Annotated in this window: 96 protein-coding genes, 1 other RNA gene and 2 pseudogenes (1 of these 99 running past the window's edge); 39 read left to right on the forward strand and 60 right to left on the reverse strand. The window is 60.2% G+C overall.

Annotation, left to right across the window (positions count from 1 at the left end; all coding sequences use genetic code 11):
• Positions 1–82: 82 nt before the first annotated feature.
• The 8 genes and pseudogenes from V7747_RS04650 to V7747_RS04685 all read right to left on the reverse strand — a co-directional run.
• Positions 83–454: pseudogene (locus V7747_RS04650) on the reverse strand (transposase); the annotation flags it as partial.
• A 36-nt stretch (positions 455–490) separates the two neighbouring features.
• Entirely contained in the window at positions 491–976 is a 486-nt protein-coding gene (locus tag V7747_RS04655) for a hypothetical protein (RefSeq protein ID WP_335614896.1), read from the reverse strand.
• 16 nt (positions 977–992) lie between these two features.
• Positions 993–8,909, reverse strand: coding sequence for a two-partner secretion domain-containing protein (locus tag V7747_RS04660; protein ID WP_335614897.1), 7,917 nt, complete (start codon positions 8,907–8,909; stop codon positions 993–995).
• A gap of 24 nt (positions 8,910–8,933) precedes the next feature.
• Positions 8,934–10,622: a ShlB/FhaC/HecB family hemolysin secretion/activation protein gene (locus tag V7747_RS04665; protein ID WP_335614898.1), complete on the reverse strand. Its 1,689-nt coding sequence runs from the start codon at positions 10,620–10,622 to the stop codon at positions 8,934–8,936.
• A gap of 248 nt (positions 10,623–10,870) precedes the next feature.
• Positions 10,871–11,656 carry an alpha/beta fold hydrolase gene (locus V7747_RS04670; RefSeq protein ID WP_335614899.1) on the reverse strand — a complete coding sequence of 262 codons (786 nt, stop codon included), beginning with the start codon at positions 11,654–11,656 and terminating at the stop codon, positions 10,871–10,873.
• Positions 11,657–11,723: 67 nt separating this feature from the next.
• A complete protein-coding gene (locus V7747_RS04675) occupies positions 11,724–13,784 on the reverse strand; it encodes an autotransporter family protein (protein ID WP_335614900.1) in 2,061 nt (686 codons plus the stop codon).
• 381 nt (positions 13,785–14,165) lie between these two features.
• On the reverse strand, positions 14,166–15,965 hold the full coding sequence (locus V7747_RS04680; RefSeq protein ID WP_335614901.1) for a GspE/PulE family protein: 1,800 nt from the start codon (positions 15,963–15,965) through the stop codon (positions 14,166–14,168).
• Between the two features lie 71 nt (positions 15,966–16,036).
• The gene (locus V7747_RS04685) at positions 16,037–17,440 is read right to left on the reverse strand and encodes a CYTH domain-containing protein (RefSeq protein ID WP_335614902.1); all 1,404 of its coding nucleotides are present in this window, start codon (positions 17,438–17,440) and stop codon (positions 16,037–16,039) included.
• 126 nt (positions 17,441–17,566) lie between these two features.
• On the opposite strand from V7747_RS04685, the gene V7747_RS04690 reads away from it, so the two are divergent.
• The 6 genes from V7747_RS04690 (at position 17,567) to V7747_RS04715 (ending at position 25,939) form a co-directional block, all read left to right on the forward strand.
• The gene (locus tag V7747_RS04690; protein WP_335614903.1) at positions 17,567–18,244 is read left to right on the forward strand and encodes a TIGR00153 family protein; all 678 of its coding nucleotides are present in this window, start codon (positions 17,567–17,569) and stop codon (positions 18,242–18,244) included.
• A 37-nt stretch (positions 18,245–18,281) separates the two neighbouring features.
• On the forward strand, positions 18,282–19,541 hold the full coding sequence (locus tag V7747_RS04695) for an inorganic phosphate transporter (RefSeq protein ID WP_335614904.1): 1,260 nt from the start codon (positions 18,282–18,284) through the stop codon (positions 19,539–19,541).
• 60 nt (positions 19,542–19,601) lie between these two features.
• Positions 19,602–20,750 (forward strand): acetylornithine deacetylase, encoded by a 1,149-nt coding sequence (argE, locus tag V7747_RS04700; protein ID WP_335614905.1) that lies wholly within the window; start codon positions 19,602–19,604, stop codon positions 20,748–20,750.
• Between the two features lie 75 nt (positions 20,751–20,825).
• Positions 20,826–22,109 carry an amino-acid N-acetyltransferase gene (argA, locus tag V7747_RS04705; protein WP_335614906.1) on the forward strand — a complete coding sequence of 428 codons (1,284 nt, stop codon included), beginning with the start codon at positions 20,826–20,828 and terminating at the stop codon, positions 22,107–22,109.
• 95 nt (positions 22,110–22,204) lie between these two features.
• Positions 22,205–24,043 (forward strand): dihydroxy-acid dehydratase, encoded by a 1,839-nt coding sequence (gene ilvD / locus V7747_RS04710; protein WP_335614907.1) that lies wholly within the window; start codon positions 22,205–22,207, stop codon positions 24,041–24,043.
• Positions 24,044–24,274: 231 nt separating this feature from the next.
• Entirely contained in the window at positions 24,275–25,939 is a 1,665-nt protein-coding gene (locus V7747_RS04715; protein WP_335614908.1) for a putative bifunctional diguanylate cyclase/phosphodiesterase, read from the forward strand.
• An 8-nt stretch (positions 25,940–25,947) separates the two neighbouring features.
• On the opposite strand, the gene V7747_RS04720 is transcribed toward V7747_RS04715, so the two are convergent.
• The 4 genes from V7747_RS04720 to V7747_RS04735 are packed head-to-tail and all read right to left on the reverse strand — an operon-like array spanning position 25,948 to position 28,840.
• The gene (locus tag V7747_RS04720) at positions 25,948–26,466 is read right to left on the reverse strand and encodes a dihydrofolate reductase (protein WP_335614909.1); all 519 of its coding nucleotides are present in this window, start codon (positions 26,464–26,466) and stop codon (positions 25,948–25,950) included.
• Positions 26,463–27,257: a thymidylate synthase gene (locus tag V7747_RS04725; protein ID WP_335614910.1), complete on the reverse strand. Its 795-nt coding sequence runs from the start codon at positions 27,255–27,257 to the stop codon at positions 26,463–26,465. The genes V7747_RS04720 and V7747_RS04725 overlap by 4 nt, the downstream gene beginning before the upstream one ends.
• Positions 27,254–28,048, reverse strand: coding sequence for a prolipoprotein diacylglyceryl transferase (lgt, locus tag V7747_RS04730; RefSeq protein WP_335614911.1), 795 nt, complete (start codon positions 28,046–28,048; stop codon positions 27,254–27,256). The genes V7747_RS04725 and lgt overlap by 4 nt, the downstream gene beginning before the upstream one ends.
• Positions 28,049–28,057: 9 nt before the next feature.
• Positions 28,058–28,840, reverse strand: a complete 783-nt coding sequence (locus tag V7747_RS04735) for a sulfite exporter TauE/SafE family protein (protein ID WP_335614912.1) — start codon at positions 28,838–28,840, stop codon at positions 28,058–28,060.
• A gap of 209 nt (positions 28,841–29,049) precedes the next feature.
• Between V7747_RS04735 and V7747_RS04740 the strand changes: the two genes are divergently transcribed.
• On the forward strand, positions 29,050–29,811 hold the full coding sequence (locus tag V7747_RS04740) for an NRDE family protein (protein ID WP_335614913.1): 762 nt from the start codon (positions 29,050–29,052) through the stop codon (positions 29,809–29,811).
• A gap of 22 nt (positions 29,812–29,833) precedes the next feature.
• Here V7747_RS04740 and ptsP read toward each other — a convergent pair whose 3' ends face one another.
• Both ptsP and rppH read right to left on the reverse strand, forming a co-directional pair.
• On the reverse strand, positions 29,834–32,101 hold the full coding sequence (gene ptsP / locus V7747_RS04745; protein WP_335614914.1) for a phosphoenolpyruvate--protein phosphotransferase: 2,268 nt from the start codon (positions 32,099–32,101) through the stop codon (positions 29,834–29,836).
• 2 nt (positions 32,102–32,103) lie between these two features.
• Entirely contained in the window at positions 32,104–32,592 is a 489-nt protein-coding gene (gene rppH / locus V7747_RS04750) for an RNA pyrophosphohydrolase (protein ID WP_092285851.1), read from the reverse strand.
• Positions 32,593–32,761: 169 nt separating this feature from the next.
• Here rppH and V7747_RS04755 point away from each other — a divergent pair, with 169 nt between their 5' ends.
• Positions 32,762–33,415 carry an HAD family hydrolase gene (locus V7747_RS04755; RefSeq protein ID WP_335614915.1) on the forward strand — a complete coding sequence of 218 codons (654 nt, stop codon included), beginning with the start codon at positions 32,762–32,764 and terminating at the stop codon, positions 33,413–33,415.
• 63 nt (positions 33,416–33,478) lie between these two features.
• On the opposite strand, the gene V7747_RS04760 is transcribed toward V7747_RS04755, so the two are convergent.
• Positions 33,479–34,672 carry a class I SAM-dependent rRNA methyltransferase gene (locus tag V7747_RS04760; protein ID WP_335614916.1) on the reverse strand — a complete coding sequence of 398 codons (1,194 nt, stop codon included), beginning with the start codon at positions 34,670–34,672 and terminating at the stop codon, positions 33,479–33,481.
• 135 nt (positions 34,673–34,807) lie between these two features.
• Here V7747_RS04760 and V7747_RS04765 point away from each other — a divergent pair, with 135 nt between their 5' ends.
• Both V7747_RS04765 and V7747_RS04770 read left to right on the forward strand, forming a co-directional pair.
• On the forward strand, positions 34,808–35,692 hold the full coding sequence (locus V7747_RS04765; protein WP_335614917.1) for an HDOD domain-containing protein: 885 nt from the start codon (positions 34,808–34,810) through the stop codon (positions 35,690–35,692).
• A 64-nt stretch (positions 35,693–35,756) separates the two neighbouring features.
• A complete protein-coding gene (locus V7747_RS04770) occupies positions 35,757–36,278 on the forward strand; it encodes a glycine cleavage system protein R (RefSeq protein ID WP_335614918.1) in 522 nt (173 codons plus the stop codon).
• 42 nt (positions 36,279–36,320) lie between these two features.
• On the opposite strand, the gene V7747_RS04775 is transcribed toward V7747_RS04770, so the two are convergent.
• From V7747_RS04775 to V7747_RS04790, 4 genes are all read right to left on the reverse strand, one after another.
• Positions 36,321–36,608 carry a ferritin-like domain-containing protein gene (locus tag V7747_RS04775; RefSeq protein ID WP_335608418.1) on the reverse strand — a complete coding sequence of 96 codons (288 nt, stop codon included), beginning with the start codon at positions 36,606–36,608 and terminating at the stop codon, positions 36,321–36,323.
• 156 nt (positions 36,609–36,764) lie between these two features.
• A complete protein-coding gene (gene trkA, locus V7747_RS04780) occupies positions 36,765–38,144 on the reverse strand; it encodes a Trk system potassium transporter TrkA (RefSeq protein WP_335614919.1) in 1,380 nt (459 codons plus the stop codon).
• 39 nt (positions 38,145–38,183) lie between these two features.
• Positions 38,184–39,632, reverse strand: a complete 1,449-nt coding sequence (locus tag V7747_RS04785) for a TrkH family potassium uptake protein (protein ID WP_442909180.1) — start codon at positions 39,630–39,632, stop codon at positions 38,184–38,186.
• 198 nt (positions 39,633–39,830) lie between these two features.
• Positions 39,831–41,180: an aminotransferase-like domain-containing protein gene (locus V7747_RS04790; protein ID WP_335614921.1), complete on the reverse strand. Its 1,350-nt coding sequence runs from the start codon at positions 41,178–41,180 to the stop codon at positions 39,831–39,833.
• 82 nt (positions 41,181–41,262) lie between these two features.
• Here V7747_RS04790 and V7747_RS04795 point away from each other — a divergent pair, with 82 nt between their 5' ends.
• The gene (locus tag V7747_RS04795; protein ID WP_335614922.1) at positions 41,263–41,880 is read left to right on the forward strand and encodes a DJ-1/PfpI family protein; all 618 of its coding nucleotides are present in this window, start codon (positions 41,263–41,265) and stop codon (positions 41,878–41,880) included.
• 49 nt (positions 41,881–41,929) lie between these two features.
• Here V7747_RS04795 and V7747_RS04800 read toward each other — a convergent pair whose 3' ends face one another.
• From V7747_RS04800 to V7747_RS04860, 13 genes are all read right to left on the reverse strand, one after another.
• A complete protein-coding gene (locus tag V7747_RS04800) occupies positions 41,930–42,622 on the reverse strand; it encodes a response regulator (protein WP_335614923.1) in 693 nt (230 codons plus the stop codon).
• Positions 42,595–45,270 carry a sensor histidine kinase KdpD gene (locus V7747_RS04805; RefSeq protein ID WP_335614924.1) on the reverse strand — a complete coding sequence of 892 codons (2,676 nt, stop codon included), beginning with the start codon at positions 45,268–45,270 and terminating at the stop codon, positions 42,595–42,597. Before V7747_RS04805 ends, V7747_RS04800 begins: the two co-directional genes overlap by 28 nt.
• Positions 45,271–45,276: 6 nt before the next feature.
• The gene (gene kdpC, locus V7747_RS04810; RefSeq protein WP_335614925.1) at positions 45,277–45,843 is read right to left on the reverse strand and encodes a potassium-transporting ATPase subunit KdpC; all 567 of its coding nucleotides are present in this window, start codon (positions 45,841–45,843) and stop codon (positions 45,277–45,279) included.
• 66 nt (positions 45,844–45,909) lie between these two features.
• Positions 45,910–47,964: a potassium-transporting ATPase subunit KdpB gene (gene kdpB, locus V7747_RS04815; protein ID WP_335614926.1), complete on the reverse strand. Its 2,055-nt coding sequence runs from the start codon at positions 47,962–47,964 to the stop codon at positions 45,910–45,912.
• Between the two features lie 10 nt (positions 47,965–47,974).
• On the reverse strand, positions 47,975–49,675 hold the full coding sequence (gene kdpA / locus V7747_RS04820) for a potassium-transporting ATPase subunit KdpA (RefSeq protein ID WP_335614927.1): 1,701 nt from the start codon (positions 49,673–49,675) through the stop codon (positions 47,975–47,977).
• An 8-nt stretch (positions 49,676–49,683) separates the two neighbouring features.
• Complete coding sequence (gene kdpF, locus V7747_RS04825; RefSeq protein ID WP_335614928.1) at positions 49,684–49,773, reverse strand: K(+)-transporting ATPase subunit F; 90 nt, start codon at positions 49,771–49,773, stop codon at positions 49,684–49,686.
• A 261-nt stretch (positions 49,774–50,034) separates the two neighbouring features.
• Positions 50,035–51,975, reverse strand: a complete 1,941-nt coding sequence (locus tag V7747_RS04830; protein WP_335614929.1) for a response regulator — start codon at positions 51,973–51,975, stop codon at positions 50,035–50,037.
• Complete coding sequence (locus tag V7747_RS04835; RefSeq protein ID WP_335614930.1) at positions 51,965–52,810, reverse strand: sensor histidine kinase; 846 nt, start codon at positions 52,808–52,810, stop codon at positions 51,965–51,967. The genes V7747_RS04830 and V7747_RS04835 overlap by 11 nt, the downstream gene beginning before the upstream one ends.
• Positions 52,803–53,807 carry an ATP-binding protein gene (locus V7747_RS04840; RefSeq protein WP_335615214.1) on the reverse strand — a complete coding sequence of 335 codons (1,005 nt, stop codon included), beginning with the start codon at positions 53,805–53,807 and terminating at the stop codon, positions 52,803–52,805. Before V7747_RS04840 ends, V7747_RS04835 begins: the two co-directional genes overlap by 8 nt.
• Positions 53,804–54,208 (reverse strand): anti-sigma regulatory factor, encoded by a 405-nt coding sequence (locus V7747_RS04845; RefSeq protein ID WP_335614931.1) that lies wholly within the window; start codon positions 54,206–54,208, stop codon positions 53,804–53,806. Before V7747_RS04845 ends, V7747_RS04840 begins: the two co-directional genes overlap by 4 nt.
• On the reverse strand, positions 54,205–54,567 hold the full coding sequence (locus tag V7747_RS04850) for an STAS domain-containing protein (protein WP_335614932.1): 363 nt from the start codon (positions 54,565–54,567) through the stop codon (positions 54,205–54,207). Before V7747_RS04850 ends, V7747_RS04845 begins: the two co-directional genes overlap by 4 nt.
• Before the next feature lie 2 nt (positions 54,568–54,569).
• Positions 54,570–55,421, reverse strand: coding sequence for an STAS domain-containing protein (locus tag V7747_RS04855; protein ID WP_335614933.1), 852 nt, complete (start codon positions 55,419–55,421; stop codon positions 54,570–54,572).
• Between the two features lie 261 nt (positions 55,422–55,682).
• Positions 55,683–56,732: a DNA topoisomerase IB gene (locus tag V7747_RS04860; protein WP_335614934.1), complete on the reverse strand. Its 1,050-nt coding sequence runs from the start codon at positions 56,730–56,732 to the stop codon at positions 55,683–55,685.
• 345 nt (positions 56,733–57,077) lie between these two features.
• On the opposite strand from V7747_RS04860, the gene V7747_RS04865 reads away from it, so the two are divergent.
• On the forward strand, positions 57,078–59,264 hold the full coding sequence (locus V7747_RS04865; protein WP_335614935.1) for a PAS domain-containing protein: 2,187 nt from the start codon (positions 57,078–57,080) through the stop codon (positions 59,262–59,264).
• A 156-nt stretch (positions 59,265–59,420) separates the two neighbouring features.
• Here the strand turns inward: V7747_RS04865 and V7747_RS04870 are convergent, their stop codons facing one another.
• The 6 genes from V7747_RS04870 to V7747_RS04895 form a co-directional block, all read right to left on the reverse strand.
• Positions 59,421–59,801, reverse strand: a complete 381-nt coding sequence (locus V7747_RS04870; RefSeq protein WP_335614936.1) for a GFA family protein — start codon at positions 59,799–59,801, stop codon at positions 59,421–59,423.
• A 17-nt stretch (positions 59,802–59,818) separates the two neighbouring features.
• On the reverse strand, positions 59,819–60,136 hold the full coding sequence (locus V7747_RS04875) for a DUF6482 family protein (RefSeq protein WP_335614937.1): 318 nt from the start codon (positions 60,134–60,136) through the stop codon (positions 59,819–59,821).
• A 14-nt stretch (positions 60,137–60,150) separates the two neighbouring features.
• Positions 60,151–60,852, reverse strand: coding sequence for an SDR family NAD(P)-dependent oxidoreductase (locus V7747_RS04880; protein WP_335614938.1), 702 nt, complete (start codon positions 60,850–60,852; stop codon positions 60,151–60,153).
• 198 nt (positions 60,853–61,050) lie between these two features.
• Entirely contained in the window at positions 61,051–62,097 is a 1,047-nt protein-coding gene (locus tag V7747_RS04885; protein WP_335614939.1) for a DUF2955 domain-containing protein, read from the reverse strand.
• A gap of 8 nt (positions 62,098–62,105) precedes the next feature.
• Positions 62,106–63,167: an HlyD family secretion protein gene (locus V7747_RS04890; RefSeq protein ID WP_335614940.1), complete on the reverse strand. Its 1,062-nt coding sequence runs from the start codon at positions 63,165–63,167 to the stop codon at positions 62,106–62,108.
• Positions 63,164–63,652 carry a MarR family winged helix-turn-helix transcriptional regulator gene (locus tag V7747_RS04895; protein WP_335614941.1) on the reverse strand — a complete coding sequence of 163 codons (489 nt, stop codon included), beginning with the start codon at positions 63,650–63,652 and terminating at the stop codon, positions 63,164–63,166. Before V7747_RS04895 ends, V7747_RS04890 begins: the two co-directional genes overlap by 4 nt.
• A gap of 182 nt (positions 63,653–63,834) precedes the next feature.
• On the opposite strand from V7747_RS04895, the gene V7747_RS04900 reads away from it, so the two are divergent.
• Positions 63,835–64,296: a PH domain-containing protein gene (locus tag V7747_RS04900; protein WP_335614942.1), complete on the forward strand. Its 462-nt coding sequence runs from the start codon at positions 63,835–63,837 to the stop codon at positions 64,294–64,296.
• A 12-nt stretch (positions 64,297–64,308) separates the two neighbouring features.
• Here V7747_RS04900 and mgtE read toward each other — a convergent pair whose 3' ends face one another.
• Positions 64,309–65,937, reverse strand: coding sequence for a magnesium transporter (gene mgtE, locus V7747_RS04905; RefSeq protein WP_335614943.1), 1,629 nt, complete (start codon positions 65,935–65,937; stop codon positions 64,309–64,311).
• A gap of 414 nt (positions 65,938–66,351) precedes the next feature.
• Here mgtE and V7747_RS04910 point away from each other — a divergent pair, with 414 nt between their 5' ends.
• From V7747_RS04910 to creC, 4 genes are read left to right on the forward strand one after another with little or no spacing between them, the layout of a single operon-like run.
• Positions 66,352–68,352: a marine proteobacterial sortase target protein gene (locus V7747_RS04910; RefSeq protein ID WP_335614944.1), complete on the forward strand. Its 2,001-nt coding sequence runs from the start codon at positions 66,352–66,354 to the stop codon at positions 68,350–68,352.
• The gene (locus V7747_RS04915) at positions 68,345–68,908 is read left to right on the forward strand and encodes a class GN sortase (RefSeq protein WP_335614945.1); all 564 of its coding nucleotides are present in this window, start codon (positions 68,345–68,347) and stop codon (positions 68,906–68,908) included. The genes V7747_RS04910 and V7747_RS04915 overlap by 8 nt, the downstream gene beginning before the upstream one ends.
• A 59-nt stretch (positions 68,909–68,967) precedes the next feature.
• Positions 68,968–69,681 carry a two-component system response regulator CreB gene (creB, locus tag V7747_RS04920; protein ID WP_335615215.1) on the forward strand — a complete coding sequence of 238 codons (714 nt, stop codon included), beginning with the start codon at positions 68,968–68,970 and terminating at the stop codon, positions 69,679–69,681.
• Positions 69,678–71,165 carry a two-component system sensor histidine kinase CreC gene (gene creC, locus V7747_RS04925; RefSeq protein ID WP_335614946.1) on the forward strand — a complete coding sequence of 496 codons (1,488 nt, stop codon included), beginning with the start codon at positions 69,678–69,680 and terminating at the stop codon, positions 71,163–71,165. The genes creB and creC overlap by 4 nt, the downstream gene beginning before the upstream one ends.
• Here creC and gcvP read toward each other — a convergent pair.
• The 9 genes from gcvP to V7747_RS04970 form a co-directional block, all read right to left on the reverse strand.
• A complete protein-coding gene (gcvP, locus tag V7747_RS04930) occupies positions 71,153–74,038 on the reverse strand; it encodes an aminomethyl-transferring glycine dehydrogenase (RefSeq protein WP_335614947.1) in 2,886 nt (961 codons plus the stop codon). The two genes, creC and gcvP, sit on opposite strands and share 13 nt — an antisense overlap.
• Positions 74,039–74,134: 96 nt before the next feature.
• Positions 74,135–74,515, reverse strand: a complete 381-nt coding sequence (gcvH, locus tag V7747_RS04935) for a glycine cleavage system protein GcvH (RefSeq protein ID WP_335614948.1) — start codon at positions 74,513–74,515, stop codon at positions 74,135–74,137.
• Between the two features lie 47 nt (positions 74,516–74,562).
• The gene (gene gcvT / locus V7747_RS04940) at positions 74,563–75,648 is read right to left on the reverse strand and encodes a glycine cleavage system aminomethyltransferase GcvT (RefSeq protein ID WP_335614949.1); all 1,086 of its coding nucleotides are present in this window, start codon (positions 75,646–75,648) and stop codon (positions 74,563–74,565) included.
• 109 nt (positions 75,649–75,757) lie between these two features.
• On the reverse strand, positions 75,758–77,389 hold the full coding sequence (locus V7747_RS04945; RefSeq protein WP_335614950.1) for an ABC transporter permease: 1,632 nt from the start codon (positions 77,387–77,389) through the stop codon (positions 75,758–75,760).
• Positions 77,390–77,481: 92 nt separating this feature from the next.
• Positions 77,482–78,483: an extracellular solute-binding protein gene (locus V7747_RS04950; RefSeq protein WP_335614951.1), complete on the reverse strand. Its 1,002-nt coding sequence runs from the start codon at positions 78,481–78,483 to the stop codon at positions 77,482–77,484.
• A gap of 103 nt (positions 78,484–78,586) precedes the next feature.
• Entirely contained in the window at positions 78,587–79,840 is a 1,254-nt protein-coding gene (locus V7747_RS04955) for an FAD-dependent monooxygenase (RefSeq protein ID WP_335614952.1), read from the reverse strand.
• The gene (gene ubiH, locus V7747_RS04960) at positions 79,837–81,027 is read right to left on the reverse strand and encodes a 2-octaprenyl-6-methoxyphenyl hydroxylase (protein ID WP_335614953.1); all 1,191 of its coding nucleotides are present in this window, start codon (positions 81,025–81,027) and stop codon (positions 79,837–79,839) included. Before ubiH ends, V7747_RS04955 begins: the two co-directional genes overlap by 4 nt.
• Entirely contained in the window at positions 81,024–82,364 is a 1,341-nt protein-coding gene (gene pepP, locus V7747_RS04965) for a Xaa-Pro aminopeptidase (RefSeq protein ID WP_335614954.1), read from the reverse strand. Before pepP ends, ubiH begins: the two co-directional genes overlap by 4 nt.
• Positions 82,365–82,375: 11 nt before the next feature.
• Positions 82,376–82,948, reverse strand: a complete 573-nt coding sequence (locus tag V7747_RS04970; protein ID WP_335614955.1) for a UPF0149 family protein — start codon at positions 82,946–82,948, stop codon at positions 82,376–82,378.
• Between the two features lie 251 nt (positions 82,949–83,199).
• On the opposite strand from V7747_RS04970, the gene V7747_RS04975 reads away from it, so the two are divergent.
• The 6 genes from V7747_RS04975 (at position 83,200) to V7747_RS05000 (ending at position 87,341) form a co-directional block, all read left to right on the forward strand.
• The gene (locus V7747_RS04975; RefSeq protein WP_434543338.1) at positions 83,200–83,418 is read left to right on the forward strand and encodes a TIGR02449 family protein; all 219 of its coding nucleotides are present in this window, start codon (positions 83,200–83,202) and stop codon (positions 83,416–83,418) included.
• On the forward strand, positions 83,415–83,717 hold the full coding sequence (locus V7747_RS04980; RefSeq protein WP_335614956.1) for a cell division protein ZapA: 303 nt from the start codon (positions 83,415–83,417) through the stop codon (positions 83,715–83,717). Before V7747_RS04975 ends, V7747_RS04980 begins: the two co-directional genes overlap by 4 nt.
• A 118-nt stretch (positions 83,718–83,835) precedes the next feature.
• Positions 83,836–84,014: non-coding RNA, 6S RNA (ssrS, locus tag V7747_RS04985), on the forward strand.
• 4 nt (positions 84,015–84,018) lie between these two features.
• Positions 84,019–84,633 (forward strand): 5-formyltetrahydrofolate cyclo-ligase, encoded by a 615-nt coding sequence (locus V7747_RS04990; protein WP_335614957.1) that lies wholly within the window; start codon positions 84,019–84,021, stop codon positions 84,631–84,633.
• Positions 84,634–84,928: 295 nt separating this feature from the next.
• Positions 84,929–85,384 (forward strand): EVE domain-containing protein, encoded by a 456-nt coding sequence (locus V7747_RS04995; protein ID WP_335614958.1) that lies wholly within the window; start codon positions 84,929–84,931, stop codon positions 85,382–85,384.
• A gap of 88 nt (positions 85,385–85,472) precedes the next feature.
• Positions 85,473–87,341 (forward strand): sensor domain-containing diguanylate cyclase, encoded by a 1,869-nt coding sequence (locus V7747_RS05000; RefSeq protein ID WP_335614959.1) that lies wholly within the window; start codon positions 85,473–85,475, stop codon positions 87,339–87,341.
• Here V7747_RS05000 and ilvA read toward each other — a convergent pair.
• Complete coding sequence (ilvA, locus tag V7747_RS05005; RefSeq protein ID WP_335614960.1) at positions 87,338–88,867, reverse strand: threonine ammonia-lyase, biosynthetic; 1,530 nt, start codon at positions 88,865–88,867, stop codon at positions 87,338–87,340. The two genes, V7747_RS05000 and ilvA, sit on opposite strands and share 4 nt — an antisense overlap.
• 135 nt (positions 88,868–89,002) lie before the next feature.
• Here ilvA and rpiA point away from each other — a divergent pair, with 135 nt between their 5' ends.
• A complete protein-coding gene (gene rpiA, locus V7747_RS05010; RefSeq protein ID WP_335614961.1) occupies positions 89,003–89,677 on the forward strand; it encodes a ribose-5-phosphate isomerase RpiA in 675 nt (224 codons plus the stop codon).
• Between the two features lie 6 nt (positions 89,678–89,683).
• Here rpiA and V7747_RS05015 read toward each other — a convergent pair whose 3' ends face one another.
• The 3 genes from V7747_RS05015 to V7747_RS05025 form a co-directional block, all read right to left on the reverse strand.
• Positions 89,684–90,577, reverse strand: a complete 894-nt coding sequence (locus V7747_RS05015) for an SdiA-regulated domain-containing protein (protein ID WP_335614962.1) — start codon at positions 90,575–90,577, stop codon at positions 89,684–89,686.
• Positions 90,578–90,584: 7 nt separating this feature from the next.
• Positions 90,585–91,253, reverse strand: a complete 669-nt coding sequence (locus V7747_RS05020) for a fumarylacetoacetate hydrolase family protein (RefSeq protein ID WP_335614963.1) — start codon at positions 91,251–91,253, stop codon at positions 90,585–90,587.
• A 79-nt stretch (positions 91,254–91,332) separates the two neighbouring features.
• Positions 91,333–92,724, reverse strand: coding sequence for an FAD-binding oxidoreductase (locus V7747_RS05025; protein ID WP_335614964.1), 1,392 nt, complete (start codon positions 92,722–92,724; stop codon positions 91,333–91,335).
• A 176-nt stretch (positions 92,725–92,900) separates the two neighbouring features.
• Here V7747_RS05025 and serA point away from each other — a divergent pair, with 176 nt between their 5' ends.
• Complete coding sequence (gene serA / locus V7747_RS05030) at positions 92,901–94,130, forward strand: phosphoglycerate dehydrogenase (protein WP_335614965.1); 1,230 nt, start codon at positions 92,901–92,903, stop codon at positions 94,128–94,130.
• Between the two features lie 221 nt (positions 94,131–94,351).
• A pseudogene (locus V7747_RS05035) lies at positions 94,352–94,564 on the forward strand (CBS domain-containing protein); the annotation flags it as partial.
• A 367-nt stretch (positions 94,565–94,931) separates the two neighbouring features.
• Here the strand turns inward: V7747_RS05035 and V7747_RS05040 are convergent.
• On the reverse strand, positions 94,932–95,411 hold the full coding sequence (locus tag V7747_RS05040; RefSeq protein WP_335614966.1) for a DUF523 domain-containing protein: 480 nt from the start codon (positions 95,409–95,411) through the stop codon (positions 94,932–94,934).
• 52 nt (positions 95,412–95,463) lie between these two features.
• Positions 95,464–96,099: a 2OG-Fe(II) oxygenase gene (locus tag V7747_RS05045; protein WP_335614967.1), complete on the reverse strand. Its 636-nt coding sequence runs from the start codon at positions 96,097–96,099 to the stop codon at positions 95,464–95,466.
• 229 nt (positions 96,100–96,328) lie between these two features.
• Here V7747_RS05045 and V7747_RS05050 point away from each other — a divergent pair, with 229 nt between their 5' ends.
• The gene (locus V7747_RS05050) at positions 96,329–97,075 is read left to right on the forward strand and encodes a DUF2059 domain-containing protein (RefSeq protein WP_335614968.1); all 747 of its coding nucleotides are present in this window, start codon (positions 96,329–96,331) and stop codon (positions 97,073–97,075) included.
• Positions 97,076–97,130: 55 nt separating this feature from the next.
• Here V7747_RS05050 and V7747_RS05055 read toward each other — a convergent pair whose 3' ends face one another.
• Entirely contained in the window at positions 97,131–98,063 is a 933-nt protein-coding gene (locus V7747_RS05055) for an alpha/beta hydrolase (RefSeq protein WP_335614969.1), read from the reverse strand.
• A 183-nt stretch (positions 98,064–98,246) separates the two neighbouring features.
• Between V7747_RS05055 and V7747_RS05060 the strand changes: the two genes are divergently transcribed.
• Both V7747_RS05060 and V7747_RS05065 read left to right on the forward strand, forming a co-directional pair.
• A complete protein-coding gene (locus V7747_RS05060) occupies positions 98,247–100,424 on the forward strand; it encodes a malate synthase G (RefSeq protein WP_335614970.1) in 2,178 nt (725 codons plus the stop codon).
• A gap of 242 nt (positions 100,425–100,666) precedes the next feature.
• Positions 100,667–100,981, forward strand: coding sequence for an antibiotic biosynthesis monooxygenase family protein (locus tag V7747_RS05065; protein ID WP_335614971.1), 315 nt, complete (start codon positions 100,667–100,669; stop codon positions 100,979–100,981).
• A 41-nt stretch (positions 100,982–101,022) separates the two neighbouring features.
• Here V7747_RS05065 and V7747_RS05070 read toward each other — a convergent pair whose 3' ends face one another.
• Positions 101,023–101,259 carry a hypothetical protein gene (locus tag V7747_RS05070; protein ID WP_335614972.1) on the reverse strand — a complete coding sequence of 79 codons (237 nt, stop codon included), beginning with the start codon at positions 101,257–101,259 and terminating at the stop codon, positions 101,023–101,025.
• A gap of 103 nt (positions 101,260–101,362) precedes the next feature.
• A complete protein-coding gene (locus V7747_RS05075; RefSeq protein WP_335614973.1) occupies positions 101,363–101,899 on the reverse strand; it encodes a DUF3087 family protein in 537 nt (178 codons plus the stop codon).
• Between the two features lie 173 nt (positions 101,900–102,072).
• On the opposite strand from V7747_RS05075, the gene V7747_RS05080 reads away from it, so the two are divergent.
• The 5 genes from V7747_RS05080 (at position 102,073) to V7747_RS05100 (ending at position 108,574) form a co-directional block, all read left to right on the forward strand.
• Entirely contained in the window at positions 102,073–102,756 is a 684-nt protein-coding gene (locus V7747_RS05080; protein WP_335614974.1) for a hypothetical protein, read from the forward strand.
• A 539-nt stretch (positions 102,757–103,295) separates the two neighbouring features.
• Positions 103,296–104,123, forward strand: a complete 828-nt coding sequence (locus tag V7747_RS05085) for a hypothetical protein (protein ID WP_335614975.1) — start codon at positions 103,296–103,298, stop codon at positions 104,121–104,123.
• 119 nt (positions 104,124–104,242) lie between these two features.
• Positions 104,243–106,108 (forward strand): diguanylate cyclase, encoded by a 1,866-nt coding sequence (locus V7747_RS05090; RefSeq protein ID WP_335614976.1) that lies wholly within the window; start codon positions 104,243–104,245, stop codon positions 106,106–106,108.
• A 94-nt stretch (positions 106,109–106,202) separates the two neighbouring features.
• The gene (locus tag V7747_RS05095; RefSeq protein ID WP_335614977.1) at positions 106,203–106,952 is read left to right on the forward strand and encodes a phosphatase PAP2 family protein; all 750 of its coding nucleotides are present in this window, start codon (positions 106,203–106,205) and stop codon (positions 106,950–106,952) included.
• A gap of 314 nt (positions 106,953–107,266) precedes the next feature.
• The gene (locus V7747_RS05100; RefSeq protein WP_335614978.1) at positions 107,267–108,574 is read left to right on the forward strand and encodes a diguanylate cyclase domain-containing protein; all 1,308 of its coding nucleotides are present in this window, start codon (positions 107,267–107,269) and stop codon (positions 108,572–108,574) included.
• Positions 108,575–108,589: 15 nt separating this feature from the next.
• On the opposite strand, the gene V7747_RS05105 is transcribed toward V7747_RS05100, so the two are convergent.
• The gene (locus V7747_RS05105) at positions 108,590–109,126 is read right to left on the reverse strand and encodes a cytochrome b (protein ID WP_335614979.1); all 537 of its coding nucleotides are present in this window, start codon (positions 109,124–109,126) and stop codon (positions 108,590–108,592) included.
• A gap of 213 nt (positions 109,127–109,339) precedes the next feature.
• Here V7747_RS05105 and V7747_RS05110 point away from each other — a divergent pair, with 213 nt between their 5' ends.
• The 5 genes from V7747_RS05110 to V7747_RS05130 all read left to right on the forward strand — a co-directional run bounded on the left by V7747_RS05110 (position 109,340) and on the right by V7747_RS05130 (position 113,403).
• Positions 109,340–110,326: a diacylglycerol/lipid kinase family protein gene (locus V7747_RS05110; RefSeq protein ID WP_335614980.1), complete on the forward strand. Its 987-nt coding sequence runs from the start codon at positions 109,340–109,342 to the stop codon at positions 110,324–110,326.
• Positions 110,323–111,132: a metallophosphoesterase family protein gene (locus V7747_RS05115; RefSeq protein WP_335614981.1), complete on the forward strand. Its 810-nt coding sequence runs from the start codon at positions 110,323–110,325 to the stop codon at positions 111,130–111,132. Before V7747_RS05110 ends, V7747_RS05115 begins: the two co-directional genes overlap by 4 nt.
• A 3-nt stretch (positions 111,133–111,135) precedes the next feature.
• Positions 111,136–111,855: an extensin-like domain-containing protein gene (locus tag V7747_RS05120; protein ID WP_335614982.1), complete on the forward strand. Its 720-nt coding sequence runs from the start codon at positions 111,136–111,138 to the stop codon at positions 111,853–111,855.
• A gap of 99 nt (positions 111,856–111,954) precedes the next feature.
• The gene (locus V7747_RS05125; RefSeq protein ID WP_335614983.1) at positions 111,955–112,737 is read left to right on the forward strand and encodes a sulfite exporter TauE/SafE family protein; all 783 of its coding nucleotides are present in this window, start codon (positions 111,955–111,957) and stop codon (positions 112,735–112,737) included.
• A gap of 60 nt (positions 112,738–112,797) precedes the next feature.
• Entirely contained in the window at positions 112,798–113,403 is a 606-nt protein-coding gene (locus V7747_RS05130) for a glutathione S-transferase family protein (protein WP_335614984.1), read from the forward strand.
• Between the two features lie 17 nt (positions 113,404–113,420).
• Here V7747_RS05130 and gtfA read toward each other — a convergent pair whose 3' ends face one another.
• On the reverse strand, positions 113,421–114,863 hold the full coding sequence (gtfA, locus tag V7747_RS05135; RefSeq protein ID WP_335614985.1) for a sucrose phosphorylase: 1,443 nt from the start codon (positions 114,861–114,863) through the stop codon (positions 113,421–113,423).
• A gap of 113 nt (positions 114,864–114,976) precedes the next feature.
• A protein-coding gene (locus V7747_RS05140) for an MFS transporter (protein ID WP_335614986.1) crosses the window boundary here: on the reverse strand, positions 114,977–115,343 show its final stretch. Its footprint extends 842 nt past the window's final position; the window shows 367 of its 1,209 coding nt (coding positions 843–1,209); its start codon lies off the right edge, out of view — the gene reads right to left on this strand; the stop codon is at positions 114,977–114,979.

Genomic DNA, 115,343 nt, shown 5'->3' on the forward strand with positions numbered 1-115,343 from the left:
TGAATACCTCCAGCTGCAGGCCACTAACCAGTTAAATTCAATTCACTGATGTTGCACTTGGAACTTGAGGCGGCCCAGATTTATTTTTCGCGATGTAACGGCAGCAAGCCAGAAAATACGCTTCGGTATCAACGATGCTGGACTTGTAACGCCCTTCCCATAATGTACCAGTGCGTCCTTCCAAGCGATTGCGGTAGCGGGTAGCTCTTGCGGCCAATGCTTTCATGAACTGGCCAAGGCCTGCTGCGCCCTCCGGGCTGACCAACAGGTGCACATGGTTGGTCATCAAGCACCAGGCATAGAGCTTGATACCATATTGCACTTTTAGCTCTCTGATGTCCGACAGGTAGCGCTGAAAATCATCGGCACACGCAAACACAACCTGACGATTATGGCCTCTCTGTACAATATGGTGCGGGTAGTTCGGCAGAACCATGCGACCCATCCTGGGCATCTACATCCTCCTTAAAATAAATCTGTCCCCTTTTCCTCACCCACTAGAAAGCTTCCACAGTATCGCGTAAGGCAGCTCATCATCAACAATATCATGCAAGCGAAAATAATAAACAGCCAATGAACTTTCTAAGCCCTTATGAACAAATGCACCATCAGACATAACACGATAAGACGCGTATTCCATAAACTTCTCAGAACCAAGAGAGCTAAGAGCTTTTTTAATCTGACTATAGGTCCCCCCCGCCCCAACCGGAAGCAACTCAGGCGGCGGCCGGCATACGGCCATGTCATCATTTTCAACATCCCTGTAGTAGGCTCTTCTAAATGCAGGCTCACTGCAAGCCCAGTAGAGGGATAGCAAACGAAGTTTTTCCTCTCCCTCATCAGAAAAAGCGTCAGCTAAAAAATACTGATCGTCTGAAACTTTGTATGCGCCGTCGTCCATAGCGATAACGCATTGCTCCCGTACATCAACGGCGTCCCCAACCTTTGACTTGCACAGCGATGACCATTCTTTCATCTTAAATACCTCAAGCCTATTGTGGCCATTTGAATATTCGGCCTTCGACCCTGCCAGCCTTAAGCGCACTCTCTGCGGCTGCTTTGGCCGATCCCTCCGGCATATTTTTAACAGAGTTTATGATCTCTGACTGCCAGGCCTGTAACTTTGAATCTGGCAAGGACGTCGGATAGCTTCCGCCAGGAGCACGATACTTGGCGTCCCAGACGATCACAGATCGCGATGATGGATCATACGTAATGTAATCCGCACCTGGGAGTGACGCTTTCCCAGGTCCGGAAATTGGTATTTGCCCCGATTCAATAGCCTGACTCCAGCCACGAGCCTCCCCAATTGCACCGTTTAACTCAGAATATGGGCTGCGTCCGTTATTAACCTTTGCAAGAACTTCTGGCTCGGCCTGATTTATTACTTTGGGGCTCGTCTCCAAAACATTCCTTTCAACCAGCGTGCCTGCCTCTGAGTCAGTCAGCGCACTAGTTGCATTGGGATTTTTAGAGACAGTAGCTTTTGCACCAATCCGCTCAAGAAGTAACTTCCTAACAGAGAAAGTTACGGGAGCAGAACCTAAGCCTAAACCCACTCCTAGCTCTGTCGCTGAAGCAGCATTCTGGCGCACAACTTCAACGCCCCCGCCCTGCATGATGTGCAGAGTATCCAGATAACCTTTATAGCTCAACTCCTCGGGTAGCTGCTGAACGGCCTCCCATGCAACCTGTATGTCCTCCATTGCACAGCTAGGACAAATGATAGCGCCAGCAGCCCATACCACCGCATCGACAGGTAGGGTGGCGACATTAGCGAACCCTTCTTGACTGCCTTCACCTTTAGCATTCATCACTTCGCTGAAATACTCGGGATGAGTTCGATAAGCCAGCGGGTCCACTAAAGCAATGTCTCTTAGTATCGCCTCTACGCCCTCAGGATTACTGAGCAACTCCTTGAGTCCTAGCCGTTCGTTGTAATACTCCTCTTGAGAGACCTGAAAGAGATGCGTGTTGGAGCTGGTCCGCTCAGCTTCCAAAAATTGGTATGCCTGCGAGCTAAGCGCGCCAGCCGCATCCAAAGCTTCCGTCCAGCCATAATCCACAATCGCGGCTGCAACCCTTAACAGTTCTTGACGCGCTTGCTCTTCGGATATGCCTGCCTGCTCTGCATAACGTTTTACACGGTCCTCTTCAGAGGCGAAGCGGATTTCGTCAATATGCAACTGCCGGTTATATGCGGTGGCGTTCTTCGCAAGCTCCGCAGCCTTGGCATAGTCCCCGCCGGTGGCTGTAGCTGAGGCGATACCGATCAACTGGGATACCGCAAGCTCCAGACTCTTATCTTCCTTGATTACGCCGGCCAACTGCTCGATCAAAGCCTCATTAGCTCCGGCGGCAAGCGCTCCTGTTTCAAAGTCACCACCGGTGGCTTCGTTGAGCATCCCGCCGACAATAGCGTGGAGCGCAATTTTTTCTGGGCTGCCGTCCACCCACCCGTTAGCAGAGGAGGCATTGCCGACCGCATTGAACCCAGTAGCCTGCAACAGGTGGTAGACCTGATTGGTGAGAGACAACTGCAGGTTTTCACCCAGACTTCCACCATTGACCGCAGTCTGTGCGACCGCTTGAACCGAACCTTGCGCTCCCAGGTAAGCCCCGAACTGAGCCAATTCAGTGGGGTTGCCAAGGTTAAAGCCTTTGGTGGTGTGGTAGATATTGTCGCTGGTGACACCAAAAGCCTGGTCCAGTACGCCAGATGTAACGCCTGCGGTAACGCCGGCTGTCACATATCCTTTCAGGGCATCACTTGAGGTAATCTCCCGAATCACCGCCCCCAGATCGCCTTTGTTGTTAATGGCGCTGATGGCTGCGCTGCTGGCCGCTGAGGTGATGGCTGCTGTGGCGGCGACGTTAGCCCAACCCGCGGCGGTAGAGGCGGTGGCTGCGGCCCAGGCGGTCCCTGCCGAGGCTGTAGCCCCTGCGCCGCCTGCAATGCCCGCGACCATGCCGCTAGCCAAACCCGCTGTAAAATAGGCCACAACAATGGCTATCACCATCGCCGCTGGCCCGCTAAGCCCGGAACCGCTATAGCTGAAGCTGTCGTGGACTTCTTTGACCAAACGCCAGTCTACGTCGCCGCGCTGCTCCATCTCCTTCATCCACAACAGATCAGGCTCAGCTGCAACCAGGGCGTCAATGGTCTCGTTGATGCTTTGTGGGTTGATCTCCTTGATATCTATTTGTAACCCATCGACTGCATTGATGACCAAATCGCCCTGAGCCTGAAGTTGACTGTGAATTAGGGTTTCATCCGTAAATCCCTTGCCCTTCGCTGACTGCCACGCCCAACTATTCTTACTCTTCTCGTGACTTTCCTGATGCAGGTCCATCACCCCTTCAAAGGTGATGGCGCCACCGCTGGTTAGGGCAAGATCTGCGCCACTGGTCAGCTCCGCTGCCTGGTAGGTTTGGTCACCGCCGCTGGTCAGCGCAAGATCGCCACCAGTGGTAATGGCAGTGCTTTGCTGGGTAACGCGGGTGACGGTGTCGCTGCGGGAAGATTTGCGCCCGAAGGAGCCTTCGGTTTTCTTCTCGTAGAAGCTGTGGTCGAGGTTTTCAGCTGCGATCAGTGCCAACTGATCTCCGGCGACCAAATAGGCTTTCTGGGTGGCCTCGATGCGGCTGGCCACAACGGCCAGATTCTCACCAGCGATCAGACTGATATCGCCACCGGCCACCAGCTCTGCGGCCTGTTGTTCTATGTTGCTGCGTTCACTGGTGATTTTTTTGTTGCTGCTGCGGTAGCGGTATTCGCTGTGTTCTTCGTTCGCGGCGGCGGCAACAACAAGGTCACCCTGCGCGTTCAGAGTTAAATCGTCACCGGTTTCAACGTTGCTGGCGATCACCATCAGATCGTTACCAGCGCTGGCTTGCAGGCTGCCACCGACCTCCACTTCGCTACCATGCTGGGTGACCTGGCTGTTTTCCCAGTGATGACGGCGGTCTTTGCGTAGCGATGCACTGCTCTCTTCTACAGCACCGATCACCACATCCTTACCCGCGCTGAGGCTGGCGTCTCCGCCGGCCTGTAGCGTAGAGCCCAGGTTGATCAGATCGCCGCCGGCCTGAATATTCAAGTCGTTGGCGGCCTCGATGCGGGCTGCGTTGTCGAGAATGGTTCCAGCCTCTCGGGCGCGACGGCTTTGGTTGTCGTAATAGGTAGCCGTTCTTTCGTTGAGAACATCATCGCCTGCGCTCAGGGCAACATCGTTACCGGCAATGATGCCGCCACGAGCATTAAGGATGCTGTTTTGGGCGATCAGTTGCACCCGCTCGTGCGCTTGCAGCAAGCCGCTGTTATCGATATTCGGAGCAACGATGCTGAGATTCTCGGTGGCGCGCAGGGTGCCCTGGTTGGCCAAATCACCGCCACTGATCAGGGTTACGTCCTGTCCCTGAATCAGGGCGCCATTGGCTGCCAGCCGACCTTCGGCTTGGGCCAGGTACAGCACCGGCACCAGCACTTTTTCGCCCATCACTTCATGCTCTTCGAGCCAGACGATGTCGTGCGTCAAGGCGGCGACCTGCTCAGCCGTTAGCGCCAGCCCGAGAGTCAGGTTCAGTGCCGTTTGGCTCGCCAGTGCGTTATCCATCAAATAGCGATACATCGCTTCGTCATTGGTCAAGCCAGCCAGAAAGCGGGCGCCGGTACGTGCGGTTATCGCGTCGCGCAGCATGCGTTGTTCATACAAGCCGTCACCAAGACGTTTGAGCGTTTGCTCTGGGTCCAGGCCCAGCTGGGTCAGCAAATAGTCTGAACCCAGAAACTGGCCGAGATTAGTTAACGCCGGATTGGTTTCGATCAGGTAGCGATGGTTACCTGCGCTGGGCACATTGACGCCAGATGGCACAACCGCATCGGGCGCTGAACCGGAGGGAGTTTGCACCAAGCGAAACAGCCCTTGCTGGCCATCGGGCAGGCGAAAGCCCGGCAGCGTTAGGGGGTTCACCTGCTGCTGTTGCAGGTCGGGGGGTAACTGGGCGTTGATCTGAACCTTGATGATGTCTTCAAGGGCGATGGCGATTTCATTGCGAGTGGGGTCGTCGTGCCACGCCGGCAGGTCATTGCCGACGGTGCGGCTGTTTTGCAGCTCTTGCGCCGCCTCAATAAGCAAGTTACCGCCGGCCTGAATGACTGCCGGCGCGTTGGCGTCCAGAGGAGTGACGACGGAGACGTCGCTTACCATGTTGAAACGGGCCAACGCTTCAAGAGGTAGTTCCTTCGGCAGTTCGGCTCTTGCGTAGGGATAAATGTAGCTATACCGAAAGCGTTCATCGGTACCATCGGTGATCCGCCCCGTATTCCAAGTGCGCGTGCGCTCGGTGCGGCCGCCAACCGCGCCCAGGTTGCTCAAGGTGCTAGCCTGGATGTGCAAATCGCCACTGGCTGAAAGCGTGCTGAATTGGTTTACGACGTCACCCGCCTCAATACTCAGCTTGCCGCCGCTGTGCAGCAGCGCCGCAGGCGAGTCTTCGACCACCCTGCTCTCGAACACTTCGCGGCCTATGTAATCGACATTGTGCTTGTCGCCGCTGCAGTCGTAGCAGCGAATGGTTATTTCGCCTTCAAGCTGCACCTGCTCTTCACGGAACACGTCTTTACGGTTGTTAAGCGTCTCCACGTTCAGCAGCATGTTACCTGCCGACTCGATAGTGCCAGACACGTTATCCAACCGCTGCGCACGCGCCGACGGATCGCGACCACTTAGACGCAAGCCGGCGAGGCTATAAATATCAGCGTCGTGATTGACCAGTTGATCGACCTGCAACAGCATGTTCTGCCCGCTGAACAACAAACCAAGGTTGTTGTAGAGTTGGTCGCTGGTTACCTGCAGCTGATCAGCCGCGCCCAGCACGCCAAGATTGTCGATAGCGGTAGCCTGTACTGCCAGGTCACCCATAGCCGTCAGCTGGCCGTTGTTGTTGAGTGCGCCGGCTACCTGCACAGCCACATTGCTACCACCGAGAATGCCGCCGATGTCCTGGTCGCCCAGCTCAAGATCAAGAGTCGCGGCGCTAAGGTTCAGCTGGTCCACGCTGGCTAAGGTGCCGTAGCTGTCGTAATGCCCAGTCAGGGTCAGATCAAGCGCGCCGTCACTGGCGATGAAGCCATGGTTGGTCCAATTTTGGCCGGTGCCTTGTAGCTGACCTTCCGCGAGCACCTGGCTGGTGACGGTTTGGCTCATCTGATTAACATTGAGCTCGATGCGCTCGGCGTGGATCAGACTGGCTTGCTCCCAGGCCTGAGGGTCTTGCTCGATGGCATCCAGAACTGCCAGCAGTTCCTGTTGACGGGTAACGCTGGTATCTCCGAGGAAGGGTTCCAGCCCTTGTGCGATAGAGGTAGAGACAAAGCCTTCCCAGTTGTGCTCAAGCATCTCGCGATAAAAAACAATCCAGTCTTGCAGCTGGTAATCGCTCTCGGTACCCATAAACAAGGCAAGCAGACTGTCGTTGTTATTGAGTTGGTCTGCATTGATGCTGAGCAGTTGCCGGGCAAACAAGGCTCCGTGCATGTTGCTGACGCGCTGCGCATCAAGCGTGAGGTCACCGCTGGTGGCGGCTATATGTCCGAGGTCGTTATTCAGGCTCTGGGTAACCTTTAAATCTACATCCTGCGCTTGAAGATTGCCGGAGCGGTTGTTGAAAGCACGACTGCTGCTGTGCAGCAGTCCTTTAAGGCTGGTTATTACACCGCTCTGGTTATCAATCTCATCGGCTTGGATATCAAGCGCGCCATCACCCGCCAGCAGCAAGCCGTTGGTATTATTGAGGTGCGCGGCCAATACCATTGACAAGAGCCCACCGGTGGCCTGAATAGTGCCATCACGGTTATCAAGGCTATTGGCATCCAGGTTCAGGCCCTGATCGGCCAAAAGCAGGCCGCCATGGCTGTTGTCCAACTGGCCATTCAATTGAAGGGTGGCTTTACCTTTGGCATAGAGAACGCCATCGGCATTGGTCAACTCGGTGGCGCGCAAGCTGATATCGCCCTGACTTACCAGCTGCCCCTGTTGGCGGTTGTCGAGCTGACCAGCCTGAACATCAAGCAGGTTACTACTGGCCAGCATGCCGGCACGATTATCCAGCTTGCCTGTGAGCTGGGCTTTCAGGGACTGGCCAGCACTGAGGTCGCCCTGCTGGTTGTCCAGCGCGTCAGCCCGCAGGTTCAGGTCGCCATTGGCGACCAGCGTGCCAGTACGGTTATCAATTGTCCCATCGACCTGCAGATCCAGGTCGCCACGGGCGACCACCGCGCCTTGCTGGCTGTTGTTCAAATCTCCCACGCTGACCAGCATATCTTCGTTGCTGATCACCGCACCTTGATCACTGTTGTTCAGCCCACCGCTAACCTGCAGTGCCAGGGTGCCTTGGCTGGATAGCGTGCCCAGATCACTGTTATCCAGCTGGCTGGCGGATATCTCCAGATGCTTAACTGCGCCAACCTGACCGCCGCGGTTATCCATCTGATCCGCTGCGATACTCATCCGAGTGTTGCCGAGAACTTCCCCACCACGATTATCAAAATTATTCGCGACGCCAATATTCATGGCTTGGCCTGCGCTTAGCAGGCCTTCGGTATTATTCAGCGAGACGGCATCCAGCTTCAGCTCGCCTTCGGCGATAATCTGGCCATCGTGATTGATCACCTGTTTGCTGCTGATCTGCACCGTCTCTTTGGCGGCTAGCGTGGCGCTGCTGTTGTCCAACGTCTTTGTTTTAACATCCAGCTCACCGGAGGCCACAACCAGCCCGGCGTTGCCCAGATGATCAACCATTATGGCGATATCTGCCTGCGGTGTGCGGCTACCGTCCAGACCAATACCCGCTTCTATAATGCCGTGGTTATACAGTTCTTTAGCCTGAATACTCTGGCTGCCGCCGCTAGCGAGGCTGCCGGTCACATCCAATACATTTGCGGCCTCTAACTGCACATCGCCATCGGCATAACCCTGGGCAAGGTTGATTTCCTGCGCGGCGAGATTCAGGTCGCCACTGCTGGCCACACCTGCAACGCTCAGCTGGCCGTTGACATCAATGATGATGTCACCCGCGCTGGCTGCCACGTCGCCTGCCAGTCGCACACCTACACCGTGCTCGGTGCCTACCAGGCGAATGGACCCGGCATACATGCCGCCAAGGGCCGAGCTATCCACCGCCAGCAAAGGCTGCTGGCTACCGTCGTCAGCCTTGGCGGTAGCGCTGAGCGTGGTGGCGTCTACCTCGTTGCGGCCGGTAATCACGTTCAATTGGTTGGCATGCAAGTCCGCGTTGATACGCACACTGCGGGTAATCAGGTCGAACTGATCAAGATTGCTGGCATTGAGACCCGCGCCTTCGATAGCGATCTCACCCTGCTCAACATCAAAGCGCTGCAGTTGGCCCTCTTCAATGATCGGCTGGCCGGTGCTCAGGCTCGCGCGCGGCGTATTGATAAAGCCGCACCCATCACAACTAATGCCATGCGGGTTGGCCACGATCACGCCGGCGGCTTGCCCAGCCACTTCGGTATAGCCGCGCAATTGGCTTGGGTTGGAGCCGGTAACTTCATTGAGAATCAGCCCGGCGGCGCGGTTATCCAGATTCGGGTTGCCATGCACCAGACCGCCCAACTGCGTAGCCTGAGTAGCACTGGTGGCATTGTTGAGGATCAGCCCCTGCTGGCCCACGTTGTATTCGCTGAAACGGTTGTGCGACAAACCCTTGCTGTTGGGCGTCGCGATGTTGATAACCGGTACGCCATTGCCGGCTTGGCCCAGGCTGGTATTACCGCCTGCTGCAGCATCCACAGCGAGGTCCGCCGCCAGACTTACTACCGGGTTAAGCAGCAGCACCCCGATCAACAGGTTGGCAATATTCTTGAACAGGGGGCTATGCACATCCATGGTCATCATTCCTTGATAAACAGATCAGAAAAACAGGTCGAAACGGAAGTAGACCGGGTGCTCGCCGCGGTCAATCACATCAGGGCGCGACAGCGACTGCGCCAGGGTAAGACTGGCGGCGATATGCGGCCCACGCGCAGACAGCTCAAGAGCGTTGCCAGCCAAGCGCCCATGCCGGTTGGCGTTGTAGCGCGTACCACTGATCACACCCAGGTCGTAGCCAAGGGCAACACCCACTTCATTCAGCCAGGGATTGATCTGGGGCTGAGTAATTGCTTGCTGCCAGCGGACATTGCTGCGCCAATACAGGCCGCTGTCGCCGCTGAGAGTCTGCTCCTTAAAACCGCGAATCGAGGCAAGACCGCCGAGGCTGATACGCTGAGGCGAGAACAGAACGTCTTCGCTGTACTGACCACTGACCAGACTGTCGAGACTGAAGCGGTGCCCCTTCAAAGTGATCGGCTGCAGATAGCTGGCAGTCAGGCTGTATTTGTCATAGCGGGCGACCGGTTGGCTGCCTTGCGGGTGGCCATTGCTCTGAGCATCGAATGCACCGGTGCCATGCTGCCAGCCAATGTCGACGTTGGCGAAAGCCGTGCCCAGCCGGCGGCCGTGGTTGCCGCCCAGCTGAAACTCGCTGATCCGATTGCTCGAATTGCTTAATAAAGTGTTTTGCAGATAGTTGCGTGTGCGCAAGTGCCCTACGCCGACGTTCAGTGCTGTCTTGCCGAGATTGTCCCGGTGCATCACACGTTCGGCAGTCAACTGGTGGCGCTTACTTTCTCCGTCGCTTTCGTACACCAGGCCAGCGGTAGAAGCGCGGGTGCGGTAATAGTTCTGGCTGTAGCTGTAGTCAAAACTCCACCAGCCAAAAGGCAGGCTGTAAAACAGGCTCTGGCTGGCCGAGTGACGCCAGTGGTCGCTGACTGCATCTTTGCTACCGCGTAGCCGCAGCTGATCGCCTAAACCCAACGGACTATCCCAATCCAGCCCGGCACCCCATTGCTGCTCGCCGGTGCTTTCCTGGCCATCATTATGTCGGCTGAGTGAGGCATGCCAGGGCTTGCTGCGCTCACCCTGTAAGCGCACCCGGCTACTGCCTGGCTGCTCGCCGGGCACCAACTCCAGCTGGGCGCGACGAGAAGGCAGCCTACCTAGTTGATCAACCAACTGCTCAAGTTCACGGAGATTGAGACGTTCCCCCTCCTCACCCGGAAACGTCATAGCCAGCTCTCTGTCACTGGCCAGCTCGGAACTGTCGAGCCCCTCCAGCCAGCCTTCAATGACCAGCACCTCAAGCTCACCATCACTCAGATCCTGCTGCGGCAAATAGGCCCGGGAGGTAACGTAGCCGCGATCAAGATAGAAACCGGTGATGACCTTGAGTACGTTATTCAACTCACCGCTGCCCAGGCAACGCCCTAGAAACGGCGTGAGCAGCTCGTCTTGCTGAGTCTGGGTGATCAGGTTAGCACCACTTAGCTTGATGCTCTGGATGTTGAAGCAGCGCCCTTCGGGCGTAACGACGGCAGGAGGTTGGACCTGAGGCTTACCGGGCAACTGTTGGAGCTCTTCGAGGCGGCGACGCTGCTCTTCCAGCACGCGCTCCTGGCGCTCGCGAATCAAATCCCGGTCGCCCGGCAAGGCTTGGGCATGCGCGAGAACACAATTGAACGAGAGTAAAAATACCACTAGCAGCGCTGGCCGAATCATTTCCCTTCCCTAGGTATATGGCAATCCAATATCAAGCGGCCGGCATTATTGGGGCACTGCTTGGATATACCAATAGGGAAAAGACAGAACTGCAAAGTGGCTCACACTATGAACACACCATATACTCCAGACTGCGGAAGCGGCCCTCGAGGTTTTGCAGGGAGTGTGACCATTCACAGCAGAGCGATGCTATATGGCACTCCATCAACCAGTGAAAAACGCTTCCAAAAGACGATGGAGTCAGACTCTCAATACGCATTTTTTAACCAGATATCCGGGCCACAGCAGTCATGGCCGACACCTTTAACAACGGTGACCTCAGCGTCCGAAATGGCTCGAGCGGGTGACACGAAATGACTGGGCGGGACCTGGTGGTCCGCCTCGCCAAAATAGAAACTGCGCTGCACGCCAGCCCGCCAGCCGGGATGGTTTACGGGGTTGAGCGACGTAAACAGCGGTGTATAGGCATGCAAGCTAGTCCAGGCATCAACATCCACTGGCGTTGATAGCGCAATTACCTCTTTGGTGTGCGGAACTCGCTCTGCCAATAGCAGCGCCAGTACCCCGCCGCCTGAATGCCCTACCAAGGTAAGGGAGCTAATGTGCGGGCGCTTCTGCAACCAACCTCCAAGCGCCTTGACCATGCTTTGCACTACCTGTTCCGAGTAACGTCCGTAACTCCATAACATGGCATCGCAGGGCTGATCAGCTTTGGATTGGAAGTAGCAGGGGCGGCCCAGATAAAGCGTAGGGCCTGGCGTTTTTTCCATCCAACTCAAGGCGAGTAGCCGCAACGGAGTTGGATCTTCGGCAATAACGCGCCCACCCGCTCGCCACGGCCGCCCGTCTCCCTCAATGAAGACGGTTGCATGGCGACCTGAAGTCTGCCGCTCAAAACCTTTCAGGCTAAAACCACCGCCAGCCAATGCAACAGTGCTCAGTCCAGCGCGCTCGGCAACCACATCGGCGCGCTCCGCTGGGGATGCGCAGCCAGCCAGCAGCGTAGATACCAAAGCAAAACAGGCCGACCGCATTACTGCGGTCAGCCCATAGATCCACTGATCAAAAGGGTGCGCAGAACGCACCCCTTGGTGACAGAGATCAGAAGCTTTGACGGAAGCGTGCCTCGATCGAGTATTCATCATAGTTGTCGTGACCAACCAGGGTTTCTGCTCGCAGCGAAAGGCTTCGGTTATAGGCCATCGCCTTGGTGAACCCCAGACCGATCCGGCCATAGTCGGTGCTCTGTGACTCTCCCTGGCTAACAAATACATTGCCCGGCGCACTCACGAAAGAAACCGGTACTTTCGTTTCGGTATTCTTGAACTCATGCTCCCAAGCAAGACGCAGGTCACCCGTCAGGGTCTCTGTTAGCTGATATGCAGAGGTGAAGCCGAGCTCGGAAATCAGCGAATCAAAGCTGCTGTGTCTGACGCTCAATGCAGCAGCGCCGCCCTTCTCGGTAAAGCCATCTACCGATACGTCGGTGTAATGGAGGTACGCGAAAGGCTCAAGCGTTACTGAGTTCATTGGATAGGCTTTGGTCACACCGGCCGAAATGTTCCATATATCGCCTTTGGTTTTGCCTTCAACTATGCCGAAGCCCGTATCACGATTGGTATCAAAATGAGCTCGACTGAAGCCCACATTGCCTTCCAGATAGAACCCCTGACCCAGCTCATGTGAGCCATAGGCAGCGATGCCGTAGGTATCGGTTTCGCTGTCGCCACCCACGTCAGAGTAATCGGAATCGGAGGTTGAGTACGACAGCGCGGCGCCCACTTGGGTCGCATCGTTCAAATACCGGTCTACGCCGGCGACAAAAGTATAGGTCTTGCTGTCAAAACCGGGAGCTGCAGCAGAGCTGTCGTATTCACCCTTGGTGTAAATCCCCCGGATAAAGTACCCGACCTCGCCCTGCTCAGCCGACGCCGCACCACCGCGGGCATATTGCAGGCGTTCGGTTACATCTGAGGACAGGGCAACATTGCCGTGGTTGTAGTCCATTACATTGATGTCATTGCTGGCAAACCCGTTACGACGTAGATCCGCCAGACGATCAAGCACTACACGGCGAACATTGCGGGTATTTGAGACCGCTGTATTCAGCATCTGGTTAACCTGATACTGCGTCAACTGGCTGTACTGCTGCGGGCTATTGAGCTGTTGGCCTAACGCTTGCAGCTGACTGTTGTCAGACGCGGAAATAGCCGAGCAAATCTGCGCAGCAACGCCACTCGCTGCCCCGCAATCGATGCCGACAACCGGCACCTGACCCACTGCAATATCTGCAACCAGCTTGGCTAGCTCACCACTGAGGGCAGACAGTGCGGCGGCATCGGTGTAAACACTGCGCAATCCGTCGATATCCATCGCTGTCCCGCCACTGCGCAGCGCCAGCTCGGTGTAGTCGGACTCCGTGGTGCCTTCGGAAGAGGTCAGAATATAACCTTGTACCTTGGTAATGACGCCTGAGCTGTCTTTTACATAGGCGTAGCCTGTATCCGGATCGCTACCCACCACAGCAATCGCTGTATTGCCGTTCTTGTCGGTCAGGCGCTGACTGACAACCGCATGCACTACAGTTTTGTACTGGGCGAGCTGATCCTGAATATAGCTTTTATCAATTTCGCTCATGCCGGTTGGCAGGTTGCTCGGATCAAGATTATAGAAGTCGTTATCTCGATCTTCATCGGTAATCAGCATGATGGAAGAGCCAGCGGTAGGCCGGAACTGGAAGTGCCGATACAGGTAGTCAATCGCGCGGTAGCCGTCTTCCGTACTACCACTGGTTTCCAGCTGAGGAGTAACTGCATCAAAGGCTGCAGCGTTGCCCCACAACGGGCTGGAATCGCTATCAAGAGACAAGTGGCGGTAAAGCGCCGAGCCATTTTCACGGCCAGCTTCGTTGGCGGATACACTCTGCCCAGTACTACCACCAAAGCCCAAAAGACCAAACTGGTTCAAGGTCACATTCTGGTCATTGAGGAGGCTATCGAGGTTCTTGACGTAGGTGCCGATGAAGGCGTTGTGCTCACCAGACATAGATCCGGACTCATCAATAGCCACCACCATATCGAGTGAGGTCGCTGCGTGTATCGCGGTACTGGTGATGGCCGCACTGATGAAGGTGGCCAGCAGGGTAGGCTTGGAAAGATTCAAGGTGCGTTGCTCCGTCTCTTCTAGATCCGAAGCGCAACTCAACGAGGCTTCGGTTCAATTCCTTTTCCGAAGGACCTCAACAAAACTGACTGATATGCCAGTGACTTCATGTCTGCGGTGCTTCCTTAGCGCGTGCAGTCTACTCACTATGCAGCCCAGGTACTCATGGTCCGCTAGCCTACTAAATAGTGGGGAGAACAAAACGCGGGCGAATTCTGAGCTGGCATTGCGCCACTTACAAGGCAAGCAGTGTCACATTGGCGAACTGGATCACAAACCGCGGAAATATTATTGAACTTTGCCGCCAGGCCTCGCGCGAAATAGCAGTCAGCGCTATCCAAATCCTAATGATTGCCCGGCAATCTAATCGCACACCTTAACCTACCCCTGCTGACTCTGCGGCGTGACCCGCAGCACTTCTTCGATAGTCGTCAGGCCGGAACCCACTTTCTGCGCACCCGACAAACGCAGGCTGTGCATGCCTTCCTTGTAGGCCTGACGACGCAGCGCACCCAAATCGGTGTCGGCGTGAATCAGCGATTTGATCCCCTCGCTCAATGGCATCAGCTCATACACGCCGGCGCGGCCGCGGTAACCGGTCTCGCGGCACTCGATGCAGCCCACCGGCTGCATCGCATTGCTCGGCAGCGGCGCATTCCAAGGCTTGGTCAAATCGCTCCAGCCGTCTTCATCGATCTCTACCGGCGCCTTGCAGTGCGGACACAGAGTGCGCACCAAGCGCTGGGCCATGACGCCCAGCACCGTGGCCTTGATCAGATAAGCTGGCACGCCCAACTCGATCAGGCGGCTGACAGCACTGGGCGCGTCATTGGTGTGCAGGGTGGAAAGCACCAAGTGGCCGGTGAGCGCCGCCTGGATCGCCATCTCGGCGGTCTCTAGGTCACGAATCTCGCCAATCATGATGATATCGGGATCTTGCCGCATCAAGGCCCGCACGGCACTGGCGAAGTTCAGGTCGATATTGTGCTGTACCTGCATCTGGTTGAAGCTGTCTTCGACCATCTCGATCGGGTCTTCGACGGTGCAGACGTTCACCTCGGGCGTGGCAAGTTGCTTGAGCGTGGTGTACAGCGTGGTGGTCTTGCCGGAACCGGTTGGCCCGGTTACCAGCACGATGCCGTTGGGTTGCGCGACCATGCTCTGCCAGCGGCGCTGATCCTCATTGGAGAAGCCCAGTTGGTCGAAGCTGCGCAGCAGCACGTCCGGATCAAAAATCCGCATGACCATTTTCTCGCCAAAGGCGGTGGGCAGGGTCGAGAGACGCAGCTCCACCTCGTTGCCCTTGGGCGACTTGGTCTTCACGCGACCGTCCTGCGGCTTGCGCTTTTCTGCCACGTTCATGCGGCCGAGGGTTTTCAGGCGACTGACCACGGCCACCGTCACTTGCAACGGAAACTGATAGACCGTGTGCAACACGCCGTCGATACGCAGGCGTACGCTGCCGGTTTCGCGACGCGGCTCCACATGAATATCGCTGGCCCGCTGCTCGAAGGCGTATTGGAACAGCCAATCGACGATGTTCACCACGTGGGCATCGTTGGCATCCGGCTCCTGGCTCATGCTGCCCAGATTCAGCAGTTGTTCAAAGTTGCCGATGCCGCTTTGTTTCTGATCTGTCGCGTTGGCGCCGGTGACCGAGCGGGCCAGGCGATAGAACTCTACTGTGTAGCGCTGCAGATCGGCGGGATTGGTCACCACACGCTTGATATCGCGGCGCAGCACGTGGCGCAGGTTATCTTCCCAACTACTGACAAGGGGCTGAGCGCTGGCGATGATGGCTTCCCGTTCATTGACATCAACAGCCAGAATCTTGTGCCGCTGGGCAAAGGCGAAGGACATCAGCGGCGTCACCGCCGACACGTTGATCTTTAGCGGATCGACCCGGAAATAGGGCTGACCTGTTTCTGCCGCCAGCCAGCGGCTGAGCGTATCCAGATCCAGTTTCTTGCCAGGGCGGCCCAGATCGGCCACATCCTGCGCGGCGATGAACTCCAGCGGGTGCAACTTGGCGGTGTCACCACCCCCTGAGCGGCGCAGCGTGACCAGATGATCAAGCGTTTCGTGGCCAATACGGCCTTGGGCCACCAGCACACTGAGAAAGTCGCCCAGATCCAATGGCCGGTCACTACCCGGAATCGCCAGATCCGCCAGACTCTTCATACCGCCTCTCTCCTTTTTTATTCAGCTATCCTTGCTCAGTCTGGCAGCCACGCAGCCGCCAGGCCAGCCCACTACTGGTTGAGTTCACGCCAGGCGTTGAGCTTGCGTACCCGCTGACCCTGCTTGCGCAGCGCCGCCAACAGCAGCTCGCGCTGTTCTTCGGCCACCTGGGGGTATTGTTCCAGCAGCGCGTGCAGCTTGTTCAACTCGCCGAACAAACGGTCCGGCTCGGGCACTTCCAGAAACGAGCGGAAGTTGCCGAGCAGCAGTTGCAAACGGCCAAGGCGCGGCAACTGATCCATCCATTCGCTAACGTGATGATCAGGGTCGTTGTTGTGCGGCACCCGCAACTCCTGAACTTCCTTGGCAACCGCCGCCAGCAACCAGCGCTGCAGGGTCAATGCCGCCACGCGGTCACCGCGTGGCGGACGGTTGGCTTGCCAGCGTTTGTCCAGCAACCAGAGCCCAAGCTCGACAAAGAGCGCGCCCCACTCCGGGTCGGCCACTTGCTGATCGAACACCTCGCTAGCCTGCTGGCGCGCCGCCTCGCCTTCGCTATCATCCGCCCAGCCAGCCAGCACCAGCGGCTGAAATACCGCCAGCAACTGGTCAAATGGCACGATGAACGGCTGCGCGGCAGAGCGCGGCAACGCCAGATCGAACACGCCAAAGCAGGCGCGCAGCGCGGCCAGATTGCCGGTCAGTTCGCGAAACAGCTTCCACTGCCTGGCAAAGCGATACTGCTCGGCCAACCGCTGTACCCGTCCCAGCAGCTGCGTGATCAGCCCCTCAATCACCAGATCGACGCTGGTGTCAGCCTGCCAGCTTGGATTATCCAGCCGCAGCGCGTAACTACTGGCGTCAAACAGCCGATAACCCCGCTCGGCCTTGCTGATATCACAGGGCATCAATACGTGATCGCGGCACAGCTCCAGCGCCAGCTCCAGCAAAGCCACGGCAGGCCCCTTGCGCACCTCCAGCTCCAGCTCGCTGATCGCCTCACGCGCATCGCCAGTGGACACCTCGCCAAGATCCAGAGCAGCTTCGATTTCCACCTCTTCGCCTTCACGCTCCCAGCGCAGCAGCGCGCGGGTGCGCTGGAAGTCGGTGGTAAACACCGGTTGCAGCGTGCCCTTGTCCAGCTCAGCCAAGGCCGCCGGCCAGCAGCTGTCATCCAACAGACTGAAGTCCAGCGCCTGTTCGTTCAGGTACCAGTCCCATTCGTTGCGCTCGGACAGCCCAGCAACACTCTGACCACGGCTCTTCAGCGTCTGGATGATGGCATCACCATCACGGCGCAGACGCAGCGCCACCTTGGCGTTGGCCAGATCGCGGTCGGCGGTGTCGTAATACTGGTTATAGAGGGTGCCGGTGTGCCAGTCATCGACCAAGCGCGCCGTCAGCAGCGGATGAGTACGCAGCGCCTCAAGAACCTCGGCACTGGCGCGCAATTTGATTTCGGTTTCTTTGCCCATTGGATTTCTCTGCCATACCGCCAGCACAGGAGCAAGCGGTAAAAATATGTTCTTTTGATGTCAGGCGGATGACGATCAGGCATGCAACACCTATACTTTGCGGCCTCAACTCCCGCTGGAGGCGCTATGCCTAACAATCCTTTTCTCAGCCTGTTCGGCCGCTCTCCCATAGGCCCGATGCAGCAACACATCGCCAAGGCACATGAATGCGCCGCGCAGTTGATGCCGTTCATCGAAGCCGTGATCGCCAACGACTGGACCGAGGCGGAGCGTATGCAAAAGCAGATCGCTCAGCTCGAACGCGACGCCGACAAGTTGAAGAAAGACGTCCGCGTACACCTGCCCAAGAGCCTGTTCCTGCCGGTACCGCGCTCGGACCTGCTTGAGCTGCTCAGTGTACAGGACAAAGTCGCCAACCGCGCCAAGGATATCGCCGGCCTGATGCTGGGCCGTCAGATGATGATTCCGGCGCCGCTGAGCGACGCCTTCAGAGCATTCGTACAACGCTCAATCGACGCTGCAGCACAGGCGTTGAAGGCCATGAACGAGCTCGACGAGCTGCTGGAAACCGGCTTCTCCGGCCGAGAAGTCACCCTGGTCGAGCGCATGATCGAAGAACTCGACGCCATCGAACACGACACCGACAACATGCAGATCAAGTTGCGCTCCGATCTGTACAAGCTGGAGAAGGAACTACCGCCGGTAGACGTGATGTTTCTGTATCAGATCATCGAATGGATTGGTGATGTCGCAGACCGCGCTCAGCGCGTCGGCAACCGCCTGGAATTGCTGATGGCCCGCTAAGGGCCGGCTTAACCACGCACCCAATAGAGTACTGAATATGACGCTGATTGCAGAGTACGGCACCGTCCTGCTCATTCTGGCCTGCCTCTTTGGCTTTTTCATGGCTTGGGGGGTAGGCGCCAACGATGTTGCCAACGCCATGGGCACCTCGGTCGGCTCCCGCGCGCTGACCATCAAGCAGGCGATCCTGATCGCCATGGTTTTCGAGTTCCTCGGTGCTTACCTGGCCGGCGGCTCGGTAACCCAGACTATCCGCAGCGGCATCATTGATGCCGACATGATCCCACCCGACAAAATGGTCTTCGGCATGCTGGCCGCACTGCTGGCCGCCGGTACCTGGCTGCTGATTGCTTCGATCAAGGGCTGGCCAGTCTCCACTACGCACTCGATCATCGGTGCCGTCATCGGCTTCGGCGCCGTGGGCGTGTCGTTCGACGCCGTGCACTGGAGCGGCGTGGTGCCCATCGTGTCCAGCTGGGTGATCTCTCCGGTCCTGTCAGGCCTCGTCGCCTTCATGATTTTCATGAGTGTGCACAAGCTGATCCTGAACACCGAAGACCCGTTTGCCAACGCCAAGCGCTACGTGCCCTACTACATGTTTGCGGTCGGCTTCATCGTTACCATCGTCACGCTGACCAAGGGGCTCAAGCACGTTGGCCTGCACTTGAGTGGCTGGCAAAGCCTGGGGCTGGCTGCGTTGTTTGGTGCGGTGGTCTGCGCGGTGGGCGTACTGCTGCTCAGCCGCATCAAGGCAGACCCGGTGGCGGACAAGAGCTTTCACTTCGCCAGCGTGGAAAAGGTCTTCGCCGTACTGATGATCTTCACCGCCTGCGCCATGGCCTTTGCTCACGGCTCGAATGATGTTGCCAATGCGGTTGGCCCGCTAGCCGCCATCGTTGGCGTACTCAACTCCGGCGGCGAAATTGCAGACAAGTCTGTAGTACCTGGCTGGGTTCTGCTGCTGGGCGGGGTCGGCATCGTTGTGGGGCTGGCTACCTACGGTTATCGCGTGATCGCCACCATCGGCCAGCACATTACCGAGCTGACGCCCAGCCGCGGCTTTGCAGCAGAACTGGCCACCGCGACTACCGTCGTAGGCGCGTCTGCCATCGGCCTGCCGATTTCTACCACGCACACGCTGGTTGGCGCCGTCCTTGGCGTCGGCATGGCGCGCGGTATTGGCGCGCTCAACCTGCGCGTGATCGGTACCATCTTCAGTTCCTGGGTAGTCACCCTGCCTGCCGGTGCCATTCTGGCGATCGTCTACTTCTTCATCCTTTCCGGGATTTTCGGCTGACGAACGGCACCTGGCGGCGTAAGCTGAACTTTCTGTTCGCTTAAGTCGCCAGGAGTTTTCATGGCTTTGCCCTCGCTTAAAGCGCAATTCGATGCGCTGCTCAAACTACCCTCCATCAGTTGCACCCAGGATGACATGGACCAGTCCAACCTGCCGGTCGTGCATCTGCTGGCCAGTTGGCTTGGCGACCTGGGCTTTGCCTGCGAGATCCAACCGATTCCCGGCGAGGCCGGCAAGGCCAATCTGATTGCTACGCTGGGCAGCGGCCCCGGCGGCTTGGTCATGGCCGGGCATACCGATACCGTGCCCTGCAACCCCGAGCGCTGGCAGCACGATCCTTTCAAGCTGACCGAGGCCGATGGCCGTTGGTACGGTTTGGGCAGCTGCGACATGAAAGGTTTTTTCCCGCTGATCATCGAAGCGGTGCGCGATTATGTCGCCCAGCCCTTCAAGCATCCCTTGATAGTGCTGGCTACCGCCGATGAAGAAAGCTCCATGAGTGGCGCAAGGGCGCTGGTCGCCAGCGGCCTACCCAAGGCGCGGCATGCGGTAATCGGTGAGCCAACCGGGCTCAAACCGATCCGGGTGCACAAGGGCATCATGATGGAGCGCATCGACATCACCGGGCAGGCAGGCCACTCTTCCGACCCGGCGCTGGGCAACAACGCCATGGAGGCTATGCACAGTGTCATCAGCGAGCTTATGGCGCTGCGTTCCGGGTGGCAGAAGCGCTGGAACAACCCGCTGTTTGGCGTTCCTACCCCAACGCTCAATCTGGGCTGCATTCATGGGGGCGACAATCCCAACCGTATCTGCGCCAAATGCGCGCTGGAGTTCGATATTCGCCCCCTGCCGGGCATGGACCCGGATGCCCTGCGCGCCGACATCCAGACGCGCCTTGACCTGATCGCCGCCGAACGTCAGGTAGAGATTGTCTACGCGCCACTGTTCCCCGGTGTGCCGCCGCTGGATACCGGCGCCGATGCACCCCTGGTCAAAGCCTGTGAAGCCTTGACGGGCCACAGCGCGGGCAGCGTCGCCTTTGCCACTGAAGGCCCGTACCTCAACCAGATCGGTATGCAGACGTTGATTCTGGGCCCCGGCGATATTGACCAGGCGCATCAGCCCGATGAGTTTCTGGCGATGGACAGGCTCAACCCGACCGTGGATATTTTGCGTCAGTTGATCAAGCAATTCTGCCTGCAGTAGACAATTCCGCGCTGGCCGCTTGATGCCGGCCGCGTCACACTCTTTAATAGCTCTCTTTGCATGGAAATGCCGCGAATGCTCGATTACGTCAATTGGTTCCGCCACTCGACGCCCTACATCAACCAGCACCGGGACTGCACCTTTGTGCTGATGCTGCCGGGCGAAGGCCTCGCACACCCCAACTTCAGCAATATCGTCCACGACATCATGCTGCTAAACAGCCTGGATGTGCGCCTGGTATTGGTGCACGGCTCACGCCCGCAGATTGAGGAGCGGCTAACGGCCCGCGGTATAAACTCGCGCTACCACAATGATCTGCGCATCACCGACATGGATACCCTGGCCTGCGTCACCGACGCAGTGGGCGCCCTGCGCATCGCCATCGAAGCGCAACTCTGCACCCAACAGCAGGGCGCGCGCCTGCGTGTGACCAGCGGCAACCTGGTAACCGCCAAGCCTATCGGCGTGGTCGACGGTGTCGACTTTCACCACACCGGCGAGGTGCGTCGCGTCGATCGCAAGGCCATCAGCCGCCACCTGGATGAACACGACATCGTACTGCTCTCCAGCTTGGGCTACTCGCCTACTGGCGAGGTTTTCAACCTCGCCAGTGAAGACGTGGCCACCAGCGTTGCGGCTGCTTTGGGCGCCGACAAGCTGATTCTGTTTGGCGAAGATACCGGCATCCGCGACGAGCAGGGTGAACTGCTGCGCGAGCTCAAACCGACACGTGCCGCGCCGCTACTCAGCAAACTGGGCAACTCGCTGCCGGGCAACCTGCTGCGCGCGGCGTGCAAGGCTTGCAACGCTGGCGTGCGGCGCTCGCACATTGTCAGCTTTGCCGAAGACGGCGCCATGCTCAATGAGCTATTCACCCGTGACGGCAGCGGCACCCTGGTTGCCCAAGAAGCCTTCGAGCAGATTCGCTCAGCCACCATCGACGACGTTGGCGGCCTGCTCGATCTGCTGCGGCCGCTGGAAGAAGCCGGCATTCTGGTGCGGCGCTCGCGCGAAGTGCTGGAAACCGAGATCAGCCAGTTCACCCTGGTCGAACGCGACGGCACCATCATCGGTTGCGCTGCGCTCTATCCGCTGGAGGGCTCCAGCAGCGCTGAACTGGCCTGCGTTGCCATCGACCCCAACTACCGACAGGGCGGCCGCGGCGATCAACTGTTGCAGCACATCGAGAGTCAGGCCCGCGGCTTGAAGATCGATACCCTGTTCGTGCTTACCACGCGCACCGCGCACTGGTTCCGCGAACGCGGTTTTGTGCCAAGCAGTGTCGAGCGCCTGCCCGCCAAGCGCGCCGAGCTGTACAACTACCAGCGTAATTCCAAGGTGTTCGAGAAGGCGCTTTAATCTCCGCCTGACTCCTCCACCAGCGCCGGGCTGCTGCAAGCAACCCGGCGAATTGATATGCTTGTCCGATTGCAATACACCACGAGAGTACCCTCATGCCTGATTACCGCTCAAAAACCTCCACCTTTGGCCGCAACATGGCCGGCGCTCGCGCGCTGTGGCGCGCCACCGGCATGAAGGACGAAGACTTCAAAAAACCCATCATTGCGGTTGCCAACTCCTTTACCCAATTCGTTCCAGGCCACGTGCACCTGAAGGACATGGGCCAACTGGTAGCCCGTGAAATCGAGCGCGCCGGTGGTGTTGCCAAGGAATTCAACACCATCGCCGTGGACGATGGCATCGCCATGGGCCACGACGGCATGCTGTATTCGTTGCCCTCACGCGAGATCATCGCCGACTCGGTTGAGTACATGGTCAACGCCCACTGCGCTGACGCCATCGTCTGTATCTCCAATTGCGACAAGATCACCCCCGGCATGCTGATGGCCGCGCTGCGCCTGAACGTACCGGTCGTCTTCGTTTCCGGCGGCCCGATGGAAGCCGGCAAGACCAAACTGGCCAGCCACGGCCTAGACCTGGTCGACGCCATGGTGATCGCCGCCGACGAAAGCAGCTCGGACGAAAAGGTCGCCGAATACGAACGCTCCGCCTGCCCAACCTGCGGCTCCTGCTCGGGCATGTTCACTGCCAACTCGATGAACTGCCTGACCGAAGCACTGGGTCTGGCATTGCCCGGCAACGGCTCTACCCTGGCGACTCACAGCGACCGCGAACAGCTGTTCCTGCGCGCCGGCCGCACCATTGTCGACCTGTGCAAGCGTTACTACGGCGATGGCGACGACAGCGTGCTGCCGCGCAATATTGCCAATTTCAAAGCGTTTGAAAACGCCATGACACTGGATATCGCCATGGGCGGTTCCACCAACACCATTCTGCATTTGCTGGCCGCAGCGCAGGAGGGCGAGGTCGAATTCGATTTGCGCGACATCGACCGCCTGTCACGCAAGGTACCACAGCTGTGCAAGGTGGCGCCGAACATCCAGAAATACCACATGGAAGATGTACACCGCGCTGGCGGCATCTTCAGTATTCTCGGCTCACTAGCGCGCGGTGGCCTGCTGCACACCGACCTGCCAACCGTGCACAGCGCCAGCATGGAAGAAGCCATCGCTACCTGGGACATCACCCAGACCGACGACGAAGCCGTGCATACCTTCTTCAAGGCCGGCCCCGCCGGTATCCCTACCCAAACCGCCTTCAGCCAATCGACGCGTTGGGACACCCTGGATGACGATCGCGAGAATGGCTGTATACGCAGCGTCGAGCACGCTTACTCTGCCGAGGGCGGCCTGGCCGTACTCTACGGCAACATTGCCCAGGACGGCTGCGTAGTGAAAACCGCTGGCGTGGACGAGTCAATTCACGTGTTCGAAGGCCGCGCCAAGATCTTTGAAAGCCAGGACACTGCCGTGAAAGGCATTCTGGCCGACGAGGTCAAAGCGGGCGACATCGTCATCATCCGCTATGAAGGCCCCAAGGGTGGCCCCGGCATGCAGGAGATGCTCTACCCCACCAGCTATCTGAAATCCAAGGGTCTGGGCAAGGACTGTGCCCTGCTGACCGACGGCCGCTTCTCTGGCGGTACCTCGGGCCTGTCCATCGGCCACGCCTCGCCAGAAGCCGCCGCAGGCGGTGCCATCGGTCTGGTGCGTGACGGCGACAAGATACTGATCGACATCCCCAACCGCAGCATCAACCTGCTGGTCAGCGATGAAGAGCTATCACATCGCCGCATCGAGCAGGACAAGCTGGGTTGGAAGCCGGCGGAGCAGCGCCCCCGCAAGGTAACAACCGCGCTGAAAGCCTATGCCCTGCTCGCTACCAGCGCTGACAAGGGTGCAGTGCGCGATAAGAGCATGCTGGAAGACTGAAAATCACCTCGGCGCGGACGTTCTGTCCGCGCCATTATTTTGCCATTGAACTAACTGCCAAAAAGTTTAGTCAACTGCTTGGCAAATAAGGCCATGTGCCATACCGCTGGTCGGAGATTCCGCCCTCTCGCTACATCAAACAGCTGTAAGCATTCTGTGATGACGTTAACATTATGACGTCATTGAATTGTGCATGGACAAACAACACCAAAGATGCCTGGCACGGATCAGATGGAACATACGACCAACAAGTTATTGCTGGTTGAACCCAACACCGAAAAGCGCGAGCAATTGCTCGAGCTGTGCCACGCCCAGAAATCTCCCCTGCAAATCGAAGTCTGCACCCGGCCGCGCGAAGCCATTTCCCGGCTGGCCAAGGGCAACTTCACCTCCTGCTTGCTGCCAAATGATGTCGCACTACTTCAGGAGGCCCGCCGCGCCGCCAGCAGCACGCTGTATCTGCTAATCAGCGACGGTACCACTCCCGAGCAAGACAGTGCCGCCATCCAAGATGGCGCCGACGACGTACTGGCCTATGCCACTCTGGACGCCGAGCAACTGCAGCGCGCGCTGATCCATGCTGGGTTGCGTCGCAGCAGCGGTGAAAAGCTCGCTCAGCTGGCGCGCCAGGATCCGCTGACCGGCCTGGGCAACCGCGCCCTGCTGGAAGACGAGCTGGAGCGCATGATCATCCGCGGCCAGCGCAGTCCTACCGGTTTCGCGCTGCTGTATATCGACCTCGACTATTTCAAGCAGATCAACGACAGCTTCGGTCATGGTCTTGGCGACCTGCTGCTGGCCGTCATTGCCAACCGCCTGCGCCGCACCATGCGCCAGGACGACCTGATCGCGCGCATCGGCGGTGACGAATTTGTCGCCCTGCTGAACGACCTGCATGACCCCAACGACGCAGCGCTAATTGCCAGCAAGATCATCCACACCCTGAGCGAGCCCATCACGCTCAGCGGTCACCACCTGCTGATTTCGGCGAGCGTTGGCATCGCCACCTTCCCGAACCACGGCAGTACCGCTGCAGAGCTGCTGCAGCATGCCGACCAGGCGCTGTACCGCGCCAAGGCCAACGGCCGCAACGCCTATGCGTTCTATAGCCCACAGGAAGAGACACAGACCCGGCACAACCTCAACGTTGAGCAAGGCCTGCGTCATGGCCTGCTGGAAGGTCAGTTCCGCCTGCATTACCAGCCGATAGTCGACACCCGTAATGGCGACACCGTCGCCTGGGAAGCGCTGCTGCGCTGGCAGCATCCAACGCTGGGGTTGCTCTCGCCCGATGCCTTTCTCAAGCTAGCTGAACACAGCGGCTTGATTCTGCCGATGGGGCACTGGGTGATTGGCCAAGCGCTGGATGCGGTGCGCCAATGGCAGGACGCCGGCGTCGATTGCCGGCTGTCAATCAATCTCAGTGACCGCGAACTCAAGCAGCCGCGCTTTGCCGATCAACTGAAACAGCTGTTGATGAAGAGTGGCGTGCCAGCACGCCTGCTGCAACTGGAGTTGCGCGAGGACGCCCTGCTAAAGCACGCCAGCCAAGCAACTCAATTGTGCGAAACCCTGGCTGGACTGGGCGTAGATATATGGCTGGATCATTTCGGTTCGGAATACGGCGCCTTTGGCTACCTCAACCGCTTGCCGATCAAGGGCGTGAAGATCAATGCCCGTGATCTGGCGCGTGATGCCGACCCGGAAAAGACCGCGTATGTGCAAAACCTGATTAGCCTCACCCGCAGCATGAACAAGCAGGTCACGGCCAACTACGTTGAGAACGCCCACAGCGCCGACCAGCTATCCAGCTGGGGCGGCGACTTCCTGCAGGGCTACTGGATCGGCAAACCGCGCCCGCTGGATGCCATCATCGCCGGCGTACCCAGCCTGTAATCTGACAATTAAACGCGCTCCAGCACCTGATAGGCGTGTGCCGGATAACCCTCGCCCGCCGGAACTGCGCGTTCCTCGCTCAGCTCCCACTGCGCGGCACTGAACTCGGGGAACCAGGCGTCACCTTCCGGCTCAAGATCGACGCGGGTCAGGTACAGGCGATCAGCCAACGGCAGGCACTGCTCGTACAGCTTGCCACCACCAATCACCATGATCTCGTCTACAGCGTCCAGCTCGGCCTGGTGCCGTGCGCGCTCCAAGCCCTGCTCGATACTGCTCACCACCTGCACGCCCGGAATCTCCAGCCCGACTTGCCGGCTCACCACGATGTTGCTGCGCCCAGGTAGCGGCCGCCCCAGCGAATCGAAGGTCTTGCGGCCCATGACGATCGGCTTGCCCCAGGTAGTCGCGCGAAAGTACTTGAGATCTTCCGGAAGATGCCAAGGCATCTTGTTATCGCGGCCAATCACCCGATTGCGGCCCATAGCGGCAATCATCGCAACTTTGATCGAGGCTGCACTTCTCATACCGCCACCGGCGCCTTGATGTGGGGGTGCGACTCGTAGCCTTCCAGCGTGAAGTCATCAAAGGTAAAGGCAAACAGGTCTTTTACCTCCGGGTTCAAGCGCATGGTTGGCAGCGGCAACGGCTCACGCGACAGCTGCAGATCAGTCTGTTCAATGTGGTTGGAGTAAAGGTGGCAATCGCCGCCGGTCCAGACAAAGTCGCCTGGCTGTAGGCCGCACACCTGCGCGACCATCAGCGTCAACAGTGCGTAACTGGCAATATTGAACGGCACCCCCAGGAAGATGTCGGCGGAGCGCTGATACAGTTGGCAGCTGAGCTTGCCGTCAGCCACATAGAACTGGAACAACGCATGACAAGGCGGCAACGCCATCTGATCGACAAGCGCTGGGTTCCAGGCTGAAACAATCAGGCGACGGGAGTCCGGATTACGCTTGATCATCTCGATCAACTTGCTGATCTGATCAATCGACTCGCCATTCGGTGCAGGCCAGGACCGCCACTGATAGCCATACACCGGACCCAGATCACCGTTTTCGTCAGCCCATTCGTCCCAGATGGAGACGCCGTTCTCTTTCAGGTAACGGATATTGGTATCTCCCTGCAGAAACCACAGCAGCTCGTGGACGATCGACTTGAGATGGCACTTCTTGGTGGTCACCAGCGGAAAGCCTTCGCTCAGGTCAAAGCGCATCTGGTGGCCAAAGACGCTATAGGTACCGGTACCAGTGCGATCACTCTTGTAGGTGCCGGTTTCGCGCACCAGGCGCATCAGGTCAAGATACTGTTTCATGCTAAGCGTCCCTCACGGCGATAGGCCAGCCCCATCATCAGGGCGCCCAGGAGAATCATCGGAATACACAGCAGCTGGCCCATGGTCAGCCAGCCGAAAGCCAGATAGCCCAGTTGCGCGTCGGGCACTCGAACAAATTCGACCACAAAGCGGAAAATACCGTAGCAAATGGCGAACAGGCCACTGACCGACATGGTCGGGCGTGGCTTGCTGGAATAAATCCAGAGAATAGTAAACAAGGCGACACCCTCCAGCGCGAACTGGTAGAGCTGAGAAGGATGACGCGCCAGTTGATCAGGGTCGGTCGGGAATACCATGGCCCATGGCAGGTCGGTGGCCTTACCCCAGAGCTCGGCGTTAATGAAGTTGCCAATGCGGCCAGCGCCCAGACCAATAGGCACCAGCGGAGCAATGAAGTCCATCAGACGGAAAAAGGCGACTTTCTGCTTGTGCGAGAACCAGAGCACCGCCAGCAGTACGCCCAACAGACCACCGTGGAACGACATACCGCCCTTCCATATCTCGAGAATCAGCAGCGGGTTATCGATGTAAGCCGACAAGTCATAAAACAGGACGTAACCCAGGCGCCCACCGGCGATGACCCCCAGCGCCACCCAGAACACCAGATCAGACAGGGTTTCCTTGTTCCACTCGGGGAAGTAGTCGGGCAAGCGGCGCTTGGCTAGCCACCACGCACCACCAATGCCGATCAGATACATCAGGCCGTACCAGTGAATCTGCAGCGGCCCCAGGGATACTGCAACCGGGTCGATATTCGGGTAGGTCAGCATAACCACTCTCTAAACAAGGAAATTGATGCCCACGCACAGCAGCAGCAGGGCAAACAGACGCTTCAACAGCACTTGCGACAGGCGATGCGCCAGGCGCGCACCAAAGCCGGCAAACAGCATACTGGTTGCCGCAATGCCGACCAAAGCCGGCAGGTAAATATACCCCAGACTCCAGGGCGGTAACGGCGACGCCGACCAGCCAGTCCAGACAAAGCTGGCGGCGCCGGCAATCGCGATCGGCAAGCCGCAGGCCGAAGACGTAGCGACCGCCTGCTGCATAGGGACACTGCGCCAGACGAGAAAAGGTACCGTCAGCGATCCGCCACCAATGCCAAAAATAGCCGAGGCCCAGCCAATCACAACGCCGGCAACCGACAGTGTCGGCTTGCCCGGCTCTGCCAAGGCTGCCTTGGGCTGAAGCTTGAAGGCCATCTGAATAGCCACGGCAATCGCAAAAACCCCGATGATCTTCTGCAGCATGGGGCCGGAAATATAGGCTGCCGTCAGCGCACCCAGCACACAACCGGCCAATATGCCCAGCGTCATCCAGGCAAACAGCGTCCAGCGCACCGCCCCCAAACGGTGGTGCGCTCGAATGGCATTGATCGAGGTAAACACGATGGTTGCCAACGACGTCCCTACCGCCATGTGCGTCAGCACCTCGGGCGAAAAACCCTGCAGCGCAAAGCTGTAGACCAGCACAGGCACGATGATCATGCCGCCGCCGACGCCAAAGAGTCCTGCCAGCGTACCGGCGAAGCAACCCAGAACCAGATAGATCAGAAACTCCACAACGCCCCCGCCAAAACAGCGTCGAATACCCGGCACGGCATTCAACAAGGGCGCTAGTTTAGCGGAAAACCAGTACGTACCGTAACCGCAAGCCAGCCACCCGTCCGGCCCTTCGCCACAGAGCACGTCGTACGACTTATGGCCCGCTATCAGCGCTCCCCCGGCGCCGGCCTCAGCAGGTAGACTGACAGCATAAACAGGAGAGCCGCATGTGTCTGATCGCCCTGGCCTGGCAGATGGCCGAGCAATACCCGCTGACTCTGATCGGCAACCGTGACGAGTTCCACCAACGCCCCGCCCGCCCGGCGCAGCCATGGACCGAAGAGGGCATGCCGCAATTGATTGCTGGCAAGGACCTGGAAGCGGGCGGCACCTGGCTTGGCGTGACCCGCAGCGGCCGCTTTGCCGCGCTGACCAATATCCGCACGCCCGGCGCCATGCGTGGGCCGCTGTCGCGCGGCAAACTGGTACTCGACTACTTGGTCAGCGCTAATTCCCCCGAGGATTACCTGGCATCCTTGAGCGCCAAAGCAGCCGACTACGCCGGCTTCAACTTGCTGGTCGGAGACCGTGAGCATTTGTGTTATCTCAACAGCCTGGAAAAACAACCGCGGCATTTGCCACCCGGCGTATACGGACTGTCCAATGCGGCGTTGGATACGCCCTGGCCCAAACTGAACGCGCTGCGTGACCAATTGGCTACGCAGCATGAGACTGATGCAGACAGGCTGCTGTCACTGCTGCATGACGATCACATATATGCGGATGCACTGCTACCCAAAACCGGTGTTTCGCTCGATCTGGAGCGCATGCTCTCGGCCGCCTTCATCCGCGGTAACCAGGAATACGGTACGCGTGCGTGCAGCCTGTTGCGACTGCACGCCGAAGGCGAGGTGGAGTTGGTGGAACAACGATTTGGCCCGCTGGGTGAGCCTCAAGGTGAAAGCCGGTGGTTACAGTCAGCGCAATGAGCAATTCAGCGACTATTAAAGCTCAGCGCGCCTGACTAAGCACCTTGCCAAGCCCCATACGGCGCAATGCCAGATGCAGGGTGCTGAGAATCAGATGCGGATTGTCCAGTCCGATCACCTCATCCAGCAAGGCCTTGGCGTCAGTCATGCTGATCTGGCGTAACAGCCACTTGACCTTGGGCAGGTTGGTAGCATTCATCGACAGCACATCGCAACCCATTGCCATCAACAACACCGCAGCGGCCGGGTCACCGGCCATCTCGCCACACACGCTCATCGGCTTACCCGCTTCGCGGCACGCCGTAGCCACCTTGAGCAAAGCCTGCAGTACGGCCGGATGCAGCGAGTGATAAAGGTCGGCCACCCGCGGGTTGTTGCGATCCACGGCCAAGAGATACTGGGTCAGATCGTTGGTACCCACCGAGAGGAAATCAACCATCTGGATCAGCTCGCGTGCCTGATACACCGCAGCAGGGACCTCGATCATCACGCCGACCGGCGGCATGGGCACATCCACGCCTTCATCCAGTACCTCGCCGTAGGCGCGGTGAATCAGGTGCAGCGCTTCTTCAACCTCGAACAGGCTGCTGATCATCGGCAGCATAATGCGCAGGTTGTTCAGCCCCTGACTGGCCTTGAGCATGGCGCGGGTCTGCACGAGGAAAATCTCGGGGTGATCCAGGGTAACCCGTATACCCCGCCAACCGAGGAAGGGGTTGTCCTCCTTGATCGGGAAATAAGTCAGCGCCTTGTCGCCACCAATGTCGAGCGAGCGCATGGTCACCGGCAACGGATGAAAAGCTTCGAGCTGCTCACGATAGGTAGCCTGCTGCTCCTTCTCGCTGGGAAAGCGATCCTGAATCATGAAGGGCACTTCGGTGCGATACAGGCCAACGCCTTCGGCGCCGCGATCCAGTGAGCGCGCCACGTCGGCCAGCAGGCCGGTATTCACCAGCAATGGCATGCGGTGCCCATCGGTTGTCACACAAGGCACATCGCGCAGTTTCTCCAGCCCTTGCACCAGCTCACGCTCTTCACGCACCAGTTCAAGGTACTGCCGCCTCAGTTCATGCGACGGATTGGTGTACACCTCGCCGCGATTACCATCGACGATCAACTCCATGCCATCGACTCGGGTATAGGGCAGATCAACCGCGCCCATCACCGTCGGAATACCCATCGCGCGGGCCAGAATGGCAACATGCGAGCTACCCGATCCCAATACCGAAACCAGGCCGACCAGCTTCTCTTTGGGCACCTGGCCAAGCATGACCGGCGAAAGCTCTTCACTGACCAGGATGGTGTGTTCGGGGAACACCAGCTCTTGCTGCCCTACCGCCTGCAGGTACGCCAGAATACGCCGGCCAAGGTCTTTCACGTCGGCCGCGCGCTCACGCAGATAGGGGTCGTCCATCAACTCAAAGCGGCCGACGTGGGAACTGACCACCTCGCGCAGTGCGCCCTGTGCCCACTGCCCAGCACGGATTGCCTTGATGACTTCGTTACCCAGTGCGGCGTCATCCAGCATCATCAGGTAAACGTCGAACAGCGCCAGTTCTTCTGGGCGCAACTGGCTGGATAATTTGCTGGACAGGGTTTGCATATCGGCCCGCACACTATCCAGCGCGCCGCGGAACAAGCGAATCTCGGCCTCGACATCCTTGGCTGGTTTGTCAGGCACCGCTTTGAGATCGGCCGGCGGCAGAATGACGACAGCATGACCGATGGCCACACCGGGGGCGCCGGCCACACCGTCAAAACGGGTGTCCTGCACGACTTCGCCGCCCCAACCCAGACCACCAATAGCGCCGGTCGCTTCGGCATGGGCAATAACGCCGGCCAACTGTGCGCTCATGGTGACCAGGAAGGCTTCTTCACCCTCGTCAAACTGACGACGTTCCTTCTGCTGAATAACCAGCACGCCCATGACACGGCGGTGGTGGATAATCGGTACACCAAGAAAGGAGGCATACCGCTCCTCACCGGTTTCGGCAAAGTAGCGGAAGCGCGGGTGGGAAGCAGCGTCTTCAAGGTTGACCGGTTCTTCGCGGGTACCCACGTAACCAATCAGACCCTCGTTGGTCGCCAGGGTCACGGCGCGAACCGCATCCTTGTTGAGACCTTCGGTGGCCATCAGTACGTAGCGGCCGATTTCGGGATTGAGCAGATAGACCGAGCAGACCTCGGTGCCCATAGCCTCACGAACCCGCTGCACGATAATGTCCAGAGCGGCTGCCAGATCTCTGGCAGAGTTGACCTCCTGAACAATTCGACGCAGCGTGTTGAGCATATTCAACAACCCGGAAGACTGGTGAGCAGCCGGGGCGCCAGCTCTTTCATGGCACGCCGGTAGACATCACGTTTGAATGGAACCACCTGTCCCAGAGGATACCAGTAACTGACCCAGCGCCAGCCATCGAACTCCGGTTTTGCGGTCTTGGTCATGCAAACCCGGTGTTCCTCTGCGGTCAGGCGCAGCAGAAACCACTTCTGCTTCTGGCCCACGCAGATAGGTTGCGAGTGATTGCGAATAAGCCGCTGTGGCAGACGGTAACGCAACCAGCCGCGGGTGCACGCCAGAATCTCGACATCTTCCGGCAACAGGCCTACTTCTTCGTGCAACTCACGGTACAGCGCCTGCTCAGGGCTTTCATTGCGCTGAATGCCACCCTGCGGGAACTGCCAGGAATCCTGCCCGATCCGCCTGGCCCAAAGCACCTGCCCCAACTCATTGGTCAGGATGATGCCTACATTGGGTCTGAAACCATCGGGGTCAATCACAGCCAGTATCCTTCTTTTATATCTTCCGCATTGTTCCACAAAGACGCCTGAGGCAGCAATTGCAGAAACCGGCAATCCGGCCACGGCAGACCGGGAGCGCATTTATCCGACCAGTCGATTATCCTAGCGCTGTTTTCAATACCGGAATTCGGCCTTTCAGGAGTCTCTTTTGAGCCTTGCCATCTTTGATCTCGATAACACACTGCTCGGCGGCGACAGTGATCACGCCTGGGGCGAATTCATCGTTGCCCAGCGCATCGTTGACCCTGAGGCCTACCAGGCCCAGAACGACCGCTTCTTCAACGACTATCTGGCCGGCAAGCTGGATATTCAGGTTTACCTGAACTTCTGCCTGCAACTGCTGGGCGAACACGATCCCGCACAACTGGATGCCTGGCACCAGCAGTTCATGGCCGATAAGATCATGCCGATCATGCTGCCCAAGGCGCGCGAGCTGATCGAGCAGCACCGTGCTGCCGGCGATACGTTGATGATCATTACCGCCACCAACCGTTTCATCACGGCACCTATTGCCCGTGCGCTGAACATCGATATTCTGCTGGCCACCGAGTGCGAGCGCGATAACGGGCGCTACACCGGCCGCACCATCGATGTTGCCTGTTTCCGGGAAGGTAAGGTCACGCGTCTGCAACGCTGGCTGCTGGAGAACAATCGCTCACTGGAGGGAAGTTACTTCTACAGCGACTCGCACAACGACCTGCCGCTACTGAGCATGGTCGATCATCCGGTGGCAGTTGATCCCGACGATACACTCAAGGCACATGCCGAAGCGCAGGGCTGGCCGGTCATCAGCTTGCGCTGACGCACGCAGCCATCGGCAGCGGGTGACGAACAGCTGGAAGCCGAGGCTTCCAGCCTGCTCAGGTCAAACCGGGGTAACGCGGCAGAACAATGCCTTGATGTACCCGGTTTCCGGAATCGCCGGGTGCAAGGGGTGGTCCGCCCCCTGAAAGCCGCGCTCGGTAATCATCAGATTGCGGTCCAGGTGGCGGCTGGCGCCGAGCAGGGCTTCCTTCAGCTTGTCTTCTTCTAGGTGCATGGAGCAGGAGGCAGAAACCAGAATGCCGTCTTTGTTGAGCAGGCGCATGGCCTGCTCGTTCAGGCGCCGGTAAGCCGCTTCGCCATTGCGGATGTCCTTGCGCTTCTTGATGAACGCTGGCGGATCAGCAATGACCACATCAAAGCGCTCACCCGCATTTTTCAATTCCTTCAGCGCGGCCATCACATCGCCTTCTACTACCACCATCTTTTCAGCTACACCGTTGAGCTCAGCATTGGCCTCCACCCGATCGAGCGCCGGGGCCGAGCTGTCCACACACATGACTTCACTGGCGCCAAAGGCCGCAGCCTGAACACCCCAGCCGCCGATGTAGCTATACAGATCCAGCACTCGCTTGCCCGTCACATAGGGCGCCAGGCGCGCACGATTGGCGCGGTGATCGTAGAACCAGCCGGTTTTCTGGCCGTCGCGTACCGGTGCCTGAAAGGCTACGCCGTTCTCTTCCAGCCCTACCAGCTCAGGCATGGTGCCAAACGCGTCCTCAACGTAGGACTCCAGTCCTTCCAGCTTGCGCGCACCACTGTCGTTCTTGAACAGCACCGCCTGCGGCTTGAACACCTGCACCAGCGCCGCGACGATATCCTCACGGACGCGCTCCATACCGGGGGTGCCGATCTGCACCACAAAGTAATCGCCAAATCGGTCGATCACCAGGCCCGGCAACAAGTCGGACTCGCCGTACACCAGGCGGTAGAAGGGCTTGTCGAACAGCCGCTCGCGCAGGCTCAGCGCCACCTTGAAACGGTGCACCAGCAGGGATTTATCGAGAGCGTGGTTGTTGTCACGGCTGTGCAGACGTGCGCAGATAAGGTTGTTGGGGCTAACGCAGACCAGTCCGAGCGGCTTGCCGGTTGAGGTCTCCAGCTGCACTTCCTGACCGGCGTGCAGCTCGGTCAGCGGCGTCTGCGCGGTATCTACCTCGTTACTGAAGACCCACAGATGGCCTCCGCGAATGCGTCTGTCGGCATTGTGTTTGAGACGCAGGCTTGGCAGTGTCATGGGGGGTTACTCCAGTCGAACAGTCGGATTCAGCAGAAAATGTCACAGGCGGGCGATTATACAGGGTGCCAAGCAAGCTAGTCTCCGGCTAAACTCGACAGTCAGACACACGAGACAGGACTGGACGCTCAGACCATGACCCCGGAGCTAACGGATCAGCAAATCACCAGCGCGCTGCAAGGCATCAGCGTGCCGCCCCAGCCGCAGATCATGGTTGACCTGCAGATGGAGCAGGTCATGCCCGACCCAGACCTAAAGGCCATTGCCCGGTTGATCAGCCAGGACCCGGGGCTGTCTGGCAGTCTGCTGAAGATCGTCAACTCGCCGTTCTTCGGCCTGGCCAACCGCATCACCTCGATACAACAGGCGGTCAACCTGCTGGGTGTCAGCCGGGTCATCAACATCGTCAATGCGCAGTCGATCCGCGGCGAGCTGACCGATGAGAACATCGTCAACCTCAACCGCTTCTGGGACAGCGCACAGGACATCGCCATGACCTGCATGACGCTGGCCAAGCGTATCGGTTGCGTCGAACCCGATGAGGCCTACGCATTGGGCTTGTTCCACAACTGCGGCATCCCGCTCATGCTGTCGCGCTTCCCCTACTACATTGAGGTAATGGAAGACTCCTACGCGCAGGACCAGGCGCGCATTGTGGACGTGGAAAACCAGCGTATGAACACCAACCACGCGGTGATCGGTTACTACACCGCTAAATCCTGGCTGCTGCCACGACATCTTTGCGAGGCAATCGCCAGCCATCACAATGCACAACAACTGTTTCTGGCGCCCGGTAGCGGTGACCCCATCCAGAAGAATCTGTTGGCGATCCTGAAAATGGCCGAACACATCTGTCAGGCCTATCGCGTACTGGGCAATCAAAAGATCGACCACGAATGGAACGCCGTTGGTCAGGCCATCCTCGAATATGTGGGCCTGTCCGAGTACGACTTTGAAAACCTGGAAGCCGTCTGCCAGGAACTGACCGCCACCGGCGAAGGTCGCTATTACCAGGACTGAGCCGCGCAGCCCCTCTGGGGATGCCCCTGCGCACTATCATCTGCCGATTCACAGGAGAGACCGCATGACCACCCCGCTCGTGATCACCGTAATGTCCGCCGACAAGCCTGGCTTGGTTGAAAGCCTGGCCCAGGCCATCAACCAGCACGGCGGTAACTGGCTGGAGAGCCGCATGGCGCGCATGGCCGGTCAGTTTGCCGGGATTCTGCGCGTCGATATCGACAGCGACAACGTTGAAGCACTGCGCGTAGAGCTGGACGGCCTCACTCACCTGGGCATCAATGTACAGGTGGCTATCAGCGGTATCGCCGATGCGCCGGAACAGCAGACCCTGCTGCTCAACCTGGTCGGCAACGACCGCCCTGGCATCGTCCACGAGGTTTCGCAGGTGCTGGCCAGCCATGGCGTCAACGTCGAGTCACTGGAAACCGAATGTGTACCCGCGCCGATGAGTGCCGATCTGCTGTTCAAGGCCGAAGCACAGCTAGGCGTGTACCCGCAAACCGACCTGGATGCCCTGCGTGATGCGCTGGAAAACCTGGCCGACGACCTGATGGTCGAGCTGCAGGACCTGCCGCAACAGTGATTCAACAAAGGCCCGCGCGTTGCGCGGGCCTTACTACTGCACTCAGTGCTTGCCGAGTTTCTTCTCGGTAAACAGATACTCTCGCAGTTGCTCATCAAAGATCGGATCACGGCGACGAATCCACTCGATGGTCATCGCGGCGTGCTCTTTTTCTTCATCACGGTTGTGGATCAGGATAGCCTTCAGCTCCTCATCCTTGCAGGCATCGACGCGCTGGTTATACCAGTCCACCGCCTCCAGCTCTTCCATCAGCGACACCACGGCACGGTGCATATCGCGGGTTTCATCGCTCAGTTCAGCAACGGGTTCATGGTAGCCTTCATTCGACATAACGTTATCTCCTCGACACATTCACGGATTGCGCAGGCCCTTGTGTACGGACCCTGGGTAGTCAGCAGCCAGGCTGCCGCCATGTAAATCGAACCCTGCTCCCATCGCGGATCAGGGCAGTAAGGGGCTGAAGCATCACGCCGAAAGGCGACCTGCTTAGAGCAAAAATGTCAGCCCTACCTGAAACAGCCTTTCAACTTCCGGCACATCGCGCTGATCGGGCACGAACACGATCAGATGGTCGCCATCCTCAATCACCGTGCTGTCATGGGCGATGATTACATTTTCGCCACGGACCACAGCCCCCACCACGGTACCCGAAGGCAAGGGCAGCTCGTCCAGACGCCGGCCCACTACCTGAGAGCTTTGAGCATCACCGTGGGCAACGGCTTCCATCGCCTCCGCCGCACCGCGACGCAGCGAGTGCACTGCCACCACATCGCCCTTGCGCACATGGGTCAATAGCGCACCTATGGTCGCCTGTTGCGGCGAGATGGCAATATCAATGGCACCGCCCTGCACCAGCTCAGCGTAGGCCGGGTTGCTGATCAGCGTGATAACGGTGCGTGCACCCATGCGTTTGGCCAGCATCGAGGCCATGATGTTGGCCTCATCATCATTGGTAACCGCGAGGAACACATCGGTCGCTTCAATGCTTTCCTCAATCAGCAGTTCTCGGTCCGACGCGCTGCCGTGGAGCACAGTGGTGCGCCGCAACTGCTGCGACAGCCACTGGCAGCGCGGCAGGTCATGCTCGATCAGCTTGACGCGGTAATCGTCCTCCAGCGCTTGCGCTAGCCGCGCGCCAATACTGCCGCCGCCGGCGATGATAATGCGTTTGTAGGGCTTTTCCTGGCGGCGCAGCTCGGACATGACAGCGCGAATGTCCGATTTGGCCGCAACAAAGAATACCTCGTCGCCCTCTTCAATCACGGTATCGCCCTTGGGCACCACCGAGCGGTCACGGCGAAAGATCGCCGCCACACGCACCTCGACCGCCGGCAGCAGGTCGCGCAGGGCCGCTATTTCATGCCCCACCAGCGCGCCGCCGGGTAACGCGCGCAGTGCCACCAGTTGCGCCCGGCCACCGGCAAAGTTGATCACCTGCAGCGCACCGGGGTAGCGGATCAGCTTCTTCAGATGCTGGGTGACCAGTGCCTCGGGGTTGATCAGCACATCGACTGGCACCGCCACCTTGGCGAACAGCGCCTTGCCCTGTTCCATGTAGCCGGGCTCACGCACGCGGGCAATCTTGCGTGGCACGTTGAACAGCGACTGCGCCACCTGGCAGGCAATCATGTTGATTTCATCGCTGTTGGTCACAGCAACCAGCATATCGGCATCTTCCGCCCCGGCCCGCGACAGGGTGACCGGATGCGAGGCCGGCGCACACAGCACCTTCACGTCAAAACGTTCCTGCACCATCTGCAGCCGCTGCTTGTCGATATCGACCACGGTGATGTCATTGGCTTCACCGGCCAGGTGCTCGACCAAACTACGGCCCACCTGCCCGGCACCCAAGACTATGATTCGCATCGACTCTCTCCCAGTGTGTCACCCCAGCAGCGCGCCATTTCAGCCGCGCCAGAACATGGGAGTAAAGAGTACCATCAGCGTCAGCAGTTCCAAGCGCCCCATCAGCATCGCCAACGACAACAGCCATTTGGCAGCGTCGGGCAGGCTGGCGAAGTTACCGGCCGGACCGACAATCTCGCCCAGCCCGGGTCCCACGTTAGTCAGCGCCGTGGCCGCCGCCGTGAGGCTGGTCAGCAGGTCCAGCCCCATCATCGCCAGCAACATAGTCACCAGCGCCAGCGTCACGAAGAACAAAAACGAGAATGCAATGGCCGATAGAATGATGTCGTCCTGCACTGGCTTGCCGTTGTACTGCGTCACAAAGATGCCGCTGGGGTGAATCAGCTTGCGGATCTGGGAGCGCAGAAACAGATAGCTCAGCTGAAAGCGAAATACCTTCATGCCGCCACTGGTTGAGCCCGAGCAACCGCCGATGAAAGTCACCACAAAAAACAGCGCGATACTGAAGGTGCCCCACTGGGTGTAATCGCCGGCAGCGAAACCGGTGGTGGTAATCACCGATACCAGATTGAACGCCGCGAGTGTGAGCGCCTCAAAGGGCCCAAACAGGTTGAGATCGATCAGGTCAACCGTCAGCAGCAGCGTGACGACAAACAATATGCCGAGAAAGCCCAACACCTGCTGATTCTGGAACAGCGCAAAGGAAGGCCTGCGGCCAAAGGCAATCAACAAGGTGAAAGGCAAGGCACTGAGCACCATAAACAGGATAGAAACCCACAGTACCGGCGCGCCAAAGCGGCCCATGGAGCGGTCGTCGGTGGCGAATCCGCCGGTCGAGACAGTGGCCATCGCATGGTTGATGGCGTCGAATAGCGTCATACCGACCAGCCAATAACTGGTGATACAAGCCAAGGTCAGAGTCAGATAAGTGAGTACCAGCAAGCGCGCCAGCGACTGGACACGGGGAATCGACTTGTCTGACCAGTCGGACGATTCGGTGTGGAACAGCCGCATGCCGCCAATGCGCAAGAAAGGCAGGATGGATACAGCCATCCCGATCACGCCCAGACCACCCAGCCATTGCAGTAGCGAGCGCCACAGCAGCAGGCTGGGCGCCAGGTTTTCGATGCCGCTGAGTACAGTGGATCCGGTCGTAGTAATGCCCGATACCGCCTCAAATACGGCATCTACTGCACTGAGCTGAAAATGACTGAAGAATAGCGGCAAGGCGCCGGCCAAGGAGAGAAATACCCAACTTAGGCTGGTGAGCAGATACAGCTGACGAGAAATCAGGTGAAACCCGGGCGTTCTGCAACTCAGTACCAGGCTACCGCCGACGCCAAGCGTTATCGCAGCTGACATCAGAAAAACCTGCATCTCAGGGTCCTGCCGCCACCAGGCAAAAATCGTCACGCAGGCCATAAGCCCGGCCATGATCAACATCAAAATACCGCATACGAACAGCACCGGACGCATAAACCGCAACATGTACTAACCTACCTCGGAAAGCGTCTGCACATGATAGCCAATCCCGGCTGGGGAGCGCTAAATCTTTATGGGCAAGCGGCAGCCATGCTTGCAGGCTGGGGGCTATCGGCCCGGCCCTCAGCTCAACCCACCGCAATGGTCGCTGGCGAAGCAGCTCGCTGAGGTCTGACAGCAAAGCAGGGAGGCCACAAGCGTGGTTTACCTCAGCTCCCAGTCGCTGATCACCTGCACGACTCGCTGCAGTGCAGTTTCCAGTAAAGGCAGCGGCAGCGAACCCAGCGCCAGGCGCAGAGCATGCGGCACCTGCTGCGCATGGGTAAATGGTTCGGCTGAAGAGACGGCAACATTGGCGTGCAGCAAGGCCATGACCACCTGCTCAGCCCGCACTTCGGCAGGTAGAGGTAACCAGAGGAAGTAGGATTCTGCGTGGCCGATACAGCGCCGATCACCCAGTATTCGTCGCGCCAAGGCTTGGCGAGTGGCGGCATCAGCCCGCTTTTGCGCTTCCACGCGCGCAGCGGTGCCGTCGGCCAGCCAATGACATACCAAGGCAGACATTACGCCTGGCGTGTTCCAGGTAGTGGCGCGTATCACGCGCTCCAGCCGAGGTACCCATTTGACCGGTGCTACTACATAGCCCACGCGCAGCCCGGTAGCCAGATTCTTGGAAAACCCTGATACATACAGCGTGCGCTCCGGCGCCAAGGCGGCCAAGGGTGCCGGTGGCGCATCCGCCAGAAAGGCGTACGCGGCATCTTCGATAATCAGCAGGTCATGCTTGCGCGCAATGGCCACCAGACGCCGACGCTGCGATAGAGTCAACACCCAGCTCAGCGGGTTGTGCACCGTGGGCATGGCGTAGATGGCGCGCACCCGTCTCTGCGCACAACAGGCCGCCAGCGCATCCATATCTGGCTGCATGCCAGTACCCTGGTCCACTACAGCGACGGGCAGCAGCTCCAACCGCTGTGACTCGGCCAGCACCTTGAATCCGGGATAGCTGAGACTATCGACCGCCACCACATCACCGGGATCAAGCAGCGCCATAACACTGACCGCCAAACCATGCTGCGCGCCGCTGACTATAAGTACCTGCTGCGCCGTGACAGCCAACCCTCGGCATGCAAGATAACGCGCCACCGCCGCGCGCTCGTGCGGTCTGCCAGCGTGCGGCTGATAGCGTAGAAGCGCTTCCAGATCACCGGCACTGGCCAAGTGTCGCAGACCGCTGCGCAACAGCTCGGTCTGCTCGGGTAATGCCGGATAGTTGAAGTTCATATCCAGCATCTCGGGCGCGGTCGCTTGCTGGTCTACACCATGTCCGGGCGGCAACCCCAGCTCGCGCACAAAGGTGCCACGCCCTGCCTCACCGCTTACCAACCCCATGCTCGCTAACTCTGCATAGATACGTGTGGCCGTTGCCAGCGCAACGCCTTCTGCTGCGGCCAACGTGCGATGGGTGGGCAAACGGGTGCCGGGAGCAAGGCGACCTGAGCGAATCTCGGCTGCCAGCGAATCCACCAGGCTTTTGTATCTGCTGCGCACCACGCCGCTGTATCCATGACAATTATTTGATTGTCATGATCTGGCATTCGATGCTGCCGGACAACCCCACTTGCAGGATCAGCTCATGCACATCAGCATTCTCACCTTCGACGGCTTCAACGAACTCGACTCCCTGATTGCGTACGGCATACTCAATCGCATCAAGCAGCCGGGCTGGCGCGTGAGCATCGCCAGCCCAACCACTCAGGTACTGTCCATGAACGGCCTGCTAGTGAAAAGTCAGACTAACCTGGCAGAGGTCAACAACGCCGATGCGGTGATTATCGGCAGCGGCATTAACACCCGCGACATAGCAGCCGATACCGCGCTGATGGCTCAGCTCAAGCTGGACCCGACCCGACAACTGCTGGCTGCACAATGCTCAGGCGCCCTGCTGCTGGCCAAGTTGGGGCTGCTGCACGGCTTACCCGTCTGCACTGACCTCACTACCAGACCCTGGGTGCAGGAAGCCGGCATCGAGGTACTCAACCAAGCGTTCTTCGCGCGAGGCAATATCGCATCAGCCGGTGGTTGCATGGCCTCCAGCTACCTCGCCGCCTGGGTGATTGCGCGGCTGCAGGGTGACGAAGCGGCCGCTGCGGCGCTGCACTATGTGGCGCCAGTGGGGGAAAAAGAGGAATTCGTAGGCCATGCCATGACGCTGATCGGACAACGCGTTGACGAGGAGCAGCCGGCAACGTGAATGGCGCGCTTCATATCCCTTTCATCGGTTACCACGCGGCCCGACCGACTCAGCGTTGCAGTAGCCGATAACCCACGCCAGCTTCGGTCAGTATGAAGCGCGGTGAGGTGGGGTCATCGCCCAGCTTTTGCCGCAGATGCCCTACCACCACGCGCAGATAGTGGGTGTCCTCAACATGGCTGGGGCCCCAGATGTCCTTCAGGAGTTGCTGCTGGGTAATCACCCGGTCGGGGTACCGCGCCAGCATGCTGAGCACCATGTACTCCTTGCGCGTGAGGCTGATCTCTTCACCGTCGACTGTGACCTTGCGGTACGCAAAGTCGATACTGAGCGGACCGGTCACCACGGTCGCAGCAGCGCTTTCGGCGCCGCCGCCCGTGCGCAGCAATACACGCACGCGGGCGAGAAATTCCTGAATACCAAAGGGTTTGGTGACGTAATCGTTGGCCCCGGCATCCAGCGCTTTCACTTTTTCGTCTTCGCTGGATCTGACCGAAAGCACCAGCACCGGCATGGCCGACCACTCCCGCAGCTCTTGCAGCACCTGCTGACCATCCATATCCGGCAGGCCAAGATCCAGCACCAGCAAGTCGGGCCGGCCCAGCGCCGCCTGCGCCAGACCATCTCGGCCGGTAGCGGCCTCCAGCACCTTGTAGCCTTTGGCTATGAGACTGATACGCAGAAACTTGCGAATCTGCGCTTCATCATCAACGATCAGTACGGTTGCGTTGTTGGTGGACATGCCGGCTCTTCTTGCATGGCGGGTTGTGCGTGCAATGGTAGATGCAGGATCAGGCTGGCACCACTACCGTCAAGCCCTGCGCCTACCGATACCCGGCCCGCATGCGCGCCCAACATGCCCTGACAGATAGCCAGACCCAACCCGGTACCCTGCCCACCCCGGTCGCCGCGGGCGGCGGTATAGAACATATCGAATACCTTTTCGCGCTCGTGCTCGGGAATGCCTGGGCCCTGATCCGCCACAACGAAGCGTAGCTCGGCGCTATCGGTTTCCACCGCCACCCGCAGGCGGCCTCCCTCGGGCGAAAACCGCGCGGCATTTTCCAGCACATTGATCAGCGCCTGTTCGATCAGCGCGGCGTGCACGTACAACAAAGGCAACTCCTCTGGCACCGATATTTCCAATTGCAAACCGGCCAGAACCGGACGCAGGCGCTGCAAGGCACTGCCGACCACATCCGCTGCGGCAACCCAGTCACGCTCCAGGGCCAGAGCGCCGTGCCCCAGGCGCGTCATGTCCAGCAGGTTCTGGATGTAGCGATCAAGGCGCTCGGCTTCATTGCGCGTCCCTTCAAGCAACTCGCGCCGGTCGGCCATGGGAATCTGCTCACCCAGCTCCAGCAGGCTGTCGATCGAGCCGCGCATGGCGGTCAGCGGTGTGCGCAGGTCATGCGATACTGATGCCAGCAGCGCACTGCGCAATTCTTCGGTCTGGCCGTGCAGCCGCGCCGCTTCCAGCTCTTCTGCCAACCGCGCGCGTTGCAGTGCCTGCGCCAAGGGCTGCCCCAACGCCGCCAGCAACCGTTGCTGCGATGGCAGCAGCGCCTCGCCCTGACGGGTTGCCGCGCCCAGCATCGCCAGCGGGCCTTCGTCTCCGGCCAGCGGTAGCCACCACCATGCGCCGGACGGCAGTGTGTCGGTGCCTCGCCCCGCCGGCTGCCCGTGCTGCCAGGCCCAGTCGGCGGCGGCCCGCTCGGCATCGGTCAGCACCGGCTTGTCTCCAGCCTGTACCGTCCATACACCCTCCTTGCCGCGCGTCATGATGCTGATATTCAGATCGTGCCAATGTGCAAAGTGCTGTATCGCAGCGGCCAAAACAGCCTGCCTATCGGTCGCTGCGGTGAGCTTGCGCGATAGTTCAAGCACGGCCACCGTCTCGGCTTGGGCGTCTCTGGCCGATTGCAACTGCCGCCGCTGCCGGCTGGCAAGATTGCCGGTGAGCCCTGACATAAGCAGAAAGAACAGCAAGGTCAGCACATCCTGCTCGCGATCGATGGTCAGTGTCAGCGTGGGCGGGATGAACAGGAAGTTGTAGGCCAGAAAAGACACACCCGCGCTCACCAGCGCCGGCCCCAGGCTGCTGCGCACCGCCACCACCAGCACTGCCACCAGAAACACCAGCGAGATGTTGGGCAATTCCATAAAGCGCGCCAGCACGGTGGCCGCAGCAATGGCCAACCCCACCGCCAGCAGGGCAAACATGTAGTGCCGGCCCACTGGCGGCGGCACACTGCGCCGCAGCGGCGGGTGGCTGGTTTCGGTATCCAGTACACTGACCTCCAGGCCTTTGCCTGCGGCCAGTAATCGCCCGGCCAGGCCGCGATGAAATCCGCGTTGCCACCAGGCCCGTTGGCTGCGACCAATCAACAGCAGGCTGGCGCGCCGTGCTCGGGCATGCTCGATCAGGGTCGCAGCGATATTTTCACCGCGCAGGCTCACCACTTCGCCGCCCAGACGCTCGGCAATTTGCTGCGCTTTCTGCAGCAGACTCAGACGTTGCTCGTCGCGGCGCTCGCCTCGGTCCACGTGCAGAACCGACCAAGGCAGATTGCGCCGCTCGGCAACACGACAGGCATGACGCACCAGCCGCTCGGCCTTGGCATCGCCATCAATGGCCACCAGCAAGCGGCCCAGCACGTTGGGCGCCTGCTGTCCAAGGGAGCGATAGCGCCGATTAAGATCGGCGTCCACCTGCGCTGCGGCGGTCTGCATCGCCAGCTCGCGCAGAGCAGTGAGGTTGGTCTGACTGAAGAACGCATCAATCGCCGCCCGTGCCTGCTCGGGTATATACACCTTGCCGTCGCGCAACCGCTCCAGCAGCTCGCGCGGCGGCAGGTCGATCAGCAGTATTTCGTCAGCTTCCTGTACGACCCAGTCGGGCAGCGTCTCGCGCACATGCACGCCGGTAATATCGCGAATCTGATCGTTCAGCGCTTCTAAGTGCTGCACATTGACCGTGGTATAGACATCGATCCCCGCGCCAAGCAGTTCCTGCACATCCTGCCAGCGTTTGCTGTGCCGGCTACCCGGAGCATTGGTGTGCGCCAATTCATCCACCAGCAACAAGCGCGGCGGATTATCCAGGATCGCCTGCAGATCCATCTCCTGCAGAGTCACGCCGCGATAGTCCACGGGCTTGAGCGGTTGCACCGGCAACCCGTCAAGCAGAGCGCCGGTTTCCGCGCGGCCGTGGGACTCCACTACCCCCACCAGCACACGCGTGCCTTGACGCAACTGCGTGTGCGCCGCCTGCAGCATGGCGTAGGTCTTGCCAACGCCCGGCGCGGCGCCGAGAAACACCTTTAGTTTTCCGCGACCCTGCCTGGGTAGCTCGCTCAACAGGGCATCGGCGCGCGCAGCGTTGCTCATGCGGTATTACTCGCTAGGGTTAACAGAGAGATTGTCAGCCAGGGCCTGATTCAGCGCCAGAACATTTACGGTCGGCGGTCCGATCAAGGGTGTGCGGGTCAGCCGCAGGATCATCTGCTCAACCTGAGCCGGGGGGATGCCCCGCGCGGCGGCAATACGCTGAACCTGATAACGCGCTGCAGCGGGCGGCAGGTCAGGATCAAGGCCGCTGGCCGAGGACGTCACCAGTGCCATGGGCACCGGCGCAGTCGCTCCCTCCTGCCAAACCGAGGCCGCCGCGCTGATACGCTCGCGAAACGCGGGGTTGCTTGGTGCCAGATTGCTGCCCCCACTCGCGCTCGCCGCATAGTCCACCGCCGAAGGTCGTGATTGAAACCACTGCTCGCCAGCAAAGGCTTGTGCCAGCAGATGACTACCGCGCACCTGCCCAGTCGAATCAGTCACCAGACTGCCATTGGCCTGCTCGGCAAAGGCCAGTTGCGCGATGGCTGTTACCGTAAGCGGATAGACCACACCTGTCAGCAGGGTGGCAAGGGCCAGGAAAGTCACAGCCGGACGAATCTGTTTGAACATGTTGTTGCTCCCAAATTTTTTCTCGAGACAGACCCGGCCTGCCAGATCTGTCTATTGCGGCCACACTCACACCAGACCGGCAGCTACCAGCAGAAGATCAATCAGCTTGATTCCCACAAAGGGCGCTACCAGCCCGCCCAGCCCGAAGATCAGCAGGTTGCGACGCAGCAGGCTGGCGGCATCGGCGGCCTGCACCCTCACTCCACGCAGAGCCAGCGGCACCAGCGCCACTATGATCAGCGCATTGAACACAATGGCCGACAATATGGCGCTTTGCGGGCTGTGCAACCGCATCAGGTTCAGCGCGCCAAGCGAGGGGTATATGCCGGCAAAGAGCGCCGGCAGAATGGCAAAGTACTTGGCCACATCGTTGGCCACCGAAAAGGTGGTGAGCGCGCCACGGGTCACCAGTAGCGCCTTGCCTACCAGCACCACGTCCAGCAGCTTGGTAGGATCGGAATCCAGATCCACCAGGTTCGCCGCCTCCCGTGCCGCCTGGGTGCCATCGTTCATGGCCAGGCCCACATCGGCTTGGGCCAGGGCAGGAGCGTCATTGGCACCGTCGCCGCACATCGCCACCAGCTTGCCTTCGGCTTGCTCGCTGCGGATACGCTGCAGCTTCTTCTCTGGCGTGGCCTCGGCAATCAGGTCGTCCACACCGGCTTCGGCGGCGATGGCAGCAGCAGTCAGCGGGTTGTCGCCGGTGACCATTACGGTACGGATGCCCATGGTGCGCAGCTCGGCGAAGCGCTCGGCGATGCCCGGCTTGACCACATCCTTGAGATGCACTGCGCCCAGCAGCCGCGATTGCTCTGCCACGAGCAGCGGCGTACCCCCACTCTGCGCTATCTTGTCGACTGCCTGCGCTATATCTGCAGGTAACTGCTCACGGCTGAGATCCAGATAGCCCAGTACCGCATCCACCGCACCCTTGCGATAGCTGATGCCAGCGTGGTCCGCACCCGAGAGCCGGGTTTCGGCACTGAAGGCGATGGCCTGCAACCCCGCGCGCTCGACCTGCTCGACCGGACCCTGGGCGCGAATGTAGTCAACAATGGATTTGCCCTCGGCGGTATCGTCCGCCAGCGAGGCGAGCAGCGTTGCCTGGTGCAGCTTCTGCAAGCTGATGCCCGGCGCAGCCACCAGGGCCGCACAGCGGCGGTTGCCATAGGTAATGGTGCCGGTCTTGTCCAGCAGCAGTACGTGCACATCACCGGCCGCCTCCACCGCCCGGCCAGATTTGGCAATCACATTCAACCGCACCAGGCGGTCCATACCGGCAATGCCGATGGCCGACAGGAGCCCGCCAATGGTGGTAGGAATCAGCGTCACCAGCAATGCGACCAGATAGATCAGCGGCACATCGCCGCCTGCGTACCGGGCAAAGGGCTGGAGCGTTGCCACCACCAACAGAAACACCAGGGTGAGGCCAATCAGCAGAATATCCAGCGCCACCTCATTGGGGGTTTTCTGTCGCTTGGCGCCCTCCACCAGCGCGATCATGCGATCCAGCGTCGATTCGCCGGGGTTGGCAGTGATTTCCACCAGCAGCCAATCCGATACCACCCGGGTGTTACCGGTGACTGCCGAGCGATCGCCGCCTGACTCCCGGATCACCGGCGCCGATTCGCCAGTGATCGCCGCCTCGTTCACCGCAGCGATACCTTCGATGATTTCACCATCGCCGGGTATCAGCTCGCCCGCCTCCACCCGCACGATATCGCCACGGCGCAAGCTGCTGGCCGCCACCCTCTCATAGCTATCACCCCGCTGACGTCGCGCCTGTAGCCCCTGGCTGCCGGTTTTCAGGCTGTCGGCCCGCGCCTTGCCCCGCCCCTCCGCCAAGGCCTCGGCAAAGTTGGCGAACAACAGCGTGAACCACAGCCAGAGCGCAATCTGCACGGCCAGCCCAACCGATACTCGCGGATCGGGGATGAAGCACAGTACCGTGGTGACCACGGCAGTGAGTTCCACCACCAGCATGATCGGCGAGCGCACCAGTTGGCGCGGGTCGAGCTTGCGGAAGGCCTGCAGCACGGCGGGCTTGAGCTGAGCGGCGAGCGTGCTTTCAGTACCAGGTTGCTGCTTGGCCTTGGCAGAGGCCGGTGTTGTCGCATTCATGATCTTTTCCTCAGAAGCCCTGAATCAGGTTGAAGTGCTCGGCAATGGGCCCCAGCGCCAGGGCCGGCAAGAAGGTCAGCCCGCCTACCAACAAGATGGTCAGAGTCAACAGGATGACAAAAAGTGGGCCATGGGTCGGAAAGCTGTTGCTGCCTACAGGTACACGCTGCTTGGCCGCCAGGCTGCCGGCAATGGCCAGCACCGGCAGGATGTAGCCAAAGCGGCCAAGCAGCATGGCCAGCCCGATAAGCAGATTGTGGAAGGGCGTGTCGGCGCCAAACCCCGCGAAGGCAGATCCGTTATTGGCGGTACCCGAGGTGTAGGCGTAGAGAATCTGGCTGAAGCCATGCGCGCCGGGGTTGCCGGCAGCGTTGGCGGGGCCCGGAAGACTGCTGGCCAGGGCTGCAAATACCAGCACGCCCACTGGCATGACCAGCAGCGTAAACACCAGCAAGCGAACTTCGCGGGCTTCCAGCTTCTTGCCCAGGTATTCCGGTGTACGCCCAATCATCAGCCCGGCCAAAAACACGGCAATCAGCACAAACAACAGCATGCCATAAAGGCCCGCGCCTACCCCGCCAAACACCACCTCGCCCAGCATCATGTTGGCCATGGGCACCAGGCCACCCAGGGCACTGAAGCTGTCATGCATCGCATTGACCGAGCCATTGGAGGCGGCCGTAGTGGCGACCGCCCAGAGCGTAGAGGCAGTGGTACCGAAGCGGCTTTCCTTGCCCTCCAGCGAACCGATCTGCTCTATCGGCAGCTGCACCAGTGCGGGGTTGGGTTGATATTCGGCATAGAGCGCAACGCCCAGACCTGCGCAGAACAGGAGCAACACGCACGCCAGCAATGCGCGGCTTTGCCGCAAATCCTTGACGTAATGGCCAAAAGTAAACAGCAATGCGGCCGGAATCAGCAGGATTGAAGCCAGCTCGAACAGGTTGCTCCAGGCAGTGGGGTTCTCAAACGGATGAGCCGAGTTCACGCCGAAAAAGCCACCCCCATTGGTGCCCAGCTGCTTGATGGCGATCTGGCTCGCCGCAGGCCCGAGAGGAATGTTCTGGTCAGCTCCCATCAGCGTCTTGGCTTGTACATAGGCATCGAAGGATTGCGGTACGCCTTGCCATACCAGCAGCAGCGCCAGTACCAGACACAGCGGAATAAAGCCGTAAAGAATGATGCGAGTGAGGTCTACCCACAGGTTGCCCACCGAGTGGCTGGAGCGTCGCGCAATGCCGCGACAGAACACCAACAGCACCGCCAGACCCACCGCCGGACTGACAAAGTTCTGCACCCCCAAGCCAACCATCTGACTGAAGTAGCTCAGCGACACCTCACCGCTGTAAGCCTGCCAGTTGGTGTTGGTAACAAAACTGACCGCCGTATTGAAGGCCAGCGTCCACTCCAGGCCGGGAAGCTTCTGCGGGTTGAGTGGCAAATGGCCCTGCAGCAACAGAATGCCGAATAGGCTCACCAGACTGATCAGGGTCAGGGTCAGCACGGCGAGAGCGTAACTTTTCCAGTCCTGCTCGATCGCCGGGTCGATACCGCAGCTGCGATAGCACAGCCGTTCGACCGGCCGCAGCAAACCGCTTAGCCAGGTTTTCTCGCCTTCGATAGCGCGGTAAAGATAGCGCCCCAGAAAGGGTGCCGGTAACAGAACAAGTGCAAAGAAGGACAGCAGCAGTAGCACATCATGGATTTGCATAGCGCCTCCTAAGCCTCATCCGCGCGCAGGAGCGCCACCAGCAGATAGCCAAACAACCCCAAGGTCAGGGCAAGCGATACAGCATCAACAAAGGACATGGGCTTCTCTCCGAAACAACTACTCAGGTAGAGCTGAATTATCGGAAAGTTGCGCGTAAAGGCTCGATTGGCAGAACGCCTCTGCAGCGTAAAAAAAGCGTAAAGAACCACCAGCGACTCAGCGGCTGATGGCTGGTATCTAGCTCAGAAGGAGGGGTTTTAGTGCGGCCGGTGCCGCAAAGCGGAACGCAAGCAAAGCGAATGCGATAAAACAGGCCAGCGAGCGGGTCAGCCCGGTGGCCCTGCAACGATAGTGACGCCTTAGGGCTTGGCTAACAGCGTGGACGCCTTGGTCAGCAACTCGCTCATGCTGAAAGGCTTGAGCATGATATCCATTCCCGGCTCGCGGAAGTTTTCCCGATTCTTGGCACTTTCGGCGTAGCCGGTCATGAACAGCACTGGCAATTCGGGCCGCTCGCTGCGCGCCGCTTTAGCCAATTCGTTACCATTCATGCGGGGCAGGCCGATATCGGTCAGCAGCAGATCGATAGAGGGGTCGGCGCTGAGAATCTCCAAGGCGCTTTCCGCGCTTTCGGCCGAGGTGCAGCGGTACCCGGCATCGAGGAGCGTTTCTCGAAGCGCCGCGCTCACAGCAAGAATATCGTCCACGATGAGGATGTGCCCGCCGCCAGGGGTCGACGCGCTGCGGACCTCGGGCTCCAAGGCTTGCGGCATTTTTTCACTGACCGGCAGCAACAGCGTCACTTCGGTGAATTGTCCGACCTCACTGCGCATACGCGCCACGCCGCCCGACTGCCCGGCAAAACCATACAGCATGGAGAGGCCCAGGCCCGTGCCCTTGCCGCTAGGCTTGGTGGTGAAGAAAGGATCAAACACCTTGTCCAATAACTCGGGCGCTATGCCGGTGCCATTGTCGCGCACGCGGGCCGCCACATAACGACCATCGGGCAGTTCTGAATCATTCGCCACATCCAGCACCTGGGTGCTGATGCAAATTTCGCCGCCATTTGGCATAGCGTCGCGGGCATTGATCACCAGATTGATAATCGCGCTTTCCAACTGGCTGGCATCGGCATGGGCAATGACCGGTTCGGAGGAGAGATTCAGTACCAGCGAAATATTCTCGCCGATGGCCCGGCGGATGAAGTCATCCAGCGAAGCAACCAGCGCGTTCATATCGACCGACTTGGCTTCCAGCGGTTGCTGCCGGGCAAATGCCAGCAGACGATGAGTCAGGGCTGCGCCACTCTTGGCAGACTGCAGGGCGCCCTCTGCATAGCGCTGAACCTGATCGTACTTGCCGGCATTCACCCGCTCTATGACCAACTCCAGACTCATCATCACGCTGGTCAGCAGGTTATTGAAATCGTGCGCGATGCCACCGGTTAGCTTGCCCAGGGAGTCCATCTTGCTGGCGTGCAGCAACTGGGCTTCGGTGCGTTCCCGTTCTTTGACTTCGGCGCGCAACTGATGGCTGACGGTCGCCAGCAACTCTTCCTGCGTACGCTCCTTGTGCAGGCGCTCGGTCACATCCTCAATAAAGATGAACGACAGGTCAGGGGCCCGGTAGGGTGCTACCTGCCACTGAGTGACCCGGTCAGACTCCTCACCCAGCATTTTCAACGGTCCGCTCCAGCGCCCCCGAGCGCTGATAGTGGCACGCACTATGTCCAGTGTTTCTGCCTGTCCCTCGACCATGCAGTCGTCCAGCTCATCGCCGGTGCAGTCCAAAGCCAGCCGGTTGAACGCCTGATTGCGGTTGTGGATGGTGAGCGAAGAGTCGACCACGGCGATCGGCGCGGAAATATTCTCGAATATTTCGCGGAAGTGCTCCTCTCGCTCTCTCAGGGCGTGCTCGGTATCGCGCACCCGCAGCAGGGTGCCAAGCGTGGCCAGCAGAACATCCGGGTCGATGGGGTGAATAAGGTAGGCATCGGCTCCCGCGTCCAGCCCCGAGATAATATCGCGGGTGTCGATGGAAGCGGCCGAGACGTGAATTACCGGCAACAGCGCGGTGCGCGGGTCGGCCCGCAGACGGCGAGCGATATCGAAGCCGCTCATGTCCGGCAGGTTGATGTCCAGGATCAAGGCATCCAGAGGATGCGCATCAATCAGCGCCAATCCGGCTTCGCCATTACCTGCTTCCATCACGCGATAGCCGTGACTTTCCAGCCGACGGCGGATGGAATACCGCGTAGCTGCGTTATCGTCAACGATCAGCAGGCACCGCTCACTCATCATCTTCCTTGCCTCCCTCAGAGACCGGTATCACCAGGTAAAAAGTTGAACCTACCGAGGGGTGGCTTTCGACCCCTACGCGGCCACCGAGCAGCTCTGCGTAACGTTTGCACAACGACAAACCAAGACCGGTACCGCGCAGCCGCTTTTGCAGAGGCGAGTCGATCTGAACAAAGTCTTCGAACAGCCGATCATGCATATCTTCAGGGATACCGATCCCCGTATCGCTGACGGAAAAACGCACCTCATTATCGCCTTCCAGCGCGGCGGATACGCGCACTTCGCCGCGCAGGGTGAACTTGAGCGCATTGGAAATGAAGTTGCGCAAAATCTGCGCGAGCTTAGTGTCGTCGGTGTAAAGGCGCGTCACGCCGACCGGCTGCTCAAACACGAGGTCTACCGCGTCGCTGTCAACAATAGGACGGAACATGCCGCGCAGGGCAGCAAAGAGATCGAACATATCGAACCAGCCGGGCGAAATACTGATACGGCCAGCTTCAATCTTGGCCAGATCAAGCAGGTCGTTAACCATTTCCGTCAACTCCTGCGCCGAGGTTCGCACAAACAGCACTTGCTTCTGCTGCTCCTCGTTGAGCGGGCCATCCAACTGATCTTTTAGCAGGCTGGTGATACTCAATATCGAGCCCAAAGGGGTGCGGAACTCATGGCTCATGTAAGACAGAAAGCGGCTCTTCAGCTCCGACGCCTGCTTCAGCGCCTCGGCCTGCGAATCGAGCTCTGCGTACAGCGCGAGCACCCCCTGATTGGTCTCGTCCAGCTCCTGCCGCAGTGCTTCGTTTTCAGACTGCAACCGGAAAATTTCTGTTGATTCAACCATTGGGCAACTCCAGGTCTATGGCCATGATGGTGACATCGTCTCGGCCGCGGCAAAAGTCCCGGTGCAGCACCGCAGTTATAGTGGCGGGGTGCTGGAAGGCCAACCCCGGATAAGCATTAAGATCCCAGCGCGACTGCAAGCCATCACTGTACAGCACCAACATACTCCTGCCTGCGTCGGGATAGGTAAAGGTGTGCACCTTGCGGTACTGCCCGCCAACGATACCCGGATGCGAGGCCAACCCGCGTGCGCCCTCGCTGGCAACCAGCCGCGCGCCAATATTGCCAATACCGGCGAACTGAAGCACGCCACTTTCAGCATCGAACTGCGCAATAGCGGCCGCCCCGCCACGCGTGCCATTCATGGCGCGATGCATCGAGGCAAAAAGTCTGTCGGGATGCTCAAAGGGATGCGCGGCAAAAGCGTCACGGCCAGCCCACGCAGCAAGTTGCGCGTCTTCGCCATGCCCCAAGCCATCGATCACCAGGGCACTGAGCCTGGAACCGCTGATACAGAGGTGCCACGCATCACCGCAGGCCAAATGGTTTTGCATCGCATGCAACTGTACTCCCACACGCAGATCCTTGACGCCTGTCGGAAGCAATCTCGCCACTACCACTGCGCCGCGTTCATCGGCAAAGATATCCAGCATCTGCGACTGTCTGGAAACAGAACCGAGGCCCTCTCCTTTAGTGCCGCCGGTAGAGAAGCCATCTCGCAGGCAGCGGTGCGCGTCAAAGCCCGGCCCGCGGTCAATGGCTATCAGCTCAACACAATTGCCTCCCTGCACTGACAACAAACGCACCTGTAGTTCACCGCTACCGGCATGTTTGAGGATATTACTCGTCAGCTCGGTGGCAACCAGGGCCGCACGCCCGGCATCTGCCGGCTTAAAGCCTGCCAGCTCGGCCAGCTGCTTGGCGCGCCGCCTGGCCTGTCCCACCTGGCTCTCGTCCTCAATCGCTATAATTTCGCTGAGGCTTGCTCCTAGGGTCAGCTCCATTGAGTGATCGTTATCCGAGTGCCTTCACCCGGTGTGGTTTCGATATCAAACTCGTTGACCAAGCGTTTTGACCCCGTCAGGCCCAAGCCAAGACCGCCGCCAGAAGTCCAACCGTCGGTCATGGCCAGATCCATATCGGGAATACCCGGTCCTTCATCACTGAAGACCACGCGCAAGCCCTGGCGCATGCCTTCTTCGACCAGCTCCCACTGCATTTCGCCACCGCCACCGTGGATAAGCGTGTTGCGCGCAAGCTCGCTGACCGCCGTCACGACCTTGGTTTGCGCCACCAAGCGCAGCCCGCAATCCTGGGCCAGCTTGCGGCACAGTTGGCGTGCCATGACGATGTCCTGTTCTGTGCGGATGGGCCGCGTCCCTTCGTCTTTTATGTTCATTGCTGCTGCACTTTTGTGCGCAGCAATTTCATTCCGCGATCCACATCCATGGCGGTAGCCACACCCGGAAGGTTCAACCCCAGCTCGACCAACGTGATCGCCACCGCCGGCTGCATGCCTACCAAGACTGTCTTGGCGTCCATGATCTTGGACAGCCCGGAAATATTGGCGATCATACGTCCGATGAACGAATCGACAATTTCCAGAGCAGAAATATCAATAAGCACGCCCCGCGCAGCGGTTTCACTGATGCGGTCGGCCAGGTCTTCCTGCAGAGTAAGGGCCAGTTGGTCATGCATCTCGACTTGAACGGTCACCAGCAGATACTCACCCATTCTCAGTATGGGAATGCGCTCCATAATCAGCTCGCCTTGGTGACAGTCAGATTTGAGCGTTTCAGCGCCAGAGCAAATGCATCCGCCAGATTGGCCTTGGTCACTATGCCTTCAAGATCCAGCCCCAGATGGACGATGGTCTGGGCGATTTGTGGACGCACGCCACTAATGATGCAGTCGGCACCCATCAAGCGAATGGCGGTGACCGTTTTCAGCAGGTGCTGGGCAACCAGGGTATCTACGGTGGGCACACCGGTGATATCGATGATGGCGATTTCAGATCCGGTATCCACTATGCGTTGCAGCAGAGATTCCATCACAACTTGTGTGCGCTGGGAGTCCAGCGTGCCGATCATCGGCAGAGCCAATACGCCGTCCCAGAGCTTCACTACGGGGGTAGATAACTCCAGCAGCTCTTCCTGTTGCCGCTTGATTACCGACTCACGCGCTTTCTGAAAGGTGCGCACGGTATGCATGCCCATTTCATCCAGCAGCTCGGAAATACTGGTAATTTGCGTGGTCAATACAGCCGCATCCACCTTGGCCTCGCGCTGCAGCAAATCAAACACAGGCCGCTTGAGCGAAAAAATGAAATTCGCCGTTTGCTGGGCATCCAGCCCCTGCAGAGCGCGGCTGTGCGAAATCTTTTCCAGAAACTGGCGTATTTCATTCCAGGCGCCTGATTCCCAGCTATCGGTACCGGCGTCAGAAACGCCAGCAATAAACAGCTTCAAAAACTCGGCCGCCTGTTTGTGCAGCTCGTCAGGCCGCACTCCCTTGGAGGAGCCGTTCTCCTCGAGGCTTGCGATCCACGCGCCCTGCACGTCCGCTTGCTTTGCTTGCAGCGCGTCGATCGCGCTTTGGTCCAATTCTGACATTCGTCCGTTTCTCGTCGATGATATTTTTTGTTACAGCTTACCAGCACGCTTTTTAGCACATTCGGCTTAATAAAGGCGACGTCAATACGTCATCTTCAGCGCACTGGCGCATCGCTACGGCGGGGATCGATAAAACAGCCAAAAGGCTTGATTACCCGGCCGGTGGGGCGGGATGAAATGGCTAAGCAGCGGCCGGCAGTCACCCGTTCCTGCCAGCACCTGACACCTATGTGCTATCGATCCTCTGAACGAGGCAAAGGTTCAACCAGCCTTGCAGGTCTTAGGCGTTTCTGCCGCCAGCCGCTCCAGAAACATCGCCAGGGCAACCTCTTCAGCCTTCAGTCCCTTGCGCACCCGCGGCTTCGGCATTTTGGACAATTCGCCCAGACTGAAATGCTCCAGCACCGCCGGATGTATATAGCACTTGCGGCAGACAGCGGGGGTGTTGCCAAGCTGCTTGGCCACCTCTTTTACCATGGCTACCACGTGCCGCTTGGCCTCCGACTCGGGCTGCCATTCCAGCTCGCGCAGCACCGCCAGTGCCATGGCCGTGCCGGCCCAGGTGCGGTAATCCTTGGCGGTAAAATCCGCCCCGGTCAGGTCGTGCAGATAGGCATTGACGTCGGATGAACTGACGTTGTGCCGTTCGCCCTCCTCGTCCACATACTGGAACAGATTCTGCCCCGGTAGCTCCTGACAGCGCTTGACCACTTTGGCCATGCGCTTGTCCCTCACGCTGACCTCATGCTCCACCCCGCTCTTGCCGCGAAAGTGAAACTGTATCTCACTGCCCTGGACCTCTACATGACGCGTGCGCAGCGTGGTCAGCCCATAGGATTTGTTCTCACGCGCGTACTGGGTGTTGCCCACGCGAATCAGGGTTGCATCCAGCAACATCACCACGGTGGCCAGCACCTTCTCGCGGCTAAACCCGGGCTCCGCCAGCTGCGCCTCCAGGTGTTTGCGTAGTTTGGGCAACGCTTTGCCAAATTCCTCCAGGCGTGAGTACTTGTCGATATCGCGCACCTCGCGCCAGCGCGCGTGATAACGGTACTGCTTGCGGCCCTTTGCATCGCGCCCGGTAGCCTGCAAATGTCCACACGGATCGGCACAGATCCACACATCGGTATAGGCCGGCGGCACCGCCAGCGCATTGAGTCGCTTGATCTCATCGGCATCGGTGATGCGCTCACCCTCAGGATCAAAATACTGAAACTTGCCTCGTACCTTCTTGCGGCGGATACCGGGTTGGGAGTCGTCGACGTAATGCAGGTCGCGAGGCAGATCGGCGTGAGTCGCGGAATCAGGCATGAATGATTTCCTGGCAGATAATCTGTTCGTTATCTTTGATTGACCGCAAAGCTCAGTGGAGGTGCCAGTCGTACTCAGGCGAACCCCGTTCATGGTTTTGAATTCAGGCTTTGCGACATTTATTCGCCCGCTAGCAATGCAATCAGTATCCGCTTTCTAAGGTATCGGCGTTTCAGATATGCTGCCAAAGCAACGGGCTTGGCTATATTGCGTCGCCGCAAGGCATCAGCTGGTGGCAACCAGTGGACTGCTGGCTTCGGTCAGCGATCACGGTTTAGCTAGCTTTCACGCCATCGGGGCAATCATCACATAATCAAGGACGCCACGCGGGCGCAGTGAATTGACATGTCCAATAACAGGGATGAACTCGCCTCGCTAAGGGCAGAAAACGAGCAGCTCCGCCTTCAACTGACCGAGGCCGAGACGCTGCGTGCTCGTGAGGCTCAAGCCCGGCGAGATAACGAGCACGTACGCAGCGCGCTTGCGGCCGGCGGCGTCATTGGCACATGGAACTGGCACCCGACCAGAGACAGCTTTACCGTCGACGAGGGTTTTATTCTCGCGTTCGGTCTGGACTCCAGCTTTTTGAATATAGAAGTACCTCTCGCCAGAGTGCTGGAAAACGTGCATCCCGAGGACAGACCAGGCCTGGACGCGGCGATCAAGGAAGCTGTCGTGCGCGGCGGAGCGTACGCGCATCAGTATCGCGTCAAGCGAGCAGATGGGAAGTATTACTGGCTCGACGCAACCGGACGCGTCGAGTTTGACCAGTACGGCCAGCCAACCAGCTTCCCCGGTTTTGTCATTGACGTCACCGAGCGACATGCGGCCGAAGAACGCCTGCGTATCAGCGAGGCTCTCACCCAGAAAAATGTGCAACGTGTACAGCTAGCCCTCGCGGCCGGAGCCATTATAGGCACCTGGACCTGGGACCTCTTGACGGATCGCTTCATGGTCGATGAAGCCTTTGCCGATGCCTTTGGTCTGGACCCCACCCTTGGCCAGGAAGGTATTCCACGCGCTCAGATCATTGCCACCGTGCACCCGGAGGACCAGGCGGGACTGGCCAAAGCTATTGATGAGGCCATAGCGCGGGGCGGCCGCTACGCACACCAGTACCGCGTGCGGCGCAGGGATGGCAACTATTACTGGCTGGAGGCCAACGGCCGCGTAGACCACGCTCCTGATGGCACGCCCGTCAGCTTCCCTGGGGTACTTATCGACATTGAGGGGCGCCGCGCGGTCGAGGCAGAACGTGATAAAGCCATCGCCGATTTGCAAGCCCTCAACGAAACACTGGAGCAGCGCGTAGCCGAACGCACTGCCGAGCTGATGGAGGCCGAGGCCAGGCTGCGCCAATCGCAGAAAATGGATGCGGTCGGCCAACTGACCGGCGGCCTGGCGCATGATTTCAACAACTTGCTTGCCGGCATCTCCGGGTCGCTTGAGCTGATGCAGGTACGCATGCAGCAAGGGCAATTTGCCGATGTTGAGCGGTATATGTTCGCTGCCCAGGGAGCGGCCAAGCGCGCCGCCGCCCTGACCCACCGGCTGCTTGCCTTTTCCCGACGTCAGACTCTTGATCCAAAGCCGACTGATGTGCAGCTGCTTGTCAGGGGTATGCAGGAGATGATTCAGCGTAGCGTAGGCCCTGGCATCGTCGTAGAAGTCGCGAACACTTCTGGCCTCTGGGCTGTCTTGGTAGATGCACCGCAACTGGAGAGCGCATTACTGAATCTATGCATCAATGCGCGAGATGCCATGCCGGATGGCGGACACATTAAGATGGAAACCGCCAACATGGTGCTAGACGAGCGCGAAGCTGAACAGCTTCAGATGCCGGCGGGCCAGTATCTATCGCTGTGCGTAACCGACACCGGCACTGGCATACCACCAGAGCTGCTCCCCCGCGTGTTCGAACCCTTCTTCACCACCAAGCCTTTGGGATCGGGCACCGGGCTTGGCCTTTCGATGATTTATGGCTTCGCCCAGCAGTCCGGCGGACAGGTACGCATCTATTCGAAGCTGGGAGAGGGCACTACAGTGCGTCTCTATCTCCCTCGCCACCATGGCAACATCGAAGGTGAAAGCCAACCCTCTGAAGCTCCCGAATTAAAGAGCTCCGAACAAAGCGAGACAGTGCTGGTAGTAGACGACGAGACCACGGTGCGAATGCTGGTCGCGGAGATATTGGAAGAGCTCGGCTACACCACGATTGAAGCCGGCGACAGCGCCGAAGGACTCAATATCCTGCAATCGGACGTGCGCATTGACCTGCTGGTGACCGACGTTGGGCTACCAGGCGGGCTCAACGGCCGCCAGATGGCAGATGCCGCTCGCAGCGTCCGCCCCAACCTGAAAGTGCTCTTCATCACCGGCTATGCCGAGAACGCAATTGTCGGAAACGGGCAGCTAGCCCCAGGTATGTCGGTACTCACCAAACCCTTCTCGATAGAAGCCATGACCCAGCGCGTGCGCTCGATGATTGCGGAGCAGCAGGGGACGAGCCAGAAATCGGAAGGCGCTGATTAGCGTCGCCCAGCCGCCCGAGGCCGGCAGCGCTGAGGTCGGCCCACAGACGGGAGTGGTTCATAATGGCCGAAGAATATGGCCAGCCACTCAGACTGAGTGTCGAGGAGACTGGGAAGTCGGAGTGACGGATCCTCGTTGACCAGGCGAGGCTCGCAGCTAGCTCTCTCCCTCGTGGTCACGCGCATAGCCCTGCATACCGGCAAACGCTGGGAGCCAGCGCGCGCGACGGCAGGTCCACACCTCGTAGGTCGGCACCAGTTGATCTCCCTGATCCAACACACCCAGGTGCACTTCTACTTCATTGTCGCTGCGCGCAAACACCGACGACCCACAACGCGGGCAAAAGTGACGGCCTTGGTAGTGCTGGGTTTCACCCGTGATGCTGACGGCCGCCTGCGGAAAGATGGCTGCGGCATAGAAAAGTGCGCCGTGGTGTTTGCGGCAGTCGTGGCAGTGGCACACACCCACCCGGTCGGGTAGCCCGCTGGCGACCAGGCGCACCGCACCGCACAGGCACGCGCCGCTGAAGGTCTGCACACTGCTACCTCCCGCGCCTACCACGTCGCCGCCAGCGAAAACGGCATACGCAATGGCGCGATCTCGCCCTGCCGAGCGCCGCACATTTCGTCGTGTACCACGTGCTGCACCAGGACGCAGGGCAACGCGGATAGTGAAGCTGGAAGATCGCGCAGCAGGTCCCGTACATGGGTGGTGGAGCGCAGGTGCAGCGTGTTGCCGCGTGCGTTCTGCAAGGTGCGACAGCCGTGCAGCAGATGGGCGCGCACAATATAAATACCGCCTTCAAGCGATAGCACTTCCAGCTCACGCACCTGACCCTCGCTGGCCAGCTTGATCAGTTGTTGCAGATTCATCAGGTTTCTCCTGGTTACCAGGGTAGACGCTCTCCGTTATAAGCGAAGAAGCCGCCGCTGTCTGCCGCTGTGCTGGCATCCACGACTTTTAGCAACTCGGCCGCTGCCTGTGCAGCAGGACGAGCATTGGCCGCGCCGCGAAAGGGCTGCGACAGCGGAGAAATGACGGTGCCCGGGTGCAGGCTGAGCAGGCGCGCCTGCGGGCGTTGCCGGGCCAACTCTATGGCCGCCGTCTTGACCAGCATGTTGAGTGCCGCCTTGGAGGCGCGATAGGCGTACCAACCGCCCAGCCGATTGTCCTCGATGCTGCCCACCTTGGCCGAGAGCAAGGCCATGGCACCACGGGCATCAAGTAGCGGCAGAAAGTGCTGCAGTACCAGCGCTGGTCCCAGGCTGTTGATCTGGAATACCTGTTGCAGGACCTCGGCATCTATAGCGCCGAGGAACTTTTCCGGCGCGATGCCAGGCCCGTGGAGCACGCCAGTGGCCAGCAGAATGAGCTGATAGGGCCCGTTGTCGGCCAGCGCCTTTGCCGCAGCCGCGATGCTGGGCGGATCGGTGAGGTCAAACGCCGGCGTGGTGTGGCGGCTGAGTTGCGTAACCAAAGCACAATCGGGGTCACGCTCCAGCTGCTCACAGAACGCCCGCCCCAGGGTCCCGCTACTGCCAATGACCAAGGCTCGGTAGCCCGCTGCGAACGAATGTAAAAACGCCATCCAGTCTCCTCCCGTTGCTACCCGGTCCCGACATGCCCGAGCAGGCGCGCCGGGGCGACGTAACCTGCCGGCCTTAGGGTTGTACACAGTTGCGGGGGCGACCTGCTATGGCACGCGCCCAGGCTGTACACGCTATCGTCTTAGCCGACAATAATCTATACACAACTTATACACAGAGAGAAAGTAACCGCGGCGGCGTTACGCGGGCGGAACCTGAAAGCGGGTCGCGGCGAAGCGATTGAGCAGCAGGTGCATCAAATAAACCGCCCCCAGAGATAACGTCACGGCGACGGCCAGCGACCAGAAACGGTACAAGTCGCTGTAAAACAGATCCTGCCGCGGGGAGAGGTACTGGCCAAACAGGATGGCCATGGTGGTGAGTGCGGCCATGCCCGCGCCGGTGCCGCCCTCCAGCAGATGAATGCGGGCAAAGAGCATCAGACAGACCCACAGGCCCATAGCGACAAAGGGCAGCACATCAAAATGGTCCATCAATACAAACTGCACGACCAACCCCAGATTGCAGCCCACCAGAGTGCCCAGCGCCCGGTTCCAGCCCGCCGGGCCGGCGCCGCGCCAGTTCAGTGGGAAGAGCACCAGGATACTGGCCACCTGGGCCGACAACCCGCTCTGCAGATTGAACACCTGAAATACAATAAACGACAGCGTGGCTACCGTGGTGGCGAGAATGACCTCGTGGCGCTGGTTGGTGAGGGGCTTGACGGGCATCTGGCGCGCCTGACGCGGCGCCACATCGCCAAATAGAACCTGCATCAACATAGCGATGAATACGGTGGTAAAGACCGACACAATATTCGAGGCGACGATGTCACCAATGTCCGCGGTGGGGTAACTGGCAAAGTGCAGTTGCATCGACATATTGACGATCGACATGGCGCCAAACAGAAAGCTGGTGCCGCGGCTCATCTGCCTGAACAGGAGCGCAAACATCGCCGCCACCAGCATGATCATGGGCACCGGCTTGTCGCCAAACAGGCCTTGCACGACCAGCACAGCGAAGCTGACCATCAGCATGTTGGCGAGGAACTGGCGCATCACGTGGGCGTTTAGCGTTGGCACCATGGCCAGCAACAGGATTGGTTGCACCACAAAAAAGGCACCGTAATTCCACCCCATCAGCTTGCATAGCAAAAAGCCCAGCGTGCCGCCAAAGGCGATGCGCAGACACTGGCGTACATCGTTGGCGTCCAGGTGCCGTTTACTGGTGAGCAATATTGGTCGCATGGGGCGCCTCAGTAGATATAGTGCATGAGGCTGACCAGACGGATCTGCAGACGACCCAACAACTGCGCAAGCCCGCCCACCGGATACAGCTGCACCGTGGCACGCGCGCCCGAGGGCAGTTGTGCCAGCAGCTGCGGTTGCTCCAGCTGCAGGTGAATGCGCTGACGCTGGGCATCACGCACCCACCGGTCCGACGTTTCCGGCGCCGCCAGACTGCCATCAGGCAGCAATTGACCCTGCTGGGTGCCGGCATCCAAGGCGACAACCCGCGCATCGAATACTTGTCCGGGCAGGGCATCGAAAACGATGGCAGCGAATTCACCCTGCGCCATGTGCACCAGCGATTTTTCGCGGAAGTCGGCGATCACATCGGCCTCATCACTGACCAGCGCGGCCAGCGAGTTGCCGACGCTGGCGTAGGTGCCGGGTTTGATCTGCAGGTTGGACACCACGCCGGCAGTCTGGGCACGCACGTCGGTATAGCTCAGGTTCAGCTCAGCACGTTCCAGATCGTTGCGCGCCTGACGCAACCGCAGGTTGTCTTCGTCGGTCAGCCCACGTTGCACACGCAGTTGCTCGGCACGCGCCTTGGCGCTGGCCAGGTTCGATTGCGCGGCTTGGTAGCGGGATTGCGCCTGGTCATACATTTGCTGTGAAACATTGCGGCTGGCCACCAGCGTACTCAACCGCTTGTGCTCGCGCGCCAGCTCGTTGACCTGCACTTGCGCCGAACGCACCTCCGCCTCAGCCGCTGCCAGCGAAGCGTCGTATCCAGTGTTGTCGCGCTCGGCGGCTTCCAGCGCCAGCTGTGCCTGTCGCACGGCCAACTCGTACGGGCGCGGGTCAATGCTGAACAGCACATCGCCGGCCTGCACATGCTGGTTGTCGCTCACCGGCACCGCGACCACCTGGCCACTGACCTGCGGCGCCACGCGAATGACCGAGTGCATCACCCGCGCTTGTGGCGTCAGCGGCATCCACAAATCCGCCGCCAGAAAGTAGCCGAACGCCAAGGCAAACAGAATCAGGGCAGCGCGCACCCAGCGCGCAAAGAGCTGATCAGGTGTCATTCACTTACCTCCTTATCCGCCAGCAGCGTTCTAACGTTGCTTTCCATGGTCAACAGCACGCGGGCAAAGGCGTCGAGCTGCTGGTCATTCAGGCCTTGATAGATATCTTCGCGCACCTTGGCGATGTGCACGGCCAGCTGACGCACCTGCTCGTGACCCTGAGCGGTAAACCACAAGCAATGCACCCGGCGATCGGCCGTATCACGCCGACGCTCGATCAGTTGCTGCGCCTCCAACTGGTTGAGAGTGCGGGTGAGCGACGGCATCTCGATGGCCAACTCGGTAGCTAGCGCCTGTTGGGTACAGCCCTCGCCCAGCTTGTCCAGGTGCATCATCACCGCCCAGCGCGCCTCGGTCATACCCAGTTCCCCCACCGCCTGGTTAATGGCGCCGCGCCACAGCCGGTGCACCCGGCCTAACGCCGCGCCCATGGAGGGCTTAAGGGTTTCGTGCAGAAAGGGTTTTGTGCTGGACGTCTTGCTCATGCGGTCTCCGAGATCAGTCTGTCAATCAACCAGGAATTGATTAGCTTGCTAAGCACTTATTCTAAACCGCCAAATATATTTAGCAAGCTAAGCAAAAGCACTTTTCGGCAACACTGCGTGTCCAAGAAGAAACACTGACCGCTGTCGGACTGTTGCCGCGCAGCGGATTTGGTTAGAGTCTCATGCAGCCCGGCACAACGGTGCCGCCCCATTACAGTCTGAGCGAGCGCTTCATGTCCTATATCGAAGAATCCCTTTCCAGCGGCGAAGCCATTCACAAGATCTTTCAGCTGCACTGGTTTGCCAAAGTACCCATGTACATCTGGATTCTGCTTGGTATTCCGACGCTGGGGATTACCTGGCTGATCGCAATCTACGAGTATTTTCGGCTGCGCTCGATTGAGCAGGGCGTGACCAACAAGCGGGTGATCCTGAAGACCGGCATCATCAGTCGCAACACCGAAGAGATGAAGCTGACCTCGATTGAAACCGTCGAGATTGAGCAGAGCGTATGGGGACGTATGTTCGGTTACGGCACGGTGAAGCTGACCGGCCGCGGCATCAGCGATGTGACCTTTAAGAACATCGATGACCCCATGGCGGTCAAGCGCGACATCGAGAGCGTGAGTAACCCGGTGGCCTGATCCGCAGCCGCTTTAGAGCAGAAACAGCGTCGCCAGACCAAGAAAGGCGAGAAAGCCAATCACGTCGGTCACGGTGGTGAGGATTACGCTGCCGGCCAGCGCCGGGTCTATCCCCAGGCGGCGCAGCAACAGCGGAATCATCAGGCCCGAGAGCGCGGCGCAGAGCAAGTTAAGCAGAATAGCGGCGGCAATGATGGCGCCAATCTGCCAACTCTTGAACCACAGAATCGCCAGCGCCGCGACCACCCCCGCCCACAGCAGTCCGTTCAAAAAGCCGATGCCCAGCTCCTTGCCCAGCAGCAGACGCGCGTTGCCGCCTTCCACCTGGCCCAGCGCCAAACCGCGAATAACCAGCGTGAGTGTCTGGCTGCCAGCGATACCGCCCATGCTGGCGACGATCGGCATGAGCACGGCAAGTGCCACAATCTGCTCCAGGGTGCCCTGAAACAGCCCGATCACCCAGGCCGCCAGAAAAGCCGTTACCAGATTGATGCCCAACCAGACCGCGCGGCGACGTGCGCTAGTCAGTACCGGGGCGAACATATCGGCCTCATCGTTCAGACCGGCCATGTTCATCATGGCCCGCTCCGAGTCTTCCCGGATGATGTCCATAACGTCATCCACCGTGATGCGACCCAGCAGCACGTCGTTATCGTCCACCACCGCAGCTGAAAGAATGTCGAGGTCCTCAAAGCGCCGCGCCACCTCGCTGCTCGACAGCATGACGTCGATGGCCTTGAACTCGGCATCCATCACCTCTCCCACCTGGGCATCCGGCGGGCTGGTCACCAGACGGCTGAGGCGCAGCACACCCTGATAACGATTCTTGCGGTCGACCACCATCACCTTGTCGGTATGGTCCGGCAGGTCTTCCAGCAGGCGCAGATAACGCAGCACCGAACCCACCCGCACATCCGCGCGCACCGACAGGTGGTCGGTGTTCATCAGGCCACCGGCGGAGTCTTCGGGGTAGGACAACATCGACAGCAGTTGCTGCCGCTTGCGCACATCCATGGCTTGCAACAGGTGACGACCGTTACCGGCAGGCAGATCCTGGATCAGGTCTACCAGATCATCCAGGTCGAGCTTCTGGGCGGCGGCGGCTAACTCCTCCTCATCCATCTCCAGCGCCAGACGAGCGCGTACTTCTTCATGCAGGTGGACCAGAATCTTGCCGGCGCGCTCGGCGTCGAGCATATCCCAGACGCTAGAGCGCTCATCCGGCGGCAGGGCTTCCAGCAGGCCGGCGGCCTTGGCCGGGTGCATCTGCTTGAATGCCTTGCCCACGCGCTTGAATTTACCGGCCTCCAGCGCGTCACGCACGCGGGCGATCTGCGTGGTAGCGCCGTGTTCGTCGTCTTCGTCAAGGTCGTCCGCGAGGTCATCATCCTGCGGATCACGCTGCAGCGCAGTGGCCATCAGGCCGTCGAGATGGCGCAATACCTGCTCTTCAGTATTGTCATCGACCTGCTGCCAGGCGGCTTGGCGCTGTTCGGGATCGAGCGCTTCCAGCACGCTGGCGACCTTGCCCGGATGCATGGCACGCAGCAACTTGCGCACACGCTTGCGCTTGCCCTTGGCGAGCGCTTCGGCAATGGCATCAAGCTCGGTATGAATGGCGTGGCTGTCGGCTTCGCTCATCGGCGCGCACTACTCCTGTGGCTGAATCGGACACGAACAGTCAAGGCCCCGCGCGCTATCGCCTCCCCTGTGGGCGAACGACGGGTAACGGCCGAAGCCGTCGGGTGGCAGGTGCTGTTTCAGATGCGTCCTAATGTACCCTTGGCAGACGCTGCGCACCAGAACACGGTCACCTTAAACCGCGCAGCAGGCCGAGCTTTCCCGCGACGGCCGGTGATTTTGGCCGGCCGAGCTCCAACCCTGCCCACGGGCGTTAAGCTGGCGCCGCTGATCGAGTTGGAACTCGACCTGCGCAAACAGACATTCAACCGTCCGCAAATAATTTTTTTCCACACACAAACCACATCAAGCGCACAAACCGCCTCTCCAGACTGGCCGCATTACCAATCCAGGTGGACCACAGGGAGACGCGAAATGAAGTATCTGATCGGATGGATAGTGCTGGTAACCGGGCTGCTGAGCCAGGCCGCCATTGCCAACGAGCATGACGAGCCCGGCACGGGCCTGTTTCTGCTGCGCACCGACGCGGCATCGGCCTGGCAGCCGGCGCTGCTATTGAACACGGAAATGGATGTGCAGGTCAGCGGGTCGATAGCCGAGGTACGCATTCGCCAGACCTTCAGCAACCCTGGCGGCGCCTTTGCCGAAGGGCAATACGTGTTGCCGGTCAGCGAGCAGGCGGCGGTGTACGCCATGACCCTGGATATTGGCGAGCGGCGCATCGAGGGCGCGATTCACGAGCGCGGGCAGGCGCGCAAGATCTATCAGCAGGCCAAAGACAACGGCCAGCGCAGCGGCCTGGTGGAGCAAAGCCGGCCCAACCTGTTCCGCACCTCGGTCGCCAACATTGGCGCTGGTGAAACCATCAGCGTGACCCTGCGCTATACCGAGTTGCTGCAGCCCGACGCGACTCGCTTCAGCCTGCGCTTGCCGCTGACCATGACACCGCGCTACGTGCCGGGCCCGGCGCCGTCAGACAACCCGCAGCAGCAGGCTGCGCCACGACCCGCGGGTCCTGAAGGGCCGATCGTACCCCATCTGCATGGCGAGGCTGCTTCACATCAGGCGCAGATCAACCTGTACCTGGACTCAGGCATGGAACTGGCGCAGGTGCACAGCCCCAGCCACGCCATAGAAACCCGCTACGACGGCCATGGTTATCCGGTCGCCCTGCAAAGCAACCCGGTGCCCATGGACCGCGATTTCGTGCTCGAATGGCAACTTCCCGCCGAAGCCGGCAATCAGGCAGCGCTGTTCAGCCAGGCCGTAGGCGACGGCTACTACGCCCTGCTCATGCTGTCGCCAGCGGCCGCCGCCCGCAGCGAAGAACGCCAGCCGCGCGAAGTCTTTCTGATACTCGACACCTCCGGCTCCATGCAGGGTGAGCGCATCCGTCAGGCGCGCCGCAGCGTTGTCTACGCGCTGGACCGCCTGCAGCCCGAAGACCGCTTCAACGTGCTGGAATTCAACAGCCAGTACAGCATGCTGTTCCGCGCACCGCAGCAGGCCAATGCTGCCAACCTGCATGAGGCACGGCGCTGGGTGCAGGGTTTGCCGGCCAGCGGCGGCACCGAAATGCTGCCGGTACTGCGCGAGGCCCTGACTCAGCCGAACGAGCCCGGCTACCTGCGCCAGCTGATCTTTATCACCGATGGCTCGGTGAGCAACGAGCGCGACGTGCTGCAAATGATCCACCAACGGCTACGCCAGGCGCGGGTATTCACCGTGGGCATTGGCGCAGCGCCCAACAACTATCTGCTACGCAAGGCAGCTGAGGTGGGGCGCGGTCAGTTTACGGCCATCAACGATGCCGACGGCGTCGGCGAATCGATGAACCGCCTGTTCGAAAAACTGGAATCACCGGTGCTGACCGATCTCGCACTGCACTTGCCGTCTGGCATCGAGGCGGAGACCTGGCCACAAAAGCTGCCGGATCTGTATGCAGGCCAACCTCTGGTCGTCGCGCTGAAGCTCAATCGCCTGCCCGAAGAACTCACCCTCACCGGCCAACAACCCGAGCCCTGGCAACAAAGCCTGGTACTGCCCGAGCAGCAGAACAGCGAGGGCGTGGCACGGCTCTGGGCGCAGCGCAAGATCGACGCCATGATGGACAAGTTGAACGCCGGCGCCGGTGACGACGAAGTCCGCGACCTGGTACTGCCGGTGGCGCTGGAGCACCAGTTAATGAGCAAGTACACCAGCTTCGTAGCCCTGGAACCGGTACCCGCCCGTGCCTTTGATGAGCCGCTGCACAGCCAGCAGATCCCCAACCTGAACCCGGTAGATCACCGCGCCTATCCACAAACCTCGCTGGGCCTGGCCGGCCTCTGGGCGCTGGCACTGGCCCTGCTGCTGGCAGCGATGCTGGTACTATTCTGGCGCCACCCGGCAACTTGGAGCCGCCGCCATGCGTAAGCTGCTTGCAGCGGTGCTGCTGCTCGGCGCCCTGGGTGTTGCCGGCCAGGGGCTCTGGCTGCAGGCCAAGGCGCTGCTGGCCCAGGTACTGATCGCCCAGGCCTGGGAGCAGCAACTGGCCAGCGGCGAGCCGGCCAAACCTTGGGCCTGGGCCGATACCTGGCCGGTGGCCAAGCTGACCGCCCCGAACGGCGAGCAGAGCTACGTGCTCGCCGGCATGAGCGGCCAGGCACTGGCCTTCGGCCCCGGCCAGCTGGACAACAGCGTGCAGCCAGGCGATGCAGGCACCCTGGTGCTGGCGGGTCACCAGGACAGTCACTTTGCCTTTGTGCAGCACCTCAAGCCAGGCCAGGTACTGCAGCTTCAGGGCAGCGACGGCCAGACCTACCGCTACCGGATTGCCAGCCAGCGAGTGGTCGATAGCCGCAAGGAAAACATCGAGCTGCAGTATCAGCGCGGCGAGCTGCGCCTGGTCACCTGCTACCCCTTTGCCGCACTTACCAGCGGCGGTCCGCAGCGCTATGTGGTTACCGCCTGGCTGGAGCCCCGTGCATGATTGCGCTGACCCTGCAGAAACCGCCACAATCGGTGGGTCAGTCAAGCAAAGAGCAGCCCATGGGCGACAGGATATTGATCATCGAGGACGAACCGGCGATTGCCGATGCGCTGCTGTATGCATTGGCCACCGAAGGTTTTGAGACCCACTGGTGTGCACTGGCCCGCGACGGCATGGGCTGGCTGCGGGAGAATCCGGTAGACCTGCTGGTACTGGATGTCGGCCTGCCGGATGAAAGCGGCTTTGAGCTGTGCCGCCGGATTCGCCAGTTCTCTGCCGTGCCCATCATGTTTCTGACCGCACGCAAGGAAGAGGTCGACCGTATCGTAGGCCTGGAGATTGGCGCCGACGATTACGTGGTCAAACCCTTCAGCCCGCGGGAAATCTCTGCCCGCGTGCGCGCCATCCTGCGCCGCACCCGCAGCGCGCCACCCTCAGCCAGCAGCGCCCTGGCCGCAGAGCAGGCGCCGCTGTTTCTGCACGATAGCGAACGGCGACGCATCCGCTATCAGCAGCAATGGCTCGACCTGACCCGCTATGAATACCTGATACTCAGTGCCCTGCTGCGCCACCCCGAGCATGTGTTGAGCCGTGACCAGTTGATGGACGCCGCCTGGGACGACCCCGGCGCCAGCCTGGATCGTGCGGTGGATACCCACATCAAGGGTATCCGCACCAAGCTAAAGCGCATCGCCCCCACGCTGGACCCCATCATCACCCACCGTGGTCTTGGCTATAGCATTGATATGCAGGCCGCCGAGGGGCAACCGTGACGCTCAGCAACCGGCTTTTGATTGCCTGGTTTCTGATCGCCGGGCTGGCCACAGTGCTGTTTCTCAGCAGCATTCTCAATCAGGTGCCCTCCTCGGTGCGCCAGGCCAGCGAAGAGGTGCTGGTGGACAGCGCCAACCTGTTGGCCGAAGTGGCAGAACTGCACTGGGACCAGGGCTTTGCTGTCGGCAGCCCGTTCAGCCGGGCGGTGGAGCGTTATCTCGCGCGCCAACTGGATGCGCAGATCTGGTCACGGCACAAGACCCGTAGCGAGCTGGTGATTTATCTGACCGATGAGACCGGCACCGTGCTCTACCACAGCGACCCACGCGAAACCGGCGCGGACTATTCCCGCTGGCGCGATGTCTCCCTGACCCTGCAGGGCAACTACGGCGCGCGCACCACCCGGGTGGATCCGGAAGACGAGAGCAGCAGCTTCATGTACATCGCCGCGCCCGTGTATCAGGGCGAGCAACTGGCTGGCGTGCTTACCCTGGGCAAGCCCAACGCCAGCCTGCATCCTTTCATTACCCTGGCACACGGCTATTTCTGGCAGCGCGGCGGCATCATCCTGCTCGGCGCACTGCTGTTGGGGGCTGGCATGTCGTACTGGCTGACGCGCTCGGTCCGCCGCCTGGTGGATTATGTAGAGCGTGCGCGCAACGGCGAACGCGTCAGCCCGCCAAAACTGGCCGACCGCGAACTGGCACGTCTGGCCCGCGCGACCGAAGCCATGCGCCGGGAGATCGACGGCAAGGCCTATGTGGAGCAGTACGTGCACACCCTGACCCACGAGATGAAATCACCGCTCTCGGCGATTCGCGGCGCCGCCGAACTGCTACAGGAGGCCAACGTCCCCGAACCCATGCGCAGTCGCTTTCTGGGCAATATCGACAGCGAATCGGAACGCCTGCAGCGGCTGGTCGACCGCTTGCTGTCCTTGGCTGGCGTAGAAAAGCTGCAACACCTGGAGCAGGCCGACACTCTGGATCTGGCGGTACTGATAAACGGCGAACTGGAAGCCAAAAGGCCGCTGGCGCAGAAAAAGAACCTTGAGCTGCGTTTCATGCAGGCGGGCAACACCCAGCTTACCGGCGACGCCTTCCTGCTGGAGCAAGCCATCAGCAACCTGCTGGATAACGCCATCGAGTTCAGCTTGCCCGGTGGGCGGGTGACGGTGCAGTTGGAGGCAGAGCAGGAGCCGCTGCGCTTGCGCATCGGCAATGACGGGCCGGCGGTGCCGGATTACGCCTTGAACCGGGTATTCGAGCGGTTTTACTCACTGCCGCGCCCGGATGGTCAGCGCAAGAGCACCGGCCTGGGTCTGAGTTTTGTCAGCGAGGTCGCCAAGCTACACCACGGTCAGGTGCAACTGCGCAACCGCGAACACGGTGGCGTGGAGGCAATCCTGACGATGGCCAGAGATAGCCGACCGCCAGCCGAGGAAGGCTCCCCGGCCGGCGGCCGCCGGTCTCACTCTTCGTAGGACTCGATCGGCGGGCAGGCGCAGAACAGGTTGCGGTCGCCGTACACATTGTCGATACGGTTCACACTCGGCCAGAACTTGTTGGCTGCCACCCAGGCCTGCGGGAACACCGCCTCTTCACGGCTGTAGGCACGCTGCCAGTCGCCGGTGATGTCGGCCAGGGTGTGCGGCGCGTTGTGCAGCGGATTGTCTTCCGCGCTCCACTCGCCCTGCTCGACCTTGCGGATCTCGGCGCGGATGGTCAGCATTGCATCGATAAAGCGATCCAGCTCGGCCTTGGACTCACTCTCGGTCGGCTCGATCATCAGCGTACCCGCCACCGGGAACGACATGGTCGGGGCGTGGAAGCCAAAGTCCATCAAACGCTTGGCGACGTCTTCTTCGGTAATGCCGGAGGCCGCCTTGAGTGGGCGAATATCGATGATGCACTCGTGCGCCACCCGGCCGTTACGGCCGCTGTACAGCACCGGGTAAGCATCGCCCAGGCGTTTGGCCAGGTAGTTGGCATTCAGAATCGCCACGGCGGTAGCCTGACGCAGACCCACGGCGCCCATCAGCGCAATGTAGGTCCAGCTGATCGGCAGGATGCTGGCACTGCCCCAAGGCGCGGCACTGACCGCGCCATTTTCCGGGTTGGGGCCATCCAGCGGTACCACCGGGTGGTTGGCAACGAACGGCGCCAGGTGCGCCTTGACGCCGATCGGGCCCATGCCCGGGCCGCCGCCGCCATGCGGAATGCAGAAGGTCTTGTGCAGGTTCATGTGCGACACGTCGGCGCCGATGTCCGCCGGCCGGGTCAGGCCCACCTGGGCATTCAGGTTGGCGCCGTCCATGTACACCTGGCCGCCGTGCTGATGAATGATCTCGCAGATCTCGCGAATGCCTTCCTCGTATACCCCGTGGGTGGATGGGTAGGTGATCATCAGGCAGGACAGCTTGTCAGCGTTGTCTGCGGCCTTCTGGCGCAGATCGGCGACATCGACGTTGCCTTTGTCGTCACAGGCCACCAGCACCACGCGCATGCTCGCCATCATCGCCGAGGCCGGGTTGGTACCGTGCGCCGAGGTAGGGATCAAGCACACATCACGGTGCGCATCACCATTGGCTTCGTGGAACTTGCGAATCGCCAGCAGACCGGCGTACTCGCCCTGGGCGCCGGAGTTGGGCTGCATGCAGATGGCGTCGAAGCCGGTAATGCTGCGCAGCATGGCTTCCAGCTCATCGATCATCTGCTTGTAGCCTTCGGCCTGGGCCAGCGGAACAAAGGGATGCAGCTGACCGAATTCCGGCCAGGTGATCGGGATCATTTCGGTGGTGGCATTCAGCTTCATGGTGCAGGAGCCGAGCGGGATCATCGAATGATTAAGCGCCAGATCCTTGTTCTCCAGCGACTTGATGTAACGCAGCATCTCGGTTTCCGAGTGGTAGCTGTTGAACACCGGGTGGGTGAGGAATTCCGAGGTACGGCGCAGTGCAGCGGTGATGCCCTGTTCGCCGCCGGCAACCTGGGTGTCCAGCGCGGCAATGTTCTGGCCGTGGGCGTCGCCCGCCAATACTTGCAGCAGGGTTTCCACGGTGGCGCGGGTACTGGTCTCATCGAGACTCACACCCACCGCATCGGCATCGATCATGCGCAGGTTAATGCGTGCGGCGCGGGCCCGCTCGACGATCTCGCCGGCCTTGCCGGGGACGCTCAGTGTGAGGGTGTCAAAGAAGCTCTGGTTGCGCAGACCAATGCCCGCTGCCTGCAGGCCAGCGGCCAGAATCGCGGTCAGCCGGTTGACCCGATCAGCGATCACCTTGAGCCCCTGCGGGCCATGATAGACCGCGTAGAAGCTGGCGATATTGGCCAGCAGCACCTGCGCGGTACAGATGTTGGAGTTGGCCTTCTCACGGCGAATGTGCTGCTCGCGGGTCTGCAGCGCCATGCGCAGGGCGCGGTTGCCGCGGGTATCGACCGACACCCCGATGATGCGGCCGGGCATGGCCCGCTTGTAGGCATCACGGGTGGCAAAGAAAGCCGCGTGCGGTCCGCCGTAGCCCATGGGAACGCCAAACCGCTGGGCGGAGCCGAACACCACGTCGGCGCCCAACTCACCCGGCGCAGTCAGCTTTACCAGCGCCAGCAAATCAGCGGAAACACAGGCCAGACCTTTCTGCGCCTGAACCTGCTCAATCAACGGCTTGATATCGCGAATTTCGCCCCAGGTCGTCGGGTACTGGAACAGCGCGCCAAACACCTCGTGCTCGCCCAGCTTGCTGACATCATCCACCACCACGTCAAAGCCAAAGGCTTCGGCGCGGGTCAGTACCACGGAAATGGTCTGCGGATGGCAGTCTTCGTCGACAAAGAACAGGTTGCTCTTGCTCTTGGCGACGCGTTTGGCCAACGCCATGGCTTCGGCGGCGGCGGTGGCTTCATCCAGCAGCGAGGCGCTGGCCAGTTCCATGCCGGTCAGGTCGATGGTCAACTGCTGAAAGTTCAGCAGCGATTCCAGACGGCCTTGGGCGATTTCCGGCTGGTAAGGCGTATAAGCGGTGTACCAGCCCGGATTTTCCAGCACGTTGCGCAGAATCACCGTGGGCGTCAGGGTGCCGTGGTAACCCATGCCGATGCAGGAGGTAAACACCTGGTTTCGCGACGCCACCTGCTTCAGGTAACTCAGCACTTCAGCTTCGCTGCGCGGCGCGCCCAGCTCCAGCAGCTCATTGCGCAGAATGCTCTGCGGCACGGTCTGACCAACCAGGTCCTCCAGCGAAGCGGCGCCGAGGGCGTCGAGCATGGCTTGCTGCTCGGCGGCGTCGGGGCCGATATGCCGGCGGATAAAGTCGTCGGTCTGTTCCAGATCAGTGAGGCTGAACGCGTTACTCATGGGTGGTTACCTGCAAAAGACAAGTGAAGCAAAAGAAGGAAAGCAAAAAGCCCCGACATAAATCAGGGCTTTGACTGCAACGGGGAAAACCGCAGATCAGATGGACGCGCTGTAGGCGTCGGCATCCAGCAGCTTGTCCAGTTCGCTGGTGTCGCTGGGCTTGATCTTGAAGAACCAGGCCTCACCGTAGGGCTCGCTGTTGACCAATTCGGGGGAGTCGGCCAGCGCTTCGTTAACCGCGATCACTTCCCCGCTGATGGGTGCGTAGATATCGGAGGCGGCCTTGACCGACTCTACCACGGCGCACTCTTCGCCGGCGCTGACCTGACGGCCCACATCCGGACATTCAACGAAAACCACATCGCCCAGCAGATCCTGAGCGTGATCGGTAATACCCACGGTGACGGTGCCGTCAGCTTCCAGGCGGGTCCATTCGTGGCTGGAGGCGTAACGCAGATCGGCAGGAATGTTGCTCATTGGACTGTCCTCAAAATATAAACGTAAAGTTGTTCGGCTTATTCAGCTCACTCAACAACGGATTGGCCGTTGCGCACGAAGCAGGGTTTGACCACCCGCACATCCAGCTGCTTGCCACGGATTTCTACCTTGGCGCTGCTGCCGGTGCCGCGCGGCACGCGGGCCAGTGCAATCGAGTAGCCCAGCGTAGGCGAGAAGGTGCCGCTGGTGATTTCACCTTCGCCAACGCCTTCAACAATCACTTTCTGATGGCCGCGCAGGACGGCACGCTCGGACAGCACCAGGCCGACCAGCTTGGGCTGATCACCCGCCTCTTTCTGTGCAGTTACTGCCGCACGACCGATGAACTCACGCTCGCTCGGCTCCCAGGCGATGGTCCAGGCCATGTTGGCCGCCAGCGGCGAGATGCTCTCATCCATGTCGGACCCGTACAGGTTCATGCCGGCTTCAAGGCGCAGAGTATCGCGCGCACCGAGGCCGCAGGGCTTGCAACCAGCGGCCAGTAGCGCGTCCCACAAGGCGGCTGCCTCTTCACCTGGGAGCATGATTTCGAGCCCGTCCTCACCGGTATACCCGGTGCGACCGATAAACCAGCTACCTTCTGGCAAACCCTGAAAGGGCTTGAGGTCGCTGATCAGCGCGGCTCGCGCATCGGATACCACGCTCTTGGCCACTTCAATGGCACGCGGGCCCTGCACGGCGATCATCGCCAGGTCAGGGCGCTCGGTCAGGGTAACGGCGAACGACTCAGCCTGACGGTTCATCCAGGCCAGATCCTTTTCGCGCGTTGCCGCGTTGACCACGACCCGGTAGCCGTCCACGGTCAGATAAACGATCAGGTCATCGATCACGCCACCCTCTTCGTTCAGCATGCCGCTATACAGCGCCTTGCCGGAGGATTTGAGCCGCGCCACGTCGTTGGCCAGCAGAAACTGAAGATAGTTCTGCGCCTCGGTGCCGGTGACATCCACCACCGTCATGTGTGACACATCGAACATGCCCAGATCACGACGCACCTGATGGTGCTCTTCGAGCTGTGACCCGTAGTTGAGAGGCATGTCCCAGCCGCCAAAATCAACGATCTTGGCGCCGGCCGCGAGGTGCTGGTCGTACAGGGGGGTCCGCAAGGCCATGCAGCAGTCCTTCAGTCTGTAGGATTTCAAAGCCGGGATTGTAGCCGCAAACCGGTACGCTGTGCAGCCCTTCACCCAGCCCCGCGATTAGCGGCGCGGCAAGCGTGGCTTAGCCAGGGCGTCGCGCCGAACGCCGAATCAGGATAATCACCGGTGCCAACCCGGCCAACACCAGGCTCAGGGCCGGCAGCGCCGCGCGCGGCCAGTCGCCTTCGGCAGTCAGACTGTGAATCCGCACGGCCAGGGTGTCCCAGCCAAAGGGGCGCATCAACAGCGTAGCAGGCATTTCCTTGAGTACATCGACAAACACCAGCAGCGCCGCACTGAGAATGCCCGGCAGCAGCAACGGCAGATAAACCCGCCAGAGCACACTGAGGCCGCTGTGCCCCAGGCTGTGCGCCGCTTCCGGCAAGGCCGGGCGAATGCGCGCCAGGGAGGTATCCAACGGCCCGCTGGCCACCGCCATAAAGCGAATCAGATAGGCCAGCAACAGGGCAAACAGACTACCCAGCAGCCAGGGGGCCGGCTCTTCCGCCCCCAGCCAGCCGCGCAGCGGAATCAGGATGCGGTTATCCGCAAAGCTGAACGCGAACATAATCCCCACCGCGAGTACCGAACCCGGCAGAGCGTAGCCCAGATTGGCCAGCGCCACTGCCGAACGCACGCGCCGCAGTGGCTGCAGGCGCCGAGCCAATACCAACAGCAGCGCGACCGTGACGGTCACCAGCGCGGCGATGCCGCCCAGCAGCAGGGTATTGCGAATCAGTGACCAGTAACGGCTATCGAAGTCGCTCTTGCCGCTGCTCACCAACCAGTAAAGCAGCTGTAGCACCGGAATGATGAAGGCCACACTGAGCACCAACAGGCAAAACCCAAAGGCCATCCAGGCGCGCACGCCACGCAAACGATAGAGCGCGCCCTGTCGCGGCCGCTCGGCGCCGGGGAAGCGTTTGCTGCCCTGCGCACGGCGCTCGGCGCAGAGCGCCACCAGTACAAACAACAGCAACAGGCTGGCTAGCTGGGTAGCGGTCTGCAAGCTGAAAAAGCCGTACCAGGTCTTGTAGATAGCGGTGGTAAAGGTGTCGTAATTGAATACTGAGACAGCGCCAAAATCGGCCAGGGTTTCCATCACTGCCAGCGCGGCACCCGCGCCAATCGCCGGTCGTGCCATCGGTAATGCCACGCGCCAGAAAGCCTGCAATGGGGTATGCCCGAGCACCCGCGCCGCTTCCAGCAGTCCGCGACCCTGGGCCAGAAAGGCACCCCGCGCCAACATGTAGACGTACGGATAGAACACCAACACCAGTACCAGAATCACGCCGCCGGTCGAGCGAATCGACCACATGCGAAAGTCATTGCCCAGCCAGCCGCGCAGCAGCGTCTGCAAAGGACCGGCAAAGTCCAGCAGACCGATCATCACAAACGCCAGCACGTAGGCCGGGATCGCGAAGGGCAGCATCAGCGCCCAATCAAACCAGCGCCGACCCGGAAACTCGCAGAGACTGGTCAACCAGGCCAGGCTGACACCGAGCAGCACTACACCGGTGGCAACACCCAGCGTCAGCACCAGGGTATTGCTCAGCAACCGAGCCATCTGCGTCTGCAGCAGGTGCGTCCAGATCGGCACGTCCAGGCTGCCCCAACTCAGCACCAGCACCAGCAGCGGCAACAGCACCAACGCAGCGGCGAGGTAGGCAACCCAGCGCCAGTGGCGTTTATCGGATGTGGATGGATACAGCACAGCAACTCCCGCGAGCCCAGATACAAAAACGCCCGGTCACTTGACCGGGCGTGCAGTATATCGGCAAAAACCGATCCAGGCTCCGCCTGCGATCAGTGCCAGCCGGCGCGATCCATCATCATGATGGCTTCGGCCTGACGGCGGCCGGCCACTTCCACGTTGATGTTGTCGGCCTTGAAGTCACCCCAGGAGGCCACCTCGGCAGAGGGTTCAACCGACTCGTTGGCCGGGAATTCCTGGTTCACGTCGGCAAATACCCGCTGCGCTTCCTCGGTAGTCAACCACTCCAGGAAGGCAATCGCACCCTTGCGGTGTTTGGCATAGTGGGTCACACCGGCGCCAGAGATGTTGACGTGTACACCACGGTCACCCTGGTTCGGCCAGAACAGCTTGACCGGCAGGTCCGGATTGGCGACTTCCAGTCGACCGAAGTAATAGCTGTTGACGATACCCACGTCACACTGACCGGCGGCAATGGATTGCAGCAGCGCGGTGTCGTCTGGAAAGACCGGCGTGGCCAGGTTGTTGACCCAACCCTCGAGTACCTCTGCGGTGCGCTCGGCGCCCAGGGTTTCGATCATGGTGCCGGTGAGCGACTGGTTATAAACCTTTTTCGCCGTACGCAGGCACAGACGGCCCTGCCACTCACTGTCGGCCAAGGCTTCATAGGTGCTCAAGGTGGCGGGGTCAACGCGCTCAGTGGAGTAGGCAATGGTGCGCGCACGCAGCGAAAGCCCGGTCCAGTAACCACCGGCGGAACGATATTGCGCCGGGATGTTGGCATCGATGACGTCAGACTCGACCTTGCGCAGCACGCCCTGTTGCTCGGCCTGCCAGAGGTTGCCAGCATCTACGGTGATCAGCAGGTCGGCCGGGGTATTGGCGCCTTCGGCTTTGAGCCGCGCAAGCAGAGGCGCTTCGCTGTCGGTAATGAACTGAATGGTGGTGCCGGTTTTCTCGGTATACAGGTCAAATACCGGCTTGATCAGATGATCCTGGCGAGCCGAATAGACAACCAGTTCCTTGGCCTGGGCCAGGCTGCCCAGAGTGCTCAGGGCCAGCCCGATCACCACTGCGTTGCGAATCGCTGACATGAAAACGCCTCTTGGTCGATAAAATGAAGCCAGATGATAATGATTAAGCTTTAGCTTATCAACGTGAGAGTGTTGCCAGGCGTTACTCGCCGGAGCCATCTAGCTAGCCGCGCGCCAACGCGGGCAGCTCACCGCTGAGCCCCATGGCACGGCGGATAACCTCGGTCTTGAGCAAAGGCGCACTATCAAACAGCTGCATGCCGGCATTACGCAACCAGCGCAGAGGCAAGGCTTCGGCATGAAACAGGCGCTCGAACCCTTCCATGGCCGCCATCACCGCCAAATTGTGGCCCATGCGAGCGCGCTCATAGCGCTGCAGTACCGCCAGATCCGCAATATTCTCGCCGCGCGCTTGGGCCGCATGCAGCACGTCGCTCAATTCGGCCGCATCCAGCAGCCCAAGGTTAACTCCCTGCCCGGCCAGCGGATGAATGCTGTGCGCCGCATCTCCAATCAAGGCCAGACCTGGCATCACATATTCCTTGGCGTGACATTGGCGCAGCGGAATACACACGCGCTGATCGGCGGCGCGCACCGGTCCCAGGCGGGTCTCCAGTGCCTCGGTTACCGCCAGAAGAAAAGCGGCGTCATCCAGCGCCATAATACGCTGCGCTTCGTCGGGCAACAGCGACCAGACGATGGAGCAGTAGTGCTTGCCGTCCCGCTCGGGCAACGGCAGGTAGGCCAGCGGGCCGCTGGGCAAGAAACGCTGCCAGGCTGTGTGCTGATGCGGCTGCGTCAGCTCCAGCGTGGTGACCACCGCGTGATGCAGGTAATCCCATTGGCGCAGGCCAAACCCCGCCAGCTCTCGCAGGCGCGAACGCGCGCCATCCGCAGCCACCACCAAAGCAGCCCGCACGCGTTCACCGCTTTCACAATCCACGCGCCAGGTGTTCTCTTCGCGTACCAGCCCCTGCACGCGCAGGCCCGGCAGCAGGGTCACATTGCTTTTGAGCAGTTGCTGCAGCAACGCGTTCTGTATCTGGTAATTCTCGACTATGTGGCCCAACCGCAGCTCACCCAAGTCGTGGGCATCAAAATGCACCTCGCCAGTGCCTTCCGCATCCCACACACACATTTTGCGATAGGCCAAGGCAGCGTCACCCGGCAATTGCTCCCAGGCGCCCAAGGCCCGAAGGATCTGTTCGGAGGCGGCGCTCAGCGCACTGACGCGCGGGTCGTACCCCGATGCAGTCGCCGGCGGAGGCACCGCCTCCAGCGGCTGGCTGTCGAGCAGCCCGATACGCAGCTGGCTGTCGGCCAGCGCACACGCCAGAGCACCGCCAACCATACCGGCGCCCACCACCAGCACATCGAACTGCTGCACTGAGTGGTTTACTTCAGCCGCTGTACTCATCCTTTCAACCCCATGGCCTGACGTGCGAAAACGCGCTTGAGCGGCGAGACGATATCCATACCCAGCAAGCCCAGATTGCGACCCGCCGCCAGCACCGGTCGCTGGTTACTGAACAAGCGCGTCAACCAGTCGCTGAGGGCGATGGTCTGGCGCTGGTCAGCTTGTTGCTGCTGCAGATATCGCTGCAATAGCCGCAGATCACCCGGCGACTGTTCGGTACTGGCCCCCAGCAGGCAATCGGCCAGTGCCATAGCGTCACGCAGCGAGAGGTTGAAACCCTGCCCGGCAATCGGGTGCAGACTGTGGGCAGCGTTGCCCAATATCACCAGACCGGAGCGTACCTGCTCCTCCGACTCGGTCAGGCTGAGCGGGTAGCTGTATCGAGCCCCGACCTTTTTCAACGCGCCCATGCGATAACCGAACGCCTCCTGCAAGCGCGCCAGAAAAGCGTCGTCCGGCAGGGTCGCGACCAGATCGGCCTCTGCCTCCGGCAGGGTCCAGACCAGCGCGCTGCGCCCCTGTGACAGTGGCAGCAGCGCCAGCGGGCCGCTCTGGGTAAAGCGCTCGTAGGCAACGCCGTTGTGGCCTGCGGCGGTAGTTATGTTGGCAATGATGGCCGTCTGGCCGTAGGGCCGGGTGTGCCGATGAATGCCCAACTGCTCCAGCAGGCCGGACCGACCGCCATCGGCAATCACCACCAGGTCAGCTTGCTGTTGCAGCTCACTCTGCTCCGTAACGATACTCAGTTGATGCCCCTGGGGGGTGGCCGCAACGGCCGTCACCTGGGCCGGCGCCTGCCAGCTGACCAAGTCGTGATCCAGTGCGCCGAGCAATGCCTCACCCAGCACCGCGTTCTCGACGACATAGCCCAGGGCCGGCACCCCCTCGCCCTCTGCAGACATCCGAGTCACGCCTGGATGACCACGGTCGGACACGTGAATATTCCGGATAGGCTCGACTCGGTCGGCCAGCGCAGACCAGATACCAAGGCGCTCAAGCAACAACCTGCTGCCGTGTGACAATGCTGTTGAACGCGCGTCATAACTGGGTTGCGACGCGCCCGCACGCGGCGGCTGCGCCTCGATCAGCTGCAGTTGCCAACCGTATTGACGCGCACCCGCCTGCAGTGCCAACGCCAGGCTGGCGCCCACCATGCCGCCGCCGACGATGCTGATCAACCGGCTCACGCGGGCTCGGCCTCTGGGTGCCTTGCCGCCGCCATCAGCGCCTCGATTTCGTCGGGGTCCTTGACCACCTTGTTTGTCAGCACTTCACAGCCGGTCTTGGTGACGACCACATCATCCTCGATGCGCACGCCGATACCGCGCCATTTGCGCGGCACCGTGTCGTCATCTGGAGCAATATAGATACCCGGTTCAACCGTCATCACCATACCCGGCTCCAGTGCGCGCCAGACGCCACCAACCCGATACTCGCCCACATCGTGTACATCCATGCCCAGCCAGTGACCAACACGGTGCATATAAAAACGGCGATAGGCCTCATTGGCAATCAGCTCTTCAACCTCCCCCTTGAGCAGACCCAGCTCAACCAAGCCCGCCGTGATCACCCGCACACTGGCGTCATGTGATTCATTCCAGCTGCGATCAGGCCCGATCACCGCAAAGGAGGCGTACTGCGCCGCCAGCACGATATCGTAAATCGCGCGCTGCTCAGGGCTGAAGCGGCCATTGGCTGGAAAGGTGCGAGTGATGTCGCTGGCGTAGCAGTCCAGTTCGCAGCCGGCATCAATCAGAATCAGATCGCCATCGCGAATCTGCGCCGTATTTTCGGTGTAGTGCAAGATGCAGGCGTTGCGACCCGCCGCGACAATCGAGGCGTAGGCAGGCGAGCGGCTGCCGTGGCGCATGAAGGTGTGCTGCAGCTCGGCCTCCAGCTGATATTCATACATCCCAGGGCGGCATAGCTGCATGGCGCGGGTGTGCGCCTCGCACGAGATATCGGCGGCGCGCTGCATGACCTTCAGCTCGCCGGCGCTTTTGTACAGACGCATGTCGTGCAACAGATGATCGAGCGCGACAAACTCACTGGGCGGCTGCGCACCCAGGCGCGCCTTGCTGCGAATCAGGTTGATCCAGTTGGTCAGGCGGCGATCAAATTCGGGGTTGGCGCCCATGGCGTAGTAGACGCGCGTGCGTCCCTCGATCAAGCCCGGAAGAATGTCGTCGATGTCGGCAATGGGGAAGGCATCACTCGCGCCGTACTCGCTGACGGCGCCATCCTGGCCCGCCCGATAGCCATCCCACAGCTCGCGCTCCTTATCCTTCTCACGGCAAAACAGCACATAGTCGCCATGCTCACGGCCGGGCACCAAAACCGCCACGGCCTCTGGCTCGGGAAATCCGGTGAGGTACTGAAAGTCGCTGTCCTGGCGGTAGTTGTGCTCGACATCACGATTGCGGATATAAACCGGCGCCGCCGGCAGAATCGCAATGCTGTTCGGTTCCATCTGGTTCATCAGTGCCTTGCGGCGGCGGGCGTAGTCCTGCTTGCTGATTTGCATGAAGACCTCGATCAATGCAGTGAGGCAGGGGGCGCATCCTGCTCGGTGGTCGCTGGCTGGCACTCACTGAATACCATGAGTACGGCCATACGCACATATTCCATGACTTCCATGAAGTCGACCTCATTGGCTTCCGACTCATCCAGGTCAGTCTGCACCTGGGAGATGGCGACAAAATCACGCAACACGCTGTCAGCTTCCTCACTCAGCTCACCCGTGCGTTCAACCAAACCAAAGCCGGCCAGAAACCCTTCACACCACTGACCGAGGGCTTCAGTACGGTGGTCAATGGTGGCGGCGTCGTCGGGCAACACCAGAGTGAGATCAAAACCGCTGCCAGTCAGTTCCGCCAGGCTGGCGTCATATAGCTGGATCAGCGCGACCTTGCCGGCTTCGGCCAGGCTTCCACTGCCATCGAGCAACTCCTGCGCCACGCTCAACCAAGTAGTGTGATCAAGGCGCGCACCGGCAGACAGACGGCCGACCAAATGGCCATGCAGCTCGGCCGGTCGACCCACCGCTCCCACATCACTGCAGAGCTGGGCGTAGCGGTCGTAATCAAAAACGGCGGGCATCAAAGCCATAGTGGTTTCCGGGCCTCCTGGAAGTGAGAAACAGACACTGCCTCGGCGGAGGAATACAGGTATGCTATTGCCTGCACGCGGACGCTCGAAGCAGATGAACTAACGTGGGTCTATTGTGCCTGCCCGGCACGGGGTAAATCTACCGCCCTACCACCGGCATGGCCAATCCGGACGCCGCCCAATAGTGCATTGCGCGAGGTTTGACCACCTTGCGGGCCGCCTCTATAGTGGCTCAACACCGGGAAGACAGAATGGCACCAATGGACGCACCCGATATCAACGCCCTCTCACAGCGTATTACCCAACTGATCGATCTCTGCGACCAGCTAAAACTGCAGAACCAGCACCTGCTTGCCCAGGAGCGTCTGTGGCGGGATGAGCGTGTACAGTTAATTGAAAAGAACGATTTGGCCCGTCAGAAGGTCGAAGCCATGATACTGCGACTCAAATCCCTGGAGCACGACTCATGAGCCAACCCCTGACAGTCACCCTGCACATACTCGATAAAGAGTATCGCGTCAGCTGCCCGCCAGAAGAGCGGAGCAACCTGGAACAGGCTGCCCGCCACCTCGACACCACCATGCGCGACATCCGCAACAGCGGCAAAGTCATTGGTGTGGAACGCATTGCCGTAATGGCCGCGCTGAATATCAGCCACGAGATGCTGACCGGCAACCACGACCAAAGCGGCGCCCTGGACGACCAGAAAGCGCAGATCAGCGACTTGGTAAAACGCCTTGATCAGGCGCTGGAAAATCATCAGGGCTGATTTGCGCCCGAGACCCAGATCAGCGCTTTACACCACACAGCTTGACCGGAATGCCCCAAAATAAAGCCAATTTGCCCGCTGACATCGAAGTCGGCGGGGGTTTTCTGTATAGTGAGCAACATCCCTGGGGTGTTGGCCAGTCGGAGATGTCCCTGAGCCGATACTCCTGTACCAGGAGGCCACGCGTTGTTGCCAGTGTGCATGTCCGCATGACGGAAAGCCTGAGGCAGCGCCGTGTCCCCCACCTTGAACTTTCGGGTTCAAGGGCTAACCCGGCAGCGGCACTCTGGGGACCTTTTACATGACACCCGACTCCCGCAAGCAATTACGCAAACAACTGCGCACTGCTCGCCGCAGCCTGAGTCGGGCCGAACAACATCGCGCCAGCCGCCAGCTGGTGCGGCGTCTGAGCCAAAGCCGCCTACTCCTGCGCAGTCAGCACCTTGCCTTTTATTTGGCCAACGACGGTGAAATCGACCCTGCCCTGTTACTCGCTCACTGTCGCCGCCTGGGCAAAACCTGTTACCTGCCAGTACTGCACCGATGGCCAGCGACCGGCATGGGCTTTCAACGCTTGCTCCCGCAGCAACGCTGGACCCGCAACCGCTACGGCATCCGCGAACCACTGCCCAATCGCAAGTTACAGGTAAGGCCGTGGCGCCTTGATCTGGTACTGATGCCGCTGGTGGGATTTGATGGCGCCGGCAACCGGCTGGGAATGGGGGGCGGCTTCTACGATCGCACCTTTGCCTACCGTCACCAGCGCCTGAATTGGCAAAAACCGGTGCTGCTGGGACTGGCGCATGAATGCCAAAAGACGGCGTCGCTCCCCGTGGCCAGTTGGGACGTGCCACTGGACGGCATTATCAGCGACCGAGAGCAATTGCTGCTACGCCCGGACCTAAAGCGTTCTTAGCGCTGTTCCGGTAGCGTGGGGGTAACGTCTTGCGCCGAGGACTTATCCAGGTAACTCTGGGTGTACCCGGTCGTCACCACCCCCAAGCCGAAAACTATAACCAAAACCCACAACATATCTGGTTTGCGTCGCACGCGTTGCCTCCTTTTGGACCTGGCAATCTATTATTAGCCTGTACCGGCATGCAGCTGATCCACCCCAATGGATACTGAGACACTTCATGCCAACGTATCAGTGCGTTTGATTTATACCTTTTCAGAAAACTTGTCAAGACTTGAGACAATTGGAGCGCAGCATGGCCTATTGGCTGATGAAATCGGAACCTGATGCCTTTTCCATCGATGACTTGAGGAGCGCTGGCCAGGCAACCTGGGATGGCGTCCGTAATTATCAAGCACGCAACTTCATGCGCGAAATGCAGCCCGGCGACAACTTTCTGTTCTACCATTCCAGCTGCCAGCCACCTGGGCTAGCCGGCATCGGCGAGATAATCAGTTCCGCCTATCCAGATGCTACCGCGCTCAACTCGCAAAGCCCGTATCACGACCCCAAGACCAGCGCCGAACGCCTGCCCTGGGTGGCGGTGGACGTCAGCTTTCAGAAAAAGTTCCCGACACTGCTCGCATTGACAGCTATCCGCCTGCTTGACGGTCTGGAAGAGCTTCCCTTACTGCACAAAGGTAACCGCCTGTCTGTCATGCCGCTAACCACCGAGCAATGGGCAATACTGACTAAAGCTGCCCAGGCCTGATAGACAGATCCATGCGCTTTAACCAGTAGCGACTGGCCTGAATAAAAGCATTGTGCTATCAGTAGACCAAGACCTGTAGAGTGCTGCCATGCCCGCTCGCTTAGCCAGCCGTAATCCCAAGCAGACATTTGCGCTTATCGCGCTACTTTTTGCCCTGCTGCTGGCCGCCATATTCTACCTTTGGCAGGCCCTGCTGGCGGCAGAGCAGACACAGGCGCAGGCACGTCTGCAACTTGAGGCCAACAGCCTGGCGGCGCAGATTGAAGGTCGCTTTCAGCAACAGACAGGCACGCTGATCCGCTTCGCCGAGCGCTGGGATTTCCAGAATCAAAGACCGCACCTCTGGCAGGCAGACGCCGAGCGCCTCCTGCGCGACTTTAAGAACTTTCAAGCGATCGAGTGGCTCGACAGCAGCTACCGCATGCGCTGGATTCAGCCGCTGGCGGGCAACGAGGCGGCAATCAATCTGGTCTATCATCCAGACCATCCCAATTATCCTGTTCTGGTCAAGGCACAGAATACCGGCAAACCGCATTTGAGCAGCCCCTTCAAGCTGGTGCAGGGTGGCCAGGGCCTGGCCTATTACGTGCCGCTCTACCGGGAAGCTGACGACGGCAGCCGCACCTTTGATGGCTTCCTGCTTGGCATTTTCCGCGTTGAAGTACTGCTGGCCGACCTGCTTCGCGATCTACAGGCCAACCGCTTGAGTGTCTCGCTGGAGGAGCACGGAGAAACCCTGATGAATCGGCCCACCAGTGATCAACTGGCCAACAGCTGGCGTGTTACCAGCCCTGTGGTGCTGGGTGAGAACCACAACTTTGTGCTGGTGGTGCATCCCACCCAGCATCTGCTGGACACCGCCACCACGCGCCTGCCGCTGATGATCATGATCAGCGGTTCGCTTGCCGCCCTGCTGCTGTGCTACTCGCTCTGGCTAGCGATAATTGGTGCACGTCGCAATGACATACTGAAGACCACCAACCGCCAGCTGCAGGCTGAAGTAGTGCGCCGCCAAAGCACCGAAGAAAGCCTGAAGAACAACCAGGCGCGTCTGAAGCTGATTATCGACATGACCGACCACAGCCACGACGCCCTGTTTATTATCGGGCTGGACCCACAGGAACTGGTATACCTCAACCGCACCTGCTGGCAGAGCCTGGGTTACAGCGAAGCGCAACTTCGCCAGTTGGCGAGCATAGCCCCCAAGGACATCATGCCGGACGTGCGCCAATGGCTGCAGGCGGTGAAGAACCTGATTCACAACCAAGGTGATGCCATTTTTCAACAGCACGTCGTACGGGCTGACGGCAAGGTTACCCCGCTGGAAATCAGCGTCAGACACCTGCGCCGCTTGGGTCGGGATTATCTGATCTGCGTCGGGCGCAACAACAGCGAGCAGCTGGAAATTGCCGAGCGGCTGCAGCGACTATCCAATCAGGACGGCCTGACCGGGCTGTACAATCGCCGCTACTTCGACAAGACCCTGCTCAGCGAGTGGCGGCGTCTACGCCGGGAAAACACCCCCCTCGGACTACTGATGCTGGATGTGGACTACTTCAAGCGCTTCAACGACCAACTGGGCCATCAAGCCGGCGACGATGCGCTGCAGCGTCTGGCCAATGCCATGAACGGCTGCCTACTGCGTGAGGGCGATTGCGTCTGCCGTTATGGCGGAGAGGAATTTGCAATAATACTGCCGGGCGCTGACCTGGCGCAGTGCATGCAGGTTGCGCGACGAATTCACGAAGCCGTCCAACTGATGGCCCTGCCCCACCCCAATACCAGCATTGCCAGTGGCCTGCTCAGTGTCAGTATCGGAGCTGCCAGTCTGCAGCCTATGCCCGAATGGAGCCCCCACGATCTGATAAAGCAGGCCGACGCGGCACTGTATCGCGCCAAGGCCGAGGGCCGGAATCGCACATGTGATGCGCAAACCAGCGCAGATGCGACCGACTAGCCGAGGTAGAGGCGATACGCCGGATTGTTGGTCTCATCCCAGTACTGATAGCCGATGCCATCCAGCGCTTGAGTCACCAACTGCCGCTCATGCTCGGGTACCTGCAGGCCGGCCACCACACGGCCATAGGCCGCACCGTGGTTGCGATAATGGAACATCGAGATGTTCCAACGCCCGCCTAACTTGTTCAAGAAGTTGAACAGCGCGCCCGGCCGCTCAGGGAATTCGAAGCGGAACACCACTTCATCGGTGACATGATCAGCATGCCCACCCACCATGTGCCGCACGTGCAGCTTGGCCAGCTCGTTGTCGGTCAGATCCAGGACCGGAAAGCCCTCGTTGCCAAGCTGAGCCACCAGTTGGTCACGCGGGTCCAACTCCGGATGGGTCTGCACCCCGACAAAAATATGCGCCTCGCTACCACTGTGATAGCGGTAATTGAACTCAGTGATGGCACGCTTGCCGATGGCCTCGCAGAAACTCTTGAAGCTGCCCGGCTTTTCCGGAATGGTGACCGCCAGCAGGGCTTCGCGCTTCTCGCCAATCTCGGCCCGCTCAGCCACATGACGCAGACGGTCGAAGTTGACGTTGGCACCGGAGTCAATGGCCACCAGTACCTTGCCAGTGCAGCCCTCGCGCCCTACGTACTTCTTGATCCCGGCCACACCAAGACAACCGGCCGGCTCGCAGATGGAGCGTGTATCGTCGTAGATATCTTTGATGGCCGCGCACATTTCGTCGGTGGTGACGGTAATCACCTCGTCCACATAATGACGGCAAACCTCAAAGGTATGCTCACCGATCTGCGCCACAGCCACGCCGTCGGCGAACAGCCCTACCTGACTCAAAACCACGCGCTCGCCCGCCGCCATGGCCGCTTTCAGGCAGGCGGAATCCTCGGGCTCGACACCAATCACCTTGATCTCGGGTCGCAGGTACTTCACGTAGGCCGCGATACCTGCGATCAGCCCACCGCCGCCGACCGGGACGAAGATGGCATCAACCCCGGAGTGCACCTGGCGCAGAATTTCCATCGCCACCGTGCCCTGACCGGCAATGGTGTCCGGATCATCGTAGGGGTGGATGTAAACGTAGCCCTTTTCCTTCACCAGTTTTTGCGAGTACGCCAAGGCCTCGTCAAAAGCATCACCGTGCAACACCACTTTGCCACCGCGCGCACGTACCGCCTTGACCTTGATCTCGGGGGTCGTGCGCGGCATCACGATAGTCGCCTTTACGCCCATATGCCGGGCGGCAAAGGCCAGCCCTTGAGCATGATTGCCGGCTGAAGCCGCCACTACGCCACAGGCGCGTTGCTCATCGGTCAGCTGCGCCAACTTGTTGTAGGCGCCGCGAATCTTGAAAGAAAACACCGGCTGCAGATCTTCGCGCTTGAGCAGTACGGTATTGCCCAAACGTTCGGACAGAAACGGCGCGGCGTGCACGGGGGTTTCGACGGCTACATCGTAGACGCGCGAGCAGAGGATTTTCTTGACGTAGGTTTCAAGGGTCGGGGCTTGCAGCATGAGTGAGGTCGGCTTGTTCAGGGTGAAAAGCGGCCAGTCTAGCGAATCCCGCACTGCACGACTACACGAGAGCCGCCGCATCCCCGTATAATCCGCCCTTTGCCAGCAGACTTATCCCGCCCCGAGGAACCACACATGACCCAGGACGAACTCAAACAAGCCGTAGGCCAGGCCGCCGTAGACCGCCTGCTACCGCACCTGGACGATCAGAGCGTCATCGGCGTGGGCACCGGCTCCACCGCCAACTGCTTCATTGATTCTCTGGCCAAGCATAAGCTGGCTTTCGACGGCGCGGTTGCCAGCTCCGAAGCGACCGCCGAACGGCTGAAAAGCCACGGTATCGCGGTGTACGAGCTTAACAGCGTTGGCCACCTGGACTTTTATGTGGATGGCGCCGACGAGAGTAACGAGCGGCTCGAGCTGATCAAGGGTGGCGGCGCCGCCCTGACCCGGGAAAAGATCGTCGCCGCCGTCGCCAGGACCTTCATCTGCATCGCCGATGAAAGCAAACTGGTGCCCGTACTGGGCAGCTTTCCCCTACCGGTCGAAGTCATCCCCATGGCGCGCAGCCATGTGGCACGCGAAATCGTCAAACTGGGCGGAGATCCGGTCTATCGCGAAGGCTGCGTGACCGACAACGGCAACGTGATACTCGACGTTTACAACATGTCGATCACCAACCCGCAACAGTTGGAAAGCGACCTGAATGCCATTGTCGGCGTGGTGTGCAATGGCCTCTTCGCCGCGCGCCCGGCAGACGTGCTACTACTGGGCACCAAGGATGGCGTGAAAACGCTGGAGCGCAGCTGATTCGGACTACTCGCCCGGTACAAAGCGGTAGAACAGGTTGGGCTCGCTGACCAGATAGAGCCGGTTCTGCTCATCCATGGCCAGCCCTTCGGCCTGCGGAATGGTCCGCTGTAGCCCCGCCATCCCGCGCCACAACCCCAACAGGCTCAGGGGCACACCGGCCTTGTCGTACTCGACGACCATGTGCGACTCGTCACTGAGCAACAGCAGGTGTCCGGTTTCATCGTGCATGCTCAGCGAAGACAGATCGTGCATGAACAATCGTGGCGAGGTCGGTGACTTCAGCTCCCGGATGTGCACCGCCAGCGGTGCGCCCGGTGCGGCGTCGACAAAGCCGGTAACCGCGAGCACGCGCAGCGGATCACGCTCCTTGACTACAAGCAGGCGTCTGGTGCGATCATCCCAGGAAAGGCCTTCAAACCCCTTGTTGCCATTAATATCCAGACCAATGGTCAGGCTGGGCGCCGACCCGGTATCGAGCTCCAGCGCATCCTCTGGCACGTCTATGACCAGCAGCCGCTGACTACGCTCCTCCGCCACCACGTAGCGATTGCCTGACACATGGGTCAGGCCTTCCATATCCTGCACACCGTTCACTCGAACACGGCGCAATAGCTTACCTTCCATGCTGAGCTCAACCAGCAGCGGCTCACCATTGAGTACCGCAAACAAGGTGTTGCTTTCGCCGTTATAGGTCAACGCAGAGACGTCATCCTCAAGGCCCTCGATCACGCGGCGCTCAATATCAACCCGATAAACACCCAGCCGCAACGAGCTTGACTGCAGCGGCTGCTCGCGCAGTCGCCAGGCATGCCAGAGCAGACTGTCAAGGTGCAGCAAGCGCAGCGTGGCCACACCCAGAAGCAGAATGACCGCCAGGCCGATCAGCGCTTTTTTCAACCCGACTTCAACCCGCGATGCGCGTGGTGATCTGCAACTTGCCCGGAATCGATAACTGCAGCAGATCGCCGGTATTCAGCACGCCCACGCCCGCCGGCGTACCGGTAATCACCACATCACCGGGTAACAGCGTGAACTGGGTGGCAATGTGCCGAACAAGTGCCAATATTGGGGTGATCATCTCTGCAGCCGAGCCCTGCTGACGACGCACGCCGTTGATATCCAACTGCAGCGCCAGCGCATTGAGCTCACCCGCCTCGTCAGCAGGCACAAAAGGCGATAGCGGGCAGGCGCCGTCAAAGCATTTGGCTCGCTCCCAGGGATGTGCCTTGGCCTTGAGTTGGTCCTGCAGCTCACGCAGAGTCAGATCCAGCGCCAGACCCACACCGGCAATCGCCGCCGTCGCCTGGGCATCGGTCACGTCACCGCTCAGCGGCTGGCCAATCAGCAGCGCAATCTCGGTCTCGTAGTGCACCGGGCCGCGACCCTGAATCAGCGACAGCTCCTCGCCGATCGGCACCACCGCGGTGGCCGGCTTGATAAACAGCAGCGGCTCGGTGGGCACCGGGTTGTTCAATTCCCGTGCATGCTCGGCGTAATTGCGGCCGACACAAACCACCTTGCCCATCGGAAGGTCGATTCTGGTGCCGTCGGTGTACTGATGCTGGTAGCTCATAGGGCCTCTCCGGCTATCGCGAGAGCGCTGGCGTCCTTCTGCCGAGGCGCCAGCGATCACGGCGAGTAAATTGACGCGTTTAGTTGAAGATCTTGCCCGGGTTCATGATGCCGTTGGGATCGAACACGGCCTTGATCGACCTCATCACCGCGATTTCCGCCGGGCTGCGGCTGTAAGTCAGATAATCGCGCTTGGTCATCCCTACACCGTGCTCGGCAGAGATCGAACCGTTGTACTTTTCGACGATCTCGAACACCCACTTGTTGACCGTCGCACACTTGTCGAAAAACGCGTCCTTGGACAGGTTCTCCGGCTTGAGAATATTCAGGTGCAGGTTGCCATCGCCGATGTGGCCAAACCAGACAATCTCGAAATCGGGGTAGTGTTCGCCGACGATAGCGTCGATATCGTGCAGGAAGGCCGGCACTTTGCCGACGGTAACCGAGATATCGTTCTTGTAGGGCGTCCAGTGCGAGATGGTCTCGGAAATAAACTCGCGCAGCTTCCACAGATTCTGCAGCTGTTGCTCGCTCTGACTCATCACCCCATCCAGTACCCAGCCCTGCTCGACGCAGTGCTCAAAAGTAGCCAGCGCGTCGTTGGCGATATCTTCGCTGACGGCTTCAAATTCCAGAAGCGCATAGAAGGGACAATTGGTTTCAAAGGGCGCAGGCACGTCGCCGCGGCCCATGATCTTGGCCATCGCCTTGTCGGAGAAGAACTCGAACGCGGTCAGATCCAGCTTGTCCTGGAAGGCGTGCAGCACCGGCATGATCGAATCGAAGTCCGGCGTACCCAGCACCATCGCCGTCAGGTTCTTCGGTGCGCGATCCAGGCGCATGGTCGCCTCGACCACAAAGCCCAGCGTACCTTCGGCGCCGATAAAAAGTTGGCGCAGATCATAACCGGTAGCGTTCTTGATCAGATCCTTGTTCAGCTCCAGCAACTCACCGGTACCGGTCACCACCTTCAGGCCAGCAACCCAGTTGCGCGTCATACCATAGCGAATCACCTTGATACCGCCGGCATTGGTGCCAATATTGCCGCCAATCTGGCTGGAACCCGCCGAGGCAAAATCGACCGGGTAATACAACCCCTGCTCTTCGGCAAAACTCTGCAGCTGCGCCGTGACCACACCCGGCTGGCAGACCACAGTACGATCAAAGGCGTTGAAGTCGCTGATCTGATTCATGTAATCAAAGGAGACGACAATTTCGCCATTGGCCGCGACCGCCGCAGCAGACAGGCCGGTGCGCCCGCCTGAGGGCACCAGTGCCAGCTTTTGCTCATTGGCAAAACGCACAATGGCCTGCACCTGCTCAACGGTCTTCGGGAACACGATCGCCAGCGGCGCAGGCTCGAAATGCTTGGTCCAGTCCTTGCCCCAGGTATTGAGCGACTCGGCGTCAACACGGACCTTGTCCGGTTCAACCAGGGTCTTGAGGGTATCGATCACGGCTTCTGGGGTCATGGCGGGCTCTCAAACAGAATTCATGCAGCGCCTGAGTACATTTCATGCAGCGACAGGCATCAAAAAAGGCAGATTATGCTAGCATACGCGGCTTCCGAAACAGGACACTTCTGTCGGACTAAATCGCAGAAGGCTTTGCTCGGCTCATCTTAATCAGCATTCGGGTAACTGACACCATGGCCAAAACCTCGCTGGACAAAAGCAAAATCAAGTTTCTGCTCCTCGAGGGCGTACACCAGACTGCCGTCGATACGTTGAAGGCAGCGGGTTACACCAACATCGAGTATCACACTGGCTCCCTGCCGGAAGAGCAACTGAAAGAAGCCGTCGCCGACGCACACTTCATTGGCCTGCGCTCGCGCACCCAGCTCACCGCCGAAGTGTTCAGCCACGCGCAGAAACTGGTTGCAGTCGGTTGCTTCTGCATCGGCACCAACCAGGTTGACCTGGATGCCGCCATGGAAATGGGCGTTGCCGTGTTCAACGCGCCCTACTCCAACACCCGCTCGGTCGCCGAGCTGGTACTGGCCGAAGCCATCCTGCTGCTGCGCGGTATTCCCGAGAAGAACGCGGCCTGCCACGAAGGCGGCTGGATGAAGAGCGCCACCGACTCCTACGAGATTCGCGGCAAGAAGCTCGGCATCATCGGTTACGGCTCCATCGGTACGCAGCTGTCGGTACTGGCCGAAGGCCTGGGCATGAAGGTGTACTTCTACGACGTCGTCACCAAACTGCCGCTGGGCAACGCCACCCAGGTTGGCTCGCTGACCGAGCTGCTGGGCATGGCCGACATCGTCACCCTGCACGTTCCGGAAACCGCTGCCACCAAGTGGATGATGGGCGAGAAGGAAATTCGCGCCATCAAGAAAGGCGGCATTCTGATCAACGCTGCGCGCGGCACCGTGGTGGACATCGACGCCTTGGCCAGCGCTCTGCGCGACAAGCACCTGAACGGTGCTGCGATCGACGTCTTCCCGGTTGAACCACGCGCCAACGGTGACGAGTTTGTCAGCCCGCTGCGCGAATTCCAGAACTGCATCCTGACCCCGCACATCGGTGGCTCGACCATGGAAGCCCAGGCCAACATCGGTCTGGAAGTAGCCGAGAAGCTGGTGCGCTACAGCGACAACGGCACCTCCATCACTTCGGTCAACTTCCCCGAAGTGGCACTGCCTTCGCACCCGGGCAAACACCGCCTGCTGCACATCCACGAGAACGTGCCGGGCGTCATGAGCGAGATCAACAGCGTGTTTGCCGCCAATGGCATCAACATCTGCGGTCAGTTCCTGCAGACCAACGAGAAGGTCGGTTACGTGGTCGTTGATGTCGACGCCGAGTACTCTGACCTGGCGCTGGAGAAAATCCAGCAGGTCAAGGGCACCATTCGCGTACGGGTGTTGTTCTAAGCCGGCCCGACGCCCGACTCATCGGGTGCAAGCTGCACAAAAGGGGCGCAACGTCAGTTGCGCCCCTTTTTTATGGGCTGTCGGCGCATGAGCCGCAGAATGTAAAGGCGCCAAGGAGCTCGAATGCGACCTGGCCAAGGCGCAACACAGAGCCGCCTGTAACCCACTGGAAACCTGACGCTGGTTGAATGACGCTTCAACCCAGCCAGCGAACCTGCCCCATGTCCGCCATCCAGCCCCTCGCCGCCCTGCTCAAGCCCGTCGAATCACTGAGCCCCAAGATGACCATCAGCGACGTGGCAGACCAACTGTTGCAGCCCAGCCACAAGGCGTTTCTATCCCTGCCTGTGGTACACGAGCAACAGCGGCCGCCGGGACTGATCAGCCGCTATCGCTTGCAGGACATTTTCATGCAGCGCTTTGGCCGCGACCTCTAGGGTAAACGCTCGGTGACCGAAGCCGCCAACCCCGACTCTTGGTCGTCGAGCTGCTGCCGTTGTTGATGTCGCTCGCCCAGGCACACCCGCCGCTGCTGCGCATCGTGGTGACGCCCTTCCAGGGCACTCAGTTGCTGTTGAAGCTGATCAATCAGGCGCAGGTATTCCGCTATCTACCAAAACCGATTCGCCGCGGCATGCTGGAGCGCGCGATCAAGACCGCGGTGACCCAGGTGGAAGAGACCCGGCGCCGGCCCAGCCTGCCGGCATTGCGCCAGGCACAAGCACCCGGCGCGGCTGAAGAACAGCGCAGTGTCAGCAATTTCATCGATATGCTCGGACGCCTGCAGCCCGAGCGCGGAAGTCAGTCGCTCAGCTCGGCTATCAGTAGCGGGATTTCGTCTTCGTTAAACACCTTCACACCGATACGCCGCAGTGCTGCCGCAGTCACGCCTTCACCCGCTACGCGCGTACCATTGAAGCGGCCATCATAGTTTTCATGGTTGCCGCACGAAGGACTGCGGGCCTTGAGCAGCGCATAGCGGATACCGTGACGCGCAACCAGTTGCAACGCGTGCTCAGCGCCGCGCACGAAGGCCTCGGTTACGTCAGCGCCGTCGTCAGTCAGTACCGAGAGCACGCCATCAAGCACCAGCGCACCCTGGCCACCGGCGATTTCGGCGGGCGGCCGCGGCGTGGGCAAGCCGCCAGCAACCTCCGGACAGACCGGCACCACCCAGCCCTCTGCCTGCCAGCGCAACAATTGCGCCTGCGGGTCAAAGCCGCCGCCGTCGTAGCGAACCGGATGACCGAGCAAGCAGCGACTGACCAGTATCTTCTCCACCCTGCCTCCCACACTTGAGAACACCCTTGGGCAGTGTACGCCGTGGAGAATATCAGCGCAGCAACGGGTTCTCCGGACGACGCCGGAACCAGCCAGTCAGGCTGGCCCGCTCCTTGCCGGCAGCCAGCACCTCGTGTTCGATGTCGGCGCTGGTGAACACCACCACAGTACCGCCAAGCGGTGCCACGTCCACCGGCCCTTCGGCCAAATGCAGGCGCAGTTCGCCACCATCACCCGGCTGCCAATGCTCGTTCAGGTAGACAACCACCGAGACGGTACGCAGCGGACTGTCCTGGAAGCGATCAAGGTGTTTCTGGTAACCGGCACCTGGCGGGTATAACGCAAAATGGCTTTCATAGCTGTCCAGCCCGAGAAACAGACAGCGATTCAGCGTCTCGCGCAGCTCATCCATCAGCTGCAGGTAAGCGCGATTGGAGGCACTGGCGGGGCAGTCATCCAGCCAGCGGGTATAGTCGCCGCGAATACGCGGGGCCACCACTTGCTCATCACCCCGCCCGATCGCTGCGGGGGTCAACTCGGCCTGCTGCCACAGACTGCGGCATTCAGCCGCCAACGCCTGTACCAACGCAGCCGGCAGCAACTGCGGCTGCACAGACCAACCGCGCGCGGCCAACTCGTCCGCCATCAGCTCATAACGGCCAACGGGCACCACAGGGAACTCGCACATGACAGTGACACTCGAACGGGGGGTAAGTCGGCCTGCTGCGGGTTCTCGACGGCCAGTGCGAATGCACGCTGAAGTTGACCGCAAACACGACCGCCAGGAATCCATTGCACACGACCGGGAGGCGGTGCAAGCCCAGAGAAAACAGGCGCGGGCATTGTATGCCATCGCGATACTCTGGCAAGATTTTTCCGCGCGGGTACCGACCCGTTCGTCACCACAAGAGGCTTCTATGCGTCACACCCTGTTTTCCGCCGTTCGTACTACTCTGATGAGCGGCTTGTTGGCACTCAGCCTGCCAGCCCTGGCCGACACCAACGAGCTCTATCTGGTGTCCGGCATGCAAACCCATCAGGCGCATTTTCAGCAGGCGCTGAAAAAGGCTCAGCAGCGCTACGCCGCCCAGCTGCCCGCCGCCGTCGCCGACAACCTGATGCGCCAGACCAGCGAGCGCTTCGAACCGGATCGTATGCATGCGCGCGCCGCCGCCACCCTGCAGGTCAACCTCAGCGACAGCGAGCTTGACCAGGTGCTGAAATTCTATCGCAGTGAGCTCGGACAGCAGGTGGTGGCCGCCGAAACCCGCGCCACCTCGCCAGCCGAAGTCAGCTCGATGCAGAATGGCGTGCCGCTGATGAAGGTGAGCGCTGAGCGCAAAGCTTTGATCGATCGACTGGCCAGCCAGTTGCCGGCGCTGGATTTGGGCGAAGAAGTCTCCATGGCGCTAGCCAGCATGGCCACCCAGAGCGCCAACCAGATGCTTGGCGGCCTGTTTCAGATACCCGACGGGCTGGCCACCCAGCAGCGCGGCGCATTGCGCGCGCAGATGGAGCCCAACCTGCCACAGACCCTGCTCTACGTGTACCGCGACCTGAACGACAGCCAGCTGAAGAGCTATGCCGACTGGAGCGAAAGCGAAAGCGGCCGGGCCTTTTTCAAGGCCGCCAATGCCGCCGCACACGACGCGCTGAACCCCTGATTTCAGGCGCCGCGCAAATAAAAACGGGACGCCTAGCGTCCCGTTTTTTTATGCTTCAACCGCCGAGCCGGGGCGTGAGCCACTCCAGATACTGTTTGCGCAGCTTCTGGTGCTCATTGGCCAGATGGTGCCGCGCTTTGGGCAGGTAGAGCATATCGGGCGCAGCGAACTTGCTTTCCAGCACCTTGATATTGTGCTGCCAGTCCACGGTACCGTCATCCTGCCCCTGAATGATCAGCGGGCGGTGCGCGACACTGCTGGCACTCTCGATCCGCGGAATCCATTGTTCCAGCGCCTGCACCCAGGCCACCGGCAAAACCTGTGGCTGCAACGGATCATGGGTGCGAATGAAATCAAGGAACGCCTGATCGCTGGAGTTATCCGTGAATTTGCGCCCCAACTGCTGCACAAAGCCACCCAGCAGGCGCAGGCCCATCTGCGAAAAGCCCCATTGGCGCGGGCGCACGAGCGGCGCCATGAGAATGGTTTCACCCAATTCCTGCGGCAGCGGCCCATGCAGCAAGCGGTCGATCAGAATGGCTCCCCCCGTACTCTGACCCAGCATGTGCCAGGGTGCGGGCAGCTCCCACAACACGGCCTGTTCCAGCACGCCGTCAAGCACCTTCTGGTAACGCAGGAAACAGTCGATACTGGCGCGCTCGCCACTCGACAGGCCGTGCCCCGGCAAATCGAAGGCAAGCACCGCAAACTGCTGTTGCAGCGCCCATTCGATCAGATGCCGGTACAGCCCCATGTGGTCATAGTAGCCGTGCAAAATCAGCAAGGTGCCACGCGCCACCGGTGGCTTCCATATTTGCACTGCAACACTGAAGCCATCGACCTCGATGCGCCCCAGGTGCTGCGCCGCGCGCTCACTGAAATCGATCCCGTAATAGCCGGCATAGCGACGCGCAGCTGCATCCACTGCCCGTCCTGGCTCAAGGCCCGGCAGTTGATCGACGAAGGAGGTTAGAAAGGCCTGGTCCATTCAGCGTCCAGTAAGAAAAGAGGTGTGCGGCGGGCAGCAACCGCTCTGGCGCCTGCAAGGCCACACAGAATTCCACGTTATGCGCATGATTTGCAACCGATCATCGTGTAACATGCTGCCTCTCCAAATTCCACGTCCTGATGCGCAAAGCGCGCAGGTTGTCAGCAGAGTGAGGGTTTCCCAATGACAGATCGCGTCCAAGTTGGCAGTTTGCAAGTTGCCAAGGTTCTCCACGACTTCATCAACCAACAAGCCATTCCGGGCACCGGCGTTGACGTCAATGCCTTCTGGACCGGTTTTGAAGCCCTGATCAACGACCTGGCGCCGAAAAACAAGGCTCTGCTGGCCAAGCGTGACGACTTCCAGATGCAGATCGACGCCTGGCACAAAGCTCGCCAGGGCCAGGCCCATGACGCGGCTGCCTACAAAACCTTCCTGCAGCAAATCGGTTATCTGTTGCCCGAGCCGGAAGACTTCCAGGCCACCACCGAAAACGTTGACGAAGAGATCGCCGTCATGGCCGGTCCGCAACTGGTGGTCCCCGTCATGAACGCTCGCTTTGCACTGAACGCTGCCAATGCACGCTGGGGCTCACTCTACGACGCGCTCTATGGCACCGACGCCATCTCCGAAGAGGGCGGCGCCACCAAGGGGCCTGGTTACAACGAAATCCGCGGCAACAAGGTAATTGCTTTTGCCCGTGACTTCCTCAATCAGGCAGCACCGCTGGCCAATGGTTCCCACGTTGATTCAACGGCTTACACCATCAAGGACGGTCAGCTGCATGTTGCCCTGAAAGACGGTAGCAGCACCGGCCTGAAAGACCCGGCTCAGTTCATCGGTTTCACCGGCGCCGCAGATACCCCCACGGGCGTACTGCTCAAGCACAACGGCTTGCACTTCGAGATTCAGATTGACCCCACCAGCAATGTCGGCCAGACCGACTCCGCTGGTGTGAAAGACGTACTGATGGAATCGGCACTGACCACCATCATGGACTGCGAAGACTCCATCGCCGCCGTTGATGCCGACGATAAAACCGTGGTCTACAGCAACTGGCTTGGCCTGATGAAAGGTGATCTGGCCGAATCCGTCAGCAAGGGCGGCAGCAGCTTCACCCGCACCATGAACCCTGACCGCGAATACACCAAGGCCGACGGCTCCAGCCTGACCCTGCACGGTCGCTCACTGCTGTTCGTGCGCAACGTCGGCCACCTGATGACCAACAATGCGATTCTCGACAAGGACGGCAACGAAGTGCCCGAGGGCATCATGGATGGCGTGGTTACCAGCCTGATCGCGATGCACAACCTGAATGGCAATACCAGCCGCAAGAACACCCGTACCGGCTCGGTCTATATCGTTAAGCCCAAAATGCACGGCCCGGAAGAAGTCGCCTTCACTACCGAAATTTTCGGTCGCGTCGAAAACCTGCTCGGCTTGCAGCGCAACACCTTGAAAGTCGGCATCATGGACGAAGAACGTCGCACTACCGTCAACCTGAAAGCCTGCATCAAGGCGGCCAGCGGGCGCGTGGTGTTCATCAATACCGGCTTCCTTGACCGTACCGGCGACGAAATCCATACCTCCATGGAAGCCGGCGCGTTCATTCGCAAGGGTGAAATCAAGGGCGCCGTCTGGATCGGTGCCTACGAGAACAACAACGTCGATATCGGTCTGGCGACCGGCCTCAAAGGCCGCGCGCAAATCGGTAAAGGCATGTGGGCCATGCCCGACCTGATGGCCGCGATGCTGGAGCAGAAGATCGGTCACCCCATGGCTGGCGCCAACACCGCCTGGGTACCCTCTCCCACAGCGGCGACGCTGCACGCCCTGCATTACCACAAGGTCAACGTGGCAGACCGTCAGGACGAGCTGGCCAAGCGTACTCCGGCGTCAGTTGACGACATCCTGACCATTCCGCTGGCTGCCAGCACCGACTGGTCCAAGGAAGACATCCAGCAGGAACTGGACAACAACGCCCAGGGCATCCTCGGCTACGTTGTACGCTGGATCGACCACGGTGTGGGCTGCTCCAAGGTACCGGACATCAATGACGTGGGCCTGATGGAAGACCGCGCAACCCTGCGTATCTCCAGCCAGCACATTGCCAACTGGCTGCGTCACGGCATCTGCAGCGAAGAGCAGGTAATGGAAACCATGAAGCGCATGGCCGCCGTCGTGGATCGCCAGAACGAGAACGATCCGGCCTACAAGCCCATGGCGCCCAACTTTGACGACAGCGTTGCCTTCCAGGCCGCGGTGGAGCTGTGCGTTGAAGGCAGCAAGCAGCCCAACGGTTACACCGAACCGGTTCTGCACCGCCGTCGCCGCGAGTTCAAGGCCAAGTTCGGCCTCTAAGCCGCGCAGTTGTAACAGGAACCCGGCCTGGTGCCGGGTTTTTTATTGCCTGGCCGGCATGCAGTAGTCAGGGCTGGCATTGCGTATCCAGCATCCGACTGACACAGCGCGGAATGGATCAGGCGGAGTGCTGTCAACCGCTATGAAGCCAAGCGTTCTGATCACCCCCGTGCAGGGGGCGCCCGATAGTAGCAAAACCGTCATCGGCCTTGCCGGAACGCACAAACAAGAGGGAGACCGGAATGAAATATATCTTTGAGGTACAAATCAAGGAGGGCTATCGCGCCGAGGACTACGCAGACGCGTGGGTACGCGCCAGCAAACTGATCCAGCAGGCGCCCGGTGCGCTGGGTACGGAACTGCACCGCAAGATCGGCGACCCGCGCACCCTGATTGCCATTGCTCACTGGGACAGCAAAGCCAACCGCGACGCCATGGAAGGGCAGCCCAACCCCGAGATCGCAGAGATCATCAAAAGCGCCGCGCGCTACTGTGATATTCGTCTGCTTGGTGAGTTCGAGGAGCCCGAGTGGGTGGTGATGCCAAACCACAGCTGAAACGTCGGCGCAGGCGCCTGTGCAGAGCATCAACTGTCACCTTAGGGAGCTTCATTCTTGCGATGACCGCGCAGGTTGAGCATGAATAGCCCCAACTGCAGGGCAATCAACGCATAGGCCGCCGCATGCCAGCCCCAGATAACCCACAGCACGTTACTGAGGATAAAACAGCAAAAGCCCCAGTTACGCTTGCGCCGGGTCTGCGAGCCCACCAGCCAGGCCGCGATCAGGGTGGTCAGCATGGCTGGCCACTGCAAAAGGTCGATCAGAGTTTCCATGTTCATGCTGCATGGACACAGAGATTGGGCATGCGTTCAACAGCGAGCACCGTCACGACGACCCATCGCTGCCAGATCGAGACATGCGCCTATTGGGCACTCCCTAGACCTTGATTGCCTTGACCGCAGCCAGCCATTCGCTGCGCAGCTGATAGCACTCCGTCTCCTGCCCCTGTTGCTGCAGGGCCTGACGCAGTTGCTCACGCTCTGCCACCAGATCTTCCAGCGCGCTGCTGTTGCCATCCAGACGGTGCATTTCCAGCAGACCAAGATGGTAGAAGCGCAGCAACTGCATGGCGTCGGCGTTGCCGCTGTCAACGCCGGCCTTGACCTGATGCATGATGTTGGTCACCCGCATAAGGCTGCGCTTGAGCCGCCAGCCGTAGACTGCGGGCTCCATTACCTCGCGCTCCCACAGACCAAAGCGAACGATCACGACCGTCAGCGCCAACCCCAACAGCACGCCGGTCAGGTTCCAGCGAAAATTACTGACATCCGGTTGACCCAGCAGGGCCACCAGCACACTGGAAATCAGCATCGCCAGCACCGCAAACAGCGCCAGCACCAAGACCGTGCTCTTGCGCGTGCGCTGCCGGTAGACCACCGGGTCGCGTTGTTCAATCTCGAATAGTATTGCCATGTCTTGCTTACCTCTGTTTACCTTACCGCTGCTGCGCCGCAGTGTACTCAGTCTCAGCGCACAAAGGCAGACTCCAGCGCGCAGTGGCGCGAGTGACACTCAGGCTATACTGCAACCGGGAGCGCTTTGCCACATCCACGCGCCCGTCCTGATCCACCAACAACGGTAAATACATGTCTGCATCTTCGACCTGCAATCTGCTACCCCGCCTGCTCACCCCAGCCCTGATCGCCCTGTTGCTCAGCGCCTGCGCCGGCCAGCAAAGCACAGAACAAGAGAGTCCGACCGGTATCGCTAACAGCCTGCTCAGCGGCGAACTGGAAAACGGCCACTACCGCGCCGCCGATAAAAGCTTCCAGGTGGAGACTCCGTTTCGCCCTGGCAGCGAAGCCTACGCCAACATGCACATTGCAGAGTCCTTTGACATCAATGAAAGCCAGGTGCTGTTCACCTCATCGGCGGCGCCAGTTGAGGTCTACCGGGTGCACCTGTTCAAGGGCAATCTGCCCGCGGAAGGCGAACTCTACCGCCAGGCCACAGCGCAGTACTTTCAGCTGTTCGAAGAGCGCTACGGCACCAGCTTGGAACCCATTACCCTGCAGGATCACCAGATCAGCGGAGTCAGCGCCACGAGCGCCACCTTCGGACAGTACATTCCAGAGCGCAGCGCGTTGGGCATGAGCGCCGATGCCGTGGATATCTGGCACAGCTACTACTACTTGGAACGCGGCGACAACGCCGCCTTTATCTGGATCAATCGGCCGCAACCAAATCAGCCTGGTGCCACCCCCGGCGCGGAAGAGCGGATCGAAGACTTCATCAACTCCTTCGAGCTGGCGAGCAAACCACTGCGTTAAGGCTTTGCATGGGGGGCTCAAGCCCCCTGCGATGAATCACTACTCTGCCGGGCCACCCCTGCTGCTGATTGGCATCGCGGTACCGTCTGCCACGGTGATCTGGCCAATGCTCAGCGTTACCGGCGTGGTATCGGCAGCACAGGTAGGCGCCGTCAGAAAACTATATTCCCTGCTACCGCGCCGGCACAGCATCGCGGTATAGGCGCGCGATCACCCACAACTGCACCACAGCAGGAGCAGCACCGACGAGCCAGGCCCATCCGGTTAACGGTCAATCGCTGGCCGCGATGCTGTCGACGCTGCGTGCAAACGGGTCCTCGGACCGTTGTTTACCGACGCCCAGCCTACTCTTCCTTTGTAGCGCGCTGAGCAACAGGATAAGATTCGCCTACGCGAACTCGCGGCACAGGCAACCGCTGTCTGATGCGCGAATCCAGGCTCCGCTTCCCGTTGCCTGCACGCACCTTACACACAACTGCACGCCAGGCACGCCAACCATCCGCGCGCCTAGGCCAGTATTCATTACCAGGATTGCCCGTATGCCCCGTTCGTTACCTCTTATCATCCTGACCCTGTGCCTTGCCGTGACTCAAGGTTGCGCCACCTACACCACGCCCGCCGGCGGCGTGAATATTCCATCACTGGGTGATGGCGACATTGCCGAGCTGATGGCCGTGGAGCCCGCCGCCCAGTTTCCCGCCCGCATCGCCGTGGCTCGCATACAGTCGTCCGGCTACAGCTCCCGCACCAACGACAGCTATGGCAGCGGCCGCTACAGCGTGGTCACCACCCGCGACATGGAAGACGAAGGCGACTTTGCCAGACTGGCCGAAATGGACATGGTTGCCGGCGTGGCGCCCGTCGGCCGCCTGCTGCTACCGGCACAGCTCGACAGCATCAAGGACCTGCGCCTGTCGGCTGCGCGCCTGAAGGCCGACATGCTGCTGCTCTACTCGGTGGACACCGCTTTCCACGTGGAAGGCAAGGCGCTGGGGCCGTTGACAGCCATTACATTGGGCCTGCTGCCCAGCAAGCAGGCCTTTGTGTCCTCTACCACCTCCGGCCTGCTGGTGGATGTGCGTACCGGCTACATCTATGGCGTCGCCGAGGCGACCGAGCGTAACGAGCAGCGCACTACCGTCTGGGATAGCGCCGATGCCATCGACCGCGCGCGGGTGCAGTCCGAGGCGGCCAGCTTCAAGAGCTTCATCGGCGAAGTCAGCACGCTATGGGGCCAGACCGTGCAGCAATATGCCATCAAAGAGCCCGAGCCGCTGCCAGTGACACCGCCGCAACCCGCACAGCCCAAACCCGCCATACCGGCCACCATTGAACCCAGCGGCAGTCAGGAAACCTACACGTTCTGATACGGGCCGTCAGCGCGGCGCGCCGACGGATACATTGTTTCGCCACTACGCCGACACTCCGTTAAACTCAGTAGAAGCGCACTTTCCTGCCGCGCGGCAATCTGGAAGCTTGACTGCGGATGATCAACAAAACCACGCTAAGGATCTGGCTATACGGCCTCCGGCAAGACCGCCATGTTGGCTGGCGCTGGCTGGCCGGTGGCTTGCTGCTTCTGCTGAGTCTCAGCGCCACCGCCTTTGACCTCACTCCCGTCGATCGCATCGACCTGTCCGCGCAACTGGCAACCTACCGGCAGCCAGGCGAACCCATCGACCTCGCCGCGGCGCAGAACGCTTATCGGAACGATGCGTTCACTGCTCCCCGCCACAGCGCAACCGCCAGCAATTTCGGCCTGACCACGGATCAGATCTGGCTACGTGTCGAACTCGACACTCCGGCGCAGGTACCGCAGCGCTGGCTGCTGGAGGTAGCCCATGCCTCGCTGGACAAGATCGACCTGTATCTGGTGCGCAAGGGCCAGCCAACCCAGCATCAGCACTCCGGCGACCAGATCGCCTTTGACCAGAAGCCGATCAGACACCGCAACCACGTTTTCGCGTTGCAGCTGGCGCCCAACGCGCACTATGTGCTTTACCTGGCCGTCAGCTCCGCCGGCACCCTGGCCGCGCCGGTCGTCCTTTGGCAGCCTGAAGCGCTCTGGCAGCGCGACCAGGTCAGCTACTCCATGCTCAGTGTCTACTACGGTATGCTGGTAGCGTTGCTGATCTACAACCTGTTTCTCTACCTGTCGCTGCGCGATCCTCTGTACATCGTTTATGTTGCATTCATAAGCTGCCTGGCACTCGGTCAGGCAGGCTTGTCAGGGTTGGTAGGCCAGTTCATCTGGCCACATAACGCCTTTTTGACCGACCTCACGCCCACCGCCTCCGTTTCACTCGCTGGGTTCTTTGGTGCACTGTTCGTGCAACACTTTCTCGCCGACACACCGCGTCGCTTGCGGCTGCAGTGGCTGATGCCGGGCATCAGCGGCGCCTACGCGCTGACCTTTCTGTGCACCCTGTTCTGGTCCTACCACCTAGGCGCCATTGCAGTGAATCTGCTGTCGCTGCTGTTTGCCGCCAGCGCCTTCTTCCTCGGTGCAGTCAGCCTGTATTTCCGGGAACCGGGCGCGCGCTTCTTCGTTCTTGCCTGGGTGTCCTTTCTTTCCGGCGTCACCATTATTTCCTTGCACAACCTGGGGTTACTGCCTTCCAACCCACTCACTGCCAATGCACTGGCCATAGGCTCTGGTGTGGAAATGCTGCTGCTATCGCTGGCGCTCGCCGACCGTATCAACGACATCCAGCGCGCGCGCGACCATGCCCAGGCGCAGGCGCTGCAGATTCGCCAGCAGATGCTGGAGAATGTGCGCGAGAGCGAGCGTCTGCTGGAGGCGCGGGTAGTAGACCGAACTCTGGAGCTGGAACAGACCAACCGGCAACTGTTGCAGAGCCAGCAATTGCTGCAGCAGCAGGCCAAGCACGACCCGCTCACCGGGCTGGCCAATCGCTCCCTGCTGAACGATCGCCTGATTGAGGCCCAAGCGCGGGCGGACCGCCAACAGAACAGCTTCGCGCTGATGGTGGCGGACCTCGATAAGTTCAAAAGCGTCAACGATCAGTTTGGCCACGCCGCCGGCGACGAAGTGCTGGTCGAAATAGCCAACCGATTGCGCGCAGTGGTGCGCAGCAGCGATGTGGTTGCGCGCATGGGCGGGGATGAGTTTGTGCTGGTGCTCGAGTCACAACACAACGCGCAGGACATCAATACGCTGCGACGCAAGATCTATCAGGCCGTCTGCGCCCCGATCCGGCTCAGCAACGGCGAAACGGTGCAGGTCGGCGTCAGTATCGGCGCCGCCTTCTACCCTGAAGAGGCCGCCAGCGCCAATCAGTTGCTGAATCAGGCAGACAAGGCCATGTACGCCGAGAAGCCAACCGCCTGAAAGCCAGCGTGCACAGACAGGAGTCCACTCTGCACTCGTTGGACCGCGCCCCCATGCCAGAGCCACCTTACCCATTCCAGAACACGGACACCGCATGCTGATTGACACCCTGACCGACCTTGGCCTGATACTGCTGAGTATCGCGGTGCTGTATCTCAGCCTGCTCAGCTATGCGCGCCGCCGCCGACCACACTGGCACCGCTCGCTACAGCAGCGGCGTGCCACAGTCCTTCTGGTGCTGACGCTCGCGGTGGTGGCTATCAGAGTGAGCAAAGCGGTACTGGGCGGGCATACCAGTGAGCTGGATATCGCCCTGCTGGAGTTCATTCATCAGCACGCCTCGCCGGCTACCGTCAGCGGTTTCGGATGGATAACACTGACCGGATCATCCCGTTTTCTCACCCCGCTTGGCGCCCTGCTCACTGCCGCACTGCTGCTGGCTCGTCAGTACCGGGAAGCCCTGCTGCTGCCGCTCTCAATGATCAGCGCCGCGCTGCTGGTCTACATCCTCAAACTGGCGGTGGCACGCGAACGCCCGGCGCTATGGGCTACCGACTGGTACTGGGGGTACAGCTTCCCCAGTGGTCATACCATGGGCACGGCGGCCTGCGCTACCGCGCTGGCCCTGTGCGCCGCCCAGCTCTGGCCGGCGCGCCGCCGTTACGCGCTAAGCCTGGCAAGCCTATGGATCGGCTTGGTCGCCACCTCCCGCCTGGTGCTGGGCGTACACTGGCCCACCGACGTTCTGGTGGCCGCCTGCCTGGGTATTGTCCTGCCAATTCTGATCCGTCTGACCGCAGGGAGCATCTGGCCAGTGGCACCGGCTCGCACACAGGCACCCTGAGCGCGATGCCGATGTACTTTCCCTGCAAGTGAATAAAATCTCCATGAGACAACACACCGAAGGAAAAGCCCAAGCGCACAGTAGCTAGTGTGTTCAGCGCAGGAGCTACCGAGCGCCTCTACCAGAAGTACTCTCACACCACACTGAGTATTCCCATGTTTACCCTGGGCCTTGGCGCGGCAGCTCCGCGCTGCGCCAACAAAAACGGGACGCGCCAATGGATTACAACTAAAATGCCATCATGGCTCCCTGCTGCTATAACGAACACAGGTTTTTTGCTGCAATGAGACTCTTGGTAATCCGGTCCGCACGTTATGAATAGCGCCTATCCGAAACCAATACCGGCCAATGCCCTGGACCTGGTACTGGATGCGGTCTGTATGGTTGATGAAACTGGCACCTTCGTTTATCTCAGTGCGGCCTGTGAGCGTATCTTCGGTTATGCCCCGGAAGAGCTGATCGGCAGGACATTCATGGAGCTGGTGCACCCCGACGATCTTGAGATCACCCTGCAGACCGCAGACCGGGTACGCAACGGCGAGTTGATACCGCATTTTGAAAACCGGTACGTCCGCAAGGACGGTGCCATTGTGCATATCATGTGGTCGGCACGCTGGTCAGAAGAAGACAAGCTGCGCATCGCCGTCGCCCGCGATATCACCGAGCGCAAGCAGCACGAAACCAGACAAGCGCTGGTGTACGCCATCTCGGAGGCAGCCAACAAGGCCGGCGACCTGAATACTCTGTGCAGTCAGGTACATCAGCTTGTTAACCGGCTGTTACCGGTAAGCCTGTTCAGCCTGGCACTGCACGATCCGGCCAGCGGAGAAATGGGCTTTCGTTACCATCACAGCGACAACGACAAACCACCGACCGAACTGTCATCACCGGTATTGCCCGAACAGGCTTCTGGCGACAGTGCCATAAGCCAGGGCACCTCCGCAGAACAGGCGCAGTGGCTAGGCGTGCCTTTAGTGACGCAAGGTGCGGCCTTCGGCGCGCTGGTGCTGCATCGCAAGCCCGGTTTTGGCGCCTTCACGGAAAACGACCGGGCACTGCTGCAGTACGTATCGACACAGATAGCCGCCGCCGTTCAACGCGTGCAGATGCAAACTCAACTGCAGTTTCTCTCCCAGCATGATCAACTCACCGGTCTGCCCAACCGCACCTTGCTGGCAGATCGCCTGGCAATGGCCAGCCTGCGCGCGCAGCGCGATAGCAGTCAGCTTGCGGTGCTGTTCCTTGACCTTAATCGCTTCAAGGAAATCAACGACAGCCTGGGACATGCGGTTGGCGACCAACTGTTGCAGCAGGTTGCCGGCCGCCTGAGCGGCGTAGTGCGCGCCTCAGACACGGTGGCCCGGATGGGTGGCGACGAATTTGTCATTCTGCTGGAAAACATTCTGCACAGTGAGCACGCCTGCCAGGTCGCAGAGAAGGTCTGCGCCGCGCTGGACGCGCCCTACCTGATCGAGGCGCGCGAGGTGCGCTGCGGCGCCAGCATTGGCATCGCCATCCCCCAGGGTCAACTGGATGATGCCCATCATCTGCTGCGTTCGGCAGATCGCGCGATGTACCGAGCCAAGGAACTGGGCGGCAGCCGTTACGTGCTGGCTGAGTAAGATCGCCCCACCCCTTTATCGGGCCGGCAACATGCGCCTCAAGGTATTGTCGCGCAGCAGCACTTGATGGGCGATACCAGCTGCAGCATGCAAACCAATCAACCAATAACCCGCCGCGCCGGCCCACTCATGGATATCCTTCAACTGCCCTGCCAGCACTCGGTCCGGCGCGACCAATGCAGGCAGGGTCAGCCAGGCAAAAATCTGTGTTTTGCCGCTGGCGCTGAGTATCAGCCAACCCAGAATCGGCAAGCCGATCATCAAGGCATACAACGCCAGGTGCAGGGTTCCAGCTAGCCGCCGCTGCCAGGCGTTCGGTGTTGGCACGATAGCGGGCGCCGCAAACAGGGCGCGCCCCAGCAGCCGCACCCATACCAGCACAAAGACCAGCATGCCCAAGGCAAAATGCAGATGTTTCATTAGTTCGCGGGGGCCACTGCCGCGCGGGAAGTTACCCTTAAGCTCGATGCACGCGTAAACCGCGGCAATCAGCAGCAGCATCAGCCAATGCAGACTCATGCTCAAAGGGTGATAACGGGAAGCACATTTCATGGTCGAATTTTCCTCTACCGGCTCTGGGTGGTGAGGAGTTTGCACCGGCTGGCTTAGCGTAAGCTTAAGCTGCGCGCTGACAGGGTATGGGCGACGCCAGGCCCGGAGAGGGAACCATAAAGGCAACGCCCTACCTAATAGCCAACAGTCCCGTTTATGTCGGCGCAGCCGTTTCGTTGCCCGCCAATTGATTACCTCAGCCAGGGGAACGGCATGCCTCACACCCGTAGCGCCGCATCAGACAGCCCGCCCTTGCCCGTTTTACGCGGCGACGAGACCTTTTACATCGTACTCAATACCGGTTCCGGCAAGCACCAGGGCAACGAGGTGCAGGACAGCATCAGCGCCGTGCTGACCGCGGCCGGGCGTCAATTCGAGCTGATCGAGGTGGACGGCGGCGCCAAGTTGGAAAGCGCCGCACGCAAGGCGGTTGAGCTGGCCCGCAAGAACCGCGGGGTGGTGGTCGCTGCCGGCGGCGACGGTACCCTCAACGCCGTCAGCAACGAGGTGCTGGGCACCGGCCTGCCGTTTGCCATCTTGCCGCAAGGCACCTTCAACTATTTTGGCCGCACCTACGGCATCTCGCAGGATACCGAAACCGCCACTCGCTGCCTGCTCGACGCCGTCATCGAACCGGTGCAGGTGGGCAAACTGAATGATCGGGTATTTCTGGTCAACGCCAGCCTGGGCCTCTACCCGACCCTGCTGGAGGATCGTGAAGCCTACAAGCAGCGCTATGGCCGCAGCCGCTGGGTGGCCCTTTGGTCTGCCTTGGTAACGTTGTTCCGCGCGCATCGCCAGTTATCGGTTACCCTTGATTTCGAGGGCAACACCCGGCGGTTGCGCACGCAGACGATAGTGGTCGGCAACAACGCCCTGCAGCTGGAGCACATCGGTGTACACAAGGAGGTCGAGCTGCAGCGCGACCACCTGGTCGCCATGACCGCCAAACCCTTGAGTACGCTCGCGCTGTACGGCCTGGTCGCTCGCGGGCTGCTCAGCCGCATGGGCGAGGCCGAGAACCTCATCAGTTTCGGCTTCAAAAAAATGACAGTGCGCATGGGTCCGGCGCGGCGGCGCATCAAGGTCGCCATGGATGGTGAGATATTTTGGCTGCGCGCCCCCCTGGAGTTTTGCGTGCCAGATACACGCTTGCCCCTGCTGGTACCCCGCGACGACAGCCAACGGGAGCGCGCATGACGTGTTTGCTGCATATTTCCGACCCCCATTTCGGTACCGAGCAGAGCCGTGTTCCGGCTGCACTGTTGCGATTGGCACAGCAGCAGCGACCTGACCACATTCTGCTCAGCGGCGACATCACCCAGCGGGCGCGGCCCAGCCAGTTTGCCGCCGCGCGGGCCTTTGTCGACCAGCTTCCGGCACCGGTATTGACGGTGCCTGGCAACCACGACATTCCGCTGATCATCCATCTGTTTGCTCGGCTGTTTCACCCCTATCGCAACTATATGCGCGAGTTCGGTAGCGACCTCGAGCCGGTGTTGGAAACAGATCAGCTGCTGGTGGTCAGCGTCAACTCGACCAAGCCGGCCCGACACAAGAACGGTGAAGTCACCGAGCAGCAGATATCTCGCGTCGCCGCACTTCTGAGGCAGGCCAAACCGGGGCAACTGCGCATCGTGATGCAGCATCACCCGGTTCGCGCAATTGAAGAGTCCGACCAGTCCAACCTGCTGATTGGCCGCGCGCAAGCGATACCTGAATGGGTAGACGCCGGCCTGGACCTGTTGCTGGCCGGGCATATTCACCTGCCCTACATTCGTCCGCTAAGCGGCAAACACAGCCCCCGCACCGGCTGGACGGCGCAGGCGGGCACTGCTGTATCGCAGCGCGTACGCGGCAGTATTCCCAATTCGGTGAACCTGATTCGCCATGAGTGCCACCAAGGCCTGCATGAGTGCAGCGTAGAACGCTGGGATTACAGCGCCGAGCAGGACGCGTTTGAGCTGTTCAGCGAAACCGACCTGGCGCTGCACCGGAGCGATTGAGCCTTGCGCCTGTTCCGCTCCGGACTCTCCGCTTTTCTCTGCCTACTGTTGTTGCTTGGCCTGTTCGCCCTGTTGCAACCCTGGTGGCAACTGCCGCCAGAATGGGACCCACGCGAACCGCTGCGCCTGGACGACCGAATGACCCCGATTACCCGCTGGAAGTTGCTACGCCTGCAGGACAATCCAGCACAATGCCTGGCCCTGCTGGAAACCGCTGGGGCAGAGGCGCTACAACACACGCCGCTGGAAGATTACACCCCCGTCGCCGGCTGCCCGCTGAGCAACGTGGTACGTGTGCAACGCACCAGCATCGGCTTCAACGCGCCCTTCACCCTCACCTGCCCGGTCACAGCCAGCTGGCTGATGTTCGAGCGCCAGCGTCTGCAACCGCTGGCCGAACAGCATCTGGGCTCGCCATTGGCGCGCATCGAGCACTTTGGCACTTTTGCCTGCCGCAATATTTACCACCGCGAGAACGCCCGGCGTAGCGAGCATGCCAGCGCCGCCGCCTTTGATGTAGCCGGATTTACTACTCGCAGTGGCGTGCAGGTGAGTGTATTGCGCGACTGGAGCAACGAGAAAGCCGCCAACAAATCGCAATTTCTGCACGAGGCTCACGATGCCGCCTGCGACTATTTCGGCACCGTGCTGGGCCCGGATTACAACGCGCCGCACGCCAACCATTTCCATCTGGACAACCGCAACTTCGGCTTCTGCCGCTAAGGACGCGCACCGCACTGTTGCAACATCCGCCATTGTTGGCCTCCGGCGGCGGCAGCTAAACTGGGCGCCCGCCCTGCCTGCCATCCGTCACGGAGCCCCATGTCTGACCTCTCGTTGTACCAGCTCGTTCTGATCGGTCTGATTTTCGTCTGGAGTGGCTTTGTACGCTCGGGGTTGGGGTTTGGGGGGGCGGTGCTGTCGCTGCCGTTTCTGCTGTTGGTCGATAACGATCCGCTGGTGTTTTTGCCGCTCATCGCCGCGCACCTGCTGATTTTCTCGTCACTGACCATTTTCATGAACAACCGCAAACGCGCGCCGCAAGCCGATGGCGAAGTGCGCGACAGTACGGTGGACTGGCGCTACCTGTGGCGCATGCTGGGCATCATGATAGTGCCCAAGATGATCGGCGTTCTGGGTCTACTCACGCTGCCCGCCAGCGTGATGAGCATCATCATTTTCTGCATTGTCGGCACCTACTCGGTGTCCTACATTCTGAACCGGCCCTTTCGCAGCAACAGCAAAGTGGTCGACACCCTGTTTCTGATGCTCGGCGGTTATGTCAGCGGTACCTCGCTGATCGGCGCGCCACTGATCATCGCAGTCGCGGCGCAGCACATCGCCAAGGAAAAACTGCGCGATACCCTGTTCGCACTCTGGTTCATCCTGGTCGCCATCAAGATGGCCGCGTTTATCTACGCCGGAGTCGACCTGCAGCTCATCCACCACCTGTGGCTGCTGCCCTGTGTCACCGTGGGCCACTTCATCGGCCTGCGCTTTCATGACCATATGCTCAAGGGTGAAACCAGCAAGTTCTTCCGCATGCTGGGCATAACCTTGCTGGTAATCAGCTGCATTGGTCTGTGGCAGATAGTCGCTGGTTGAGGATTTTCCCGGCAGGGCGGCTATGCTGACCTAACTCAACCGCCTGCCAAGGAGCCCCGCATGACCACCCTCACCCTGTACACCAACGCCCAATCGCGTGGGCGCATCGCGCACTGGATGCTGGAGGAAACCGGCACGCCCTACGAAACCGTATGGGTGGCCTACGGCGCCGAGATGAAAAGCCCCGAATACCTCGCCATCAATCCGATGGGCAAGGTGCCAGCGCTGGTGCACGGCGCGGCCGTGGTGACCGAGTGCGCCGCTATCTGCGCCTATCTGGCCGACCGCTTTCCGGCAAATCACCTGGCGCCGGCGGTCGACGACCCGCGTCGCGCCAATTACCTGCGCTGGTTGTTCTTTGCCGCCGGACCGCTGGAAACCGCCGTGACGGCAAAAAATCTTGGCTGGGAAGTGCCCGAGGGCAGCAGCCGGATGGCCGGCTTTGGCAGCTATGCCGACACGCTGAACGCGCTGGAGATCGCCCTGCAGCCGGGCCCCTGGATCTGCGGCGAACTGTTCACTGCAGCCGACGTGTATATTGCATCGCAGCTCGGCTGGGGCATGATGTTCGACACCATCGAGAAGCGTCCGGTATTCGAGCGCTATGTCGAGCGCGCCTACGCACGACCGGCCAACATCGCCTCAGACCGACTCAACGGCGCCTGAGCCCGGCAGCCAGCCTCTCAGCATTCCATTGTCTGTTCGCTCAGATCGTGCTCATCCAGATAACGTATGCGCGCGGTCTTGAAGCGCAGGTCGACGGTCAAATGACAGTAATGTTCGCCATGTCGCCAAGCCATAGCGACGCTAGTATCGTTGGAGTAATTCAGCTCGAAACGGCCATCAAAGGCTGGGTAATTGCTGCGAAAGCGCATCAGCTTCAGCAGCCGCTGCACCACCGGCTGCTCGATGGCCTCATCGACTTCCCAAAGGCTGTAGTAATGCCGATTGATGTCACGCAGCTCACCGGTCTGATGCATCAGCTCCTCGTCGTTGCAACCGGCCAAAAGCCCCACGTAGTAGACCTGCGGAATGCCGGGGCAGAAAAACTGGATAGCGCGCGCGGCAATGTAGGCATCGTCATTCTGCATCAGGGCGTCGTAGAAGGTGCAGGTCAACTGGTAGATAGCGCCAACGCTGTTCACCTTGGCGGCCGAGCGGCGCAGGATGGGATCGGCACTACGCTCGTTGATGTTGTCGATCAGCCCCTTGATCTTGTCGTCCGGCAGCACACCCTCGACATCAGGAATGCAGATGCCGTCGTGGGTATCCAGCACGGTAATCATGTTGCGCGGACACATGCGCAACCAGTTCTTCAGATAGGTGCTGTTGGCGTCCAGCAGTGAATACAGCATCAGCGGCGGCAGGGCAAAGCCGTAAGGGTGCATGTTGCGCCGCGCAATCGCGTACTGAAAGCTGGTGTGGTCGTGCACCTCGGGCAGGCACTCTGCACCATGGCGCAGCGCGACCTCGTTGATCCATTCAAGAATCCGGTAAACGTCGGGCTCGACCAGAAAACAGCTACTGCCGATGCGCTTGGTGGTGTAGCCAAAAGCGTCCAGCCGCAGCAGTTTTACCCCGCGCTCGGTGAGAAAGCGGATGTAGTCTTCCATCAGCTCGTAGGTCAGCGGCGATTCGTAATTCAGATCAATCTGTCGCTCGGTGAAAGTACACCACACGCGGCCTTTGCTGCCGTCGGCAAAGGTCACCTCCCGAAAGGGTTCCTTCTCCTTGCGGATATGGATTTTCGCCAGATCGTCCGGGGTGATTTCACCGAAGCGATCAACGTGCACAAACAGCTCGGCATGCTTTGATTCAAAGCCTTTCTCGATGAAATCGAGAAACTCCGCAGACTCGTCAGAGATATGATTGACCGTAAGGTCACAACACAGATCATAGTCAGCCGCCAACCGCTCGATATCGGCCCAGTCACCGAACTCCGGGTCTACTTCCTTGTGGGTCAGCGGGGAGAATCCGCCATCGGCATTGGAGGGGAAAAACGGCAGTATGTGCACCCCGCCAATGGCATCGGAGAGATGTTTATTGAGGGTGCTATGCAGATCCTTGAGGTCACTGCCGATCCGATTCGGATAGCAGATCAGTTGAACGGCGTTGCGTAACGACACAGGCGGCATCCTTTTGCAGAGAATAAAACCCGACTGCCCACCACCTTAGCCGGGTAGACCTACTACTGCAAAAAGCGCGCCCTGCCCTGCCGCGCGCCAAACCTGAGCCGTCCCTAAAGCGGGTTGCTACGCTCATGCCGCTGCGCCAGCCAATACAGCAGTAGGCCACCCACCGCGGTTGCCGCGCCGACATAACCCGTTGAGGTCCAGCCGAACCCGGCCACAATCGCCATCCCACCCAGCCAGGGGCCCAAGGCATTGGCAATGTTGAAGGCCGCATGATGCGCCGAGGCTGCCAGCGTCTGCGCATCGGCGGCCACATCCATCAGACGCGTTTGCAGCGGCGGTGACAGCGCCACCATGGTGCCCACTGCTACCGAAGCCAGCAGAATACTCCACAGCGCCTGCGCTGCCAGCGGAAACAGCAGCAGCACCAGTGTGCTCCAGACCAGCACCACACCCACGGCGCGGAACTGCAGC

The organism is Halopseudomonas sp., assembly GCF_036960865.1.
In the GTDB taxonomy this organism is placed as follows: Bacteria; Pseudomonadota; Gammaproteobacteria; order Pseudomonadales; family Pseudomonadaceae; genus Halopseudomonas.

Coding starts and splice junctions, on each gene's coding strand:
- V7747_RS04655 (WP_335614896.1), bottom strand. CDS start 976: ATGAAAGAATGGTCATCGCTGTGCAAGTCAAAGGTTGGGGACGCCGTT.
- V7747_RS04660 (WP_335614897.1), bottom strand. CDS start 8,909: ATGGATGTGCATAGCCCCCTGTTCAAGAATATTGCCAACCTGTTGATC.
- V7747_RS04665 (WP_335614898.1), bottom strand. CDS start 10,622: ATGATTCGGCCAGCGCTGCTAGTGGTATTTTTACTCTCGTTCAATTGT.
- V7747_RS04670 (WP_335614899.1), bottom strand. CDS start 11,656: ATGCGGTCGGCCTGTTTTGCTTTGGTATCTACGCTGCTGGCTGGCTGC.
- V7747_RS04680 (WP_335614901.1), bottom strand. CDS start 15,965: ATGAAGAGTCTGGCGGATCTGGCGATTCCGGGTAGTGACCGGCCATTG.
- V7747_RS04685 (WP_335614902.1), bottom strand. CDS start 17,440: ATGGGCAAAGAAACCGAAATCAAATTGCGCGCCAGTGCCGAGGTTCTT.
- V7747_RS04690 (WP_335614903.1), top strand. CDS start 17,567: ATGCCTAACAATCCTTTTCTCAGCCTGTTCGGCCGCTCTCCCATAGGC.
- V7747_RS04695 (WP_335614904.1), top strand. CDS start 18,282: ATGACGCTGATTGCAGAGTACGGCACCGTCCTGCTCATTCTGGCCTGC.
- argE (WP_335614905.1), top strand. CDS start 19,602: ATGGCTTTGCCCTCGCTTAAAGCGCAATTCGATGCGCTGCTCAAACTA.
- argA (WP_335614906.1), top strand. CDS start 20,826: ATGCTCGATTACGTCAATTGGTTCCGCCACTCGACGCCCTACATCAAC.
- ilvD (WP_335614907.1), top strand. CDS start 22,205: ATGCCTGATTACCGCTCAAAAACCTCCACCTTTGGCCGCAACATGGCC.
- V7747_RS04715 (WP_335614908.1), top strand. CDS start 24,275: ATGGAACATACGACCAACAAGTTATTGCTGGTTGAACCCAACACCGAA.
- V7747_RS04720 (WP_335614909.1), bottom strand. CDS start 26,466: ATGAGAAGTGCAGCCTCGATCAAAGTTGCGATGATTGCCGCTATGGGC.
- V7747_RS04725 (WP_335614910.1), bottom strand. CDS start 27,257: ATGAAACAGTATCTTGACCTGATGCGCCTGGTGCGCGAAACCGGCACC.
- lgt (WP_335614911.1), bottom strand. CDS start 28,048: ATGCTGACCTACCCGAATATCGACCCGGTTGCAGTATCCCTGGGGCCG.
- V7747_RS04740 (WP_335614913.1), top strand. CDS start 29,050: ATGTGTCTGATCGCCCTGGCCTGGCAGATGGCCGAGCAATACCCGCTG.
- ptsP (WP_335614914.1), bottom strand. CDS start 32,101: ATGCTCAACACGCTGCGTCGAATTGTTCAGGAGGTCAACTCTGCCAGA.
- V7747_RS04760 (WP_335614916.1), bottom strand. CDS start 34,672: ATGACACTGCCAAGCCTGCGTCTCAAACACAATGCCGACAGACGCATT.
- V7747_RS04765 (WP_335614917.1), top strand. CDS start 34,808: ATGACCCCGGAGCTAACGGATCAGCAAATCACCAGCGCGCTGCAAGGC.
- V7747_RS04770 (WP_335614918.1), top strand. CDS start 35,757: ATGACCACCCCGCTCGTGATCACCGTAATGTCCGCCGACAAGCCTGGC.
- V7747_RS04775 (WP_335608418.1), bottom strand. CDS start 36,608: ATGTCGAATGAAGGCTACCATGAACCCGTTGCTGAACTGAGCGATGAA.
- trkA (WP_335614919.1), bottom strand. CDS start 38,144: ATGCGAATCATAGTCTTGGGTGCCGGGCAGGTGGGCCGTAGTTTGGTC.
- V7747_RS04785 (WP_442909180.1), bottom strand. CDS start 39,632: ATGTTGCGGTTTATGCGTCCGGTGCTGTTCGTATGCGGTATTTTGATG.
- V7747_RS04795 (WP_335614922.1), top strand. CDS start 41,263: ATGCACATCAGCATTCTCACCTTCGACGGCTTCAACGAACTCGACTCC.
- V7747_RS04800 (WP_335614923.1), bottom strand. CDS start 42,622: ATGTCCACCAACAACGCAACCGTACTGATCGTTGATGATGAAGCGCAG.
- V7747_RS04805 (WP_335614924.1), bottom strand. CDS start 45,270: ATGAGCAACGCTGCGCGCGCCGATGCCCTGTTGAGCGAGCTACCCAGG.
- kdpC (WP_335614925.1), bottom strand. CDS start 45,843: ATGTTCAAACAGATTCGTCCGGCTGTGACTTTCCTGGCCCTTGCCACC.
- kdpB (WP_335614926.1), bottom strand. CDS start 47,964: ATGAATGCGACAACACCGGCCTCTGCCAAGGCCAAGCAGCAACCTGGT.
- kdpA (WP_335614927.1), bottom strand. CDS start 49,675: ATGCAAATCCATGATGTGCTACTGCTGCTGTCCTTCTTTGCACTTGTT.
- kdpF (WP_335614928.1), bottom strand. CDS start 49,773: ATGTCCTTTGTTGATGCTGTATCGCTTGCCCTGACCTTGGGGTTGTTT.
- V7747_RS04830 (WP_335614929.1), bottom strand. CDS start 51,975: ATGATGAGTGAGCGGTGCCTGCTGATCGTTGACGATAACGCAGCTACG.
- V7747_RS04835 (WP_335614930.1), bottom strand. CDS start 52,810: ATGGTTGAATCAACAGAAATTTTCCGGTTGCAGTCTGAAAACGAAGCA.
- V7747_RS04845 (WP_335614931.1), bottom strand. CDS start 54,208: ATGAACATAAAAGACGAAGGGACGCGGCCCATCCGCACAGAACAGGAC.
- V7747_RS04850 (WP_335614932.1), bottom strand. CDS start 54,567: ATGGAGCGCATTCCCATACTGAGAATGGGTGAGTATCTGCTGGTGACC.
- V7747_RS04855 (WP_335614933.1), bottom strand. CDS start 55,421: ATGTCAGAATTGGACCAAAGCGCGATCGACGCGCTGCAAGCAAAGCAA.
- V7747_RS04860 (WP_335614934.1), bottom strand. CDS start 56,732: ATGCCTGATTCCGCGACTCACGCCGATCTGCCTCGCGACCTGCATTAC.
- V7747_RS04865 (WP_335614935.1), top strand. CDS start 57,078: ATGTCCAATAACAGGGATGAACTCGCCTCGCTAAGGGCAGAAAACGAG.
- V7747_RS04875 (WP_335614937.1), bottom strand. CDS start 60,136: ATGAATCTGCAACAACTGATCAAGCTGGCCAGCGAGGGTCAGGTGCGT.
- V7747_RS04880 (WP_335614938.1), bottom strand. CDS start 60,852: ATGGCGTTTTTACATTCGTTCGCAGCGGGCTACCGAGCCTTGGTCATT.
- V7747_RS04885 (WP_335614939.1), bottom strand. CDS start 62,097: ATGCGACCAATATTGCTCACCAGTAAACGGCACCTGGACGCCAACGAT.
- V7747_RS04890 (WP_335614940.1), bottom strand. CDS start 63,167: ATGACACCTGATCAGCTCTTTGCGCGCTGGGTGCGCGCTGCCCTGATT.
- V7747_RS04895 (WP_335614941.1), bottom strand. CDS start 63,652: ATGAGCAAGACGTCCAGCACAAAACCCTTTCTGCACGAAACCCTTAAG.
- V7747_RS04900 (WP_335614942.1), top strand. CDS start 63,835: ATGCAGCCCGGCACAACGGTGCCGCCCCATTACAGTCTGAGCGAGCGC.
- mgtE (WP_335614943.1), bottom strand. CDS start 65,937: ATGAGCGAAGCCGACAGCCACGCCATTCATACCGAGCTTGATGCCATT.
- V7747_RS04910 (WP_335614944.1), top strand. CDS start 66,352: ATGAAGTATCTGATCGGATGGATAGTGCTGGTAACCGGGCTGCTGAGC.
- V7747_RS04915 (WP_335614945.1), top strand. CDS start 68,345: ATGCGTAAGCTGCTTGCAGCGGTGCTGCTGCTCGGCGCCCTGGGTGTT.
- creB (WP_335615215.1), top strand. CDS start 68,968: ATGGGCGACAGGATATTGATCATCGAGGACGAACCGGCGATTGCCGAT.
- gcvP (WP_335614947.1), bottom strand. CDS start 74,038: ATGAGTAACGCGTTCAGCCTCACTGATCTGGAACAGACCGACGACTTT.
- gcvH (WP_335614948.1), bottom strand. CDS start 74,515: ATGAGCAACATTCCTGCCGATCTGCGTTACGCCTCCAGCCACGAATGG.
- gcvT (WP_335614949.1), bottom strand. CDS start 75,648: ATGGCCTTGCGGACCCCCCTGTACGACCAGCACCTCGCGGCCGGCGCC.
- V7747_RS04950 (WP_335614951.1), bottom strand. CDS start 78,483: ATGTCAGCGATTCGCAACGCAGTGGTGATCGGGCTGGCCCTGAGCACT.
- V7747_RS04955 (WP_335614952.1), bottom strand. CDS start 79,840: ATGAGTACAGCGGCTGAAGTAAACCACTCAGTGCAGCAGTTCGATGTG.
- pepP (WP_335614954.1), bottom strand. CDS start 82,364: ATGCAAATCAGCAAGCAGGACTACGCCCGCCGCCGCAAGGCACTGATG.
- V7747_RS04970 (WP_335614955.1), bottom strand. CDS start 82,948: ATGGCTTTGATGCCCGCCGTTTTTGATTACGACCGCTACGCCCAGCTC.
- V7747_RS04975 (WP_434543338.1), top strand. CDS start 83,200: ATGGCACCAATGGACGCACCCGATATCAACGCCCTCTCACAGCGTATT.
- V7747_RS04980 (WP_335614956.1), top strand. CDS start 83,415: ATGAGCCAACCCCTGACAGTCACCCTGCACATACTCGATAAAGAGTAT.
- V7747_RS04990 (WP_335614957.1), top strand. CDS start 84,019: ATGACACCCGACTCCCGCAAGCAATTACGCAAACAACTGCGCACTGCT.
- V7747_RS04995 (WP_335614958.1), top strand. CDS start 84,929: ATGGCCTATTGGCTGATGAAATCGGAACCTGATGCCTTTTCCATCGAT.
- V7747_RS05000 (WP_335614959.1), top strand. CDS start 85,473: ATGCCCGCTCGCTTAGCCAGCCGTAATCCCAAGCAGACATTTGCGCTT.
- ilvA (WP_335614960.1), bottom strand. CDS start 88,867: ATGCTGCAAGCCCCGACCCTTGAAACCTACGTCAAGAAAATCCTCTGC.
- rpiA (WP_335614961.1), top strand. CDS start 89,003: ATGACCCAGGACGAACTCAAACAAGCCGTAGGCCAGGCCGCCGTAGAC.
- V7747_RS05020 (WP_335614963.1), bottom strand. CDS start 91,253: ATGAGCTACCAGCATCAGTACACCGACGGCACCAGAATCGACCTTCCG.
- V7747_RS05025 (WP_335614964.1), bottom strand. CDS start 92,724: ATGACCCCAGAAGCCGTGATCGATACCCTCAAGACCCTGGTTGAACCG.
- serA (WP_335614965.1), top strand. CDS start 92,901: ATGGCCAAAACCTCGCTGGACAAAAGCAAAATCAAGTTTCTGCTCCTC.
- V7747_RS05045 (WP_335614967.1), bottom strand. CDS start 96,099: ATGTGCGAGTTCCCTGTGGTGCCCGTTGGCCGTTATGAGCTGATGGCG.
- V7747_RS05050 (WP_335614968.1), top strand. CDS start 96,329: ATGCGTCACACCCTGTTTTCCGCCGTTCGTACTACTCTGATGAGCGGC.
- V7747_RS05055 (WP_335614969.1), bottom strand. CDS start 98,063: ATGGACCAGGCCTTTCTAACCTCCTTCGTCGATCAACTGCCGGGCCTT.
- V7747_RS05060 (WP_335614970.1), top strand. CDS start 98,247: ATGACAGATCGCGTCCAAGTTGGCAGTTTGCAAGTTGCCAAGGTTCTC.
- V7747_RS05065 (WP_335614971.1), top strand. CDS start 100,667: ATGAAATATATCTTTGAGGTACAAATCAAGGAGGGCTATCGCGCCGAG.
- V7747_RS05070 (WP_335614972.1), bottom strand. CDS start 101,259: ATGGAAACTCTGATCGACCTTTTGCAGTGGCCAGCCATGCTGACCACC.
- V7747_RS05075 (WP_335614973.1), bottom strand. CDS start 101,899: ATGGCAATACTATTCGAGATTGAACAACGCGACCCGGTGGTCTACCGG.
- V7747_RS05080 (WP_335614974.1), top strand. CDS start 102,073: ATGTCTGCATCTTCGACCTGCAATCTGCTACCCCGCCTGCTCACCCCA.
- V7747_RS05085 (WP_335614975.1), top strand. CDS start 103,296: ATGCCCCGTTCGTTACCTCTTATCATCCTGACCCTGTGCCTTGCCGTG.
- V7747_RS05090 (WP_335614976.1), top strand. CDS start 104,243: ATGATCAACAAAACCACGCTAAGGATCTGGCTATACGGCCTCCGGCAA.
- V7747_RS05095 (WP_335614977.1), top strand. CDS start 106,203: ATGCTGATTGACACCCTGACCGACCTTGGCCTGATACTGCTGAGTATC.
- V7747_RS05100 (WP_335614978.1), top strand. CDS start 107,267: ATGAATAGCGCCTATCCGAAACCAATACCGGCCAATGCCCTGGACCTG.
- V7747_RS05105 (WP_335614979.1), bottom strand. CDS start 109,126: ATGAAATGTGCTTCCCGTTATCACCCTTTGAGCATGAGTCTGCATTGG.
- V7747_RS05110 (WP_335614980.1), top strand. CDS start 109,340: ATGCCTCACACCCGTAGCGCCGCATCAGACAGCCCGCCCTTGCCCGTT.
- V7747_RS05115 (WP_335614981.1), top strand. CDS start 110,323: ATGACGTGTTTGCTGCATATTTCCGACCCCCATTTCGGTACCGAGCAG.
- V7747_RS05125 (WP_335614983.1), top strand. CDS start 111,955: ATGTCTGACCTCTCGTTGTACCAGCTCGTTCTGATCGGTCTGATTTTC.
- V7747_RS05130 (WP_335614984.1), top strand. CDS start 112,798: ATGACCACCCTCACCCTGTACACCAACGCCCAATCGCGTGGGCGCATC.